We start from the raw sequence: 115343 nt of genomic DNA, 5'->3' as shown, positions 1-115343 counted from the left end.
TCACGAACCCCGCGTACCGGGAGTGGCAGGACAAGTACGGCGACCGGAAACCGGAGCTGGAGCGGATCAAGAACGGCATCGACGCCGTCCAGAGCCGCTTCGACGCCACGGGCAAGGACGGTCTGCCCGAGGCGTACCTCCTCGGCTTCGATCCGCGCACCAACAACGGCGACGGCCGGATCATCCTCGCCAACGGGAATCCGGACACGGCCGACCACACCGCCGTCTACGTCCCGGGGACGGGGACGGAGATCGGGGGCATCGGGGGCGACCTGGAACGGGCCAACAGGCTGTGGACGGCTTCCAGCCGGCAGGGGGCCGACGTATCGACCATCATGTGGTTCGACTACGACGCCCCGCGCTCGGCCTACCCGACCGACAAGGGAGACGCCTTCCCCGAGGCGGCCCGCAACCAGTACGCCGAGAAGGGCGCCCCGACCCTCCACACGTTCATGGAGGGCACCCGGGCCGCGCACGAGACGGCGAGCGGCTCCAGCGGACACACCACGCTCGTCGGCCACAGCTACGGGTCCACGCTGATCGGCGAGGCCGCGAAGGCCGGCCGGATCTTCGACGGCCCGATCGCCGACGACATCGTCGTCGCCGGAAGCCCCGGCATGCAGGCGGACCACGCGGCGGACCTCGGCATCTCGGGCGAGCACATGTGGGCCATGGGCGCCGAGGGGGACAACGTCCCGCTCGGGGGCAGCCTCGTGGGGCTCGGTGAGGGCTGGGTCGTGCCGACGGACCCCGAGTTCGGGGGCAACGTCATGAAGACGGACACCCACGGCCACAGCGGCTACTGGGACGAGGGCACCCTCAGTCTGAACAACCAGGCCAAGGTGATCGTCGGCGACTACGAAGGTGTGATTCTTGAATAACAGGCGCAGTCTCACGGCCCTGGCCGGCGCCGTCTCCGCGGCCCTTCTGATGACGGGATGTTCCATGGTCGAGAAGTCCCCCGAGGAGATCCTCGGGTACGAGCCCCAGGTCCGGGAGTACAAGCCCGCGAAGCAGCAGGTCAACGACGTCTCCAGCAGGCTGCTCGACTGGATGGCCGTCAAGGGGGCGTCGACGCAGGTCAGCGCACGCGTCACCATCTGCGAGTCCGTGGATCCCGACTTCAGGACCCACTACCTCGTCGAGCACCCCTGGGCCGTCTACGACCTCACCAAGGGCTCCTTCGAGCAGGCGATGCAGAACCTGAGGGAGCAGCTGCCCCGCAACGGCTGGAAGATCGTCAAGGACGGCCTCACCGAGTCGAAGCGCAAGGACCCGCACATCGTGGCCGAGAACGACCAGGAGAAGCTCGGGCTCAACGTCGAGTGGATGCGCAACCGCTCGGGCGACCTCAAGGACGGCATCGCCATCACCGTCATCTCCCGCTGCTACCGGGCACCCGAGGGAACGACTCCTTACGGAAAGTGACACCGGATGCGCGACGAGCAAGGGTCCGAGGAGGGGGTGCAGCCCTCCTCGGACCCTTTTCCGTGCGGCTCGGGTCACATGTGCCGGTTCAGGGGTTGCTTATATTACTGATGGGTAGCATCATCGGAGAGAGCATTTGCTACTCGTTGGTACGTGTACGAGGAATCCGCCTCCCCGAGTCTTTACGGAGCCGTCGCCATGGGGCACTACAAGTCGAATCTCCGCGACATCGAGTTCAACCTCTTCGAGGTCCTCGGCCGCGACAAGGTGTACGGCTCCGGGCCGTTCGAGGAGATGGACGTCGAGACCGCCAAGAGCATCCTCGACGAGATCCGCCGCCTCGCCGAGAACGAGCTCGCGGAGTCCTTCACCGACGCCGACCGCAACCCGCCGGTCTTCGACCCGGAGACCAACACCGCCCCCGTGCCGGCCACCTTCAAGAAGTCGTACAACGCCTTCATGGAGTCCGAGTACTGGCGCCTCGGCATCCCCGAGGAGATCGGCGGCACGGTCTCCCCGCGCTCCCTGATCTGGGCGTACGCGGAGCTGCTGCTCGGCTCGAACCCGGCCATCTGGATGTACTCCTCCGGCCCGGCCTTCGCCGGCATCCTCTACAACGAGGGCAACGAGGCGCAGAAGAAGGTCGCGCAGATCGCCGTCGAGAAGCGCTGGGGCTCCACCATGGTGCTCACCGAGCCCGACGCGGGCTCGGACGTCGGCGCCGGCCGCACCAAGGCCACCCAGCAGGAGGACGGCTCCTGGCACATCGAGGGCGTGAAGCGCTTCATCACGTCCGGTGAGCACGACATGGAGGAGAACATCCTCCACTACGTCCTCGCCCGCCCCGAGGGTGCCGGCCCCGGCACCAAGGGCCTCTCCCTCTTCCTCGTCCCGAAGTTCGAGTTCGACTGGGAGACCGGCGAGCTGGGCGAGCGCAACGGCGTGTACGCCACCAACGTCGAGCACAAGATGGGCCTCAAGGCCTCCAACACGTGCGAGATGACCTTCGGCGACCAGCACCCCGCCAAGGGCTGGCTGATCGGCGACAAGCACGACGGCATCCGCCAGATGTTCCTCATCATCGAGTTCGCCCGCATGATGGTCGGCACGAAGGCGATCTCCACCCTCTCCACGGGCTACCTCAACGCCCTGGAGTACGCCAAGGAGCGCGTCCAGGGCACCGACCTGGCGAACTTCATGGACAAGGCCGCGCCCAAGGTCACCATCACGCACCACCCCGACGTCCGCCGCTCGCTCATGACGCAGAAGGCGTACGCCGAGGGCATGCGCTCCCTCGTCCTCTACACGGCCTCCGTGCAGGACGAGATCGCGATCAAGGAAGCGGCCGGCGAGGACGCCAAGGCGCTGCACGGCCTGAACGACCTGCTGCTCCCGATCGTCAAGGGCTACGGCTCCGAGAAGGGCTACGAGCAGCTCGCGCAGTCGCTCCAGACCTTCGGCGGCTCCGGCTTCCTGCAGGAGTACCCGATCGAGCAGTACATCCGGGACGCCAAGATCGACACCCTCTACGAGGGCACCACGGCCATCCAGGGCCAGGACTTCTTCTTCCGCAAGATCGTCCGTGACCAGGGTGCCTCCCTGAACGCGCTGTCCGAGGAGATCAAGAAGTTCCTCGCGGTCGGCACCGGCGGCGAGGACCTGGCCGGCGCCCGCGACGCGCTGGCCAAGGCCGCCGTCGACCTGGAGAGCATCGTCGGCACGATGATCACCGACCTCACCGCCACCGGCGAGGACGTCAAGAACATCTACAAGGTCGGCCTCAACACCACCCGCCTGCTGCTGGCCTCCGGCGACGTCGTCGTCGGCTACCTGCTGCTGCGCGGTGCGGCCGTCGCCGCCGAGAAGCTGGCCGCGGGCGCCACGGGCAAGGACGTCGCGTTCTACCAGGGCAAGATCGCGGCCGCGAAGTTCTTCGCCGCCAACGTCCTGCCGGGCGTGAGCGCCGAGCGCGCCCTCGCCGAGGCCGTCGACGGCTCGCTGATGGACCTGGACGAGGCCGCGTTCTAAGGACGCGCCCCCGTTCACACAGGCACGGCCCGTCCCCGGGGAGGGGGGCGGGCCGTACCCCTGTGCGCAGACGGGCTCCCCATGAGGGGGGCCGCGCTACGAGGGACGGCTTCGCTACGAGGGACGGCCGCCGAACTGCCAGTCGTGCACCTCGATGTCGGCGTACCGGTCGGGGGTCAGGAGGACGGCGCGGGCCGTCTCCGGGTCCTCCGCCCGGACCAGCGCCGCCGTGCCCAGCCAGGTGGCGCCGTCGTCGGAGAGCAGCGGCCCGTAAGCGATCAGGTCGTCCCGGCAGGGCGGCACGGCGAGGTCGACGGCCTGCCCCGCACCGAAGCCCAGCACCAGGAACCGGTCGCCGCCCTCCCGTCCGCCGGGGAAGTCCCACATCGTGCGGCCGAGCAGGTTGCGCCACCGTCGCAGCATCACGTCCCGGTAGACCCCGGCCCGGTAGCCGGGCTCGTCGAAGGCGAACGCGCGGGCGGCGCCGGCATCGGGCAGGTCGAGGATGTGCACACTGCCGCTGGGCGTCTCGCCGTCCTCGCCGAAGGTCGGTCCCCGGGCGATCATCTCCTCGGCGTACCGGTCCATGTAGGCCCAGTGGGCCTCAAGGAGCTCGTGGCGCAGCGGCAGGGAGCCGGGCCGGTCACGGTGGTAACAGAGGAATTCCATGACCGAAGGATCTCCTCGCGCGAGGGCGCGGGCGAGCGATTTGCGGGGCCCCGTATTCGTATACCGGGCCCTGCGTAAGGTGGAACCCATGAGCAGCGCAGCCTCCCGTCCGCCCGCCGGCCCCTTCGACCGCGGACACACCGACGACCTCATGGCCTTCCTGACGGCCTCGCCCTCGCCGTACCACGCGGTCGCGAGCGCCGCCGAGCGCCTTGAGAAGGCCGGTTTCCGCCAGGTCGAGGAGACCGCCGCGTGGGACGCGACGAGCGGCGGGAAGTACGTGATCCGCGGCGGCGCGATCATCGCCTGGTACGTGCCGGAGGGCGCCTCCGCCCACACCCCGTACCGGATCGTCGGCGCCCACACCGACTCCCCCAACCTGCGCGTCAAGCCGCAGCCCGACATGGGCGCGCACGGCTGGCGGCAGGTCGCGGTCGAGATCTACGGCGGCACCCTCCTCAACACCTGGCTCGACCGCGACCTCGGCCTCGCCGGCCGGCTCACCCTCCGCGACGGCAGCCACCACCTGGTCAACGTGGACCGGCCGCTGCTGCGCGTCCCGCAGCTCGCCATCCACCTCGACCGGGGCGCCAACGACGGCCTGAAGCTGGAGCGCCAGCGCCACATGCAGCCGATCTGGGGCATCGGCGAGGTCCACGAGGGCGACCTCATCTCGTTCGTCGCCGCCGAGGCCGGGGTCGACGCCGAGGACGTGAGCGGCTGGGACCTGATGGTGCACGCCGTGGACGCGCCCGCCTACCTGGGCCGCGACCGCGAGCTGCTCGCCGGTCCGCGGATGGACAACCTGCTGTCCGTGCACGCCGCCGTCGCCGCGCTCGCCTCCCTCGCGGGCCGCGAGGACCTCCCGTACATCCCGGTCCTCGCCGCCTTCGACCACGAGGAGAACGGTTCCGAGGCCGACACCGGCGCCCAGGGCCCGCTCCTCGGCAACGTCCTGGAGCGCTCGGTGTACGCGCGCGGCGGCTCGTACGAGGACCGCGCACGGGCCTTCGCCGGCACCGTCTGCCTCTCCTCCGACACCGGCCACGCCGTCCACCCGAACTACGCGGAGCGCCACGACCCGACGCACCACCCGCGCGTCAACGGCGGCCCGATCCTGAAGGTGAACGTCAACCAGCGGTACGCCACCGACGGCAGCGGCCGCGCGGTCTTCGCCGCCGCCTGCGAGAAGGCGGGCGTGCCGTGGCAGTCGTTCGTCTCCAACAACGACATGCCCTGCGGCACCACGATCGGCCCGATCACCGCCGCCCGCCACGGCATCAAGACCGTCGACATCGGCGTGGCGATCCTCTCCATGCACAGCGCCCGCGAACTCTGCGGCGCGAAGGACCCGTACCTCCTCGCCAACGCCCTGGTCGCCTTCCTGGAGGGCTGACGCTCAGCGGCCCGGGCCGCGGAAACATCCGCGAAAGGCCCCTCTCGGCAGGCTGGTCCTCATGCATCGTCATGAGGGCCCCTCCCGGGGCAGGTTCGCCGCTGGTGTCGGTGTCGCCGTCGTGATCGCCACGGCGGCGGCCGGGCTGCTGATCGACACGTACAACGACCGGCCGCCGTGGGGGACGGACATCGCGTACGAGGGCGGCTTCGTCCAGGCGTCCCGCATTCGCGGGTACGACGTGGACGGCTCGCGGACGAAGGCGCTGCTCGCCGGGGAGTGCGTGCTCATGGAGCGGCAGGGCATGGGCGGCGACCGGGCCGTGCACGACCCGGCGGCGTGGGTGGAGGGGTGCCTGGACGGGGCCGCGGGGCGCCCGTCCAGGAACCAGGGGATCGTCCGTTAGGACCCTCGTCCGCCGGGGCCCTACGCCTTCTCGTCCATGCCCGCGAGGATCAGGGGGAGGCGGGCGACACCCGCTTCCGTGATCTTCACGGGGACGCCCCAGTCCTGCTGGTGGACGTGGCAGGCCGGGTATTCGTTCGCCGGGTCGTCGTCGCAGGACGCGGCCATCGCCGAGACGTGCAGGACGCCCTCGGTGAGCTCGGGGTTGAGGTCGAGCTCGCGGAAGAGGTCCGTGCCCGTGCCCTCGCCCGCGAGGAGCAGCTCCGGCGGGGTCGAGGAGACCAGGAGGCGGGTCGAGGGGCCGTACCGCTCGTCCAGCTTCTGGCCGTTCGGGGCCCGGAAGACCACGTCCAGGCGGAGCCGGCCCGGGGCGACCTCGGTGGCCTCGCGCCGGGTGCGGTGGGCGACGGCCTCGACCTGGACGGCCTCCTCGGGGAGGCGCAGCCGGGTCAGCCGGTGCCGGGCGGACTCGACGACCACGATGTCGCCGTCGACGAGGACCGCGCCGCTGGGCTCGCGCAGGTCGGTGGCGAGCGTCGTCACCTCGCCGGACGCCGGGTCGTAGCGGCGCAGGGCGTGGTTGTACGTGTCGGAGACCGCGACCGAGCCGTCGGGGAGGGCGGTCACGCCCAGCGGGTGCTGGAGCAGGGCCTGGTCGGCGGCGCCGTCGCGGTGGCCGAAGTCGAAGAGGCCCGTGCCGACGGCGGTGTGGACGGCGTACCCGTCGGCCTCCCGCTCGACCCAGCGCAGGGCGCTGGTCTCGGAGTCGGCGACCCACAGCCGGTCCTCGGTGGCGGCGAGCCCGGAGGGCTGCGCGAACCAGGCCTCGGCGGCGGGTCCGTCGACGAGACCCTCGTTGGTGGTGCCGGCCGCGACCTCGACGGTCTTCGTGGCCGGGTCGTACGTCCACAGCTGGTGGACGCCGGCCATGGCGATCCACACCTTGCCCTGCCACCAGGCCACGTCCCACGGCGAGGACAGGTCGACGTCCAGGGCGGGTCCGGAGGTGGGGGAGCCCTGCCACCACTGCTTCCCGGTGCCGGCGATCCGCTCGATCGCGCCGGTCGCCGGGTCGAGGACGCGCAGGGCGTGGTTCACGGTGTCCGCGACGACGACCGTGCCGTCGGGCAACTGCGCGAGGCCCTGCGGCTCCCGGAAGACGCCCTCGCCGATCCGCCGTACGACGGTCTCGCCGTCGGCGGCCAGCTCGACGAGCTGGTGCCGGGTGGTGTCGGAGACCAGGAGGTTCCCGGAGGGCAGCAGGATCGCCTTGCCGGGGAAGCGCAGGTCGGTGGCGACGGGCTCGGGCGCCACGTACGGCCCGTCACCGCGCCGCAGCGTGCCCTTGGCCTCGTGCTCGGCCTCCAGCTCCTCGACGAGCGTCCGGATGGCGTTGGCGTGCCCCTCACCGGCGTGCTGGGCGACGACGTACCCCTCGGGGTCGATCACGACGAGCGTCGGCCACGCCCGCACGGCGTACTGCTTCCAGGTCGCGAGCTCCGGGTCGTCGAGGACGGGGTGGTGCACCTCGTACCGCTCGACGGCGTCGACGACGGCCTGGTGCTCGGCCTCGTGCACGAACTTCGGCGAGTGCACGCCGACGATGACGAGCGTGTCGCGGTGCTTCTCCTCCAGCTCACGCAGCTCGTCGAGCACGTGCAGGCAGTTCACACAGCAGAACGTCCAGAAATCGAGCAGAACGATCTTTCCTCGCAGATCGGCGAGGGTCAGATCGTCCCCGCCCGTGTTCAGCCAGCCGCCCTTGCCGATCAGCTCGGGGGCGCGGACACGGGCACGGCGGGGCGGGGTCGCGGGCGCGGAGTCATTCATGGGTCAAGGGTGCCGTACGGGTGGAAAACGTGGGCCGGGTGGGGCCGGGGTGCGTGTCCGGGGCGGGGTGGGGACGGGGTTTGGTGAGCATGGCGGGCATGGCCGAGCGCTTGATCGGATCATCTGACTATTCCCTCCGACGGGTGGGTGGTGGACTCCTGGTGTTGCTGTGCGTGCTGCCCTGCGTGGTCCTGCCCGCGCCCGACGCTCGGGCCGGTGGTGTCGGTGACGGGGCCTTACGGGTCACCGTGACCGTGAACGGGCGCGGGAACAGCGGGGTGCGACCGCCCGACCTCCGGGTCGGCACGCAGGTCGTCAAGCGGTACCGGCTGGTCAATCACGGTGAGGCGCATCTGTACGGGGTCGGCGTCGTCGACCCCGACGTGCCCGCAGGGGCCGTGCGGTGCCCCCGGCGGCCGCTTCCCGCGCTCGGCGAAGTGGAGTGCGTCGCCAGGTTCCGCGCCGCGCCCGGAGCACACCGGGGGACCGTCCGCGCGGAGGGCTCCGTCCCCTCGCTCCGGCGGCGGCTGACCGCGACCGCGCGCGCCGGGTACACCGGGATCGCCGGGGACCTGCGCCTCACCGAGCGGGTCACCGTCGGGCCGCCTCCCGCCCGCCGCCGGGCCGGCGTCACGTCCACCGCCACCGTCACGTACACCGTCACCAACCACGGCAACCGTCCCCTCCACGCCGTCCGCGTCGGGGACACCGCCCTCGGTCTGCGCGCCGGCTCCGTTGACTGCGCCGGGCGGCCCGGAACCGTGCCCCGGCTCGCCCCCGGCGCCTCCGCCCGCTGTACGGCCACCGTGCGGCGGCCCCCCGGCACCCACCGGAGTACGGGGCTCGCCTCCGGGAGCGACCGGGTGACCACCTACGGGCCGGGCGGGGGACGAGTACCGCCACCGACGCTCGTCGCCCGGTCGTCGGCCGTGTTCACCGTGGCTGACCCCGTACGGACGACTGATCCCGTACGGGGGAGGGGGAGCGGCGGGGCGCCGGGCGCGCCCGGGGCCGCGGGTACGCCCGGGGCCGTGGGTACGCCCGGGGTCGTGGGTGCACCCGGGGTCGTGGGTGCACCCGGGGCCGACGGCGCGCCCGGGGTCGTCGGTGCGCCCGGGGTCGTCGGTGCTCCTGTTCCCGGGGTCAACGAGGCCGCCGGGGCAGCCGGGGCCACCGGCGTGCCCGTGGTTCCCGTCGCAGGGGCCGGGGTGCCGGTCCCCGGAGCCGCGGGTGCCGCGGCCGTACCTCCGGCTGCACCTCCGGCCGTACCTCCGAGCGCCGTGCTCCCCGACGCCCTACCTCCGGCGGCCGTGCCACCGGCAGCCGTGCCACCGGCAGCCGTGCCACCGGCCGAGGCCCTCTCCCCAGCCACATCGGGCACCTCAGCCACTTCAGGCACATCCTCAGCAGGCACCACCGACGTCGACGGCCCTGCCGCCGCCCGACGCGCCGCCGTCCTCGACAACGAAGGGTTTCTCGGGCGGCTGCGGCGGCGGGGGCGTGAGGCGGGCGAGTTCGGGGTGGTGGCGATGTTGCTGCTGCTTCTGATCCCGGCGGCCGTCGCGGCCGCCCTTCTCGGCAACCGGAGAAGCTGACCGTGGCCCTGCTGGAAACGCTCGTCGTCGTCCTCGGCGTCGCGTTCGTCGCCGCCCTCGCCGTCGTCGCCAAGACCCGGCTCTTCCCGGTCGGCGAGGACGAGGAGCCCCGGGAGGACGTCGCCGAGTACATCGCCATGATGGTCTCGGTGCTCTACGCCGTCGTCCTCGGCCTCTGCCTGGTCTCGGTCTGGGAGACCCGGTCCGCTGCCGCCGACCACGTACGGGAGGAGGCGAGTGCGCTGCACCAGATGTATCTGCTCGCCGACGCGCTCCCCGACGACCGGCGCCTGCCGGTGCGCGAGGCGGCCCGCACGTACGCCGACCACGTCGTCGACGTCGAGTGGCCGGTGATGGCGGCGCGCCGGCCGCTCGACCCGAGCGGCTGGCGGCTGCTCGAACAGCTGCGGCAGGCCGGTGAGGTGAGCGACTCCGCGAAGGTGCCCCAGCAGATCGCCGCCCAGGAGGTGCTCGCCCAGCTCGGCTACATCGACGACGCGCGGCGCGGCCGGGAGGCGGCGGCGCAGGAACGGCTCTCCCCCGTGCTGTGGACGGGGCTGATCATCGGGGGCGCGCTGACCCTGGCGTTCATGTTCCTCTTCGGGATCAGCAGGAGCACGACCCACGTGGTGATGGTGATGGGGCTCTCCGGCTTCATCGCCTTCACCGTGCTGCTGATCCATCAGCTGGACTCGCCGTTCGGCGAGACGCTCGGGGCGACCCCGGACGCGTTCACCCGCTATTTCGGGTGAGAAGCACCGCTCGTACGGGCAGGCATACCGGTGTGAAATATCTCGTACGGGACAAGATCTTCGCGATCGGCGACGACTACTGGATCGAGGACGAGCAGGGCCGACACGCCTTCCTCGTCGACGGCAAGGCCCTGCGCCTGCGCGACACCCTGGAGCTGAAGGCCCCCGACGGGCAGGTCCTCGTCACCCTGCGGCAGAAGATGTTCAGCCTGCGGGACGCCATGACGATCGAGCGCGACGAACAGCCGCTCGCGACCGTCCGCCGCAAGCGGCTCTCGCTGCTGCGCAACCACTACCGGGTGACGCTCGTCGAGGGCACGGAACTCGACGTCAGCGGCCGGATCCTGGACCGGGAGTTCACCGTCGAGTACGAGGGTGAACTCCTGGCCCACATCTCCCGCCGGTGGTTCCACGTCCGCGAGACGTACGCGGTGAACGTGGTCCGTGAGGACGCGGACGCCGCACTGCTCATCGCGGTCGCGGTGTGCGTGATCCGGATGGCCGAGCGGGAGCGGGAGGACTGACCGACCCGCGCGCGGCCTCAGGCTGCCTTCTCCAGCGCCTGCTCCAGGTCCGCCCACAGGTCCTCGACGTGCTCGATCCCGATCGAGATCCTGACCGTGCCGGGGCCGATCCCCGCCGCTTCCAGGGCCGTCGCGTCGAGCTGGTGGTGGGAGGTGGAGGCCGGGTGCATCACCAGGGTCTTCACATCGCCGAGGGAGACGCTGAGGGAGGCGAGCCGGACGGCCTCGACGAAGGTACGGCCCGCCTCCCGGCCGCCCGCCAGGTCGACCGAGATCACGCCGCCGCCTCCCTCGGGCAGCAGACGCGCGGCGATCGCCCGGTCCGGGTGGTCGGCGAGGCCGGGGTGGCGCACGGCCGCCACCGCCGGATGCGCGGCCAGCCGGGCCGCCAGGTCGGCGGCGCTCGCGCACTGGCGCTCCATGCGCAGGGAGAGGGTCTGCATGCCGCGCAGGGTGAGCCAGGCGGCGAACGGGTCGGTGGACGCGCCCTGTTCGACCGCGTGGTGGCGGATCCGCTGGTACAGCTCGGCGTCCTTGAAGACGGCGATCCCGCCGAGGACGTCCGCGTGCCCGGACAGGTACTTGGTCGCGGAGTGGATGACGATGTCGGCGCCGTGGTCGAGCGGCCGGAAGAGGAGCGGCGAGGCGAAGGTGTTGTCGACGGCGACCGGGACGCCCGCCTCGGCGGCGACGGCGGCGAGGGCGGGCACGTCGGAGACCCGGGTGGTCGGGTTGGCGATGGTCTCCAGGTACAGCAGCCGGGTCTCGGGGCGCAGGGCCGCCCGCACCTCCTCCGGGTCGGTGCCGGAGACGTACGTGACGTCGACGCCCCAGCGGGTGGCCAGGTCGGTGAGGACCCCGTACGTGCCGCCGTACAGGCAGGTCTGGGCGATGACGTGGCCGCCGCTGCGGAGCAGGCCGAGGAGGACGGCGTTCACCGCGCCCATGCCCGAGGCGAAGGAGACGCCGGCGGTGCCGCCTTCGAGGCGGGCGACGGCGTCCTCCAGGGTGCGGACGGTGGGGTTGCCGTGGCGGCTGTAGAGGAACGCCTCCGTGGAGGTGAAGGCGCCGGCGAGGGCGTCGGCCGAGTCGAAGGCGAAGACATGGCCCTGGTGGAGCGGGACGCCGAGGGGCCGGCTGCCGGTGATCTCCACGTGCGGCGGATGGACGGCGAGGGTCTCGGGACGGGCGGAAGGCGAGGACTCGTGGCTCATGGGCTCAGTCTGTGGACGGTGCGTTTGCCTTCCCAGGGCCAATCCCGGCAGATTGGTTCGACGATGAGACCAATCGATCGGTCCCCCGATCCCGACGACCTCGTCTCGCGGCTCGGTCGCTGGTCCGCCGGCCGCGGGCCCCTCTATCTGCTGCTCGCGGCCCGGCTGCGCCGCCTCGTCGACGAGGGCGCGCTGCCCCCGGGCACCCTCCTGCCACCGGACCGGCGGCTCGCCAAGGCCCTGGCCGTGGGCCGTACGACGGTGGTCGCGGCGTACGACACCCTGCGCCAGGAGGGACGGCTCGTCCGGCGGCAGGGCAGCGGGACCCGGGTCGCGCGGGCCGCGCTCGCCCCGGAGGCACCCCGGGCGGGGGCCGCGCCCCGCGTGACGGAGACGTCCAACCCGCTGTTCCTGCACCTCCTCGAAGCGCCGGACGACGTCATCCTGCTGAGCTGCGCCGCGCCCGTGGAGCCGCCGCCCGAGCTGGCGGAGGCGTACCGCGCGCTCGTCCTGCCGGGCGGGGACATCGGCTACCACCCGGCCGGTCTCGGGGTGCTGCGCGAGGCGGTGGCCGGGCGGTACGCGGAGCGCGGCGTGCCGACCGGAGCCGGTCAGATCCTGGTCACCACCGGTGCCCAGCAGGGGCTTTCGCTGCTCGCCCGGCTGCTGTTGGCACCGGGGGACGGGGTGCTGGTGGAGGCGCCGACGTATCCGGGGGCGCTGGACCTGTTCCGGGAGGCGGCGGCCGTACCGCTCCCGGTGGCGGTCGGGCCGGACGGGATCGACGTGGCGGAGGCGGTACGGGTGATGGAACGCCACCGGCCCGCCCTGGCCTATGTGGTGGCCCGCTTCCAGAACCCCACGGGCACGGTGCTCCCCCCGCTCGCCGGGCGCCGGCTCGTGGAGGCGGCGAACGCCCTGGGGGTGCCGCTCGTCGACGACGAGGTGCTGGGCGACCTGGCGTTCGGCACCGGCCGGGAACCGCGGCCCCTCTCCGCGTACGGCGAGGTGATCGCGGTCGGTTCGCTCAGCAAGGTCGTGTGGGGCGGGCTGCGGATCGGCTGGGTGCGCGGCCCGGCGCCGCTGATCACCCGCCTGGCCCGGCTGAAGGCCCTGCACGACCTGGGCTGCGACGTGCCGTCCCAGCTGGTCGCGGCGCGTCTCCTGGCCGACTTCGGGTCCGTACGGGCCACCCGGCTGCGCACCCTGCGCGCGGGCCACGCCCATCTGCGCGCCGAACTCGCCCGGCTGCTCCCGTCGTGGTCCTGCGCCCCGGCGACCGGCGGCCAGACCCTCTGGGTGCGTCTCCCGCACGGCGACGGCGTCTCGTTCGCCCAGGTCGCCCTCCGGCACGGGGTGGCCGTCCTGCCGGGTGCGACCACCGACGCCCTCGGCGGCAGCGTCCGGCACCTGCGGCTGCACTTCCTGCTGCCGCCGGAGGTGCTCACGGAGGCGGTACGGAGACTGGCGGCGGCCTGGGCGGAGTACGCGCCGGCCCCGAGAGCGGAACCGGGCGCGACACCGGAAGCGACACCGGAAGCGACACCGCGCGGGGAACCGGGCGCGACACCGGGCGCGTCCCTTCAGGGCATCACGCTCTGACCAGGCAGGAGCATTCCAGCCTTGCGTCCAGGGCCGCACCACGGAAACATACAGTGCACCTGCAAAGTGATGATCATTCTTTTTCATGGGGGCGCAGCGGCATGGGTTTTGACGAGGACTGGGCCGGCATCCGGTCCGGCGTGACCGAACAAGCCCCCGTCGGAACGCGGTTGAACCAGCTGGACGGCGGCGGTGGCGGCGGCGGGACGTCCGGCGGGCCGCCCAGTCTCGCTACCGCACCAGCAAAGAAGAAGGCCGCGGCAAACACCATCGAGAACGAGCTGGAACCGGACACGGCCAAGGCCGCCAAGGTGGCCGACGCCGCCACGACCGCAGCCGTCGGCGGCTTCGAGGGCTGGGCGACCGCGGCCGGCCTGAAGACGGTCGAGACCACCTGGGACAGCCAGGTGAAGAACCTCCTCGCCCGGCTCGCCTCCGAGAAGACCGCCCTGCGCAGCACCGCGGTCTCGTTCAGCCAGCAGGAGCTCGACACCCGTGCCCGTATCGCCGGGGTCGGGCCGACCTCGCGCATCGAGCAGTACTGAGGGGGCGGACGTACATGCTGACGTACTCCGAGATCATGACGACCGACCTGGGCAAGCTCGCCACCACCGCCGACAAGTGGACCGAGATGGCGGGCGACCTGCACAAGGTGGAGGAGCGCTACCGCGACAGCGTCGAATCGCTGACGACCTCCCAGGCCTGGCTGGGCGTCAGCGCGACCGCCGCGCAGACCAACTTCGCGGCCACCCGCTACGAGTACCAGGCGGCCCAGACCCAGGCGAAGGCCACCGCGACGGTGCTGCGCAACGCCCACGAGCAGTTCACCGAGCTGAAGAAGCAGCTGGAGAACGCCCGCGCCGATGCCATCAAGGCCGGGATGAAGGTGTCCGAGCAGGGCAGGGTCGCCTACGACTACGAGCGGCTCTCGCCGAGCGAGCGCAGCGCCCTGCACCACGACCCCGACGGCGCCAAGAGCGTCCGGGAGGCCGAGACGGCCTGGACCGAGCACCTCGACGGCTGCGTCAAGGCCTTCGACCTCGCCGACCAGGACCTGAAGAAGGACCTGGAGGCCGTGGTCAAGGACGGCTACGGCAACAAGAACGACGCCACGGTCGGCTCCGGGTTCAACGGCGACGCGGGCAAGGTCGCCGCGGCCGATGACAAGGCCAAGGACGACCGGATGAACCTGGCCTGGCTGAAGATGAAGGACAACGAGACGCTCGACGACTACGTCCAGCGCCTCCAGCGGGACGGCATCGCGAAGCTCACCGGCAACGAGAAGCTGGCCGACCTGGTCGCCGGGTTCACCAAGGGCACCGTCACGGCGGGCGCGTTCGCGGGCGCCCTGACCGCGGCCGGCCTGTACTCGTACAAGCTGTCCAAGGCGATCCGGCCGCCGTTCGTCCACCCGACCGCCCCCGGCACCTTCCTGTCCAAGCACTTCAACATGCGGCTCGCGGGCGCCGCGCCCGGCAGCCTGCTCAGCAAGGTGCCGCCGGGTCTCGCGACCGCGCTGACCGGCTCGGACGAGGCCGCCATGCTCGGCGGGTTCATGCGCAACGGCGCCTTCTTCATGCCGACCGCCGCCGAGGCCAACCTGGTCAAGGTCGCGCAGAACGGCGGTCTCGCCAACGCCGCCAAGGCGGCCGGCTGGCTGCGGGGCGCCGGTGTCGTCGGCGGTGTGGCGGCCACCGCGTACGGCGTGGCCAACCTCGCCACGTACAACACGGACATGATCAAGGCCGACCCGGCGAAGTTCGCCTCGGACCTCACGGGAACGGCCTTCAGCGCCTCGATGACGGCGCTGACCGTGGCCCCGAACCCGGTCACCCTCGGCCTCGCCGTCGGCACCGGCGTGGCCTACGGAGCCGCACTGATCTGGGACAACCACGAGGCCATCGGGAAGGGTATCGAGCAGGCCGGGGACTGGATCGGCGACAAGGCGTCCGACGTGGGTTCCGGGATCGCGAGCGGAGCGAAGAAACTGGGCAGTGCCCTGAATCCCTTCGACTGACCCGACTGACCCGACTGACCCAGCCGCGAGACCGCGAGATCCCTGAGACCGAAGAGGAATCCGTTCATGCACACCCAGGTCAGCCCGTTCGAACTCCAGGCATGGAAGGAGGGGAACCGGCACAACTACAGCGCGGGCTGGAAGGGTGTCTCGCCGGAGTTCGGCGAGATCACGCTGACGGCGCCCCTCCCCCGTACCAACCCCGAGACGCTCGTCTCGGAGGTACGCGGCGGGCGGCTCCCGGTGGCCTCGTTCGAGGCCCGCGGCATGCACGCCGAGGGGCTCAAGCTGCCGACCCTGAACCGGTCCACGCTGCGGGTCGGCGACCGGATGGTGTACGTGGAACGGAACCGTTTCGGCGCCACACTCGAACAGCGGGCCCTGTCGATGAAGTACGCGGGCGACCGCTACCGGCTCACGGCCCTCGACAAGAACGCCTACGTCCTGACCCGCGAGCCCGACGACGAGGACCCCGGGGTCCGGATCACCGTCCGCGAGTCCGGGCGCGGCAAGAACCGCCGGCTCTCCGTGCGGGTGGACGGGCGCGCGGAGGGCGGGGACCTGGCCCTCGGGCTGATCTTCGCGGGCGTCGACCGCGCCGTCCTGACACGGGTCGGCGCGGTGAAGGCGGGCATCTCCCGCGCGACCCACTTCTGGACCGAGGCGACGTACTGAGCCCGCCCGCCCTCGCCGCCCTCCCCTCCCCCTCACATGAACTCCACCCACCCGCCCTACCCGAGTGAGCGACACATGCCTTCCTTCGACGTGACCCGATCCCGTTTCCGGCTGGCCGACGACGAGGTCTTCGTCCTCGCCCAGCTGGCGACCGGTCAGCCGGTCCCGGAGTCCATGGCGCCCGCCGAGGCGCGGCTCCGGGGCGCCGGGCTCATGAACGGGGCCGGGGAGCTCTCCACGCTCCTGCTGCCCCTGGCACAGACCCTCGTCAACCCCTCCGTGATCGTCTCCCTGGAGGCGGGCGGCCGGCAGGGCACCCTGCACCACGGTCTGCTCATCGGCGACGACCACGTCGTCTGCCACGAGACCTGGCCGGGCGAGGAGGAGGCGGTCTACCGGCTCGTCGAGCCGCGGACCGTGGTGTGGACGCTGGCCGACCTGATCGCCCTGCGCCAGTCGGACGCGGCGGGCGCCGGCCAGGCCGAGGAGGTCGTCGAGACGACCGTCGGCGTCCTCGAAGCGGGCCTCCAGGCCCTGGAGAAGGCCGCGTCGACGCCCGGCGCGGACGAGCGGTCCCTCGTCGTCGAGGCGCTGCGGGCGGCCGGAGCGGCCGAGGTCACCGCCACGCGGCTCTCGCAGCTGATCGTGGAGGTGCGTTCCAACTGGCGGATGACCGCGGCCTGGCAGGGCCGCCAGGACGGGGTGCCGGGTGTGACCGCCCGCGCGGTCGCCGCCTGGGACTGCGGACCGCTCGGCTACTGGCTGCGGGAGCTGCCGGCCGAGCCGATGGCGGAGGGCGGGGCGTCGGCGGGCAGCCCGTTCCGGCTGCGCCGCGTCGCCCCGAAGCGGATCTGGCAGGAGCTGACCGGTCTGCTCCCGGACGACTCGGAGATCGTACGGCGGGAGACCCCGGCGCAGCCGTAGTGAGCCTGCGTGGCGGAGCTCGTACGAGGGAAGGCACCGGACCCGCGTCGGCGGGGCCGTATGTGGGGCCGGGCCCGGTCCGGGCCCGGGTCCAGGCTCCTGTGACTCCCGTGCTCTCAGCCCCGCTTCGGCGGCGCGATCCCCAGGACCCGGTCCTTCAGCGCCGGGAACTGCTCGCGGGTGGTCGTGACCTTCGCCGGGTCCAGGACCACCCGGAGGATCTCCTCGTCCGGGCCGGCCTCGGCGACGGTCTCGCCCCAGGGGTCGACGACGATCGAGTGGCCGGCCTGCTCCACGCCCGCGTGTGTGCCCGCCGTACCGCAGGCGAGGACGTACGCCTGGTTCTCGACGGCGCGGGCCCGGGCGAGCAGGCTCCAGTGCGCGCGGCGGCGGGCGGGCCAGCCCGCCGGGACGACGAAGGCCTGGGCGCCCGCGTCGACGAGCCCGCGGAACAGCTCGGGGAAGCGCAGGTCGTAGCAGGTGCCGACGCCGACGGTGAGGTGCGGCAGGTCGACGGTGACCAGGTCCTCCCCGGCGGCCATCATCACCGCCTCGCCCTTGTCGAAGCCGAAGCGGTGGATCTTCCGGTAGGAGGCGGCGAGTTCGCCGTCGGGGGAGAGGACGAGCGAGGTGTTGTACAGCGCTCCGCCCTCCGCCTCGACGAACGAACCGGCGTGCAGCCAGACCCCGGCGTCGCGCGCGGCGGCGGCCATCGCGCGGTGGGTGGGGCCGTTCAGCGGCTCGGACTCGGCGGCGAAGGACTCGTACGCGAAGGCCCCCATGGGCCACAGTTCCGGCAGGACGACGAGGTCGGAGCGGCCGGATTCCTCCCGTACGAGACGGGCCACGCGGGCCCTCCTGGCGTCGACCGGTTCGTCCGGGTCTACCGCGATCTGGATCAGCGAGGCGCGCACACTACCACCGTCCTGGCATTCGAGCCGTCAACACCGGCCTACGATCGTCACACGAAAGCACTGCCGGGGTGCCTTCGGGCAGCGTAACTTAGCGTCCGAGCCTCCCACCCAGTCGTGTTTTCAGCCCGCGCACCGAAGAACCGCCGAGGGGTCCCGTGACCGTCCATCCCAGCCTCCAGAACTACGCCGACGCCTGGACCCACTCCATCGAGGCGATAGCCGAGCTGGTGCAGCCGCTCGTGGAGGGCGAGTGGAACCGGCCCACACCGTGCCCCGGCTGGTCGGTGCGGGACATCGTGTCCCATGTGATCGGCATGGAGACCGAGATGCTCGGCGACCCGCGCCCGATCCACTCCCTGCCGCGCGATCTCTACCACGTACGCAGTGACTTCGCGCGCTACATGGAGGTCCAGGTCGATGTGCGGAGGCACCACACCGCGCCGGAGATGACCTCGGAGCTGGAGTACATCCTGATCCGCCGGGCCCGGCAGCTCCGCAACGAGAACCGCTCCCCCGAGCACCTGATCCGCGCCCCCCTCGGCGCCGAGCAGTCGCTGGAACTGGCTTACCGGATGCGGGCCTTCGACGTGTGGGTGCACGAGCAGGACCTGCGGGTCGCGCTCGGCGTGCCGGGCAACCTGGACTCGGCGGGTGCGCACGTGACGCGTGACGTGCTCCTGGAGGCCCTGCCGAAGGTCATCGCCAAGGACGCGGGGGCGCCCGCCTCCTCGGCCGTGGTCGTCGACGTCAGCGGTCCGGTCGAGTTCCTGCGGACGGTGCGGGTCGACGCGGAGGGCAGGGGTTCCATCGACGGCGCGCCCTCGCTGGGTCCCGCGGTGACGCTCGCGACGGACTGGGAGACGTTCGTGCGGCTCGCCTGCGGCCGGGTCCGGCCGGCCGATGTGGCCGACCGGGTCAAGACGGAGGGCGACGAGGCGCTGGCGCGGGCCATCCTCGACAACCTGGCCGTGACTCCCCGCTGAGGCCCTACACGGGGACGTGTACGGCTTCCACGCGGCTGGCGACGAGCCGGTCCCGTTCCCTGCGGTGGGTACGTGCCTTGAGGCGCAGGATCTGCACGACGCCCAGGGCCTCCAGGACGAAGACCGACGAGAACGCGATCCGGTAGTTGTCGCCGGTCGCGTCGAGCAGCACGCCCACGGCGAGCAGCGTCGTCATCGAGGCCACGAAACCACCCATGTTGACGATGCCGGACGCGGTGCCCTGACGCTCCGGGGGGTTCGCCGGGCGGGCGAAGTCGAAGCCGATCATCGAGGCCGGTCCACAGGCGCCGAGGACCAGGCAGAGCGTGACGAGCAGCCACATCGGGGCGTGCGCGCCGGGGTACGCGAGGGTGGTCGCCCACAGCAGGGCGGTCGCGGCGACCGTGCCGAGGGCGAGCGGGACGCGGGCCGTGTGGTGGCGGGCGATGATCTGCCCGTACGCGAGGCCGACGACCATGTTCGACAGGACGACCAGGGTGAGCAGGGTCCCGGCGGTCGACCGGGACAGGCCCTGCGCCTCGACCAGGTACGGCAGTCCCCACAGGAGCAGGAAGACCATGGCGGGGAACTGGGTGGTGAAGTGCACCCACATGCCGAGCCGGGTGCCGGGTTCCCGCCAGGACTCGGCGATCTGACGGCGTACGAAGGCGGCGCCCGCGTGCGTGGCGGGCTGCGGTTCGTACCCCTCGGGGTGGTCCTTGAGGAAGAGCAGCAGCAGGACCAGGACGACGACGCCGGCGAGGGAGCTGCCGACGAAGGTGGTCGTCCAGCCGAGGCCGTGCAGGGCGCGGGCGATGAAGACGGTGGAGACGAGGTTGCCGGCCATCCCGAACAGCGCGGCGACCTGGCCGATGAGCGGGCCCCGGCGGGCCGGGAACCAGCGGCTGCCGAGCCGCAGGATGCTGATGAAGGTCATGGCGTCGCCGCAGCCGAGCAGCGCCCGGGAGGCGAGCGCGGTGCCGTACGAGGGGGAGAGCGCGAAGCCCAGCTGCCCGAGGGTGAAGAGGACGACGCCGAGGGCGAGGACCTTCTTGGTGCCGAGCCGGTCGACCATGAGGCCGACGGGTATCTGCATGCCCGCGTAGACGAGCAGCTGGAGTATGGAGAAGGTGGAGAGCGCGGAGGCGTTGACGTCGAAGCGGTCGGCGGCGTCGAGTCCGGCGACCCCGAGGGACGTACGGAAGATGACGGCGACGAAGTAGACGGCGACGCCGACGCCCCAGACGAGAGCGGCGCGGCGGCCACCGGGCGGGTCCCCGGGGAGGGTGACGGCGGAGCCGTAGGACTTGCTCACCGGTGGTCACCCCGGACCAGGACCTTGACCCAGCTGAGGTGCTGGCGGACGCAGTGCGCCGCGCCCTCGACGTCGCCGGCTCTTATGCGGTCGAGGATCTCGGCGTGCTCGGTGATGTTCTTGGCGACGCGGTCGGGCTGGGACTGCATCACGGCGACGCCCATCCGCAACTGACGGTCGCGGAGCTGGTCGTAGAGCCGGGAGAGGATCTGGTTGCCCGCGTGCTGCACGATCTCGGCGTGGAAGCACCGGTCGGTGACCGCCACCTCCGCCAGGTCCCCGGCCGCGGCCCGCAGCTTCTGCTCCTCCAGGAGCTCTTCGAGCCGCTCGATGAGGGAGGCGGGCGCGGGCACGGCCCGGCGGACGGCGAACTCCTCGACGAGCAGCCGGGTCTCGACGACATCGGCGATCTCCTGCGCGGAGACGGCGAGGACGAGAGCGCCCTTCTTCGGGTAGAGCTTCAGCAGCCCTTCCATCTCCAGCTTGAGCAGCGCCTCACGGACGGGCGTCCGTGACACCCCTACGGCGAGGGCGAGTTCGCCCTCGGTGAGGAGGGTGCCTCCCTCGTAGCGCCGGTCGAGTACGGCCTGCTTGACGTGCATGTAGACACGGTCGGCTGCGGGGGGTGCGGATGCCATGAACACAGCATAGATACAACAGAGGTGCAACAGAGAGCCCCGTCCACATCGTGGACGGGGCTTCATGTTTCACGTGAAACGGACGAACAGGTCAGCCCCAGCTGATCAGGCGCTTCGGCTGCTCCAGGATCGCGGCGACGTCCGCCAGGAACTTGGAGCCGAGCTCGCCGTCGACCAGTCGGTGGTCGAAGGAGAGGGCCAGCGTGGTGACCTGACGGGGCTTCACCTTGCCCTTGTGGACCCACGGCTGGAGCTTGATCGCACCGACCGCGAGGATCGCGGACTCGCCGGGGTTCAGAATGGGCGTACCGGTGTCGACGCCGAAGACGCCGACGTTGGTGATGGTGAAGGTGCCGCCCTGCATCGCCGCCGGGGTGGTCTTCCCGTCGCGGGCGGTGGAGATCAGCTCGCTCAGCGACGCCGAGAGCTCGGGCAGGGTCTGCGCGTGCGCGTCCTTGATGTTCGGCACGAGCAGACCGCGCGGGGTGGCCGCGGCGATGCCCAGGTTCACGTAGTGCTTGAGGACGATCTCCTGCGCCGCCTCGTCCCAGGCCGCGTTGATCTCCGGGTTGCGCCGGACGGCGAGCAGGACGGCCTTGGCGATGAGGAGCAGCGGGTTGACCCGCAGGCCCGCCATGTCCGTACCGGACTTGAGCTCCTCGACCAGCTTCATCGTGCGCGTGATGTCGAAGGTCACGAACTCGGTGACGTGCGGGGCGGTGAAGGCCGAACCGACCATCGCCGCCGCCGTGGCCTTCCGTACGCCCTTGACCGGGATACGGGTCTCCCGGGCGTCGGTCGACACGAGGGGAGCGGCCTGAACGGCCGCCGGGGCGGCCACGGGCTGGGCCACGGGCGTCGGGGCCGGGGCCTCGACGGCCGGCGCGGGCGCCGGAGCGGCCGCCGCGTGGACGTCCTCGCGGGTGATGATGCCGTCCGGGCCGGTCGGGGTGACCGACGCCAGGTCGACGCCGAGGTCCTTCGCGAGCTTCCGGACCGGCGGCTTGGCCAGCGGTCGCCCGGCACCCGGCCCGTGCCCGTTGAGCTGCTCCGGTACGGAGACGGCGGCGGGCGCCACGGGTGCGGCGGCGGGCGCCACAGGTGCGGCGGCGGCCGGGACCGTGCCCGTCGACCCCTTGCGCGCACGGCGCTTGGTGGAGCTGGCGGCCACGCCGTAACCGACGAGGACGGGCTGGCGGCCCTTCGGCTCCCCGTCCGCCTCGACCGGCGCGGGTGCGGGTGCGGCTGCGGGTGCGGCTGCGGCTGCGGCTGCCGGAGCGGCCTCGGCCGCCGGGGCTTCGGTGGCCTCGCCGCCGACGTTCACCGAGATGATGACCTGGCCGACGTCGACCGTCGTCCCCTCGGGGAAGCACAGCTCGTGGACCGTGCCGTCGAAGGGGATCGGCAGCTCGACCGCGGCCTTCGCCGTCTCCACCTCGCACACGACCTGCCCGTCGGTGACCGTGTCACCGGGCTGGACGTACCACTTGAGGATCTCGGCCTCGGTCAGGCCCTCGCCCACGTCGGGCATCTTGAATTCGTGGATCGTCACGGTGCTCTCCTCAGTACGCCAGCGAGCGGTCGACGGCGTCGAGCACGCGATCGAGACCCGGCAGGTACTCCTCCTCCAGGCGCGCCGGCGGGTACGGCGCGTGGTAGCCGCCGACCCGCAGGACGGGGGCCTCCAGGTGGTAGAAGCAACGCTCGGTGATCCGGGCGGCGATCTCCGCGCCGGAGCCGAAGAAGACGGGCGCCTCGTGGACCACGACCAGGCGGCGGGTCTTCTCGACCGAGGCCTGGATGGTGTCGAAGTCGAGCGGCGAGATGGAGCGCAGGTCCACGACCTCGACCGACTTGCCCTCCTCGGCGGCGACGGCGGCCGCCTCCAGGCAGGTCTTCACCATCGGACCGTAGGCGGCGAGGGTGAGGTCCGTGCCCTCGCGGGCGACGCGGGCCTTGTGCAGCTCGCCGGGGAAGGCCTCGGTGTCGACCTCTCCCTTGTCCCAGTAGCGGCGCTTGGGCTCGAAGAAGATGACCGGGTCGTCGCTCTGGATCGCCTGCTGAAGCATCCAGTAGGCGTCGGAGGAGTTCGCCGGGGTGACGACCTTGAGGCCCGCGACGTGCGCGAAGAGCGACTCGGGGGACTCGGAGTGGTGCTCGACCGCACCGATGCCGCCGCCGTACGGGATACGGATGACGACCGGCATCTTCACCGTGCCGAGCGAACGGGCCCGCATCTTCGCCAGCTGGGTGACGATCTGGTCGTACGCCGGGAAGACGAAGCCGTCGAACTGGATCTCCACGACCGGCCGGTAGCCGCGCAGGGCGAGGCCGATCGCAGTGCCGACGATGCCGGACTCGGCGAGCGGGGTGTCGACGACCCGGTCCTCGCCGAAGTCCTTCTGCAGGCCGTCGGTGATCCGGAAGACACCGCCGAGCTTGCCGACGTCCAGGCCCATGATGACGACCTTGGGGTCGGTCTCCAGGGCCTTGCGCAGCGACTCGTTGAGCGCCTTCGCGAGAGGAAGATTCTGAACAGCCATGATTACTCGCCCTCTCCGGCCGCGAAGGACGCCTGGTAGGCGGCGAACTGCGCGCGCTCCTCGTCGACGAGCGCGTGCCCGTCCGCGTACGTGTGGTCGAAGATCGCCATGTGCTCCGGGACGGGCATGGCGCGGACGGCCTCGCGGACGCTCTTGCCGAGCGCCTCGCTCTCCGCCTCCAGCTCCTCGAAGAAGGCCGCGTCGGCGTGGCCCTCGTTCTCCAGGTACGTCTTGAGACGCAGGATCGGGTCCTTCGCCTCCCACTCCGCGCGCTCCGCGTCACGGCGGTAGCGCGTGGGGTCGTCGGAGGTGGTGTGGGCACCCATGCGGTAGGTGAACGCCTCGACGAGGGTCGGGCCCTCGCCGCGGCGGGCACGCTCGAGGGCCGAACGGGTCACGGCCAGACAGGCCAGGACGTCGTTGCCGTCGACGCGGACACCGGGGAAGCCGAAGCCACTGGCCCGCTGGTAGAGCGGGACGCGCGTCTGCTTCTCGATGGGCTCGGAAATGGCCCACTGGTTGTTCTGGCAGAAGAACACGACGGGGGCGTTGTAGACCGCGGAGAAGACGAACGACTCGTTGACGTCACCCTGGCTGGACGCGCCGTCACCGAAGTACGCGAGCACGGCGGAATCCGCGCCGTCCTTGGCGATACCCATGGCATAGCCGGTGGCGTGCAGGGTCTGCGAACCGAGAACGATCGTGTACAGGTGGAAATTGTTGCTGCTGGGATCCCAGCCACCGTGGTTCACACCGCGGAACATTCCCAGCAGATTCGTCGGGTCGACGCCCCGGACCCACGCGACACCGTGTTCGCGATAGGTGGGGAAGACGTAGTCGTCGTCCCGCAGGGCCCGGCCGGAACCGATCTGGGCCGCCTCCTGGCCGAGCAGCGAGGCCCACAGGCCCAGCTCGCCCTGCCGCTGCAGCGAGGTCGCCTCGGCGTCGAAGCGACGGGTGAGGACCATGTCGCGGTAGAGACCGCGCAGCTCCTCGGCGCTCAGGTCGATGTCGTAGTCGGGGTGCTGGACGCGCTCTCCCTCGGGCGTCAGCAGCTGGACGAGCTCGGGCTCTGTGCCCTGCGCTGCCGATGCCTTCTTTGCGCTCGCGGCGCTGGTGGTGCGCTTGGCGCCGCTGCTGCGTCGCGTCGTCTTGCGCGCGGCAGTGCTCTCCACGGTCACGTGCGTGCTCCTCCGTCGGTCCGGCCTCCGGGTTCGCCGGTAAGCCAGTGCGGCTCCGCCTTATCCGTACCCTTCGCACGGGGTGGGTGCGACGCGGCCGGAGTCGGGCGTGACAGGTGCCCCGGCGAGCGCCGTCATAGGCACGTTACCCATAGTGCGGCATTCCCGCGAAACCCCACTTGACCTGCGATTTTGCTTGGATTTCCAAGTAAATCGAGAAAAGGGGACTCGCTGCTGGTCAGCGCATGGACAACGGCCCGACGCCGTCGTCGGAACATCCGGCACGTTATCCCGCGCACCCCGGGCGCGGGAAGAGCCAATATGTGAGACTGACCGCGTGCGCGAAGAAGGAAAAATCCGGGTATTTCTGCTGGACGACCACGAAGTCGTCCGGCGCGGCGTCCACGAGCTGCTCTCCGTGGAGGACGACATCGAGGTGGTCGGGGAGGCCGGGACGGCGGCGGACGCGCTGGTCAGGATCCCCGCGACCCGCCCCGACGTCGCCGTGCTCGACGTCCGACTGCCGGACGGCAGCGGGGTCGAGGTGTGCCGTGAGATCCGTTCGCAGGACGAGTCCATCAAGTGCCTGATGCTCACGTCGTACGCGGACGACGAGGCGCTCTTCGACGCGATCATGGCCGGGGCCTCGGGTTATGTCCTCAAGGCCATCCGCGGCAACGAACTCCTGAACGCGGTACGGGACGTGGCGGCCGGCAAGTCGCTGCTCGACCCGGTGGCGACCGCCCGCGTCCTGGAGCGGCTGCGCGACGGCAACAATCCGAAGGGTGACGACAAGCTCGCCAACCTGACGGAGCAGGAGCGCAGGATCCTCGACCTGATCGGCGAGGGCCTGACCAACCGGGTCATCGGCGAGCGGCTCCACCTCGCGGAGAAGACCATCAAGAACTATGTCTCCAGCCTGCTGTCGAAGCTGGGCATGGAGCGGCGCTCGCAGGCCGCCGCGTACGTGGCGCGGCTCCAGGCGGAGCGCCACTGACGCACGTCGGGGCCGGGGGCCGGGCCTGCCGGTCCGGGCCCCTCACCCGTGCGGGGCAGAGCGCCGCGGGCGGCCCCGATTCGGGACCTACGTCCCCCTGAAAGCGGGGCAGGGGCCCCTTTTTCGACAGGGTGCCGGTGGCGGAGAGTGGATGCCATGTCCACCGACGAGATCCGCGCCATCGAGTTGCTCAGCCGCGTGTCGTACGGCCGGGTGGCGACGAGCATGCGGGCGATGCCGTTCGTCGCCCCCGCCCGCCACATCGTGGCCGACGGCCGCGTCCTGATCCGGCTGCACCGGGGCCTCGGATACCACCGCGCCTGCAACGGCAGCGTCGTCGCCTACGGCGCGGACAACTTCAGCTCCGGGTCCGCGAACCTCTGGTCCGTGCAGTTCACCGGCACCGCCGAGATCGTCGAGCCGACCGCGGAGGAGCTCGTGGAGTTCGGTGCCGAGCCGGAGCTGGTGGACGGCGAGACCTTCGACCCGGTCTACATGCGGATCGAACCGCAGTTCGTGACGGTGCACGCGCTCGACTACGCGAGCGAGACCCCGGTGACCCGCCCCGCCCCCCACTCCGTCCGGCGACACCTCCACCACGTAGCGTGATCTAACATCTGGCGGGTGCCGCGCTCATCTGAAACGCTCACTCCACCGGCCGAACCGCCCGCCCCGCGGACCGGCGGTCGACCGGGCGCCACCCGTCCCGCCGGCGCCCCGCCCGTTCGTGCCACCGGCGCCCCGCCCACGCGACCGGCCGGCGCCCCGCCCGCCCGTCCCGTCGGCGCCCCGCCCGCCCCACCGGTCGGCGCCCTGCTCCGCCGCCACCGGCACGCCGGTGAACCCCTCTCCTGCGTGCCCGTCGCCGAGGGACTGCTCAACCGCGGCTTCCGGCTCTCCACCACCCGCGGCACCTACTTCCTCAAGCAGCACCTCGACGCCCCCACCGCCGACCGCGCCACCATCGTCCGCCAGCACCGCGCCACCCAGCGGCTGCACGCCCTCGGTCTGCCCGTCGCCCCGCCCCTGCACGACACCGCCGGCCGCACCGTCGCCGTCGTCGACGGCCACTGCTACGCCCTGCACCCCTGGATCGACGGCCGCCACCGCGACGGCACCCAGCTCTCCACCGGCTGCTCCCGGCGCCTCGGCACCCTCCTCGGGCAGGTCCACACCGCCCTGGACCGGGTCATGGAGCCCCCGGAGCCGGACGGGGCACCCGGGACCGCCGACGACGGCGGCCGTGCCAGCGCCGACCTCCAGGACACCTTCCGGGCCATCGACGAGCTGATCCGCCTGGCCCGCGCGCACCGCCCCCGCGACAGCTTCGACGCGCTCGCCGAGCACCGGCTCAGGGAGCGCCGCAGGCTCCTCGCCCAGCACGCCCACCACCGGCCGCCGCCCGCCGCGGCCGCCGGCTGGGTGCACGGCGACTTCCACCCGCTGAACCTGCTCTACCGGGGCGCCGAGCCCGCGGCGATCGTCGACTGGGACCGGCTCGGGGTCCGCCCGAGGGCCGAGGAGGCGGTCAGGGCCGCCGCCATCTTCTTCGTACGGCCCGGGGGTGAGCTGGCCCTGGAGAAGGTGCGGGCGTACGCGCGCGCGTACCGGCGGGCGACCGGCGCCGACCGCGCCGAGCTGGCGGCGGCCGCGCACCGGGTGTGGTGGGAGCGGCTCAACGACTTCTGGACCCTGCGCTGGCGCTACCAGCTGCACGACCGAAGGGCCGACCCGCAGTTCCCTGCGGTGTCGGCCCTGGCGGTCTGGTGGACCCGCGAGTACGAGGCGGTCAGCGACGCGTTCGCGGGGTGAGGCGGGGTCCGGACCGGGCGCGCCGGCCGGGAGTGCCGGCCGGGAGTCCGGACCGGGGGTGGGCCGGGGGCCCGAGCCGAGTCCCGTCAGCCGGTCTCGGTGCCGTCCGACGGTGGCGGGTCCGTGTTGTTGCCGCCCCCGGCGGGGTCGGTGGTCGTGCCGGTCGACGGCGTGTCCGTGGGCTCCGTCGGCGGATCCGTCGGCTCCGTCGGCTCGTCCGTGGGCTCCGTCGGCGGCTCGGTCGTCTTCGACGGCTCCGTCGTCGGCGGAGTCGTGGTCGGCGGCGGGGTCGTCGGGTCGTACGTGGTCGGCGGCGTCCACGGGGCCTCCGTGATGCCCCCGTCGGACGTGCCCGGGTCGGTCGACGGCTCCTCGGAGGGCTCCTCCGAGGGCGTCGGCTCCTCCGACTTCGTCGACGGCGAGGTGCTGACCGTCGGCGTCGGCGTGCCGCCCTTCTGGTTGCTCGTGTCGCCCGCCTTGTCCAGGGCGTAGACGACACCGGCGACGACCGCGACCAACGCGAGCGCGGCGAACAGCCAGATCTTGCCGCGGCGGCCGTTGCCACCGCCGTGCGAGCCGTAGGAACCGTCCTGGCCGTAGCCGCCGTTTCCGCCCGTACCGCCGTCGTAGCCGCCGTACCCGCCGTCCTCCGGGTTCATCGGGGGAAGGATCGGGCCCTGCGCGGTCTCGCCGTGCATGGGGTGGCCCATCGCGGTCGTCGCGGCCATGCCGCCGCCCGGGGTGTGACCGCCGTCGTGCATCTCGACCGGGCCGGTGTTCCACGTGCCGGTGTGGCCGCCGGCCTGCTGGAGCATCTGCAGGCCGTACTGGATGAGGCCGCGCATCTCCTCGGCGCTCTGGAACCGGTCGTCCGGGTCCTTCGCGAGCGAGCGCATCACCAGACCGTCGAGCTCCGGCGGCACGGACTGCGTGACGTCGGACGGCGGCACCGGCGCGTCCTGGACGTGCTGGTACACGACGGACAGGGGGGTCTCGCCGGTGAACGGGGGCCGCAGCGCGAGGAGCTCGTAGAGGAGGCAGCCCGTCGCGTACAGGTCGGAGCGGTGGTCGACGGCCTTGCCGAGCGCCTGCTCGGGGGAGAGGTACTGCGGGGTGCCCATGACCATGCCGGTCTGGGTCATCGTCGACTGCGCGCCGTGCAGGGCGCGGGCGATGCCGAAGTCCATGACCTTCACGGCGCCGCCGTGGGTGATGATCACGTTCGCCGGCTTGATGTCACGGTGCACGATGCCGTGCTGGTGCGAATAGGCCAGCGCCTCCAGGACTCCGGAGACGATGATGAGTGCCTGCTCGGGCCCGGGGGCCTCGGCACTGAGCAGCAGGTCGCGGATGGTGCGGCCCTCGACCAGCTCCATCACGATGTACGGCACGGGCCGGCCGGCCACGAGGTCCTCGCCGGAGTCGTAGACCGCGACGATGGCGTGGTGGTTGAGGCCGGCGACCGACTGCGCCTCGCGGGTGAAGCGGGCCTTGGAGACCGGGTCCTCGGCGAGATCGGCACGGAGGAGCTTGACCGCGACGGTACGGCCGAGCCGTACGTCCTCGGCCGCGAAGACCTCCGCCATGCCGCCGCGTCCCAGACGGTGCGTCAGGCGGTAGCGGCCGTCGCCGACGACGCCGCCGACGCCCCAGGACTCCGCCGAGGAGTCCGGCACACCGCCGCCTGCTCCGGATTCGGGTGCCATCAGTCCTCGCCGTCGTCTGTCGTGCCGTGTCCAGTCGTCACGCTACAGGCTCCGTACGACACCACGGTCCGAGATGGACCGGCCATCCAACCCCTTCCACGTACACCTGTGCAAATTCGACAGGATTCCTCCGCCCCCACGGAAACGGTTCGGAGAACCTTCCTGTGCGGAGGGTCACGGAACGGGCACCTGGCTTGACGTGTCACTGCCCTCGGGCAGACTTGGCCAGTAAATTCCGGATCAACGCCGCCACGCGCGCGTAGGGGGAAGCACAGATGAGCCAGGACGGCGCACAGGGCCGCTATGCGGGCGGTTCGGTCGCGGGCGGCCGGTACCAGCTGCGCGACCTTCTCGGCGAGGGCGGCATGGCGTCGGTCTACCTGGCCTACGACAGCGCGCTCGACCGCCAGGTCGCCATCAAGACGCTGCACACCGAGCTCGGCCGGGAGCAGTCCTTCCGCGAGCGCTTCCGCCGCGAGGCGCAGGCGGTCGCGAAGCTGTCGCACACCAACATCGTCTCGGTCTTCGACACCGGCGAGGACACCCTCGACGGCTCCGTCATGCCGTACATCGTCATGGAGTACGTGGAGGGGCAGCCGCTCGGCTCGGTCCTCGCCTCGGACATCCAGCAGTACGGCGCGATGCCGGCCGACAAGGCGCTGAAGGTCACGGCCGACGTGCTCGCCGCCCTCGAGGTCAGCCACGAGATGGGCCTGGTCCACCGCGACATCAAGCCCGGCAACGTGATGCAGACCAAGCGCGGCGTGGTCAAGGTCATGGACTTCGGCATCGCGCGGGCCATGCAGTCCGGGGTCACGTCGATGACCCAGACCGGCATGGTCGTCGGCACCCCCCAGTACCTCTCCCCCGAGCAGGCCCTCGGGCGCGCGGTGGACGCCCGCTCCGACCTCTACTCGGTCGGCATCATGCTCTTCCAGCTGCTGACGGGCCGGCTGCCCTTCGACGCCGACTCCCCGCTGGCCATCGCCTACGCGCACGTGCAGGAGGAGCCGGTCGCCCCGTCGACCGTCAACCGGGCGGTGACGCAGGCGATGGACGCGCTCGTCGCGCGCGCGCTGCGAAAGAACCCGAACGAGCGGTTCCCCAGCGCGGCCGCGATGCGCGACGAGTGCCTTCGGGTGCTCTCCGCCGGCCAGACCGGTGCGCCGATGATCGTCCCCGGCGGCCCCGTCAGCAGCGGTGCGGGCGTCGGCTCGGCGGTCTTCCCGCCCGTCGGCCAGACCCCGCCGCCGGCCCCGCAGCACGGGACGCACGGGGTGCAGCACCCCTACCAGCCGCCCACGCCGCAGCCGGGACCGTACGGTCCGGCGACCCCGGCGCCCGCCCCTTCGTACGGCTACCCGCAGCAGGCGCCGACGCCCGTCCCGGCCTACCAGACCCCGGCCCCCGCCCCGCAGGCCTCGTACCAGGCGCCCACCCCCGCGCCGTACGCCCCGGTGCACACGCCGGTGCCCACGCCGTCGGGCGGCGGTTCGCGGCGGAACACCCCGGTGATCGTGGGCGCGGTCGTCGTCGCGCTGCTCGCGATCGGCGGCCTCATCACGGTCCTCAACCTCGACAACGACAAGGACCCGCAGGCCGGCGGCACGGGCGGCACGGGCGGCACGGAGACCCAGTCGGCTGCCCCCGGCCACAAGGGCCCGGACCTGACCAAGACGATCGACCCGAAGAAGTGCAGCCAGCCGACGGAGTCGAGCGACGACCCGGAGAAGTTCGAGGTCCCCAACTTCACTTACAAGAACCTCCAGTCGGTGAAGGACTGCGTCCAGGCCGCCGGCTGGAAGATCATGACCCAGACCCCGGTGGACGAGAACACGTACGGCGAGGGCACGGTCCTCGAGCAGTACCCGCCGGCCGGCGAGGACATCGCCGACAAGGACGCCGAGTTCACCCTGAAGATCTCGACGGGCAACCCGCCGCAGTAGGACGGACCTGTCCGTTCTTCCGGACCCCGACCGTACTCCCGGGCCCTGTCAGGACTCCCGGGCTCCCTCAGGGAGTACGGACGGGGTCCGTACACGTGTGGGCGCTGTCTTCACTCCTCCTGACGCTCCCTTACGTCCACCGACCCCGTACCGGATGCCGGAAGTGTCCCGACATGTGACGCTGAGTTCACTATCTCGGCGGCTCGGTACGGGAGGGGGTCACCCAGTGACTCCAGCACTCCGCAGGACACGGGCGCGGGTCCTCGGACCCGCTCTCACCTGCGTGTTCGCCTGCGCGTGCGCCCTGTACGGGGAGCCACTCGCGTACGGAGCCGAGGCGCCCGGCAGCTCGGTGGGGGCCACCGCCCCGACCGCGCCGTCGGCCCCCACGGCGCTCCCGCCCTCACCTCCTTCGCGGCCCTCACCCCCCTCGACGCCTGTCGTTCCGTCGCCCTCTTCCGTCACGCCTTCCGCGACGGTCACGCCGTCCCCTTCCGCCCCCTCTTCCTCGACCTCCCCCTCCGCCTCCGCTTCTCCGGGGCGGACCGGGAGTGCCGGCACGCCCGCGCCTCCCGCACCCGCGCCCACCGGCACCGGGGCGACCTCCCCCGCCGCGCCGAGCGCCGAGCCCAGCGACGCTCCTTCCCCCCACGGCTCCGCGTCGCTGGCGGGCCGGCCCGCGGGTGAGGGGCGGCCGCGGCCCGGTCGCTCCGTGGCACCGACCTCCCCAGCGGGCGACGAGACCCCGTCGCCGGAGGACTCTCGTACCGAAACCGCAACAGAGCCGGAGAGCTCCGAGGGCCCCGAGGCCGTCGAAGAGGAGGCCGAGGGGGTACACGAGGAGGAGGCCGTCGCACCGGAGGCGGCACCCGCCAGCCGGCCGGGCGCCGCGCCCCGGATGGCGGCCGAATCCGCGCCGCCCCTCGTCGACCAGCGGATTCCCGTGCTCACGCTGGGGGTTGGCCTTGCCCTGATGGGGCTCGGAATCGGCTTCCTCGGGCTCCGGATGCGGCGCCGCTGAGCCCCTCGGCCCGTCGGGGTCCCCCTTGAGGCGGACGTGACTCTTCCGTCTCAGGGCGGTTGTCCGCGACTGCATACCCGGTATACATACTGAGTATGTCGATCCGCCACGGGCTTCTCGCCCTCCTCGAACGCGGCCCTCGGTACGGCTCGCAGCTCCGTACGGAGTTCGAGTCCCGCACCGGTTCCACCTGGCCGCTCAACGTGGGCCAGGTCTACACGACTCTCAGCCGACTCGAACGCGACGGCATGGTCGCCCAGGGCGGCGAGGACGCGGCCGGGCACGCGCTCTACGCGATCACCGACAGCGGCCGCGCCGAGCTCAGGACCTGGTTCGAGAAGCCCGTGGACCGCACCAGCCCCGCCCGTGACGAGCTGGCCATCAAGCTCGCCATGGCCGTGGGCGCGCCCGGCGTCGACATCCGCAACGTCATCCAGTCCCAGCGCCGGCACACCGTGAAGGCGATGCAGGACTACACCCGCCTGAAGGCCCAGGCACTCGTCGCCGTCGAGAGCGGCGGGGCGCGGGAGCGGGACGACGTCGCCTGGTTGCTCGTCCTGGAGCAGCTGATCTTCCAGACCGAGGCCGAGGCGCGCTGGCTGGACCACTGCGAGTCCCGGCTGATCCGCCTCTCGGCGACGGCCGCGGACACCGGGGCCGCCACTGGGGCCACCGCTGGTGCCGGGGCCACGGGCGGGGTCACCGCCCGGGCCGGGGCCGAGGTCACCGCCGGGGGCACTTCCGGGGCCGGGGTCACCGCCGGAGCCGGGGCCGAGGCCGGGGTCACTGCCGGGGCCGGGGTCACCGCCGGGGCCGGGGCCGCTGGCACGCCGCCCGGCGCCGTCCGGCCCGGCGCCGACTCGGCGCCCACCTAAGCCGCACCACCCGAGGCCGCACCACCCGTGGCCGGGGCGCACCGACCGCACGGTCGCGCCCCACCCGTACCACTCGCACCACAGCCGCCGTACGGCCCGCGGACCGCCCGCCGTACCGCTCCCGCATCACCTTTCCACCGCTCGCTCCCGTACCCGGCCGACCGCCGGGTGCGCCCAAGGGGGGACTCCTCATGTCCGCACAGCAGCCCGTGCTGCAACTCCAGAACCTGACCCGCGTCCACGGCGCGGGTGCCACCGAGGTGCATGCCCTGCGCGGCATCGACCTCGCCGTGTACCCGGGGGAACTCGTCGCCGTCATGGGCCCGTCCGGCTCCGGCAAGTCCACGCTCCTCACCATCGCCGGCGGCCTCGACGCCCCCACCTCGGGCAACGTGATCGTCGAGGACACCGACATCACCACGGCGAGCGTCAAGGAGCTCGCGGCCCTGCGCCGCCGCAGCATCGGCTACGTCTTCCAGGACTACAACCTCATCCCGGCCCTCACCGCCGCCGAGAACGTGGCCCTGCCGCGCGAGCTGGACGGGACCTCCTCCCGCAAGGCGCGCGTCGAGGCCCTCAAGGCGCTGGAGGAGATGGGCCTCGGCCACCTCGCCGACCGCTTCCCGGACGAGATGTCCGGCGGCCAGCAGCAGCGCGTGGCCATCGCCCGCGCACTCGTCGGCGAGCGCCGGCTCGTCCTCGCCGACGAACCGACCGGTGCCCTCGACTCCGAGACCGGCGAGTCCGTGCTCGCCCTGCTGCGCAGCCGCTGCGACGCCGGTGCCGCCGGAGTCCTCGTCACCCACGAGCCCCGGTTCGCGGCCTGGGCGGACCGGGTCGTGTTCCTGCGGGACGGCGCCATAGTCGACCAGACCGTGCGCAGCGAGGCCGATTCCCTGCTGGCGGGCCAGGTGGCTGAGGCGTGAAGACCTGGCTCCACTCCTGGCGGGCCGCCATCCGGATCGCCCGCCGCGACGCCTGGCGTTCCAAGGGCCGCAGCGCCCTCGTCCTGGCCATGATCGCCCTGCCGATCCTGGGTGTCAGCGCCCTCGATCTGACCTTCCGCAGCTCCGAGCTGTCTCCCACCGAGCGGGCGGATCGCATGATCGGCGCGGCCGACGCCCGGTTCAAGGACGCGGGCTACGGCGGGGTCCCGATCTTCCAGGACCCGGTCGGCGAGATGAACACGCCGGCCAAGGACTACGAGGACATGACCTGGCCGAGCGGCTCGACCGATGTCACCAAGACCTTCCCCGCGGGTTCCACGGTCCTCACGGACAGGTCCGGATCGGCCAAGCTGACGACGAAGCACGGTCTGCTCGTGACCGAGGTGCGTGAGCTGAAGGCAGCCGATCCGATCGCCCGGGGCATCACGACTCTTCTGGAGGGGCGCTACCCGGAGAAGAACGACGAGGTCATCGCGACCTCGCACTTCCTGGAGAGCAGCGGTCTCTCGGTCGGCTCGACCCTTTCCGCACGCAATTTCGACCGCCCGTATCGGATCGTCGGCTCCTACGAGATTCCCGATCAGCTGAACTCCGACCAGGTCAACGCGCTCCCCGGGGCCTTCCTCGCCCCCTACGCGAAGGCCATGGAGAAGGCCGGTCTGCAGAAGCCCGACACGGGCACCACGTACCTGGTGCGCAAGTCCGGTGGTTTCACGTGGAACATGGTCAAGGAGATCAACGCCAAGGGTGTGATCGTCTCCTCGCGTGCCGTGATCATCGACCCGCCGGCCGACTCCGAGATCCCGCTCTACCAGAAGGAGGGCTGGGGCAACTTCGAGTCCAGCACGGTGGGCAATGCCGCCGAACTCGCCGCCCTCGGCACCGTCGTCGGTCTGGCGATGCTGGAGATCTGTCTGCTCGCCGGACCCGCCTTCGCGGTCGGCGCCCGTCGCTCGCGCCGCCAGCTCGGTCTGGTCGGGGCCAACGGCGGTGCCCGCAGCCACATCCGGGCCATCGTGCTGAGCGGCGGTCTGGTCATCGGTGTCGCCGCGGCGGTCACCGGTACGGTCCTCGCCCTGATCCTCACGAAGGCGCTCCAGCCGTACCTCGAGGAGACCATGGGCCAGCGGTTCGGCGCCTTCGACGTCCGGCCGCTCGAAATCCTCGGCATCGCGCTGCTCGCCGTGCTGACCGGTCTGCTCGCCGCCATCGTGCCGGCGATCACCGCCTCCCGGCAGACCGTCCTCGCCTCGCTCACCGGCCGACGCGGCGTCCGCCGCAGCAGCCGGGTGCTGCCCCTGATCGGCCTCGCGGCGGTCCTGGTCGGCGGCGCCATCGCGCTCTTCGGCTCGATCGTCAGCCAGCAGTTCATCATCGTGGCCGGCGGCTCCGCCATCGCCGAGCTGGGCGTCGTCGCCATGACCCCGGCCCTGGTGGGCCTGTTCGGGCGGGCCGGGCGCTGGCTGCCGCTGTCGCCGCGGCTGGCGCTGCGGGACGCCGTGCGCAACCGGGGCCGTACGGCGCCCGCCGTCGCCGCCGTCCTCGCCGCCGTCGCCGGTACGGTCGCCGTCTCCACGTACATGGCCAGCGAGGAGGCCCAGCGCCGGGCCGAGTACACGGCTCAGCTGCCGCACGGAACCGTCGCCGCGTTCGTCAACGAGGAGGGCGGCCGGGACGTCCCCGCGGTCCGCGAGGCGATCCAGAAGTACGTCCCCGTCGACGTGCGCGCCGATGTCCAGCGCATCTCGGTCGGCAAGCCCGGCTGCCAGCCGTGGGACACCGGCAAGGGGTGCGGACGCTTCGAGGTCGTCGTCCCCCCGGCGAACGAGTGCCCCATGTACGTGGCGATCCCCGGCGGCGGAGACCCCACGGAGAAGTACACGCCCGAACAGCGGCGGAAGATGCTCGCCGAGGACTGGCGGTGCAAGGAGGGCCGTAGCGGTGGGATGTACGTCGCCGACGGCGGGCTGGTCGTCGGAGACGCCGCGCTCCTGAAGGTGCTCGGCCTCGACGACCCCGCGACCGTGAAGGCCCTCGAGGACGGCAAGGTCGTCAGCTTCAACCCCGTCAACGTCGACAAGAACGGCACGTACGGGATCAAGCAGATCACCGACCTCGCCGCCGCCGAGAAGGCCTCCGAGAAGGGCAAGCCCGCTCCCGGCAAGGTCACCTCCCTGCCCGCCTACCAGGTGCCCGGAGACAAGCAGTCCTACGGCGTCCAGGCCCTGCTCACCCCGGCCACCGCCAAGGCCGCAGGACTGGCGACGGTGCCGCTCGGCGCGTACGCCAGCACCGACCGGCTGCCCGACACCGAGGCGCGCCAGAAGCTCGACGGCGAGCTCACCAAGCTCGGCAGCAGTGTCGAACTCCATGTGGAGGAAGGATTCGTCAACGCCAGCAGCCTCATTCTGCTGTCGCTGGCGATCTTCGCGGGGCTCGTCACGGTCGGCGCCGCCGGCATCGCCACCGGGCTCGCCCAGGCCGACGCCGAGGCCGATCTGAAGACGCTCGCCGCCGTGGGCGCCCCGCCGCGGGTCCGCCGGACCCTCAGCGGCTTCCAGTGCGGCGTCGTCGCCGCGATGGGCGTACTCCTCGGCTCGGCCGCCGGAGTGCTGCCGGCGATGGGCCTCCGGCTCAGCGAGGAGCGGCAGCAGATCAGCTGGCACGAGGAAGCCGTCGCCCAGGGCTGGAGCGCGGCCTCGGACGTGCCGTACGTCCCGATCGTCATCCCCTGGGAGACCCTCGCCGGCCTGCTCGTCGCCGTACCCGTGGGTGCCGCGCTGCTCGCCGCCCTGGTGACCCGCTCGCGCGGCGCGCTGTCCCGGCGCGCGGCGACCTGACGGTCTTCGTTGTCGTCCTGTGCCCCCGCACGAGGGTGGATCACCCTCGTGCGGGGGCACACCCCGTGGTGACGCATGTGTACGAGAGAATGGCGGCATGGAGATGCCGAGGAATGACAGGTCGCAGGAGAGCCCCCAGGTCCTCATCGTGGGACAGGACGGGATGGCGCTCGGCGGCACTCAGGGCGACGACGAACCCCGCGAGGTCCCGGTGACGGAAATGGTCGAGCAGCCTGCGAAGGTCATGCGGATCGGCAGCATGATCAAGCAGCTCCTGGAGGAAGTACGCGCGGCACCTCTCGACGAGGCCAGCCGGGTCAGGCTCAAGGACATCCACGCCAGCTCCGTGAAGGAGTTGGAGGACGGGCTCGCGCCCGAGCTGGTCGAGGAACTGGAGCGTCTCTCCCTGCCGTTCACGGACGAGGCGATCCCCTCCGAGGCGGAGCTGCGCATCGCGCAGGCGCAGCTGGTGGGCTGGCTGGAGGGCCTCTTCCACGGCATCCAGACGGCGCTCTTCGCCCAGCAGATGGCGGCGCGCGCCCAGCTGGAGCAGATGCGCAGGGCGCTCCCGCCCGGTGCGTCGCACGACGATGACGACGACGACCGCGGCCCCGGCCACGCGGTCCGCTCGGGGCCGTACCTGTAGGCCGTACCTGTAGGCCACGGCGGAGGACGTACGAGGAGGGGCCCGGCACGCGGTGTGCCGGGCCCCTCACGCGTGGCCCTCACGCGTGGCCCTCACGCGTGGCCCTCACGCGTGGCCCTCGCCCGTGGGCCCTCACGCCTGGCCCCTCGCGCGTCGGGGGCGCGTCCGTCAGCCCTGAGGCGCGAGGAGTAGGACCTTGCCCACGTGGGTGCCGGATTCCAGCGCCCGGTGGCCCGCGGCGGCGTCGTTCAATGGCACCGTCCGGTCGACCACCGGCCTGACCGTGCCCGCGCCGATCAGCGGCCAGACATGCTCCCGCACGGCCGCCACGATCGCCGCCTTCTCGTCCGCCGGGCGGGCCCGCAGCGTGGTCGCCATGACCGCGGCGCGCTTCGCGAGCAGCGCCCCGAGGTTCAGCTCGCCCTTGACGCCGCCCTGCAGGCCGATGACGACGAGCCGGCCGTTCACAGCCAGCGCCTTCACGTTCCGCTCCAGGTACTTGGCGCCGACGATGTCCAGGATGACGTCCGCGCCCGCCCCGTCCGTCGCCTTGGCCAGCTCCTCGACGAAGTCCTGCTCGCGGTAGTCGATGAGGATGTCCGCACCGAGCTCGGCACAGCGCGCCAGCTTCTCGGGCCCACCGGCGGTGACCGCGACCCGCGCCCCGACCGCCTTCGCCAGCTGGATCGCCATCGTGCCGATCCCGCTCGCACCGCCGTGCACGAGCACCGTCTCACCGGGACGCAGATGCGCGATCATGAAGATGTTGGACCAGACGGTGCAGGCGACCTCGGGGAGCGCCGCGGCCGTGGTCAGGTCGACGCCCTCCGGTACCGGGAGCAGCTGCCCCGCGGGGACGACGACCTTCTCCGCGTAGCCGCCACCGGCGAGCAGCGCACAGACCTCGTCGCCGACGGCCCAGCCGGACACCCCCGGGCCGAGCGCGGCGATCCGGCCCGAGCACTCCAGGCCGGGGTACGGCGAGCTGCCCGGCGGAGGGTCGTAGAAGCCCTGGCGCTGGAGCAGATCGGCGCGGTTGACGGCGCTCGCCACCACCTCGACGAGGACCTCGCCCTCGCCGGGTACGGGGTCGGGCACCTCGGCCCAGACGAGGGCGTCGGGACCACCGGGTTCCGGAATCGTGATCGCATACATGGCGGCGAGGCTACTCCCGGCACCTGCCCGAGGACCGATGCTCCCGGCCCGGTCCTCCGGCGATGCTCCGGCGGTGCTCCGGCCCGGTCCTCCGGCGGTGCTCCGGCTCAGTCCTCCGGCGGCGTCCTGAGCGGGGTGACCGGCGCGGCGCGCACGATGGTGATCACCCGGTCGGTGAGCTGGAGCGGGCTGGCCGCGGGGTCGTCGTAACCGAGCAGCCGGTGGCCGCGCAGCACGCTCACGACCAGGTCACCGGTCTCGCGCACGCTCTTCCCGGCCTCGCTCTTGGTCACCGGGCGCTCCACCAGGTCGAGGCCGGAGCCCTGCTGGATGAGGTCCTCCATCACCGTGCCGGCGCTGGGGCTCAGCACGGAAAGGCCCAGCAGACGTCCGGCGGCGCTGGCGCTGGTGATGACCGCGTCCGCGCCGGACTGGCGCAGCAGCGGCGCGTTCTCCTCCTCGCGGACCGCGGCGACGATCTTCGCGCCCCGGTTGAGCTGCCGGGCCGTAAGCGTGACCAGGACGGCCGTGTCGTCGCGCTGGGTGGCGATGACGATCTGCCGGGCCCGCTGCACCTCGGCGCGGAGCAGTACATCGCTGCGGGTCGCGTCGCCGACCACACCGACGAATCCGTCCGCGTTGGCCGTCTCGATCACCTTGTTGGAGGGATCGACGATGACGATCTGCTCCTTGTTGAGACCGGTCGCGCAGAGCGTCTGGATCGCGGACCGCCCCTTGGTGCCGAAGCCGACGATGACGGTGTGGTCGCGCAAGGTGGACCTCCAGCGGTTCAGCCGGAACTCCTCGCGGGTCCGCTCCGTGAGGACCTCGAGGGTGGTGCCGACCAGGATGATCAGAAACAGCACGCGCAGGGGCGTGACCAGCAGGATGTTGGCGAGCCGCGCCGAGTCGCTGTACGGGACGATGTCGCCGTATCCGGTGGTGGAGAGCGTGACGGTCGCGTAGTAGGCGCAGTCGAGGAAGTCGAGCGTCTCGTTGGCGTTGTCGTGGTAGCCGGCGCGGTCGACGTAGACGATGAGGACCGTCAGGGCGAGCACGCCGAGCGCCATGAGCAGCCGCTTGCCGACCTGGCGCAGGGGACGCTCGACCTGTCGGCGCGGCAGCCTGATCTGCGGGCCGGAGATCCGCTCGTCCGCGTGGCGGGCCATCGCGTCACGACTGGGAAGTTTCACGTGAAACACGCTCCTTGGGCCGGTACGGCCCCCTCGGCCGCCGGCCAGGGAAGGTCGAGGACATCCAGTTCTTGGCCGGGGCGGGCGCCGCCGGGCGGGACGACGGCCAGGCCGTCGGCGGCGGCGATGCCGCGGAGCATGGCGGGTCCGTTGTAGCGCAGGGGCACGGCGCGTCCGCCACGGCGGACGACCGGGACGAGCCGGGTGTCGTACGGATGCCCGTGAACCTCGTCCTGGACGGGGACGCGGGGCGGGACGTTCGTCTCCGCCGCGGCCCCGGTCAGGGCCGCCAGGAGCGGCTCGGCCAGCGTGAGAAGCCCGGAGACGGCCGCGAGCGGGTTACCGGGGAGCCCGACGAGATGACGGACGTGCGCGCGCGGAGCGTTCGGCGCGTGCGGCGCGTTCGGCGCGTTCGGCGCGGGCTGGGCCCCCGGGCGCTCGGGCCGGGTGGACTCGGGCCCGGCGGGCCCGGCGGCAAGGCGGGCGAGCAGCATCGGGTGGCCCGGCCGGACCTTCACGCCGTCGACCAGGAGGGTCGCGCCGGCCTTCGCCAGCACGCCGTGGACGTGGTCCACGGGCCCGGCGGCGGTCCCGCCGGTCGTGAGGACCAGGTCGGCGGCGGAACCGGTGACGGCCGCGTACAGCTCCTCGGCCTCGTCACCGATCCGGCGGGTGGCGAGGACCTCGGCGCCGAGCGCCGTCAGCCACGGGCCGAGCATCGGGCCGAGGGCGTCACGGATGAGGCCGTCGTGGGGGAGCCCCGTCGTGAGCAGCTCGTCTCCGAGGACCAGGATCTCGACCCGGGGGCGCGGCGGTACGGGGAGCTCGTCGTAGCCGGCGGCCGCGGCGAGGCCGAGCACGGCGGGGGTCACGACGGTGCCCGCGGGCAGCAGCTCGTCGCCGGAGCGGCACTCCTGGCCCCGGGGCCGGATGTCCTGCCCCGGCACGACCTCGCGCAGGACGTGCAGCAGGGCGCCTTCGGTGCGTGAGTGCTCGGTGCGGACGACGGCGGTGGTACCGGCGGGGACGGGGGCGCCGGTGGCGATCCGTACGGCCTCGCCGTCGGCCGCCACAGCCGCGGACGTGTGCCCGGCGAGGACGGCGCCCTCCGCGCGTACGGTCCAGGGCCCCGGCCCCGCGACCGCCCAGCCGTCCATGGCGGAGGTGTCGAAGGGCGGCAGGTCGGTGAGGGCGCGCAGCGGCTCGGCCAGGACCTGGCCGAGTGCCTGCCCGAGGGGTACGCCGAGCGGCGCGCGGCCTGCCCGCGCGGAGGCACCGGCGCGGACAGCCGCGGCGCGTGCCTCGGGCCAGGCGGTGGCCCGGTGCGGTCGCCCGGCCCGTGCGTCGTCGGTACCGGGGGCCACCGGGAGGGGCTCCTTCAGGGTCATCCGGCCTCGTCCTGCTCGGCGGCCCAGCGCTGGGCCAGCGCGGTGGCCTTGCGGGCGGCCTCGGCGACCGCCTCGGGACCGCCGTCGGTGCCCGCGCGCGCCGCCGCGTATCCGACCAGGAAGGTGGTCAGGGGTGCGGCGGGGCGGGCCACTCCATGGGCGGCGTCACGGGCCAGATCGAGCAGGACGTCGGTGTCGACGTCCAGCTCGATGCCCAGTTCGTCCTTGACTGCGGTGATCCATTCATCCAGCACGGTCCCATGCTCCCTGATGCGGGCCCGGGCCGTGGCGATGTCCTCCCAGGTGTCGCAGTCGAAGGAGGCGTGGGGCCCCGCGGCGACCCGGGTGAGACGCAGGGCGCCGGTGAGCTGCCGCAGCGGGCCGCCGGCGAGGGTGCCGCGCTCCTCGGCGATCCGCGCCAGCTCCCGCCGGAGCGGGACCGCGCGGTACGCGGCGACGAGCGGCTGGTCCCGTCCCTCGGCGTCGGTGAGGAGCGCGGCCTCGGCGTCGGGGGCGTCGGCGAGTGCCCCGAGCAGTCGGTGGACGGTGTCCTCGTCGAGGAAGGGCAGATCGGCGGAGAGGACGAGCAGGACATCAAGCCCGGTGTCCCCGGTGTCCCCGGTGTCCCCGGCTCCGGCAGCGGCCCCCGCGCCGGAGCCCGCACGGATCTCCCGTACTCCCGCGTCGAGGGCGGCGAGCGGACCTCCGCCGGGCGGGTCCTCCCTGGTCCAGCGGACGGGGTGGACGGTCGGCCGGGCATCGCCGACGACCACGGTCCGGCCCGCGCCACGGCACGCGGCGAGGACCCGGTCGAGGAGCGCCCGGCCTCCGACCCGTACGCCGGGCTTGTCGGCACCGCCGAGTCGCCGGGCGGCGCCTCCGGCGAGTACGACGGCGTCATGTGGGGTGGTCACCCCAGCAGTATGGTCCGCCGCCCTCTCCCGCCGTCGAGCGCGTCTCCCTTGGTGGGACGGCGCGAGTGGCGCAACGGTCCGGGACGGGTCTGCGGACGGTCCGGGAGACAGTCGGGGGGGGACAGTCCCGGGACGGTCCGGGGACGCTCCGGCGGGACCGGGAAGGTCCCGCCGGAGCGCCGCGCGTCAGAGCGTGCGGAGCAGGACCGCGGGCTGCTCGACGCAGTCCGCCACGTACCGCAGGAAGCCGCCCGCCGTGCCGCCGTCGCAGACGCGGTGGTCGAAGGTGAGCGAGAGCTGCACCACCTGACGTACGGCCAGTTCGCCCTGGTGGACCCAGGGTTTGGGGATGATCCGGCCGACGCCGAGCATCGCGGCCTCGGGGTGGTTGATGATCGGCGTGGACCCGTCGACCCCGAACACCCCGTAGTTGTTCAGGGTGAACGTGCCCCCCGTCAGATCGGCCGGCGTGAGCGCCGATTCCCGTGCGGCCTCCGTCAGCCGGGCGAACTCCGCCGTCAGCGACTCGGCCGTCCGGGTCCCCGCGTCCTTGACCACGGGGACGACCAGACCGCGCGGGGTCTGGGCGGCGAAGCCGAGATGCACGGCCGGCAGCCGGACGATCTCCCGGGCCGCCATGTCCACCGTGGAGTTGAGCTCGGGGAACCGCGCCAGGGCGTGGACGCAGATCCGCGCGAGGAGCGCGAGCAGGGAGATCTTCGGCCCGCCCGCCGCGTTCATCGCCGCCCGCGCGGCCATCAGCTCGGTCGCGTCGGCGTCGACCCAGCAGGTCGCGTCCGGGATCTCCGTACGGCTGCGCGACAGCTTGTCCGCCACGGCGCCACGGACCCCGCGCAGCGGAATCCGCTCCCCGGCCGCCGAAGCGACCGCGGAGGAGGACGCTGAAGCGGGCGCTGCGGCCGGAGCGGGCGCGGCGACAGGCCGCTCCAGGTTCGCGAGGGCCAGCTCCACATCGGCCCGCAGGATCAGGCCCTCCGGCCCGGAACCACGTACGTCGCGCAGATCGAGCCCCCGGTCCCTGGCCAGCTTCCGCACGAGCGGCGAGATGACCGGTACCGGTCCCTCGTGGCCGGCGGCGGGCACGGCGACCGGAGCCGGAGCGGCCACCGGGGACGGGGCCACGACAGGGGCGGGCGCGGGGGTCTTCGCCACCGTGTGGCTCTCGTGCCGCACCCGGCGGCGCCGGGCGGCGGGCCCGGCGGTGCCGTAGCCGACGAGCACATTGCCCGAGTACTCGGACGACACGGCGGACTCGGCGGCGGCCTTCTCCCCCACCGTGGGAGCGGCTCCGGGAGCCGCCTCCGCGAGCTCCTCCGGCGCGCCCGTGCCACCCACCGCGACCGTCAGCAGCGGCGCACCGACGGGCAGTTCGGTGCCCTCCTCGCCGTATCGGGCGGTGACGACCCCGCCGTACGGGCAGGGCACCTCGACCATGGCCTTGGCCGTCTCGACCTCGACGACCGGCTGGTCGATGGCGACGACGTCGCCGACGCTGACCAGCCAGCGGACGATCTCCGCCTCGGTGAGTCCCTCACCGAGGTCGGGCAGCTTGAACTCGAGCACCTGCGCCATCAGCTTCCCGCCTCCCACTGCAGCCGCGCCACCGCGTCCAGGACCCGGTCCACGCCCGGCAGATGGTGCCGTTCCAGCATCGGCGGCGGGTACGGGATGTCGAAGCCCGCGACCCGCAGCACCGGAGCCTCCAGGTGGTGGAAGCAGCGCTCGGTCACCCGCGCGGCGATCTCCGCGCCGGGGCCGCCGAAGCCCGTGGACTCGTGGACGACGACCGCGCGGCCGGTGCGCCGCACCGAGGCGCAGACGGTCTCGTCGTCGAAGGGGACGAGCGAGCGCAGGTCGACGACCTCCAGGTCCCAGCCCTCGGCCTGCGCGGCCTCCGCCGCCTCCAGACAGACGGGCACGGAGGGCCCGTAGGTGATCAGGGTGGCGCCGGTGCCCTGCCGTCGTACGACGGCCTTGCCGATCGGCTCCACGGGCGCGGGCGCCTCGGGGGACCAGTCGGACTTCGACCAGTAGAGCCGCTTGGGCTCCAGGAAGACCACCGGGTCGTCGGAGGCGATGGCCGCGCGCAGCAGCCCGTAGGCGTCCTCGACGGTGGCCGGGGTGACGACATGGAGTCCCGGGGTGGCCATGTAGTAGGCCTCGGAGGAGTCGCTGTGGTGCTCGACGCCGCCGATCCCGCCGCCGTACGGGACACGGATGACGATCGGCATCGGCATCGCGCCGCGCGTCCGGTTCCGCATCTTCGCCACGTGGGAGATCAGCTGCTCGAACGCCGGGTAGGCGAACGCGTCGAACTGCATCTCGACGACCGGCCGCAGGCCGTACATGGCCATGCCGACGGCCGCGCCGAGGATGCCGGCCTCGGCCAGCGGGGTGTCCGTGCAGCGGTCCTCGCCGAACTCCTTGGCGAGCCCGTCGGTGACCCGGAAGACCCCGCCGAGGGTGCCGACGTCCTCGCCCATCACATGGACGGTCGGGTCCTCGGCCATCGCGTCGCGCATGGCGCGCTGGAGCGCCTGCGCCATGGTGGCGGGCTTGGCCTTCCCGGCGTTCGCGCCGGCCTTGGCCGCCGCGGTGCCGGTCGTCGCGGTCGTCATCACGCCTCACCCTCGGCTTCGAGCTCGGCGCGCAGCTGCGCCGCCTGTTCCCGCAGCTGCGTGGTCTGCTCCGCGTACACGTGCGAGAAGAGGTCCATCGGGTTCAGCACCGGGTCGGCGTTCATCCGCTCGCGCAGCTCCGCGGCCATCGTCTCGGCGGCCTCGGCCGCCGCGCGCCTGCCGTCCTCGTCGAGCAGGCCACGCTCCGTCAGTTCCCGTTCGAGGATCAGGATCGGGTCGTGCGCCCGCCAGGTCTCGACCTCGCCGGCCGCGCGGTAGCGGGTGGCGTCGTCGGCGTTGGTGTGGGCGTCGATCCGGTAGGTGATGGCCTCGACGAGCGTGGGTCCGCCGCCGCGCCGCGCGCGGGCCACGGCCTCGGTGAGCACCTGGTGGACGGCGATCGCGTCGTTGCCGTCGACCAGCCGGCCGGGCATCCCGTATCCGACGGCCTTGTGGGCCAGGGAGGGGGCGGCGGTCTGCTTGGCGAGCGGTACGGAGATCGCGAAGCCGTTGTTCTGCACGAGGAAGACCACGGGGGCCTGCCAGACGGCCGCGAAGTTCAGCGCCTCGTGGAAGTCACCCTCGCTGGTGCCGCCGTCGCCGACCATGGCGAGGGCGACGACGTCGTCGCCCTTGAGCCGGGCGGCGTGGGCGAGGCCCACCGCATGCGGGAGCTGGGTGGCCAGCGGGGTGGAGAGCGGCGCGATGCGGTGCTCGTGCGGGTCGTACCCGGTGTGCCAGTCGCCGCGCAGCAGGGTCAGGGCCTGCACGGGGTCGAGGCCTCGGGCGACCGCGGCCAGGGTGTCGCGGTACGAGGGGAAGAGCCAGTCCCGCTCCTCCAGGGCGAGGGCGGCGGCGATCTCGCACGCCTCCTGGCCGTGGGTGGACGGGTACACGGCGAGCCGGCCCTGCTTGGTGAGGGCGGTGGCCTGCGTGTTGTACCGGCGGCCGCGGATCAGCTCCGCGTAGAGCCGGAGCAGCAGCGCGGGGTCGGCATCGGCCACGGCGTCCGTGCCGAGCACGCGCAGCGGCTCGGTGTCGGGCAGCAGCGGGGCGGGGTCGGTACGCGGCTGCCACGCCGGCGGCGGGGTCGGCCGGTAGGCGGGAACGGCACCGGGCGGCTCTTGGACTGTCGAACTGCGCTGTTGCAACGAGTCCACCTCCTCGTGGGAGCGGGCATAAGACCCGAAGGCGGGTGGCGCGAGTGTGGCGCGCCTCACCTACCGATTGTTCGGTCGTGGAGGCATTTTGGCTACAGGCACCTGCAGCCTGTGGACAAACGGTTCTCCACAGCCTGGGATGAGTACAGGTCGTCCACGGGAGAGAGGCGGGGGGACATGGCGGATGAACAAATGGCCGTCGACCGGAGCGGGGCTCCGGACGACGACACGGGCGGCGACCCGGGCGGAGCGCTCCGCGGCACCGGGAGCGAGGGGCCCGGCGAGGCCCTGAGCGCCCCGATCGGCACGCCGACGGGCGCCCTTCCGGCGCGCCCGCTGGACGCGATCGACCGGGACATCCTGCGGCTGCTGCAAACGGACGGTCGCGCCTCGGTACGCTCCGTCGCCGAGCGGGTGCACGTCTCCCGGGCCAACGCCTACGCGCGCATCAACCGGCTCATCGACGACGGGGTGATCCGCGGCTTCAGCGCCCGGGTCAACCACGAGCGGGCGGGGCACGGCGCCTCCGCCTACATCACGCTCAAGATCGTCCAGAACTCCTGGCGCACGGTCCGCGAGCAGCTCGGCGCACTGCCGGGCGCCACGCACATCGCGCTGGTCAGCGGCGATTTCGACGTCCTGCTGCTGGTGCACACACCGGACAACCGGACGCTGCGCGAGCTGGTGCTCACCCGGATCCAGGCGATCCCGGAAGTACTGTCCACGCGCACGCTGCTGGTCTTCGAGGAGACGGACCTCAACACGGACCCGCACGCCTGAGGGCCGCCCCGGGCCGCACCCGGGGCGGCCCTCAGCAGGCCTCGACACGTGCTCAGTGGGCCCTCAGCGGGCCTCGACATGTGCTCAGCGGGCCCTCAGCGGGCCGTCCTGAGCCCGTCGAACGCCAGATGCGCGACGGTCTCGGCGAGCTGCTCGCGCTCCGCCGTCGCGTCCGGATGCGGCCGGTACCACTCCACCAGCGAGTTGATCATGCCGAAGAGCAGCCGGGTCGCGAGCCGGATGTCCACATCGGCCCGCAGATCGCCCTCCTCGGCGGCCGCCTTGAGCAGGTCGGCGACCTTGTGGTCGAACTCGCGCCGCCGCTCCATGGCCCACCGCTCGGTGCCCGTGTTGCCGCGCACCCGCAGCAGCAGCGTCACGTACGGCAGCTCCGCGATCAGCACCTCGACCGTGCGGCGCGTGACGTACTCGACCCGCTCGACGGCCCGGCCGCGCCCGGCCTCCGGCTCGTCGAGGATCGCGAACAGCCCGTCGAGCGCCCGGCTGACCGCCCGCCGCAGCAGCTCCTCCTTGCCGGAGACGTGGTGGTAGATCGACGACTTGGAGATCCCTGCCGCCTTGGAGAGGTGCTCCATGGAGGTGCCGTCGTAACCGCGCTCGTTGAAGACCCGTACGGCCACGGAGAGCAGCGTCTCGGGGGTGTACGTGTCGCGCTTGGCGGTGGTCATCGGGAATCCTCCGCATACTCGGCGTAGCCGCGGCGTACGAGGGCGACGCTCGGCGCGTACCGCCCCGTCGGGTACCGCTCATGCAGCTCCCCCAGCAGTGCCGACGTGCGCCTGTACCCCACCTTCGCGCCCCACTCCAGCGGGCCCGCCGGGTAGTTGACCCCGAGCCGCATCGCCGTGTCCACGTCCTCGGCGGTGGCGACTCCCCGGTCGACCGCGTCGGCCGCGAGGTCGGCCAGCATGGCGACCGTACGAGCGACGATCATGCCGGGCACGTCGCCGATCACGGAGACCTGCTTGCCGAGGGCCTGGAAGAGCCCCACGGCCTCGGCGAGCGTCTCGTCCGAGGTGCCCTCCCGGGTGGAGAGCACGATCCGGCTCGCGCGCGCGTAGTCGAGCGCGAGGTCGAAGTAGACGATCTCCTCCCGGTGGTACTCGAAGGAGCTCTCCCCGTCCGCGAGGTTGAGCTCACCGCCTCCCGGCAGCGTGATGTATCCGCCGTCCCCCTTCTTGCGGCGGACCGTGATCCCGGCCTCCTCGAAAAGCCCCACCAGCGGCTCCGCCGGACCGAGGTCACCCCGGACGACGATCCGCGCGGGCGCCTCCGCCGGCGCCGCCGTGTGCGGCTCGGGACGCTCGGCGCCCTCCGCGTACGAGAACCAGCCCTGGCCCGTCTTGCGGCCGAGGCGCCCCGACTCCACGAGCCGCCGCTGCGCGAGCGAGGGCGTGAACTTCGGGTCCTGGTGGAAGGACTCCCAGACGGAGCGGGTGACGGCCTCGTTCACGTCCTGGCCGATGAGGTCGGTCAGCTCGAACGGGCCCATCTTGAAGCCGCCGCACTCGCGCAGGGCGGCGTCGATGGTGGCCGGGTCGGCCGCGCCCTCCTCGAAGATCCGCAGCGCCTCCGCGTAGAAGGGGCGGGCGACCCGGTTCACGATGAAACCGGGGGTGTCCGCGCAGCGCACCGGGGTCTTGCCCCAGCCCTTCACCGTCTCGTACGCGCGCGTGGCGACGTCCGGCTCGGTGGCGAAGCCGCTGACGACCTCGACGAGGGGGAGCAGCGGCGCCGGGTTGAAGAAGTGCAGTCCGACGAACCGGCCGGGCAGCCGCAGGCCTCCCGCGATGGCGGTGACGGAGAGCGAGGAGGTGTTGGTGGCGAGGACGGTGTCGTCGCCGACGACCTTCTCCAGGTCGGCGAAGAGCTGCTGCTTGACGGGGAGCAGCTCGACGATCGCCTCGACGACGAGCGCCGCGTCCGCGAGCTCCGCGAGGTCCTGGGCGGCGTACAGGCGTCCGACCGCCGCCTCGCGCGCGGTGGCGTCGAGACGCCCCTTCTCGACGAGCCGGTCGAGGCGGGCGGTGAGGGCGGCCACGGCCTCCTCGGCGCGGCCGGGGGCGCTGTCGTAGAGCCGCACGGGGTGGCCGGCGACCAGCGCGACCTGGGCGATGCCCTGGCCCATGGTGCCGGTGCCGACGACGGCGACGGTACGGTCCCGCCCGACAGGCCCCGGGGCCCCTCCGGCTACGGCTTCGGTCGCTTCCACGGCGGCGGCAGGCTCACTGGCGGTCACGTCGTCGCTCCCCCTGACGGTCACGTTGGCGCTCATAGGAGTGATCCTCCCCGATGGGTTTTCCACAGGATCGACAGGCCCCCTTGTCCCGACCGATCGTTCGGTTACTCTAACTCCGTACGTGTCTCCCTGCCCAGCTCGACGAGGAGTTGGTCCACCCATGGCCACCGCTCTGCCGACCACCGACCGACTGGCCGAGAAGCACCGGTCCACGCTCGACCAGGCGCTCGACACCATCCGGACCCGCGCCTACTGGTCGCCGTATCCCGAGCACCCGAAGGCGTACGGGGAGGACGGCTCGCTCGACGCCGCGGCCGGTCTCGCCGCCCACCAGGCCCTGCTGAACACCCGCTTCGAGCTCGACCAGCCCGGCACGGACGGCTGGACCGGCGGCGAGACCTCGCCGTACGGCCCCGAGCTCGGCATCGAGTACCCGCACGCCGACATCGACGTCCTGCTCCCCGCGATGCGCGCGGGCATGGGGGCCTGGCGCGACGCCGGGGCCGAGACCCGCGCCCTGGTCTGCCTGGAGATCCTCGCCCGGATCTCCGCCCGCACCCACGAGTTCGCCCACGCCGTCATGCACACCAGCGGCCAGGCGTTCATGATGGCGTTCCAGGCCGGCGGCCCGCACGCCCAGGACCGCGGCCTCGAAGCCGTGGCGTACGCGTACGCGGAGCAGACCCGCACCCCCGCCGGGCGGGCCGACTGGTCCAAGCCGCAGGGCAAGCGCGACCCCCTGGAGCTGAGCAAGGAGTTCACCCCGGTCGGCCGCGGCATCGCCCTGGTCATCGGCTGCAACACCTTCCCCACGTGGAACGGCTACCCGGGCCTGTTCGCCTCCCTCGCCACGGGCAACCCGGTCCTGGTCAAGCCGCACCCGCGCGCGGTGCTCCCGCTCGCGCTGACCGTGCAGGTCGCCCGCGAAGTCCTCGCCGAGTCCGGCTTCGACCCGAACCTGGTCGCGCTCGCCGTCGAGCGGCCGGGCGAGGGCATCGCCAAGACCCTGGCCGTGCGCCCCGAGATCCGGATCATCGACTACACCGGCTCGACCGCCTTCGGCGACTGGCTGGAGGCCAACGCCCGGCAGGCGCAGGTCTACACCGAGAAGGCCGGCGTCAACACGGTGGTGGTCGACTCCACCGACAACTACAAGGGCATGCTCGCCAACCTGGCCTTCTCGCTGTCCCTGTACAGCGGCCAGATGTGCACCACCCCGCAGAACCTGCTGATCCCCCGCGACGGCATCACCACCGACCAGGGCGCCAAGTCGTACGACGAGGTCGTCGCCGACCTCGCCGCGGCGGTCGGAGGTCTGCTCGGCGACGACGCCCGGGCGAACGGCCTGCTGGGCGCCCTGGTCAACCCGGACGTGAAGGCGCGTCTGGAGGCCGCCGCCGGTCTCGGCGAGGTGGCGCTCGCCTCCCGCGAGGTCGTCAACCCGGAGTACCCGGACGCGGTGGTCCGTACGCCGGTCGTCGTGAAGCTGGACGGCTCCAAGCCGGACGCCCAGGCCGCGTACTTCTCGGAGTGCTTCGGCCCGGTCTCCTTCGCCGTCTCGGTGGACTCCACCGCCGACGCCCTGGAGCTGCTGCGGCGCACGGTCCGTGAGAAGGGCGCGATGACGGTCGGGGCCTACACGACCTCGGCGGACGTCGAGCGCGCGGTGGAGGAGGTCTGCCTGGAGGAGTCGGCGCAGCTGTCGCTGAACCTCACGGGCGGGGTCTTTGTGAACCAGACCGCCGCGTTCTCCGACTTCCACGGCTCCGGCGGCAACCCGGCGGCGAACGCCGCGCTGTGCGACGGCGCTTTCGTCTCCAACCGCTTCCGGGTGGTGGAGGTCCGCCGCCAGGCCTGAGGCACGCCCGCGTGGAGGCTCCCAGGGGCCTCCACGCGGCTCCCCGGGAGCTTTCCCCGCCCAGGGGGCGCCAGGGGGCCTAGGGGGTCTAGGGGGTCTCGATCTCCGCGTAGCGCTGGACCCACGCGTGCATGGCGATGGCGGCGGCCGCTCCCGCGTTGATCGAGCGGGTCGAGCCGAACTGGGCGATCGAGCAGACCATCTCCACATGGGCGCGGGCCTCCTCGGTGAGCCCCGGGCCCTCCTGCCCGAAGAGCAGCACGCAGCGGCGGGGCAGCACGGTCCGCTCCAGCGGTACGGCACCCGGCAGGTTGTCGATGCCGATGACCGGGATGCCCTCGGCCGCCGCCCACGAGGTCAGCGACTCGGTGTCCGGGTGGTGCCGGACGTGCTGGTAGCGGTCGGTGACCATGGCGCCGCGCCGGTTCCAGCGCCGCCGGCCCACGATGTGGACCTCCTTCGCCAGGAACGCGTTGGCCGTCCGTACCACCGAACCGATGTTGAAGTCGTGGCCCCAGTTCTCCACGGCCACGTGGAAGTCGTGCCGCCGGGTGTCCAGGTCGGCGACGACCGCCTCCCGCGTCCAGTACCGGTAGCGGTCCACGACATTGCGCCGGTCACCGCCGGCGAGCAGCTCGGGGTCGTACCGCTCGCCCTCGGGCCATGGCTCGGGGTGCGGCCCGACGCCGATCTCGGGGCCGAAAGCCTCGTCGTACTGGACCGGCTCCGACGCCTCGGGCGCTGCCGTCTCTTCGGTGGTGCTCACCCGACGAGGGTACGGGGACCGTGCTCCTCACCCGTACGGCGCTGCTCGGGCAGCGCCCCGGCGGGCGTCCGCCGCCACAGCCGGTCCCTGCCCCGTACGACCCGGGCGCCGAGCGCCACCAGGAACGGCGTCGGCAGGAACACGGCGTCGGCGGAGATCATCGCGAGCGAGAAGACCGGCAGCCCGAGGAGCACCGCGATTCCGGCGTGCTCCAGCATCATCGCGACGAGCAGCACGTTCTTGACCTTGCGGTGGAAGAGGGTGAACGGGAAGGCGACCTGCACGATCACCGTGCCGTAGGTCAGCAGCATCACCATGACCCCGCTGGTCCCGAGCAGCTCGGAGAGGGCGGGCCAGGGCGTGAAGTAGTCGAGGTTGAGCGGGTAGAACAGCGCGGTGCCGTCCTGCCAGCGCGAGCCCTGGATCTTGTACCAGCCGGCCGTGGCGTAGATCAGACAGACCTCCGCCATGATCACGACGAGGGCGGCGTTGTGCGCGAGGTTCGCGAGGGCGTCGAGCAGGGTGCGCGGCTCCCCGGGCGCGAACCGGCGGACCAGCCACCACAGGCCGTTCCCCAGCCACAGGACCCACAGCAGCACCGGCAGCCACCACTCGCCGGTGACCTCGCTGAACCAGGTGGTGGCGAGGAGGAAGCCGCCGAGCACCGTCCACAGGACGGGTCCGACACGATCGTGGCGCGGGGGCTCGCCGGCGTCCGCGGCCCGCGCCTCGCGGGCGGCCCGCCGGGCGTCGAGGGACCACACCTGGGAGCAGCGGGTCAGCACGAGGTAGATCGCCGCGAGGTGGAGGACGTTGTCGCCGCCGTCGCCCACGAAGACGGACCGGTTCTGCAGCGAGAGCACGCCGACCATGAAGACCACCGACACGGCACGGGTGCGCCAGCCGAGCAGGAGCAGCACGGCCGAGAGCACGGCGAGCCCGTAGACGACCTCGAACCAGAGCCGGCCGTCCGACCACATGAGCACGGTGAAGGACCGGTTGTCGGCGACCAGCCGGCGTGCCATCTCCCACGACCAGGGGCCGTCGGGGCCGTACAGCTCGTGCCGGAACGGCAGCTCGCGCAGCAGGAAGACCAGCCAGGTCAGCGAGAAGCCGATCCGCACGATCGCGGTCTGGTACGGGCCGAGGGAGCGGCCCGTGACGTTCTGGACGGCGCGGGCGAGCCGACGGTCGAAGGGCTCGCGGGCACGGCCACGCGCGGGCGTGGGAGCGGAAGGGGGAGCGGGGACGGAAGCGGGGGCGGGGCTGGGGCCGGAGCTCGGGGTGGGGGTGCTCATCGGCCCGCCTCCGTGCGGCTTCGGTCGGCTCCGGCGGGCCGGTCGGCGTCGGTGACCGGCCACCACGGGAAGTCGCGGTACGAGGGGGCCGTGTCGGTCTTCTCGGAGCTCCACCGGGGGGCGGGGACAGCCCGGGTGACGGTACGCAGCTGGACACGCTCCACGTCACCGGCCCGGTCGGCGAGGCGGAGCATCGCGATCCGGCGCATGTACTCCTCCGAGAGGCGGCCGCGCATCCCGTGGGGGGTGTCGTCGTCCGAGTGCGAGTTGAGGTAGAAGTCCACGGCCCGGCGGAGTTCGTTCTGCTGGGCGTGGCTGGGCATCGGGTTGTGCCGGATCGCCTCGGCGTCCTGGGCGGTGAGGTCGATCCAGCCGGTGGTGCGGCGGCTGCCGTCGGCGGTGACGAGTTCGGCCCGTACCTCGACGGAGACGTTCTGCTGGAGCGGATTGGGCGCGAAGAGCTTCCAGTTCTGTTCGAACTCCGGATAGACCCAGTCGTCGACGGCCTGGCCGTGCCGCTTGGTCAGCGTGTTGGACGGCGCGACGTGCAGGAACACCATCGCCAGATGGACGCACGCGAAGACCCCGACGACGGCGAGCGCCACGGCGAGGACGACCTGGTAGGGCATCGACAGGGCCATGATCCCGGCGCCCGCCCGCTCCACCGGGGGTGTCGGACGGCCTTCGTCCACGTCAGCGGCGCCCTTTTCGACGTACGCGTCCATCCCGCCCCGATCCCGATCGGCCCACCTCGGTTATCCACAGGGTTGACACCATACGGGCCGCCGACTCACCATTGAAGCTATTCAACCGAACGATCGGTCGGTAGGGAGTCCGATGACCGCAGTGACGGCAGGGACGGCAGAGACCACGAGCGCGCCCGGCGTGTCGGACGCGGCCGTGGCGGCGGAGCAGGCCGCCCACGAGGCCGTGTTCGACGCCGCAGTGGCCGCCGACGAGCGGATCGAGCCGCGCGACTGGATGCCCGAGGCCTACCGCGCCTCGCTCGTCCGGCAGATCGCGCAGCACGCCCACTCCGAGATCATCGGCATGCAGCCGGAGGCGAACTGGATCACCCGCGCCCCCTCACTGCGGCGCAAGGCGATCCTCATGGCCAAGGTCCAGGACGAGGCCGGTCACGGCCTGTACCTGTACAGCGCGGCCGAGACCCTCGGCACCAGCCGCGACGAGCTGCTCGACAAGCTCCACTCGGGCCGCCAGAAGTACTCCTCGATCTTCAACTACCCCACGCTGACCTGGGCCGACGTCGGCGCGATCGGCTGGCTGGTGGACGGCGCCGCGATCACCAACCAGGTCCCGCTGTGCCGCTGCTCCTACGGGCCGTACGCCCGCGCGATGGTCAGGGTCTGCAAGGAGGAGTCCTTCCACCAGCGCCAGGGGTACGAGGCGCTGCTCGCCCTCTCCCGTGGCACCGAGGCCCAGCACGCCATGGCGCAGGACGCCGTGGACCGCTGGTGGTGGCCCTCCCTGATGATGTTCGGCCCGCCGGACGACGAGTCGACCCACACCGCCCAGGCCATGGCCTGGAAGATCAAGCGGCACACCAACGACGAGCTGCGGCAGCGGTTCGTCGACATCGCCGTGCCCCAGGCCGAGGCCCTCGGCCTCACCCTCCCCGACCCCGACCTCCGGTGGAACGAGGAGCGCGGGCACTACGACTTCGGCGCGATCGACTGGGCCGAGTTCTGGGACGTCCTCAAGGGCAACGGACCCTGCAACGAGCAGCGGCTGAGCCGCCGGCGCCAGGCCCACGAGGACGGCGCCTGGGTCAGAGAGGCCGCCGCGGCCCACGCGGAGAAGCACCGCGTGGACAAGCACCACGCCAAGCAGCACCAGCACACCGGCAAGCACGGGGAGGCACAGGCATGACGAGCGACGGTTGGCCGCTGTGGGAGGTGTTCGTGCGCTCCCGCCGCGGACTGTCCCACACCCACGCGGGCAGTCTCCACGCCCCCGACGCGGAGATGGCCCTGCGCAACGCCCGTGACCTGTACACCCGCCGAAGCGAAGGCGTGTCCATCTGGGTCGTGCCCTCCACGGAGATCACCGCCTCCTCGCCCGACGAGAAGGACCCGTTCTTCGAGCCGGCCGCGGACAAGCCCTACCGCCACCCGACGTTCTACGAGATCCCGGAGGGGGTGAAGCACCTGTGAGCACCACCCCGGCCACGAGCGAGGCCACCGTGATCACCGGCGCCGCCCTCGCCCTCGGCGACGACGCCCTCGTCCTCTCCCACCGCCTGGGGGAGTGGGCGGGCTCCGCCCCCGTCCTGGAGGAGGAGGTCGCCCTGGCCAACATCGCGCTCGACCTCCTCGGCCAGGCCCGCGTCCTGCTCTCCCTCATCGGCGACGAGGACGAACTGGCATACCTCCGCGAGGAGCGCTCCTTCCGGAACGTGCAACTGGTCGAGCAGCCGAACGGCGACTTCGCCCACACCATCGCCCGGCAGCTCTACTTCTCCACCTACCAGCACCTCCTGTACGGGCAGCTGGCCTCCGGCGACGGCCCCTTCGCCGGCCTCGCCGCCAAGGCCGTCAAGGAGGTCGCCTACCACCAGGACCACGCCGAGCACTGGACGCTGCGCCTCGGCGACGGCACCGACGAGAGCCACCGGCGGATGCAGCGGGCCTGCGACGCCCTCTGGCGGTACACGGGCGAACTGTTCCAGCCCGTCGAGGGAATCGACGTCGACCACGCGGCCATGGAGAGCGCCTGGCTGACCTCGGTGACCGACATCCTCGGCAGGGCCACGCTCACCGTGCCCGAAGGGCCGCGCACCGGCGCCTGGGCCGCGGGCGCCGGCCGGCAGGGACTGCACACCGAGGACTTCGGACGGATGCTCGCCGAGATGCAGCACCTCCACCGCAGCCACCCGGGGGCGACATGGTGACCATGACCGCCCTGGAAGAGGAGCTGAGCCGGATCGCCGGCGCCGTCCTCGACCCCGAACTGCCCGTCCTCACCCTCGCCGAGCTCGGCGTCCTGCGCGGCGTCCACGTCACCGGACCCGGCCGGGTCGAGGTCGCCCTCACCCCGACGTACACAGGCTGCCCCGCCGTCGAGACCATGTCCTCGGACATCGAGCGCGCACTCCACGAGCACGGCGTGCCGGAGGTCTCCGTCGTCACGGTCCTCGCCCCCGCCTGGTCCACCGACGACATCAGCGAGGAAGGGCGGCGCAAGCTCGCCGAGTTCGGCGTCGCACCACCGCGCCCCCAGGGCCCGGCCGGCGGCCCTATACCGCTGACCCTGGCGATCCGCTGCCCGAACTGCGGCTCCACCGACACCGAACTCCTCAGCCGCTTCTCCTCCACCGCGTGCAAGGCCCTGCGCCGCTGCACCGCCTGCCTCGAACCGTTCGACCACTTCAAGGAGCTGTAGATGGAGTCCTCAGGCGCGGGCGCCCGGGCCGCGGGGCGGGCCGGGTTCCATCCCCTCAGGGTGAGCGAGGTCGAGCAGCTCACGGACGACTCCGTGGCGGTCACCTTCGCCGTCCCGCCCGAGCTCCACGACACGTACCGGCACCTCCCCGGCCAGCACCTCGCCCTGCGCCGCACCGGCGAGCACGGAGAGGAGATCCGGCGCACGTACTCGATCTGCGCCCCCGCCACCCCGCCCGGCGAGGCCCCCGTCCTGCGCGTCGGCATCCGGCTCGTCGACGGCGGCGCCTTCTCGACGTACGCCCTCAAGGAACTGGCCGTCGGCGACCTCGTCGAGGTCATGGAACCGATGGGCCGCTTCTCACTCACCCCGCGCCCCGGCCACTTCGCGGCCGTCGTCGGCGGCAGCGGCATCACCCCGGTCCTGTCGATCGCGGCCACCCTGCTCGCCCGCGAGCCGGAGGCCCGGTTCTGCCTGATCCGCAGCGACCGCACCGCCGCGTCCACGATGTTCCTCGACGAGGTCGCCGACCTGAAGGACCGCCACCCCGACCGCTTCCAGCTGGTCACCGTCCTCTCCCGGGAGGAGCAGCAGGCGGGTCTGCCGTCCGGCCGCCTCGACCACGAGCGACTCGCCGCGCTCCTGCCCTCACTGCTGCCCGTCGAGTCCATCGACGGCTGGTTCCTCTGCGGCCCCTTCGGGCTCGTCCAGGGCGCCGAGCGGGCCCTGCGCGGCCTCGGGGTCGACCGCGGCCGGATCCACCAGGAGATCTTCCACGTCGACGACGGCTCCGCGCCCACCCCGGTCCCCACGGCCGACACCCCCGCGCACGCCACACTGACCGCGACCCTCCACGGCCGTTCCGGCACCTGGCCGGTGGACCGCGGCGAGACCCTCCTCGACACCGTGCTCCGCTCCCGCGCGGACGCCCCGTACGCCTGCAAGGGCGGGGTGTGCGGCACCTGCCGCGCCTTCCTCGTCGGCGGAGAGGTGCGGATGGACCGCAACTTCGCGCTGGAACCCGAGGAGACAGAAGCCGGATACGTCCTGGCCTGTCAGTCCCACCCGGTCACCCCGGACGTGGAGCTGGACTTCGACCGCTGACGAGAGAGGAACCGGCGCCGCGCCCCGACCCGACTACGGCGCCGCCATTCCCTTCCACTAGAACCTGTTCTATCTTGACGATCCGTCAGGACCAGCAGGGGCACAACGGGAGGGCAGGGCAGTGGACTTCACCTTCACCGAAGAGCAGCAGGCGGCCGTCGAGGCCGCCAAGGCGGTCTTCTCGGGCGTCACGCCCGACGCGGTACCGAGCCCCGCCCTCACCCCGGGCGCCGTCTCCGAGGACCTCGACCGACCGCTCTGGTCCCGCCTCGCCGCCGCCGACCTCCTCGGCCTCGTGGTGTCCCCGGAGCACGGAGGCGGCGGGCTCGACCCCGTCGCCCTCTGCCTCGTCCTGCGCGAATCCGCCCGCGTCCTGGCCCGGGTCCCCCTCCTGGAGACCAGCGCCGTCGCCATGACCGTCGAGCGGTACGCGCCCCCGAAGACGGCCGCCGACCTGCTCCCCCGTGTGAGCCGCGGCGAACTCGTCCTCACCGCCGCCGCTCAGGGACGCACCGGCCACGACCCCGCCGAACGCGCCGTCACCGCACACCGCGACGGCACCGACTGGATCCTCGACGGCCTGCAGACCGCAGTCCCCTGGGCCCATGGCGCCGACATCATCGCCGTCCCCGCACACACCACCGACGGCGCCACGGTCCTCGCCCTGCTGCCCCGCACGCACGACGGACTGACCCTCACCGCCCAGTACTCCACCAGCGGCGAACTCCTGGCGGAACTACGACTCGACGCGGTCCGCCTCGACGACACCGACGTCATCGACACCGAAGGCGCCTGGGACCGGCTCCGCGGACTCCTCACCACCGGCACCTGCGCGCTCGCCCTCGGCCTCGGCGAGGCCGTCCTCACCATGACGAGCCACTACACCGGGAAACGCGAACAGTTCGGCCACCCCGTGGCCACCTTCCAGGCCGTCGCCGTCCAGACCGCCGACCGCTACATCGACCTGCGCGCCATGGAGGTCACCCTCTGGCAGGCGGCCTGGCGCCTGTCCAGCGGAGCCGAAGCGGCACTCCCCGCCGAAGGGGACATCGCCGTCGCGAAGATCTGGGCCTCCGAAGGCGTACGACGGGTGGTGCAGACCGCGCAGCACCTGCACGGCGGCTTCGGCGCCGACACCGACTACCCGCTGCACCGCTTCCACGCCTGGGCCAAGCACCTGGAGCTGTCCCTCGGCCCCGCCGCGGCCCACGAGGACGCCCTGGGCGACCTCCTGGCCGACCACCCCCTCGGCTGAGACCGGGCGGAACAGGTCGGGAAGCCCGGGGGAGCCCGGGAAAGCCCAGGGAACGTCAGAGAACGAAGGCCGGGCTTCCGGTACCCGTCACCATCGGGCGCCCGGCACCGTCCCAGGCGAGCATGCCGCCCTCGACGTTCACCGCGTCGAAGCCCTGCTGCACCAGATACTGCGTGACCTGCGCCGACCGGCCACCCACCCGGCACATCACATAGGCGCGACCCCGCTCGGCCACCGCCTCGGTCACCTCACCGAAACGGCCCACGAAGTCGCTCATCGGCACGTGCAGCGCGCCCTCGACATGCCCGGCCGCCCACTCGTCGTCCTCCCTGACGTCCAGCACCAGGGCATCGGCCGGCACGGAAGCCGCGTCCACCGAGGGCAGAGGGGAGAAATTCATCGGTCCGGCCTTCTCTCGATCAGTACCGCCACTGCGCCCGAAGGGTGTCGAGCGCACAGAAAAACCTACTGCACCAGCCCGGCCAGCTCGCTCTCCCGCTCGGAGACCTGCGCGAGCAGCTGCTCCGCGATCTCCTCCAGGAGACGGTCCGGGTCCTCCGGCGCCATCCGCAGCATCGCGCCGATCGCGCTCTCCTCAAGCTCGCGCGCCAGCGCCGACAGCATGTCCTTGCGCTGCGCCAGCCACTCGAGGCGCGCGTACAGCTCCTCGCTCTCGCTGAGCCGCTCCTCGGCCGGCACGGGACCGGCCTCCCACTCGGCGGACAACTCGCGAAGGACGGCCTCGTCACCGCGGGCGTAGGCGGCGTTCACCCGGGTGATGAACTCCTCGCGCCGCTTCCGCTCGTCCTCCTCGCGGGCCAGGTCGGGGTGGGCCTTACGGGCCAGCTCCCGGTAGAGCCTGCGGACCTCCTCGTTGGGGCGGACCCGCTTCGGCGGCCGCACCGGACGGTCGGTGAGCATGGCCTCGGCCTCGGGGGAGAAGCCGTCGGAGTCGATCCAGTCGTGGAACAGCTCGTCCACCCCCGGCATCGGCATGACCGCGGCCCGCGCCTCCTGCGCACGCCGCAGATCCTCGGGGTCTCCGGTCCGCGCCGCCCGCGCTTCGGCGATCCGGGCGTCGAGCTCATCGAGCCGCGCGTACATCGGGCCGAGCTTCTGGTGGTGCAGCCGCGAGAAGTTGTCCACCTCGACACGGAAGGTCTCGACGGCGATCTCGAACTCGATCAACGCCTGCTCGGCCACCCGCACAGCCCGCTCAAGCCGCGCCTCAGGCCGCTCGCCCTCAGGCGCCTCGCCCGGGGACCGCACGTCCTGAAGCCGCTCGCCCTCAGGCGCCTCGCTCCGGGACGGCTCGCCCTGAAGCCGCTCGCCCTCAGGCGCCTCGCTCCGGGACCGCACGTCCTGAAGCCGCTCGCTCTCGGGAGCCTCGCTCGGGGACGGCTCGCCCTGAGGCCGCTCGCTCTCGGGGCCCTCGTTCGCACCCTGGTGCACGCTCACGTCTACGCCCGCCCACGTCCTCGTTCCGGCTCGTCCCACCCAGCCTACGGTCCTTCCGAGGGGGCCTCCCCCCTCCCTCCCCCTCCCCTCCCTCTCCCCCCCCTCCCCGCGCTCCCCCTCGTGCCCCGGTTAGGGCGCGGCGGCGTAGGTCAGACGCCCAGTTCTGCCGCTATGCGGCCCGCTCGGACGGCAGTGAGCAGGTCGGCATGGTCGGCGGTGGTGCGGTCCGCGTAGGACACGGCGAACGCGGCGACGGCCTCGTCGAACTCCTCGTTCTTCCCGCAGTACCCGGCTATCAGGCGCGGATCGGCGCTGTGGGCGTGGGCGCGGGCGAGCAGGGCCCCCGTCATCCGCCCGTAGTCGTCGACCTGGTCCACGGTGAGCGCGGCGGGATCGACGCTGCCCTTGCGGTTGCGGAACTGGCGCACCTGGAAGGGGCGCCCCTCCACCGTGGTCCAGCCGAGCAGGATGTCGCTCACGACCTGTATTCGCTTCTGACCGAGCACGACGCGTCGACCCTCGTGGCCGGGGTCGGCGACGGTGAACCCGGCGGCCGGCAGGTGGGGCAGCAGGGCGGACGGCCGGGCTTCCTTCACCTGGAGGACGAGTGCCTCGCCCCGGTGGTCGAGGAGCAGCACGACATAGGAGCGGGTGCCGACGCTGCCGGTGCCGACGACCCGGAAGGCCACGTCGTGGACGGCGTACCGCGCGAGGAGCGGCAGCCGGTCCTCGGACACGGTCTCCAGGTAGGGGCCGAGGGAGGCGGCGACGGCTGCCGCCTCGGCGTCCGGGACCCTGCGCAGGACCGGGGGAGCGTCGACGAAGCGGCGGCCGCCGCCCTCGGCGTCGGTGACGGCCTCGGTGGAGCGGGCGGCGAACCGGGCGCTGGTGTTGTTGCGGGCCTTGGCGGAGACCCGCTCCAGGGTGCCGAGGAGGTCACGGGCGTCGGTGTGGGAGACGAGCTCCTCGTCGGCGATGGCGTTCCACGCGTCGAGAGTGGGGAGCCGGGCGAGCAGCCGCATGGTGCGCCGGTAGGCGCCGACGGTGTCGAAGGCGGCGGCCCGGCACACGTCCTCGCTCGCGCCCACTTCCCGGCCGACGAGGACGAGGGAGGTGGCAAGCCGCTTGAGGTCCCATTCCCAGGGGCCGACGACGGTCTCGTCGAAGTCGTTGAGGTCCATGACGAGCCGGCCGCGCGCGTCTCCGTAGAGCCCGAAGTTGGCGGCGTGAGCGTCGCCGCACAGTTGGGCGGCGATCCCGGTGACGGGGGTGCCGGCGAGGTCCTGGGCCATGAGCCCGGCGGCTCCGCGCAGGAAGGTGAAGGGGCTGGCCGCCATCCTGCCGACCCGCATCGGTGCGAGTTCGGGGACGCGGTCCCGGTTCGACTCCTCGACGGCCCGGACGGCATCGGGTCGGTCGGCCGCGAGGGCGGGCTGCCGGTGGGCGGAGCGCGGGACCCGCTCACGCAGTGCCTTGCCGCGTTCCTTGGGAGAGGCGGCGGTCCCGCCTCCGACGGCGGCACGGCGGGCGAAGCCCGGCACGTGCGGCACGCGCAGGCCGTCCGTAGCGCTGTCCGACCTGCCCTCCGGTGCTCCGTCCGTGCCGCGCTGTCCCGGCACGACGACCTGGGTGTCGCCCATGGCCTGCCCTCCCCCGATGTGAAAGTCCAACATCATCCGGCCTGACCGTACCGCCGCACCCGAGCGGCCGTCTCCCCCTGTGGACAAGCGCCTGTGGATAACTCCTCCGACCGCGACGACCTCGTCCCTCTCCCCCTCCACCCCGGCTCCGGCTCCGGCTCCGACTTCGGCTTCGGCTTCGGCTTCGGCTTCGGCTTCGGTCCAGGTATTCGCCCACCGGCCAGTTCGCCCGCCCTGTCTCCTTGACTCCGGCGGCGACGACGAGGGAGCCGCACGTCCGTGACCGAACCCCGCACCGACCGGGCCGGCCGCCCCGTGAGCGGCGCGGCAGTCCCCTCCTACAGTCCCGCGTCCCGTGCGAGCAGTGCCGCCTGGACCCGGTTCTCGCAGTCCAGCTTGGCGAGGATCCGGCTCACATACGTCTTCACCGTGGCCTCGCTCATGTGCAGCCGCTTCCCCGCGTCCGCGTTGGAGAGCCCTTCGCCGAGCAGCGCCAGCACATCGCGCTCCTTCTCGCTCAGGCCCGCGATCCGCCCCCGCGCCTCCTCGGCACGGGCCGCCTCCCGGCCGGTGGCGAGCCGCTCCACGACATGCCGGGTCGCCGCCGGTGACAGATACGCGTCACCCGCCGCGGCCGCCCGTACCGCCCGGATGAGCTCCGCGGGTGCCGTGTCCTTCAGCAGGAACCCGGCGCCCCCGTGCTCCAGGGTCCGCAGGACGTTGTCCCGCTCCCCGAAGGTCGTCAGGACGATCACCCGGGCCGCCGGCGCCGCCCGGCGCAGCTCCGGCAGCGCCGAGAGGCCGTCGAGCACCGGCATCTGAATGTCGAGCAGCACCACGTCCGCGGCATGCGCCCGTGTCACCTCGACCGCCTCCCGGCCGTTGGCGGCCTCGGCGACGACCTCGATCTCCGGGTCGGAGGTGAGGATCATCCGAATCCCGGCCCTGATCAGCGGCTCGTCGTCGGCGATCACCACCCTGATGGCCTGCCCTGCCAGCCCTGCCACAGCTACTCCCCACGGCTCCGGTACGGGCGGGTGGGCGCTAGCGCGCCTCGACCTCGTACGACTTCTTCTCGATCAGCTTGCCGTCCTTGAAGCAGAACCGGAAAACGGGCTCCTTCTCGAAGGTGTCGCTCACCTCCGAGGACATCAGCACCAGACAGTCGGCGCCCTCGGGCCGCGCGGGGCCCTTGCCGCTGAGGCCGGCCGTGGCGATCGTGTCGCCGGACGGGAGTTGGCCTCGTACGTCCTTCTCCGCCGCCCCGACCTTCACCGCCTCGTACTGCGCGGGTTCGATCATCCCCTCCTTCAACGACCCCATCAGGAAGTAGAGGCCGAAGCCGCCCGCCACCACCAGCAGGACGAGCGCCGCGAACGCGATCCCGCAGCCCAGCGCGATCGAACCACCCGTGCTTCTGCCTCTGCCCCCGTGCACCGCCATGGCCAGCTCCCGCTCCGTGAACGTCCAGTCGGCCGGTCCGACCACGACCGGACGACCATCGCCCACCAGCGGCTTCGTGGTCTGCTGCCGGAAGTCGTCGGCCGCATCGACCAAAGGCGCGGCTTCCGCGAGGGGCGCCGCTCCGTAGGGCAGCATTCCGGCCACCCGGAACCCACCGCCGTCGGCCGGGCCCGCATGACACATGCCACCCACCAGCCGGGCCCGCTCGGCGAGGCCGGTCAGCCCCTGCCCGCCGCTCACCACGTCCTCCGCGGGCTCGTCCGTGGGCTTCTCGTTGAGGACCTCCACCACGAAGGTGTCCGGCTCGTACCGCAGGTCGACGCCGATCGCCGCCCCCGGCGCGTACTTGTAGGCGTTGGTGAGGGCCTCCTGCACGATCCGGTACGCGGCGTGGTCGGCGGCCGGAGCCAGCGACCGCTCCTCCCCCGACCGTCTCAGCCCGACCGAGGTGCCGGCCGTCCGTGCCGCCTCCACCAGCCCCTCGATGCCCGCGATCCCCCGCGCCGCGCGGCCCGTCCCGTCCCCGGCCCGCCCGGGCGCCGCCGCCGAACCGTCGGCGGCCTCGATCCCGTCGCGGAGGATCCCGACGACCTCCCGCAGCTCGTGCATCGCGGTCACCGACGCGTTCCGCAGGACTCCGACGACCTCGCGCTGGCGCTCGCTCAGCTCCCGGTCCACCTCCAGGGCCCCGGTGTGGACGGCGATCAGGGCCAGTTGGTGCCCGAGGCTGTCGTGCATGTCCTGGGCGATCCGCTGACGCTCCCGCAGCCGCGCCTGCCCGACCACCATGGTCCGCTCCCGCAGCAGCTGGGCGTTGCGCTCCTGGAGCGCGTGCAACAGGGTCCGCCGCTGGGTCCAGTAGCGGTGGGCGAGCCCGGGGGCCAGGGTGGTGCCCAGGTAGTACAGGGTCGCCGTGAGGGCGATGGTGAGCAGCCGGCTCCCTTCCCACGGCCCCACGAGACTCCCGCCGACGTTCACGACGAAGGCGGCGATGAACGCGGTGAGCGCGCGGCCCGCCCCCGCGATGTACCGGCCGGAGGACCAGCCGACGACCAGCAGCAGCGGCCCGAAGCCGGGCACGAAGGGCGTGAGACCCGCGGTCAGGACGAGCACGCTCGCGGGAAGTCTGCGGCGCACGAGGGACAGCAGGGCGGACCCGGCGGCGACGGCGGCCAGCACCCAGCCCTCGCCGCCCAGGAGGTCCTCGGTCCCGGCGCCGAGCAGCGCGACGACCGCGGCGAGTGCCACCTCACCGGTGGTCCTGCGCCCCGACCACTGCCCCGGCACCGCGAACCACGCCCACCCCGCGGCGAGCGCGGCCCCGATCCCGTACGAACTCCGGGTCCCCGACTTCGACATAACGTCCACGCTCGCACCGTAGGCGGCAGCCCGGCCCCGGGTCGTCCCTCTTTCGTCGCACCCCCCGACGACAAAAGTCGCACCCGCCAGCCGCGACCTCGGGCCCGCCCTCCCACGCTCAGCGCGCCTCCACAGGAACAGGAACCTGCCGGTCGCCTCCCGCCGGCTGATGAAGGAGAGCGAGGAGTTCGCGGAGCTCTGGTCGCGGTACGAGCTCACGGCGACGAACCAGGGAGTGAAGGCGATCGACCATCCCCGGGCCGGGGTCATGGTCTTCGATCACTCGGTACTCGAGATCCCGGACCGCCCGGGGATCCGGCTGATGCTGCACACGGCGCGGCCCGGTACGGAGACCCGGGGGAAGGTCGCAGACCTGCTGGACCACGAGCAGATCTAACGGATCCAACGGATCCAACGGATCCAACGGATCTATTCGAGGGACCCCAGAACGACGATCGACCGCTCCAGGTACTCCTCGAACCGCGCCCTTTCCTCGGGCGTGAACTCGGCGCCCAGCGCCCCCTCGACGCGAAGGGCCGCCTTGTCGGCCTTCTTCACGATGGCCCGGCCGGCCCGGGTCGCCCGGTTGACGACGACCTTCTGGTGCAGCTCCGAGGGCTCCCGGACCACCAGGTCCGCCTTCTCCAGGTTGGTCAGAACCGTGGCCATCGTCTGCGGCGTGACCATGCACTCGCGCGCCAGCTGCGCCGCGGACATGCCGTCCGAGACCGACAACAGCAGCAGGACGGCGTACTGCGGCACCGTCAGACCGAACTCCCGCAGCGCTTCCGTCTTGCGTCCGATCAGAGCCTGCTCGGCCCTCTTGATCGTGTGCCCGAGTCGACCCGCGGCGACCGTCTCCGTCGTCGTCTTCGCCATATCAACAGTCTCGCATAAGACAGAGAACGAACATGCCAGACCTCTGTCACACAAAAGAAGCCTGCCTCTATGATCCATCCCTCCCCTATGGCAGAGTTCTGCCTATACGCAACGGATAACACGCAACGGGTAACACGCAACGGACGACGAGCAACGGGAGAGGCGGTGCGCACGACGATGCGCAGGATCCAACTGGGCGGCTCACAGCGGACCTTCGCGGCCGTCGGCATCGGCTGCATGGGCATGTCGTGGGGTTACGACGAGCTGGGCCGGGACGACAGCGAGTCCGTCGCGGTCGTACGGCACGCCCTCGACCTCGGCGTCGACCTGATCGACACGGCCGACCAGTACGGCCCGTTCACCAACGAACTACTGGTCGGCAAGGCACTCAAGGGCCACCGCGAGAGGGCCCTGCTCGCCACGAAGGGCGGGATCGTCGTCGACGACCCGGCCACGTACAAGAGCCACCGCGACGGCCGCCCCGCGCATCTGCGCGCCGCCGTCGACGCGAGCCTGCGACGGCTCGGCGTGGACCACATCGACCTCTACCAGCTGCACCGTATCGACCCCGAGGTTCCGGTCGAGGAGAGCTGGGGCGCGCTCGCGGAGCTGGTGAAGGAGGGCAAGCTCGGTGCGCTCGGTCTCTCCGAGGCGTCGGTGGCGGAGATCGGCCGGGCACACGCGGTCCACCCGGTGGCGTCCGTACAGAGCGAGCTGTCGCTGGGGAGCCGGGACGCCCTGAAGGACGGCGTGGTGGAGTACTGCGGGCACGAGGGCATCGCGTTCATCGCGTTCGCCCCGCTCGGCCGGGGCTTCCTGTCCGGCCTGATCAGCAGCCCGCAGGACCTGCCGACGGCCGACGGACGGCACCGGATCCCGCGGTTCCAGCCCGAGGCCCTCACCGCCAACCAGGCGATCGTCGACGGGGTACGGACCCTGGCCGACAGCCTCGGCGCGACCGTCGCCCAGGTGGCGATCGCCTGGGTGCTGGCCCAGGGCGAGCACGTGGGCGTCATCCCGGGCACCAAGACCCGCCGCTACCTGGAGGACAACGTCGCAGCCGGCTCCCTGACCCTCCCGCCGCAGGCCCTGGCCGAACTGGCCGCACTGCCGGAACCGGTCGGCGCGCGCTGAACGTACGGAGGCTCAAGCCATGCGCATGCTCGTCCTGTCCGCCGCCACCGGCACGTTCGGAACGAACGTCCACATCGTCGCCGCCGGCCCGGGACATCCCTGCCTCGTCATCGACCCCGGTCACGACTCCCGCGAGGCGGTCCTACGGGCCGTCCGCACCCACCGCCTCGAACCCGAGGCCATCCTCATCACCCACGGCCACATGGACCACACCTGGGACGCCGTACCGCTCTCCCGGCACTACGGCGTCCCGGCCTGGATCCACCCGGCCGACCGCTACCAACTCGGTGCTCCCGCCCGGGGGCTGCCCGACTCGTTCCCACGCGACCTGCTCGTCGGCCACCCGGACCGGGAGCCCGACGAGGTGCGCGAACTCCCCGAGCGGGGCGGTGAGCTGACCTTCGCCGCCGGCACCGTGACCGTGCTGCACACCCCCGGCCACACCAGCGGCTCGGTGATGTTCCGCTTCGACGGCGGCGACGAGCCGCTGCTCGCCACCGGCGACACCCTGCTCGCGAGCGGCCGGGGACGCGCGGACGCGCCCACCGCCAACCCGACGAGCATGGAGGACTCCCTCCGCATGGTCACCGGCCTCTGCCCGGAGGACACCCGGCTGCTCACCGGGCACGGCCCCACGTCCTTGCTCCGCCAGACGGGAATCCGCAGGCCGGTGTGACGTTGGTCATGGCACGTGGGAGGGGACAGGCGTGGACCTGTGTAGAGTGGCATCACCGACGCGGGGTGGAGCAGCTCGGTAGCTCGCTGGGCTCATAACCCAGAGGTCGCAGGTTCAAATCCTGTCCCCGCTACGAGAAGAGAGGGGCCCGGCATCAGCCGGGCCCCTCTCGCGTTCCCCTGTGCGAACTACCTCACACCCCACCAAGACCACACGCCCACCACGGACACACAGCAAGCAGGGGATAAACGAAACGATCGGCATCGTGATCACGATGCCGACCGTTTCCTCGGTTTCCCGAGTTGAACTGGTGCGCGAGGGGGGAGTTGAACCCCCACGCCCTTTCGGGCACTGGAACCTGAATCCAGCGCGTCTGCCTATTCCGCCACCCGCGCATTGGGTGTGCTCCGGACTCTCTCACTTTGCGGTGCGAGCGCCTGGCGACATCAGAAGATTAGCACGTCGCAGACCGTGGATTCACATCCGTTGTTTGGCCTCCGCTCACGCAGACCAAGGTGAGGGAGGGACAGCAGTACGGAGGCGGGAAGCACGGTGCGGGAAGGACGCGAGATGAGGGGGGACAGGAGGGAGACGGGAGGGAGACGGGAGGGAAGGGAGAGGGATGAAGAGGAAGAAGGGGGAGAAGAGAGAGAAACGGGAAGAAGGAGACGGATCACACAGGACCAGCCCCGAACCGCCGCGAACCACCCCTGGACCGGCTGCCGACCGCCCCCCGCCCGGCCTCGAATCGACCTCGAATACCCCCGGATCGACCCGATCCACCCCCAGACCTCGACCGAGCCCCCGCTCCCACAGCCGGGTGCGGGACACTGTCCACAGGCCGCCTCTACGATCCGTGGGGAAAGCTTGTGAGAGGTGACACTCGTCCACAGGGCAGAGAAGGGGAACCAGCCGATTTCCCGACGCGTGGATACGATCAGTAAGCAGTACCAGGACGACAACGACGGAGGAGGTGCCCCATGGGAGTCATGAAGCGTTTCGAGCAGCGTCTCGAAGGTCTGGTCAACGGCACCTTCGCCAAGGTCTTCAAGTCCGAGGTCCAGCCGGTCGAGATCGCGGGCGCACTCCAGCGCGAGTGCGACAACAACGCGCAGATCTGGAACCGTGAGCGGACCGTCGTCCCCAACGACTTCATCGTGGAGCTGAGCGCGCCGGACTACGAGCGCCTCAGCCCCTACTCGGGCCAGCTCGGCGACGAGCTCGCCGGCCTGGTCAGGGACTACGCGAAGCAGCAGCGGTACACCTTCATGGGGCCGATCAAGGTCCACCTGGAGAAGGCCGAGGACCTCGACACCGGTCTGTACCGCGTCCGCAGCCGCACCCTGGCGTCGAGTACGTCACAGTCTCAGCCGCCCGCGGGCGGCCAGCAGCAGCCTCACCAGCAGCAGCACCAGGGCCAGGGCCGCGGCGGATACGGGTACCCCCCGGCCGGCGCCCCGCCCATGCCCGCCTCCCCGCCCCCCGGCGCCCCCGGCCCCCGGCCGGCGGCGGCTGCCGCGGGCCGTCCCACGGCCCCCGGCCCCGGTACGCACGGGGGAGCGGGCACCCAGGTGCGCCGCTGGATCGAGATCAACGGCAACCGCCATCAGATCTCCCGCCCGACCCTGGTCCTCGGCCGCAGCACCGACGCGGACGTGAGGATCGACGATCCCGGCGTCTCCCGCCGGCACTGCGAGATCCGGACCGGAACGCCCTCGACGATCCAGGATCTGGGATCCACCAACGGCATCGTGGTGGACGGGCAGCACACCACCCGCGCTACGCTCCGCGACGGCTCGCGGATCGTCGTGGGCAGCACCACCATCGTTTACCGGCAAGCCGAAGGGTGAAGCGGGGGCAATGTCAGAGCTGACCCTGACGGTCATGCGGTTGGGTTTCCTGGCCGTTCTGTGGCTGTTCGTCATCGTGGCCGTCCAGGTCATCCGCAGCGACCTCTTCGGTACGCGGGTCACCCAGCGCGGTTCACGGCGCCAGGAGGCGCGACCCCAGCAGCAGCAGGCGCGGCAGGCCGCCGCGCCTCCGCAGCAGCGCGGCCAGCAGACCGCGGGCGGTGGGCGGCAGCGCCGCGGCGCCCCGACCAAGCTGGTCGTGTCCGAGGGCACCCTCACCGGCACGACCGTCGCCCTCCAGGGGCAGACGATCACGCTGGGCCGGGCCCACGATTCGACGATCGTGCTGGACGACGACTACGCGTCCAGCAGGCACGCCAGGATCTACCCGGACCGGGACGGCCAGTGGATCGTCGAGGATCTCGGGTCCACGAACGGCACGTATCTCGACCGGACCCGCCTCACCACCGCCACACCCATTCCGCTGGGCGCGCCGATCCGCATCGGCAAGACCGTCATCGAGCTGCGGAAGTAGTGCTACATCATGAATAGGCGCGAGCGGAGCGAGCGAGTCGGGAAGGTCCCCGCCACAGGCCGTGCCGGGCTCCCGACCGGAGCGACTGGAGCGACCGGCGTGACCGGAGCGACCGGAGGGTGGGCAGTGTGGGTCGAGACCGGCTGTACCCCGATGCAGCGTCGACAGGGCAGGTGCGCATGACTCTGTCTCTGCGATTCGCCGCGGGCTCGCACAAGGGCATGATCCGCGAGGGCAACGAGGACTCGGGCTACGCCGGGCCCCGGCTGCTCGCCATCGCCGACGGCATGGGCGGCCAGGCCGCCGGTGAGGTCGCCTCCTCCGAGGTGATCTCCACCCTCGTCACGCTCGACGACGACGTGCCCGGCTCCGACATCCTCACCTCGCTCGGTACGGCGGTGCAGCGCGCCAACGACCAGCTCCGGATGATGGTCGAGGAGGACCCGCAGCTGGAGGGCATGGGCACGACGCTCACCGCCCTGCTGTGGACCGGCCAGCGGCTCGGGCTCGTGCACGTCGGCGACTCGCGCGCCTACCTCCTCCGGGACGGTGTGCTGACCCAGATCACGCAGGACCACACCTGGGTCCAGCGGCTCGTCGACGAGGGCCGGATCACCGAGGAAGAGGCCACCACCCACCCGCAGCGCTCGCTCCTCATGCGCGCGCTCGGCAGCGGCGACCACGTCGAACCCGACCTCTCCATCCGTGAGGTCCGGGCCGGCGACCGCTATCTGATCTGCTCCGACGGCCTGTCCGGCGTGGTCTCTCACCAGACGCTCGAAGACACCCTCGCCAGCTACCAGGGCCCGCAGGAGACCGTGCAGGAGCTGATCCAGCTCGCCCTGCGCGGCGGCGGCCCCGACAACATCACGGTGATCGTCGCCGACGTCCTGGACGTCGACGGCGGCGACACCCTCGCCGGTCACCTCAGCGACACCCCGGTCATCGTGGGCGCCGTCGCCGAGAACCAGGCCGCCCAGCTGAACGACGGCGGCGCGATGCAGACCCCGGCCGGCCGCGCCTCCGGCCTCGGCCGCCCGGCCCCGCACCAGCAGCCGCCCGCCGGCGGGTTCGGCCCGCCCGGAAGCGGCGACGACCACGGCTACGGCGGAATGCCCCCGCAGGGCTCCTTCGAGTCGTACACCGACGACGACTTCGTGAAGCCGCGCAAGGGCCGCAAGTGGCTGAAGCGCTCCTTCTTCCTGGTCCTCGTCCTCGCCGTCATCGGCGGCGGGCTGTACGGCGGCTGGCGCTGGACCCAGACCCAGTACTTCGTCGGGTCCAAGGACCAGCACGTGGCGCTGTACCAGGGCATCAGCCAGGACCTGGCCTGGGTGTCGCTGTCGAAGGTCAAGAAGGACCACCCCGAGATCGAACTCAAGTACCTGCCCGCGTACCAGCAGAAGCAGGTCGAGGACACGATCACGGGCGGCAGCCTCGCCAAGGCGGAGACGAAGATCGCCGAGCTGGCCGTGCAGGCCTCGGCCTGCAAGAAGACCGCGGAGCGCCGGGCCGCCGCCGAGAAGGCGGCCGACCAGGCGAGCAAGCCGCCGGCCGAGACGCCGGACGGCGCCGCCACCCCTGACTCCAAGCCCACCACAGCCGCTCCGACCCCGGGTCCCACCCTCACCGCGGAGGAGCAGAAGCTGGCCTCGAACTGCGGCAAGCAGTAAGCACCCGTAGGGGGCCTTTCACCACCATGAGCGTTGTCACCAACACGACCACCATCGGCGCGATCGAGGCGCCGAGCCGCCGCAACACCGAGCTGGCGCTGCTGGCGTTCGCCGTCGTCATCCCGGTGTTCGCCTACCTCAACGTGGGCCTGGCCATGGACGGCAAGGTCCCGGCCGGCATGCTCGGGTACGGACTCGGGCTCGCCCTGCTCGCGGGCGTCGCCCACCTCGTGGTGCGGAAGTGGGCCCCGTACTCGGACCCGCTGCTGCTGCCCCTCGCGACCCTGCTCAACGGCATGGGCCTGGTGCTGATCTGGCGGCTGGACCAGTCGCCGCGGCTGATCGCGACCTCGATGCGGCTCTACAAGAGCTTCAGCCCGGACGCCCCCAGCCAGATGATGTACTCGGCGATCGGCATCGCCATGTTCGTGGGTGTGCTGCTGCTCCTGAAGGACCACCGCGTCCTCCAGCGCTACACGTACATCTCGATGGTCGTCTCGCTCATCCTGCTGCTGCTGCCGCTCGTCCCGGGCCTCGGCGCGGACGTCTTCGGCGCCAAGATCTGGATCCGCATCGGCGGCTTCTCGATCCAGCCCGGTGAGTTCGCCAAGCTGGTCCTGGCGGTGTTCTTCTCCGGCTACCTGATGGTGAAGCGGGACGCGCTGGCCCTGGCCAGCCGCCGCTTCATGGGGCTCTACCTGCCGCGCGGCCGCGACCTCGGCCCGATCATCACGATCTGGGCGGTCAGCCTCCTCATCCTGGTCTTCGAGAACGACCTCGGTACGTCGCTGCTGTTCTTCGGCATGTTCGTGATCATGCTGTACGTGGCGACGGAGCGGACCAGCTGGATCGTCATGGGTCTGCTGATGGCGGTCGCCGGTGCGGCGGTCGTCGGCTCCACGGCCAGTCACGTGAAGTCCCGTGTGGCGGCCTGGCTCGACCCCTTCGGCTGTCTGGAGACGGCCACCGACCAGAACATGCTGAACGCCTGCGACCAGATGTCGCAGGTGCTGATGTCCTTCGGCTCGGGCGGCATCCTCGGCACCGGTCTCGGCCAGGGCAACTCCGACCTGATCCAGTTCGCCGCCAACTCCGACTTCATCTTCGCCACCGTCGGCGAGGAGCTCGGGCTGGCCGGCGTCATGGTCTTCCTGCTCCTCTACGGACTGATCGTCGAGCGCGGCATCCGTACCTCCCTCGCCGCCCGCGACCCCTTCGGCAAGCTGCTCGCGATGGGCCTCTCCGGCGCGTTCGCGCTCCAGATCTTCGTCGTCGCCGGCGGTGTGATGGGCCTCATCCCGCTCACCGGTATGACGATGCCGTTCCTCGCGTACGGCGGTTCCTCCGTGATCGCCAACTGGGCTCTGATCGGCATCCTGATTCGGATCAGCGACACCGCGCGCCGCCCGGCGCCCGCGCCCGCCCCGTCCCCCGACGCCGAGATGACCCAGGTGGTCCGTCCGTGAACAAGCCGCTGCGCCGGGTCGCGATCTTCTGCGGCCTGCTCATCCTCGCCCTGCTCGTGCGCGACAACTGGCTCCAGTTCGTCCGCGCCGACGAGCTGAACGCCCACCCCAAGAACCGCCGGGTGCAGATCGAGCGCTACGCGAACGAGCGCGGCAACATCATCGTCGACGGCAAGCCGATCACCGGCTCGGTCGACTCCGGGGACGAGTTCTACAAGTTCAAGCGGACCTACACCGACGGCCCCATGTGGGCCCCGGTCACGGGCTACGCCTCGCAGGCCTACGACGCCAACCAGATCGAGAAGATCGAGGACGGCATCCTCACCGGCAACGACGACCGGCTCTTCTTCGACCGCACGCTCGCCATGTTCACCGGCGACAAGAAGAAGGGCGGCGACGTCGTCACCACCCTCAACGGGGCCGCGCAGAAGGCCGCCTTCGAGGGTCTCGGCAACAAGACCGGCGCCGTGGTCGCCATCGATCCGAAGACCGGCAAGATCCTCGCGATGGCCTCCACCCCCTCGTACGACCCCTCCTCCTTCGCCGGCTACTCCGGCAAGGACGAGAAGGCCTGGGTGGCCCTGGAGAAGGACAAGAGCAAGCCGAAGCTCAACCGCGCGATCCGTGAGATCTACCCGCCCGGTTCCGTCTTCAAGGTCGTGACCGCCGCCGCCGCGCTGGAGAACGGCAAGGTCACGGACATCGACGCGAAGACCGACACCCCCGAGGGCTGGAAGATCCCCCTCTCCAACAAGGAGATGATCAACCACGCCAAGGGCTGCGCCAACGCCAGCCTGAAGCGTGCCCTCGACATCTCCTGCAACTCGGTCTTCGCGAAGCTCGGCGACGACGTCGGCCGCGACAAGATGGTCGAGATGGCCGAGAAGTTCGGTTTCAACGCCGAGCAGTTCACCCCGGTCCGTTCCTCCGCCTCGGTCTACGACAAGCAGGCCGACAGGGGCGGCAACGCGCTCTCCTCCATCGGCCAGTTCAACACCGCGACCACCCCGCTCCAGATGGCGATGGTCACGGCGGCGATCGCCAACGACGGCAAGCTGATGAAGCCGTACATGATCGACGAGCTGCGCGCCCCCAACGTCGACCTGCTCAAGAAGACCGAGCCGGAGGAGATGAGCCGCCCGGTCTCGCAGGAGAACGCGCAGCTGCTCCAGCAGATGATGGAGAGCGTCGTCACCAACGGCACCGGCGGCAACGCCGACCTGAACATGGACGGCGTCAAGGTCGGCGGCAAGACGGGTACGGCCCAGCACGGCGACAAGAACGCGAAGCGCCCCTACGCCTGGTTCATCTCGTACGCGAAGACCGCCGAGGGCTCCCCGGTCGCGGTCGCCGTGATCGTCGAGGACTCGGCCGGCACCTCGCGTGAGGACATCAGCGGTGGCGGCCTCGCCGCCCCGATCGCGAGGGACGTCATGAAGGCGGTCCTGAAGAGCCGGGGCTGACGTCTCGGCCCCGTACGTGCCAGGTACCGGTCAGGTATCAGCTACCGGCCCCGGGCGGATCGTCTTCCCGGGGCCGGTACCGTATCCGCGAACAGCACACACCGCCGGACCACCCATGGGTGCGGTCGGGACAGACGGAGAGGGCTGGATTAGCTATGGAAGAGCCGCGTCGCCTCGGCGGCCGGTACGAGCTGGGCTCGGTGCTCGGCCGTGGTGGCATGGCCGAGGTGTACCTCGGCCAGGACACCCGGCTCGGCCGCACCGTCGCCGTGAAGACGCTGCGGGCCGACCTGGCCCGCGATCCGTCCTTCCAGGCCCGGTTCCGCCGTGAGGCACAGTCCGCCGCCTCGCTGAACCATCCGGCGATCGTCGCGGTCTACGACACCGGCGAGGACTACGTCGACGGGGTCTCCATCCCGTACATCGTGATGGAGTACGTCGACGGGTCGACCCTGCGTGAGCTGCTGCACTCCGGGCGCAAGCTGCTGCCCGAGCGCACACTCGAGATGACGGTCGGCATCCTCCAGGCGCTGGAGTACTCGCACCGCGCCGGCATCGTGCACCGTGACATCAAGCCGGCGAACGTCATGCTGACGCGCACCGGCCAGGTCAAGGTCATGGACTTCGGCATCGCGCGCGCCATGGGCGACGCCGGCATGACCATGACGCAGACCGCCGCGGTCATCGGCACGGCCCAGTACCTCTCCCCCGAGCAGGCCAAGGGCGAGCAGGTCGACGCCCGCTCCGACCTGTACTCCACGGGCTGCCTGCTGTACGAGCTCCTCACCGTCCGGCCCCCGTTCATCGGTGACTCCCCGGTCGCGGTCGCGTACCAGCACGTCCGCGAGGAGCCGCAGCCGCCGAGCAACTTCGACCACGAGATCACGCCCGAGATGGACGCCATCGTCCTCAAGGCGCTGGTCAAGGACCCCGACTACCGGTACCAGTCCGCCGACGAGATGCGCGCGGACATCGAGGCCTGCCTCGACGGTCAGCCGGTCGCGGCCGCCGCCGCGATGGGCATGGGGATGGGCATGGCGGGCGCGCCCGCGTACGGCGGGGGCTACGGGGGCTACCCGGAGGACCAGCCGACGACGGCGCTGCGCCAGGCCGACCCGGCGGGCCAGACCTCGATGCTGCCCCCGATCAACCAGGACGACGGTGGCTACGGCTACGACGACCGTCCGGACCGCCGTCGCGGTGGCCAGAAGAAGTCGAACACCTCGACGATCCTGCTGGCCCTCGCGGGCATTCTGGTCCTGGTCGGCGCGATCTTCATCGGTGTCTCGCTGTTCGACAAGAAGGAAGGCACCCGGCAGGTCGCCGTCCCGCAGCTGGTCGGCCAGACGGTCGCGGTGGCGACGGACCGCGCGACCAACGCGGAAGTGAAGGTGCAGGAGGCCGGCACCGAGCGCTGCGACCAGCCCAAGGGCACCATCTGCCGCCAGGATCCCGCCGCGAACGGCACCGCGAAGATGGACACCGGCTCCACGATCCAGGTGTACGTCTCCGAGGGCGCGCCGCTCGTGGAGGTTCCGGACGTCCAGGAGCAGTCCCAGGAGCGCGCCGAGCAGTCCCTGAAGGACAAGGGCTTCAAGGTCAAGGTGGAGCAGGAGGAGTCCGACGAGGACCCCGGCACCGTGCTGCGCCAGAACCCGGACGGCGGCACCAAGGCGGAGACGAACTCCGAGGTGACGATCACCGTCGCGAAGCAGAAGCTGCTGCAGCTTCCCGATGTGAAGACCCGGAGCTACGACCAGGCTGTTCAGCAGCTGAACGGGGTCGGCTTCACCAACATCGTGAAGGAGGAGGTCGACTCCGACCAGCCCGCGGGCACGGTCATCGACCAGACTCCGCAGGGCCCCTCGGACCAGTCCAAGGAGATCCAGATCACGCTGAAGGTCTCCAAGGGCCCGCAACAGACGACGGTCCAGCTCCCCACGGGCCTGACCGGCAAAAAGTTCAACGAGGTCCGGGACCTGCTTCAGGGCATGGGCCTGACGGTCGTCCAGCAGGGCTCCGACAAGGAGGACGCCATGGTCCTCGGTACGAACCCGCCGGAGGGTTCGACGGTTCCCACCAACCAGCCGATCACCGTCATGACGCTGGGCGGCGGCGGTGGCGGAGACGGCGGCAACAACGGCAACGGTGACAACGCCGGCGGCGACGGCGGTGGCGGCGGCTTGTTCGACTGACGCCCGCACGCACGGAAGAGGGCCCCGGCATCCCATGGGATGCCGGGGCCCTCTTCTTGTTGCCGGCGTTGTCGTCGTCGTTGCCGCCGGCGTCGTCGTTGCCGTCAGCGGAGCTCCGCCGGAGGCGTCCGGTCGCGGTCGACCTTCTCCGTGCGCACCAGCTCGCCCCAGACGATGTAGCGGTAGTCGGAGGTGTACATGGGGGTGCAGGTGGTCAGCGTGATGAACCGGCCGGGCTTCGTCTTCCCCGACTCCTTGGGGACGGGCTGAAGGACGTCCACGTTGTACTTCGTGGTCTCCGGCAGGGTCTTGTAGACCTTGTAGACGTACCAGGTGTCCTTGGACTCGAAGACGATCGGGTCGCCGTTCTTCAACTTGTGGATGTTGTGGAACTTGGCGCCGTGTCCGTCGCGGTGCGCGGCGAGCGTGAAGTTGCCCTGCTTGTCCTGCGGGAGCGCGGACTTGATCGGGTCGGTGTAGTAGCCGGCGACGCCGTTGTTGAGGATGGCGCTCTTGGTGCCCTGCTTGACCAGGACCTCGTCCTTACTCATCGCCGGTACGTGGAGGAAGCCGATGCCGTCCTTGGTGTCGAGCGCTCCGGGTCCGCCGGCCCAGCGGTCGCGGACCTGGGCGCCGTCCTGGTCCGCCGCGCGGTCGGCGAGGACGTTGGTCCACCACAGCGAGTAGACGACGAAGAGGCCGAGCACCAGGCCCGCCGTGATGAGGAGTTCGCCGAAGAAGCTGATGACTCCGGCGATCCGATTACGCACGCGTGCCACTAGGTCGTCCCGTCGTCCCGTCCGGAGGTGTGGGGTCTCAGCCTACGAGCGCTTTCGGCTTTCCCTCACTGCGCGGGCGTTCCTCGACCAGCTTGCCCCACACGATCATGCGGTACGTGCTGGTGAACTCGGGTGTGCAGGTGGTCAGCGTGATGAACCGGCCGGGCTCGGTGAAGCCCGAGCCCTTCGGCACCGGGTCGATCACGGAGACGTTCGAGGGCGCGGTCTGCGGCAGGATGCTCGCCATCTCGTAGGTGTAGTACGCGTTCCGGGTCTCGACGACGATCGGGTCGCCGGGCTTCAGCTGGTTGATGTAACGGAACGGTTCGCCGTGGGTGTTGCGGTGGCCTGCGACGGCGAAGTTGCCCTGCTTGTCGGAGGGCATGGCCGTCTTGAGCTTGCCGTCGGCGTAGTGGCCGACCATGCCCTTGTCGAGGACCTTCGCCTTGTTGATGCCCTCGGCGACGGGGACGACGACGTCCAGCTTGGGGATGTACATGATGGCGAAGCCCTCGCCGGGCTCGAACGCCCCCGGCTTGGTGTCGTCCTTGTCGGCGTCGCCGTTGGCCCAGGTGTCCTCGATCCGTTCCTTGGCCCGGTCGGTCTCCTGGCCGGCGAGGATGTTCGTCCACCACAGCTGGTAGGTGACGAAGAGCAGCATGACGACGCCGAAGGTAATGAAGAGTTCCCCGACGGCGCGGCTGGCGACGACGCCGACGCTGTCCTTGGCGGCGCGGGCGGCGCGCCGGGCCTCGACGCGGGAGAGCGGGGCCGCGGGCGGTCCGCCGGCCGGGGCGCCGGGCGTGGTGGCGGCCGTGGTGGCGGCCGGGCCGCCTCGACGGCTCTTGCCCCGGCTGCCGCCCTTCGCCGCGCGCCGGCGTTCCGCCCGGCCGGGCCCGGGAAGGGGCTCCACGGCCTCCAGGACGGCCGTGTCGGCCGGGGAGGGCTGCGGGGCCTCAGGTGCCTCGTACGGCTCGTACGAGGGCGTGTAGGCGTCCTCGTGCGGGGCTTCGTAGACGGGCTCGGGATCCCGGTACGTCTGCTCCTGGTAGGCCTGTTCCTGGTACGCCTGGTCCTGGTCCTGGTGCGTCTGTTCCTGGTACGGGTATGGGGCTGGAGCCGGAGCCGGTTCCTGGTACGGCGAGGGAACCCCGTAGGGGTCCGCGGGTATCGGCTCGGCCCCCGGTTCGTTCGTCGCCCGGAACCACGGAGAGCCCGTCGTCACGCGACGGCCTTGCCCACCACCGGCGCGAGCCCCGCCGACCGTCCGACCGCCCCCTTGTCGCCGCACTGCTCAAGCCAGTTGGCGAGCATCAGGTGCCCGTGCTCGGTGAGGACCGACTCGGGGTGGAACTGGACGCCCTCGACGGACAGTTCACGGTGGCGCAGGCCCATGATGATGCCGTCCTCGGTCCGTGCGGTGACCTCCAGCTCGGCCGGCAGGGCGGCGGGCTCGGCGGCGAGCGAGTGGTAGCGGGTCGCGGTGAACGGTGAGGGAAGCCCGGCGAAGACGCCCTGCCCCTCGTGGGTGACGAGGGAGGTCTTGCCGTGCAGCAGCTCGGGCGCCCGGTCGACGACGCCGCCGTACGCCACGGCCATCGACTGCATGCCGAGGCAGACGCCGAAGACGGGCACGCCGGTGGCCGCGCAGTGCCGGACCATGTCGATGCAGACCCCGGCCTGTTCGGGCGCGCCGGGGCCGGGCGAGAGCAGGACGCCGTCGAAGCCGTCCTGGGCGTGGCTCAGCTCGACCTCGTCGTTGCGGAGGACTTCGCACTCCGCGCCGAGCTGGTAGAGGTACTGAACGAGGTTGAAGACGAAGCTGTCGTAGTTGTCGACGACGAGAATTCGCGCGCTCACTGGCCGTCCACCGTCACATCGTTGAACGGAAGCAGCGGCTCCGCCCAGGGGAACACGTACTGGAAGAGGACGTACACGACCGCGAGGACCAGCACGATCGAGATCAGCGCCCGCACCCACGCGTTGCCCGGCAGATGCCGCCAGATCCAGCCGTACATGACGTCGACCGCCCCTTCCGTTCGTTACGGGGACCAGAGTACGGGGCGAGGGGGCCGTGGGGGGTCAGCTGTCCAAAGCCTGTGGACGGCCGTCGGCGACCGGCCGGGTGGCGTCGAGGTGGGCCCAGACGACGAGCCGGTGGCTGCTGCCCCACTCGGGTTCGCAGGTGGTGAGGGTGAGATAGCGGCCGGGCCCGTCGAATCCGGACTTCGCCGGTACGGGGTCGATGACGCCGACGTCGGTGGGCACGGTCCGGTGGGGGGCGCGGTCGACGCGGTACGTGAACCAGGTCGTCCCGTCGGTGAGGACGATCGCGTCGCCCGCGCGCAGCCGGGGGAAGTCCTTGAAGGGGTCGCCGTAGGTGCGGCGGTGTCCTGCGACGGCGAAGTTGCCGGTGGCGCCGAGGCGGGCGGTGCCCGCGTAGTGGCCGAGCCCCTTCTTCAGGGTGCCGACCTCGGTGCCCTGGAGGACGGGCCACTTCCAGTCCTTGCCGAGCCGGGGGACGTACATGACGGCGATGCCCTTGCCCGGGACGTACGGCACGGCCGTGGGGGCGGGAGCGGTGGTGCTGACCGGGGTGCTCGTCCACGCGCGCTGGAGGGTGTCGATCTGGCCGGCGCTCGCGCTCGCGGCCTGGACCCCGGTCCAGTGGAGGACGTACACGACGAAGAGGACGATCAGGGCGCCGACGGTGATGCACAGCTCGCTGAAGGTCCTGACGACGAGACGCAAGCGCCCCTCCCGCGGTCGGCTCCCGGCGGTGCCCCACCGGCCGCGCGGGGTGTCAGCGCACCGGCTTCGCTTGGTGGAGGTCCACTGTGCCCGAGTACCCGGGAAGAGTCACCGCCCGGTGCTCGTCGACTTTCCAGCCGAGCCCGTAGGCCTTCACGTACAGCTGGTAGTTCCGGATCGCCGGGGAGCCCGCGAGCGCCTTGGTCAGCTTTCCCCTGTCGCCCACGGCGGTGATCTTGTACGGCGGTGAGTAGACGCGGCCCTGGAGGATCAGGGTGTTGCCGACGCAGCGGACGGCACTGGTGGAGATGAGCCGCTGGTCCATGACCCGGATGCCCTCGGCGCCGCCCTGCCACAGGGCGTTGACGACGGCCTGGAGGTCCTGCTGGTGGATGACCAGGTCGTTGGCCTGCGGCTCGGGGTAGCCGGGGGCGGCCTGGGCGTTCGGCGGGGCGTCGTTGAGGGTGACGGTGAGGCCCGAGCCGGAGACCTCGGTGGTGCCCGCGGCCGCCTCCAGCGCGTCGAGTTTCGCGTCCTCCGCGCGCGTGGAGCCGTCGTCGCGGGCGACCAGGGAGTCGACCTGGGTGCGGAGGGCGGAGGTGGACTCGTCGAGGCCCGCGTTCTTGTGGCTGCGCTCCTCGATCAGGTCGGAGAGCCGCAGCAGCGAGGCGTCGGTGCGGATGTTGGTGCCCTTGGCGGTGTTGAAGCTCGTGACGAAGATCAGTCCGGCGAGGGCGAAAACGGCGAGGGTGAGAACCTGGACGGGGCGCCACCTCGCGGTGCGGCCGGGTCCTTCGGGATTGCCGACGGAATTGCTCAACGTACCCTGATCCCCTTCGGTGCCGCGGAACCACTACGCTAACGGACGCCCGGGGGACGCAGTCGTCCTCCTTCGTCACATCCCGGCGCCAGCCACAGTTCCCTGCGCGGTCACGCAGCGCATCGACAGGAGAGTCCCTCGTGCCGAAGTCACGGATCCGCAAGAAGGCCGACTTCACGCCCCCGCCCGCGAAGCAGGCCACCTCGATCAAGCTGACCAGCCGCAGCTGGGTGGCGCCGGTGATGCTCGCGCTGTTCGCCATCGGTCTGGTGTGGATCGTGGTCTTCTACGTCACCGACGGTTCGATGCCGATCGAGTCGATCCGGAACTGGAACATCGTGGTGGGCTTCGGCTTCATCGCGGCCGGGTTCGGTGTCTCCACGCAGTGGAAGTAGCGGCGAACAGCAGGGGTACGGCGGCCGTCTAGCGTCCGTACCGGCTGCTCGTCAAGCTCTCCCCTGAACTTATCCACAGCGTTGTGCACAGCACTGGATAACTTACGAAGATCTGTGGATAACTCGCACGAGGTTGACGCCGGTATGACCGGAATCACCCTCGTCGGAGACCATGAACGCCCCTCGCCTCCCTGGAGAAACACCAGGTCAGAGGCGAGGGGCGTGGTCTTTCCCCAGAGAGCGGGGAGAGACCGCCACGCACTGTGGATAACTCTGGGGAAAGCTCACAGATAAGCTCGTCCACAGCCTTGTGCGCTCAGGTGAGCGCCACCGTGCGGGCCAGCACGATCCCCACGTCGATCAGCAACACCAGGGCCAGCGCCCCGTACTGCACCAGGTTCCGGCGGGCTCTCGGCGCGTGCACGAGCGCGTACGTCACCAGGACGCCCGCGACCAGACCACCGACATGGGCCTCCCAGGAGATCCCCGGTCGGGTGAACGTCATGAGCAGCGACAGGGCCACGAAGAGGATCACGGGCCGCATGTCGTGGCGGCGCCGACGGGCGAGCACCACCCAGGCGCCGATCAGGCCGTAGACGACGCCGGACGCGCCGAGCGAGGGCTGGTTCTGCGCGGCGACGAGATAGGCCAGCACGGAGCCGGAGAGGCCGGAGAGCAGGCACAGGGCCGCGTACCGGATCCGGCCCAGCTCGGGCTCGACGATCCCGCCGATCACCCACAGGCCCAGCACGTTGAAGAGGATGTGCCAGACCTCCTGGTGGAGGACGGTCGAGGTCAGCAGTCGGTACCACTCGCCGTCGGCGACCCCGACGAGCTCGCCGAGTGCCGGACTGAAGGCGTAGCCGATGAGCACGAGCTCGTCGACGAGCCGGTCGCCGAACGCCAGGACGGCGAGGTAGACCGCGAGGTTGATCCCGATGAGGACCTTGGTGACGAGGCGGTCGTCCGCCGCGACCCGGCCGCCCGCGAGCGTCCGCGGCTGGTTGGCGTCGGCGGCGTGGCCGGTCCCCGAACCGTTGCGTACGCAGTCGGGGCACTGGAAGCCGACGGAGGCGGAGACCATGCACGCGGGGCAGATCGGCTTCTCGCAGCGCGTGCAGCGGATGCCGGTCTCCACCTCGGGGTGGCGGTGGCAGCGCGGCAGACCGGCGTGCGGGTTCTCGGAGGGTTTCGGTTCCATGAGAGGTGCCGTCCCTTCCGCCTCAGCGCTTCTCGATCACCACGGAGTCGATGACCACGTCCTGGAGCGGCCGCTCGGTGTGCGGATCGGTGGCGGTGGCCGCGATCGCGTCCACGACCTTCCGGCTCTCCTTGTCCGCGACCTCGCCGAAGATGGTGTGCTTGCGGTTCAGCCAGGTCGCGGGGGCGACGGTGACGAAGAACTGCGAGCCGTTGGTGCCCGGGCCGGCGTTGGCCATGGCCAGCAGGTAGGGACGGTCGAAGAAGAGCTCCGGGTGGAACTCGTCGGCGAACTCGTAGCCGGGACCGCCCGTGCCGTTCCCCAGCGGGTCACCGGCCTGGATCATGAAGCCCTTGATGACCCGGTGGAAGACCGTGCCGTCGTAGAGCGGGTCCGAGGAGACCGTGCCGGTCGCCGGGTGCGTCCACTCGCGCTCACCGCCGGCGAGCTCGACGAAGTTCCTGACCGTCTTCGGGGCGTGGAACGGCATCAGCCGCACCTCGATGTCACCCAGGCTGGTCTTGAGGATCGCGTACAGCTGCTCGGCCACGGTCGCCTTCCGTCCACGTCATGTCACGTCTGTCTCTGGCGTGTCCGATCCTCGCATGCCCCGGATGCCCACCCCGCATGCCGTACCTGGCTCCGGGGGGCATGATTCCGAAAAGGATGGAAAGGTGAAAAACCGACATCGTCGCCACCGAGGAGGAGGAATCCCGTGACCCGCATGGACAGCGTGCGCGCCGCGTCAGATTCGGCGAAGGAGAGCGTCCTGCACGCCGCGGAAGTGGTGGCGCCGTACGCCGGCACGGCCAAGGACCAGGCCTCGCACTACGCCCACGAGGCGCGTGAGCTGATCGCGCCGAAGGTCTCGAAGGCCGCTCATCAGGCACGGGCGCAGGCTCGTGCGCAGTACGACTCGTATGTCGCACCGCGTGTACCGCCGCGGGTCGACGCGGCCGCACAGCGTGCGGCGGTCAAGACCCGCTGGGCCTGCCGTCAGGCGGCCGATTACACCGTTCCGCGTGTCGAGCACGCGGTCGCCGCGACCGGTCCCGTCCTGGAGGAGGCCGGGTCGCGTTCCACTGCCGCCTGGGCCGCGCTGCGCGGGCAGGTGACACCGAAGGAAATCCAGAAGATCGTGAGGAAGCACGAGCGTCGGGCACGGGCCGGACGCCTCGCCAAGGGCCTCTTGGTCCTGGGCGTTCTCGCCGGCGGCGCGTTCGCCGCCTGGAAGTGGTGGGACAAGCAGGCCAATCCCGACTGGCTGGTCGAACCGCCCGCTGCCACCGAGGTTGAGGAGGGCGTCGTCCTGTCGCCCTACGAAGAGGGCGGGGAAGCCCTCGACCCGGAGGTGGCGGCCAAGGAGTCCGAGGCCGAGGCCGCGGCCGCAGCCGAAGAGGCCGCCGAACGCGACGAGCGCCGCTGACCGATCGGGGTACCGCTGGGTTCTGCCGAGGTCTCACCGGGTGCTACCGGGGCCCTGCCGTAAGAAGCGGAGACGTACAAGGTGACGTCGTACGAGGAGCTGCGGGTACGGGTGTGGGGAGTGCGCATCATCGTCTCCCCGCGCCCTACGCCGCCGCGGCGAGCGCCAGCTCCGTCAGCGCGGCCGGCTCGTCGCCCTCGGCCGCGGCGGTCACACCGGCCGTGGAACGGTTTCGGCTGGCGGGAGAGGAACCGTGGGCCTCGGCGGCGATGCGCTGCTTGATCGTGGGCGGCAGGGAGCGGTCCCCCGCGAGCGGCCACCGATGCGCCCGCTGCGCCGGTACGGAGGCGAGTGCGGCCCGCTTCTCCCCGGCGACGGGTGCGGCCGTGGCGGGGCCGACCGGCTCCTCGGGCTGCTGGACGGCGGGCTGCTGCGTCGCGGCGGCGGTGCCCGCCAGGCCGACGGAGGCGAGCAGGGCGAAGAGGACGGAGATGAAGGCGGTCCAGAACTGCTTGACCTTGGCGGTGGCCATGGCCCCTCACTTTCGTGACGTTCTCGAATGGTTCATTTCGGTTTGCGCGCTTTACGTACTTTCCTCATGATGTGGATGCGCGCCCGATTTCCACGGAACGTCGCCGCCGTCGCGCAGTTCTTCCGATGAACACCACCCGTCCGGAGCAGCGGGCTCCCCGGGACGGGAATGGATCACGGCACCCCATGGCTGTCCTGAACGGATCACGCCGGCGCCGGTCACGGCCACCCGGCGCCGTATCAGCGCCTTGTGAGGGAGTGTCAGCACGATGTCCACACCGCAGCCGGCTGTCGAGCGCGTACGTGTCTCCGCGGAACCCGACTGGTACGAGTCGGCCGGGATCTCGCTCGGCATCCGCGTCGGAAACCTGGTCTTCACCTCGGGCCAGGCCCCGATCGACGCCCAGGGGGCGACGGTCGGTGCCGGGGACTTCGAGGCCCAGGCCCGCCAGGCGCTCGCCAATCTGTCGACGGTCCTGACGAACGCCGGGTCCAGCCTCTCCGACGTGGTCAAGGCGACCGTCTTCGTCACCGACATCACGCGGCAGGACGTCTTCGCCAAGCTGCGCGCCGAACACTTCCCGGACAAGCCGCATCTCGCGGAGTCGTTCGTGGAGGTCTCGTCGCTCGCCGACCCCGATTGGATGATCGAGATCGAGGCCATCGGACTCGTCCGGGAGCACTGATCAGCCTGGCGCGCATGCCGGCGCCGGCATGCGAAACACCCCCTGTGAGCTGCGTTTTCGCAGTTCACAGGGGGTGCTTTTCGTGGAGCCTAGGGGAGTCGAACCCCTGACATCTGCCATGCAAAGACAGCGCTCTACCAACTGAGCTAAGGCCCCGGAACGAGAACAGCGTACCGGGTCACCCCCCATGTCCGGCAAAAGGATTGGGACTCCCGGTCGGCGACCACTCTCCGTAAGATGCTGATCGAGGTTCGCAGTGGCGAACCGAGGGATGGGGAGAAGAAATGGACGCAGCGCAGCAGGAAGCCACGGCGCGAGCCAGAGAGCTTCAGCGCAGTTGGTACGGAGAGCCACTGGGGGCGCTCTTCCGTCGGCTGATCGACGATCTCGGACTCAACCAGGCCAGGCTCGCGGCCGTGCTGGGATTGTCCGCGCCCATGCTGTCCCAGCTGATGAGCGGCCAGCGGGCCAAGATCGGGAACCCGGCCGTCGTCCAGCGCGTCCAGGCGCTCCAGGAGCTCGCCGTACAGGTCGCCGACGGCACCGTCAGCGCCGCCGAGGCCACCGACCGGATGGACGAGGTGAAGAAGTCGCAGGGCGGCTCCGTCCTCACCAGCACCGGTCAGCCGGCCACCGGTTCGGGCGCTCCTACCGTCCGCCGGGTGGTCCGCGAGATCCAGTCGCTGCTGCGCTCCGTAGCCGCGGCGGGCGACATCATCGACGCCGCCGACTCCCTCGCCCCGGCCCACCCGGAACTGGCAGAGTTCCTCCGGGTGTACGGCGCGGGGCGCACCGCGGACGCGGTCGCGCACTACGAGTCGCACCAGAACTGACGCGGTCGGCAGCCGGCCGGCATCGCCGACAGACGAAGCAACGGGGAGCGGACACAGCACGATGGGTGAGGTTTTCGCTGGTCGGTACGAGCTGGTCGACCCGATCGGACGGGGCGGGGCGGGCGCCGTGTGGCGCGCCTGGGACCACCGTCGCCGCCGCTATGTGGCGGCGAAGGTGCTCCTGCAGAGCGACGCGCACACGCTGCTCCGCTTCGTCCGCGAGCAGGCGCTGCGGATCGATCATCCGCACGTCCTCGCCCCGGCCAGCTGGGCCGCCGACGACGACAAGGTCCTGTTCACCATGGACCTGGTCGCCGGCGGCTCTCTGGCGCACGTCATCGGCGACTACGGCGCGCTGCCGCCCCGGTTCGTCTGCATCCTGCTCGACCAGCTGCTCTCGGGCCTGGCCACGGTGCACGCCGAGGGGGTCGTGCACCGCGACATCAAGCCCGCGAACATCCTCATGGACGTCACCGGGACCGGGCGGCCGCATCTGAGGCTGTCCGACTTCGGCATCTCCATGCGCAAGGGTGAGCCCCGTCTCACCGAGACCGACTACGTGGTCGGGACGCCGGGGTACTTCGCTCCCGAGCAGCTCCTCGGCGCCGAACCCGACTTCACCGCGGACCTCTTCGCCGTCGGCCTGGTCGCCCTCTATCTGCTCCAGGGCCGCAAGCCGGACTCGCAGGCCCTGGTCGAGCATTTCCTCACGCACGGCACTCCCGGCGCCCCCGAGGGCGTCCCGGAGCCCCTGTGGCAGGTGCTCGCCGGTCTGCTGCAGCCCGATCCGCAGGCCCGCTTCCGGACGGCCACGGGCGCGCGCAAGGCCCTGACCGCCGCCGTGGACATGCTTCCCGAGCCGCGCCCCGACGAGGAGCCGGTCGAGATCTTCGACCAACTCGGCCCCCTGCCGCCCGGCTTCGGCCCCCAGGGCCCCCAGGGCCCGAACGGCCCCACCGACACCGCTGCCCCCGTCGGCACCGCTGGCCCCGCCGCCGGCACGGCCACGGCCGCCCAGGGCGCCGCCTCCACGAGCGCCTCCACGCCCGCCGCACCCGGTGCCGCACCGACGCCCGCCGCCACACCCGTACCGCCCCAACAGCTGCCCCCACAGCAGCCCCCACAGCCGTACTACCAGCCCCAGCACCCGGTCACCCCGGCCACCACCCCGGCCACCGCCCCGCTCGCCGCCCCGGCCGCGGCTCCCGCGCCGCTGCCCGGACCCTCCGAGACGGGCAGCTTCCACCTGCCCCCGCCGGTCGGCCACCCGACTCCCTCCTTCGACCGTGCACCGACCTCGGCGGTGCCGTACGAACAAGCCCCTACTCATCCATACACCGCTCACCCCCTTCAGGTTCCCGCGCAGCACCCTGCCCCCGTGCCGGGCCCTGCGACGCCCACGGCCCCCGTGCCGGGCCTTGCGAGGCCCACGGCCCCTGCCCCGGTACGCCGACCGGGACCGCCCCCGAAGGTGACGATCCCGGTCCTGCTGCTCGCGCTGGTCTGCTTCGCGGTCGGCTTCTGGGCCCTCGCGCAGACCTGAGCCCCACCGAGGCGGACGCCGCCCCACGCCGCCCCGTCCCGCCTACGCCGCCCGCCTCCGCGCCACCAGCGTCCATCCGCCGAGTCCAAGCAGCAGGACCGTCCCGCTGCCGATCCCGGCCGCCGCGACGACCCGCATGGCGTCGCTCCGCTCCGCCGCCCGCGCCCCGGAGGCGCCCTTCTCCGCCGCCTCCTTGTCGTCGGCGGTCACGCTGAACTGCCCGGGGTCCCCGTCGTACCCGGGCCCCGGCTTCGCGCTGCCCCGAAGCGAGACCCGCAGGGTCAGCGGCACCGGCTTGTCCCCGTACTCCTTGGCCATCTCCGGGTTGAGCGTGGCCGACAGGTAGTACCAGCCGGCGAACCGCATGCCGCTGGTGGCCTCGTCGTAGGACCTGCGGTTCTCGTGGGCCACCGGCCGCAGCGCGTCGAGCGCGAGCGTCGAGGGCTTCCCGCTGTAGCTGACGGTGTTCTCGTCGACATGTCCGAGCGCGGGGTTCTCCAGGGAGAGGACCAGGGCGTGGCCGATGTACTCGTCGCCGGTGGCGCTGCTGCCGAGTTCGGCGGTGGCGAAGAGCTGCTGTCCCCAGTCGACGGGCACCCGGTAGAAGAGCGTCTGGCCGGGCCGGATGTCGGACCGCCACTCGCCCTGCGTCAGCGAGGTGGCGTCGTGGACGCCGGAGCCGCCCTGGCGCGGCTGCGGGCCGCCCGCGGGCGGCCCGGGCGTGCCGGAGGCCCACACCTCGGGGAGTTCGGTCGGGCCGGCCTTCTTCAGCACGGGCTCGGACGCGTAGCGGATCTCCAGCTCCCAGTCGTCCGTGCTCGCCTTCGACTCGCGCTCGACGAGGACGTAATGGGCGCCGGCGCGCCGGCAGGTGGAGCTGTCCCCGTCGACGATGCGGCGGGCGTAGGCGGCGAGCGGCCGGGTGTACTCGCTGGAGGAGAAGTTCGCCTGCTGGTCGCCGCATTCGGTGCCGGAGCCGTCCTGCATGCTGACCTTGAAGCCGTCGCCGTACTCGACCTTGCCGCCGGCCTTGGGTACGGCGACGACGGAGACGTACGCGTTCTGCCGGTCGAGGTTGACCCGGTAGTAGACCTTGCCGTTCTTCTTGAGCGTGTCGCGGTAGGTCTGCCCGGTCTGCAGCTCCACGGCGTCCGAGCTCGATGCTGCGCCCTGGATGCGCTGGGCCGAGCTGTCGAAGGTGTACGGCGGGATCGCGCCCCCGGCAGCCACCGCCTGCCCGGGAAGCGCCACCACCGCTCCCACCGCCGCGGCCGCCGTGATCAGGGCCCCCGCCCTCCGGCAGGTGCCGGCCTGCGTCTTCACCCGCTCCTCCTCTTCACTTAAGCAAGTCGACAATTTGCTCAGGCAAAGCGAAGCCCCGGCCCGCTCTCGCGCGGCCGGGGCTTCACCCACAGACGGTTTTCGTCTCAGACACCGGAACCTGCGGGCACGGAGTCGGTCGCCTCCGTCCACAGATCCTGCTCGGCGCGATCCGCCTGGATCTGGCGGTACACGAGGAGTCCGCCGATGGCGGCCAGTGCGACCAGGAGAAGCTTCTTCACCGCGCGACCTCGTCTTTCGTTGACGTAGGAGGTTCTGACGCCCACTCTACACATCGACCGATACCGATCGGTGACCTGTGCGAGGTTCAAACATCCCGGAGCCCCGGAACAAACAAATCGACCCGGACGGAGGAACCGTCCGGGTCGATCGATACTGTGGGGCTAACAGGATTTGAACCTGTGGCCTCATCCTTATCAGGGATGCGCTCTAACCAACTGAGCTATAGCCCCGCCGCGCTCTGCGGTGTGTGTCCCGCGCGCTGACTCCTGAACATTAGCGCACAGGGGGGCCAGTCCCAAAATCGGTAACCGACCGGCCCCCTCGCAGGTCACTCGCCCGTCACTCGTCCTCGGCGAGCGTGAGCTCCACGCCGCCCACGAAGCCGGCCGACAGGTTGTAGATGAAGGCGCCCAGCGTGGCCAGCGCGGTCATCAGGACCACGTCGATCACGGCGATCACCGAGGTGAACATCAGCACCCGCGGCAGCGACAGGAACGACTGCAGATCGAAGCCGTTGGACTCGTTCGAGCCCGTGGCCTCGCTGATCGTGCCGCCGACCGTCGAGAAGACGCCCATGGCGTCCATGACCATCCACAGCACCGCCGCTGCGACGACCGTGCAGATGCCCAGCGCGATGGAGAGCAGGAAGCTCACCTTCATCACCGACCACGGGTCGGCCTTGGCCACCCGCAGCCGCGCCTTGCGCGTACGGGGCGTCGTGCGGGCCCCCGTACGCGGCCGGCGCACGGCGCCGGTCTGACCGCCCGCCGTGCCGCCCGGCGCCGGAGCGCCGTACGCCTGCGGCGGGTGGTAGGGCCCGCCCGGCTGCTGCGCACCGGGGCGCTCGCCGGGCAGTGGCCCGTTGTAGGTCTCGTACGAGGGCTGCTGCCCCCGAGTGTCCGTCACCGCAACCCCCTGGGAGTCCGTGGCGGGGCCACGGGCGCCGTTCGCTCCAGCACCGGCAGAAGCTCCGGCAGCCGCCGATCCGGCGCCCGTGGCTCCACTCACGCTCTTACTCCTCGTGCTCCCCGGCCGAGGGCTCCGTGCCCTCGACTGCCTCGGTCTCGACCACGCCGGTCTCGACCGCCACTGCCTCGGACGCCTCCGCGGCACCCTCGGCGTCGACTGCCTCGTCGATGTCGTCGTCCTCGCTGCCGGCCTCGGCGTTCCGTGCGATGCCGACGACGGCATCACGCTTACCCAGGTTGATCAGCTGGACGCCCATGGTGTCACGGCCGGTCTCCCTGACTTCGTTGACTCGCGTACGAATCACACCGCCGGACAGCGTGATGGCGAGGATCTCGTCCGTCTCCTCGACCACCAGCGCGCCCACGAGGGAGCCGCGGTCCTCCACGATCTTGGCGGCCTTGATACCGAGGCCGCCACGGCCCTGGACGCGGTACTCGTCGACGGGGGTGCGCTTCGCGTACCCGCCGTCGGTCGCGGTGAAGACGAACGTACCGGGCCGGACGACATTCATCGAGAGCAGCTGGTCGTCCGCGCGGAAACTCATCCCCTTGACGCCCGACGTGGCACGTCCCATCGGACGCAGCGCGTCGTCGGTGGCGGTGAAGCGGATCGACTGCGCCTTCCTGCTGATGAGCAGCAGATCGTCCTCGGCCGAGACCAGCTCGGCACCGATCAGCTCGTCGTCGCTGCCGTCCTCCGCCTCACGGAGGTTGATCGCGATGACACCGCCCGAACGCGGCGAGTCGTAGTCCTTCAGCGCGGTCTTCTTGACCAGGCCGGCCTTGGTGGCGAGCACCAGGTACGGCGCGGCCTCGTAGTCGCGGATCGCCAGGATCTGGGCGATCTGCTCGTCCGGCTGGAAGGCCAGCAGGTTGGCCACGTGCTGGCCGCGCGCGTCCCGGCCGGCGTCGGGCAGCTCGTAGGCCTTGACGCGGTAGACCCGGCCCTTGTTGGTGAAGAAGAGCAGCCAGTGGTGGGTGGTGGAGACGAAGAAGTGGTCGACGATGTCGTCCTGCTTCAGCTTCGTGCCCCGCACGCCCTTGCCGCCGCGCTTCTGCGAGCGGTAGTCCTCGGTCTTCGTCCGCTTCACGTAGCCACCGCGCGAGATGGTGACGACGATGTCCTCCTCGGCGATCAGGTCCTCGATGGACATGTCACCGTCGAAGGGCACGAGCTTGGACCGGCGGTCGTCGCCGAACTTCTCGACGAGCGCGGCCAGCTCCTCGCTGACGATCGCGCGCTGGCGCTCGGGCGAGGCCAGGATCGCGTTGTACTCGTTGATCTTGGCCTGGAGTTCGTCGTGCTCGGCGACGATCTTCTGGCGCTCCAGGGCGGCGAGCCGGCGGAGCTGCATCTCCAGGATCGCGTTGGCCTGGATCTCGTCGATCTGGAGCAGGTCCATCAGGCCGCCGCGGGCGACCTCGACCGTGTCACTGCGCCGGATGAGCGCGATGACCTCGTCGATCGCGTCGAGCGCCTTGAGCAGACCGCGCAGGATGTGGGCGCGCTCCTCGGCCTTGCGCAGCCGGAAGCGGGTCCGGCGCACGATGACCTCGATCTGGTGCGTCACCCAGTGGCGGATGAACGCGTCCAGCGAGAGGGTGCGCGGCACGCCGTCGACGAGCGCCAGCATGTTCGCGCCGAAGTTCGTCTGGAGATCGGTGTGCTTGTACAGGTTGTTGAGGACGACCTTGGCGACGGCGTCGCGCTTGAGCACGATGACGAGGCGCTGGCCGGTCCGGGACGAGGTCTCGTCGCGGACGTCGGCGATGCCGCCGATCTTGCCGTCCTTGACCAGGTCGGCGATCTTCTGCGCGAGGTTGTCGGGGTTGGTCTGGTACGGGAGCTCCGTGACCACCAGGCACTGGCGGTTGTGGATCTCCTCGACCTCGACGACCGCGCGCATCGTGATCGAGCCACGGCCGGTGCGGTACGCCTCCTCGATGCCCTTGCGGCCGACGACGAGCGCGCCGGTGGGGAAGTCCGGGCCCTTGATCCGCTCGATCAGGGCGTCGAGGAGCTCCTCGTGGGTGGCCTCGGGGTGCTCCAGCGCCCACTGGGCGCCGGCCGCGACCTCGCGCAGGTTGTGCGGCGGGATGTTGGTCGCCATGCCCACCGCGATGCCGGCGCTGCCGTTGATCAGCAGGTTCGGGAAGCGGGACGGCAGGACCGTCGGCTCCTGGTTGCGGCCGTCGTAGTTGTCCTGGAAGTCGACGGTCTCCTCGTCGATGTCCCGGAGCATCTCCATCGACAGCGTCATGAGCTTGCACTCGGTGTAACGCATGGCGGCTGCCGGGTCGTTGCCCGGGGAGCCGAAGTTACCGTTGGAGTCGACGAGCGGCATGCGCATCGACCAGGGCTGGGCGAGGCGGACGAGCGCGTCGTAGATCGAGGAGTCGCCGTGCGGGTGGTACGTACCCATGACGTCACCGACGACGCGGGCGCACTTGTAGAAGCCCTTCTCGGGCCGGTAGCCGCCGTCGTACATCGCGTACAGCACGCGACGGTGGACGGGCTTGAGGCCGTCCCGTACGTCGGGCAGCGCGCGGGACACGATGACGGACATCGCGTAGTCGAGGTACGAGCGCTGCATCTCGGTCTCGAGCCCGACGGGCTCGATCCGCAGCACGGGCTCTTCTTCGGTGGTCCCGGTCGGGGTGGTTTCGTCGGCCATTGCTGGTCGTCAGTCCTTTCGTACGGTCAGCTGAGACCGACTCAGATATCGAGGAAGCGAACGTCCTTGGCGTTGCGCTGGATGAACGAGCGGCGTGCCTCGACGTCCTCGCCCATCAGCACCGAGAACAGGTCGTCGGCCTGCGCGGCGTCGTCCAGGGTGACCTGGCCGAGTACGCGGTGCTCGACGTCCATGGTGGTGACGCGCAGCTCCTCGGCGTTCATCTCGCCGAGACCCTTGAAGCGCTGGATCGAGTCTTCCTTGATCCGCTTGCCGCTCTGCTTGCCCAGCTCGACGAGCGCGTCCCGCTCCCGGTCCGAGTACGCGTACTCGAAGTCGTCCCGGCCCCACTTGATCTTGTAGAGCGGCGGGCGGGAGAGGTAGACGTGACCGGCCTCGACCAGCGGCCGCATGAAGCGGAAGAGGAAGGTCAGCAGCAGGGTGTTGATGTGCTGACCGTCGACGTCGGCGTCCGCCATCAGGATGATCTTGTGATAGCGGAGCTTCTCGATGTCGAAGTCCTCGTGCACACCGGTGCCGAAGGCCGAGATGAGCGCCTGGACCTCGGTGTTCTGCAGGATCTTGTCGATCCGGGCCTTCTCGACGTTCAGGATCTTGCCGCGGATCGGCAGGATGGCCTGGTACATCGGGTTGCGGCCGGACTTGGCCGAGCCGCCGGCGGAGTCACCCTCGACGATGAAGATCTCGCACTTGGCGGGGTCGTTCGACTGGCAGTCGGACAGCTTGCCCGGCAGCGACGCCGACTCCAGCAGGCCCTTGCGACGGGTCAGGTCGCGCGCCTTGCGGGCCGCCACGCGCGCGGTGGCGGCCTGGATCGACTTGCGGATGATGTCCGCGGCCTCGATCGGGTTGCGGTCGAGCCAGTCGTTGAGGTGCTCGTAGACCGCCCTCTGGACGAAGGTCTTGACCTCCGTGTTGCCCAGCTTGGTCTTGGTCTGGCCCTCGAACTGCGGCTCGCTCAGCTTGACCGAGATGATCGCGGTCAGACCCTCGCGGATGTCGTCGCCCGTGAGGTTGTCGTCCTTCTCGCGGAGCAGCTTCTTGTCGCGCGCGTACTTGTTGATCAGCGAGGTCAGCGCGGCGCGGAAGCCCTCCTCGTGCGTGCCGCCCTCGTGGGTGTGGATGATGTTGGCGAAGGAGTACACGCCCTCGCTGTAGCCGCTGTTCCACTGCATCGCGACCTCGAGGGACAGGGCCTTGTCCTTGTCCTCCGCCTCGAGGTCGATGACGGTGGGGTGGACCAGCTCGCCCTTGCGCGAGTTGAGGTACTTCACGAAGTCGACGATGCCGCCCTCGTAGTGGTACTTCACCGTGCGCGCGGCCGGCTCGGCGGCCGCCTCGGCGTCCGGGTCGTCGGCGCCGACCGTGGCCTTGGCGGACTCGCGCTCGTCGGTGAGCGAGATCGTCAGGCCCTTGTTGAGGAAGGCCATCTCCTGGAAGCGGCGCGAGAGCGTCTCGAAGGAGTACTCGGTCGTCTCGAAGATGTCCGGGTCGGCCCAGAACGTGACCGAGGTGCCGGTCTCGTCGGTCGCCTCGTGCTGCGCGAGGGGCGCGGTCGGGGCGCCCATCTTGTAGTCCTGCGTCCAGCGGTGGCCGTCGGTCTTGATCTCGACGGAGACCTTGGTGGACAGGGCGTTCACGACCGACACGCCGACACCGTGCAGACCGCCGGAGACGGCGTAGCCGCCGCCGCCGAACTTTCCGCCCGCGTGGAGCACGGTCAGCACGACCTCGACGGCGGGCTTGCCCTCGGAAGCCACGATGCCGACCGGGATGCCACGGCCGTTGTCGACGACGCGCACGGCGCCGTCGGCCAGGATCGTCACGTCGATGGTGTCGGCGTGGCCGGCCAGGGCTTCGTCGACCGAGTTGTCGACGACCTCCTGCACCATGTGGTGCAGACCGCGCTCGCCGGTCGAGCCGATGTACATGCCAGGGCGCTTGCGCACGGCATCCAGGCCTTCGAGGACCTGGATGTTGCTGGCGGTGTACTGGTTGTTCTCGTTGGGGTCGCCGGAATCGGCCACGAAGCGCCCTTTCTGGCACAGCACAGGCCGTTCTCCGGGCATACGGGAGCGGCTGCGTCGTTCGACTTGTTCCGCAGGGTGGCGGGATTGTCTCCCAGTCTACCGGTAGCGCCGACAGTCATGGGGGTTTGCCGGTGCCTGAGTCCGCATGTGCCGCCCTGAGCGGGAGCCAAACGACTCCCCATATCCGGACAGGGGCTTCAGAGCCCTCTGACGGCCACCCAGCGCTTCGACCCGTAGCGCGTTGTGGGCAATCGCTCCTCCGTGCTACCCGTAGGTATCTCCGGGTCCCACGGACCCCGGTGCCCGCAGCGGCCCGTACCCCCGCCGGGGCCCGCCCGGCCCCAGCACCTTGATCATCCGCACGGTGCCGTGACCGAGGTCCTCGTTGAGCCGCGCCACCAGCGTCGGCGCGAGGAGACGCAGCTGCGTGGCCCACGCCGTCGAGTCGCACTGCACGGTCAGCACCCGCGCGTCCGGCTCGTCGTCGAACCTCACCGGTACGCAGTGCTTCGCCAGGTCCTCGCCGACGATCTGCGGCCAGCGGCCCATGACCCCGCCGACCGCCGCCGGCGTCTCCCAGCCCCGCTCGGTGATCAGTCGGTTGATCGCGGCGCCGAGCGCCATCGGGTCACGCCCGTCGGCGCGCGCGCCGGAGCGCAGACCGCCCCCGCGCCGGGCCTGCTTCTTCTGCTGGGCGGCCGCGCCCCTGGCCTTCGCCTGCTCCTTGGCGGCGCGCAGCGCGACCCGCGCGAGATCCACCCCGGAGGGTTCGGGAACGGACGGCGCCGCAGGAGTATCCACAGGCTGGGGAAGGTTTTCCTCGCTCATACGCGCTCCACCGTCCCTCCGGCCACCTGGTACCGCGTCCCCGCGAGGACCCCCGGCACGTCGTCGTCCACAGCGGCTGTCACCAGGACCTGCTCGCCGCCCGCCACCAGCTCCGCGAGCCGTTCGCGCCGGCGCGCGTCCAGCTCGGCGAAGACGTCGTCGAGGACGAGGACGGGCTCGTTGCCCTCGGACCTCAGCAGGTCGTACGAGGCGAGCCGCAGCGCGAGCGCGTACGACCAGGACTCGCCGTGGCTGGCGTACCCCTTCGCGGGCAGCTCGCCGAGCTTGAGGAGCAGCTCGTCGCGGTGGGGTCCGACGAGGGTGACGCCCCGCTCGATCTCCTGCTTGCGCACCTCGGCCAGCGCGGCGATCAGCTGCTCGTACAGCTCCTCGCGGGTGTGCCCGGTGCCGGGCGCGGAGGGCCGGTACTCCAGCAGAATCGGTCCGCCGCCGGGGGCGAGCTGCTCGTACGCCTTGTCCGCGAGCGGCTGCAGTACGGCGATCAGGTCGAGCCGCTGGGCGAGGAGCTCGGCCCCGGCCCGCGCCAGGTGCTGGTCCCAGACGTCGAGGGTGGACAGGTCCATGCCCCGGCCGCCGTGCCGGCGGGCCATCGCCGCGGACTTCAGGAGCGTGTTGCGCTGCTTGAGCACGCGCTCGTAGTCGGAGCGCACGCCCGCCATGCGCGGCGTGCGCGCCGTGATCAGCTCGTCGAGGAAGCGCCGGCGCTCGCCGGGGTCGCCCTTCACCAGGGCGAGGTCCTCGGGCGCGAACAGCACGGTCCGTACGATTCCGAGCACATCACGCGGTCTGACCTGCGAGGACCTGTTGATGCGGGCACGGTTGGCCCGGCCCGGGTTGAGTTCGAGCTCGACCAGCTGGGAGCGCTCGCCCTGGGTGACGGCGGCGCGGATGACCGCGCGTTCCGCCCCCATCCGGACGAGCGGGGCGTCGGAGGCGACGCGGTGGCTGGAGAGGGTCGCGAGATAGCCGACGGCCTCGACCAGATTGGTCTTGCCCTGGCCGTTCGCGCCCACGAAAGCGGTGACGCCCGGGTCGAGCGGGACCTCGACCCGGGCGTAGGAGCGGAAGTCGGCCAGCGACAGATGCGTGACGTGCATGGTTGGGCGCCGACCTTCTTCCCCCGGCGGCTGTGCACCGCGGGGTGCACAGCCTGTGGATTACTTCTTCGTCTCGACCGCGTGGCCACCGAACTGGTTGCGCAGCGCGGCGATCATCTTCATCTGCGGGGAGTCGTCCTGGCGGGAGGCGAACCGCGCGAACAGCGAGGCGGTGATCGCCGGCAGCGGCACGGCGTTGTCGATGGCGGCCTCGACCGTCCACCGGCCCTCGCCGGAGTCCGACGCGTAGCCGCGCAGCTTGTCCAGGTGCTCGTCCTCGTCGAGGGCGTTGACCGCGAGGTCGAGCAGCCAGGAACGGATGACCGTGCCCTCCTGCCAGGAGCGGAAGACCTCGCGTACGTCGGTGACGGAGTCGACCTTCTCCAGGAGCTCCCAGCCCTCGGCGTAGGCCTGCATCATCGCGTACTCGATGCCGTTGTGGACCATCTTCGCGAAGTGGCCGGCGCCGACCTTGCCGGCGTGCACGGAGCCGTACTCGCCGTCGGGCTTGAGCGCGTCGAAGATCGGCTGGACCTTGGCGACGTCCTCGGCGGAGCCGCCGTACATCAGCGCGTAGCCGTTCTCCAGGCCCCAGACGCCACCGGAGACGCCGCAGTCGACGAAGCCGATGCCCTTGGCCGCCAGCTCCTCGGCGTGCTTCTCGTCGTCCGTCCAGCGGGAGTTGCCGCCGTCCACGACGATGTCGCCGGGGGAGAGCAGGTCGGCCAGCTCGTCGATGGTGGACTGGGTCGCGGCACCGGCCGGAACCATGACCCACACGACGCGGGGCCCCTTGAGCTTGCCCACAAGCTCTTCGAGGCTGTGGACATCGGCGAGGTCCGGATTGCGGTCGTATCCGATGACGGTGTGGCCTGCGCGGCGGATGCGCTCACGCATGTTGCCGCCCATCTTGCCGAGACCGACGAGACCGAGCTCCATCAGAGATTCCTTAAGCGTCGTGTGCGGTTTACCCGGATCCGAGCCTACGCCCGGACCCGGGTGCACACCTGTGGGGTCAGCCGCTCAGGCGATGCCCCGGCTGCGTCCTCCCGGGGGCGGCCCCGGGACCCCCGGCCGGCCTCAGCCGCTGAGGCGCACCGGCATGATCAGGTACTTGTACGCCTCGTCCGCCTCGGCGTCCACGGCCGGCTTGCCGCTCAGCAGCGCCGGCTTGGTGGAGGTCGTGAAGGAGAGCTGGGCGACCGGGGAGTCGATCGCGCTCAGGCCGTCCAGCAGGAAGGTCGGGTTGAAGGCGATCGAGATGTCGTCGCCGTCGAGGTGCGCGTCGACGCGCTCCACAGCCTGTGCGTCGTCGCTGGAGCCGGCCTCCAGGATCAGCACGCCCTGCTCGAAGCTCAGCCGGACCGGGGTGTTGCGCTCGGCGACCAGGGCGACACGCTTGACGGCCTCGACGAACGGCGCGGTCTCGATGACCGCGACCGAGTTGAACTCGGTGGGGAAGAGCGTCCGGTACTTCGGCAGGTCGCCCTCGAGGAGACGGGTGGTGGTGCGGCGGCCCGCGCCCTCGAAGCCGATGAGGCCCTCGCCCTTGCCGGAGCCCGAGAGCGCCAGGGTGACCGTGTCGCCGCTCGTGAGCGCCTTGGCGGTGTCCAGGAGGGTCTTCGCGGGCACCAGGGCGACCGCGGAGGCGTCCGGGGACTCCGGCTTCCACAGGAACTCGCGGACCGCGAAGCGGTAGCGGTCGGTGGAGGCCAGGGTGACCGTGTCGCCCTCGATCTCGATGCGCACACCGGTGAGCACGGGCAGCGTGTCGTCACGGCCGGCGGCGATGGCCACCTGCGCGGCGGCGGAGGCGAAGACCTCACCGGGGACGGTGCCGGTCGCGGTGGGCATCTCCGGCAGGGCCGGGTACTCCTCCACAGGCAGGGTGTGGAGGGTGAAGCGGGAGGAACCGCAGACCACGGTCGCCCGTACACCGTCTGTGGAAATCTCCACCGGCCGGTTGGGGAGGGCACGGCAGATGTCGGCGAGCAGTCGGCCGGAGACCAGGACGGTGCCGTCCTCCTCGACCTCCGCCTCGACGGAGACACGGGCCGAGACCTCGTAGTCGAAGCTCGAGAAGCTCAGCGCGCCGTCCTCGGCCTTCAGCAGAAGGCCTGCGAGCACGGGAGCCGGCGGACGGGCCGGGAGGCTGCGGGCCACCCAGGCCACCGCCTCGGCAAGTACGTCGCGCTCCACCCGGATCTTCACCGGAACCGCCTCCTGCTTGTTGCTGGCTCTTCGTCGACTGCGGGAACCAGTCTGACGTACGCCGCCGACACTCGGTGCTGCTCGGGGTCAAGTCGCGACAAGAGCGCGTCGGAGCTCCGGCGCCGAGTTGTGCACAGGCCCCACTTCGAAGCGGATTCCTAGCTAACTCTAAGTGGGAGTAGTAGTAGGGCCTGTGGAAACGGTGGATAACGTCGTTTTCGCAGGTCAGGCCCGGTTTTTTGTCCACCGCGCCTGTGGGTGGAGCCGGTGGACAACTGGGGTTCTCTGTGGACACCCGAAAGTTCTGCACACCCGATACACAGGCCACGGGGAGTTCTCCCCAGCGCTGTCCCCAGCTTTACCCACGTTCCCCACAGCCCAACCGTCCTCCTTGGTGTGACGGCTTTCACTCGACGCGGTGAGAGCGGGCGATTCGTTGCCGAACAGTGGACAGGGGTGTGGAGAAGCTGTGGGCAACGGACCCCACCCTGTGGGCAGCCGGTGGACAACCTTCGGGAGCCCTTGTGGACGAAAGTTCTGTCCACAGCCTGTGGAGATCTTTTACCAACAATTCCACAAGGGTCTGACCTGGGATGATGATCTGTCAGCAGTCCAGCCTGTGGACACAATCCGGATAACTCAACAGTCCCCACCCTGTGGACGGGAGATCATCCCGCAATCTGTGGAGAACCCGCCACCGGAACGGAGTAATCGAACACTCCGCGCTCGTACACAGCTTGCACAGCGAACAGAGGCATCCCTTGGAGCGGGTCCGAGAACGCCTGAGGGCGCCCCAGGAGGAGTCCTGGGGCGCCCTTCAGAGGCTCTGACGGCCCTGTGTCAGCCGTTCTTGATGCGGTTGGTGAGCTCGGTGACCTGGTTGTAGATGGAGCGCCGCTCCGCCATCAGCGCACGGATCTTCCGGTCCGCGTGCATCACGGTCGTATGGTCACGGCCGCCGAACTGCGCACCGATCTTCGGCAGCGACAGGTCCGTGAGCTCGCGGCACAGATACATGGCGATCTGCCGGGCCGTCACCAGGACGCGACTGCGGGAGGATCCACAGAGATCCTCCACCGTCAGACCGAAGTAGTCGGCGGTGGCCGCCATGATGGCCGGCGCCGTGATCTCCGGCGAGGAGTCCTCGCCGCCCGGGATCAGGTCCTTGAGGACGATCTCGGTGAGCCCCAGGTCCACCGGCTGCCGGTTGAGGCTCGCGAAGGCCGTCACCCGGATCAGCGCGCCCTCCAGCTCACGGATGTTCCGCGAGATCCGGGACGCGATGAACTCCAGTACCTCCGGCGGGGCGTTGAGCTGCTCCTGCACCGCCTTCTTGCGGAGGATCGCGATACGCGTCTCCAGCTCCGGCGGCTGCACATCGGTGGTGAGGCCCCACTCGAAGCGGTTGCGCAGCCGGTCCTCCAGGGTCACCAGCTGCTTGGGCGGCCGGTCCGAGGAGAGCACGATCTGCTTGTTCGCGTTGTGGAGGGTGTTGAAGGTGTGGAAGAACTCCTCCTGCGTCGACTCCTTGCTCGCGAGGAACTGGATGTCGTCGACGAGCAGGATGTCCACATCGCGGTAGCGCTTGCGGAAGGCGTCGCCCTTGCCGTCGCGGATCGAGTTGATGAACTCGTTCGTGAACTCCTCGGAGCTCACGTACCGCACCCGCGTGCCCGGGTAGAGGCTCCGCGCGTAGTGCCCGATCGCGTGCAGCAGATGGGTCTTGCCGAGGCCCGACTCCCCGTAGATGAAGAGCGGGTTGTACGCCTTCGCCGGGGCCTCGGCCACCGCGACCGCGGCCGCGTGCGCGAAACGGTTCGAGGAACCGATGACGAAGGTGTCGAAGAGGTACTTGGGGTTCAGCCGAGCGTGCTGCTCACCGGGCGCGCCGGAGCCCTGCGCGGAGGAGGAACCGTGGCCGCCGCCCGGGCCGCCCCCCGGACCGCCCGGCCGGGGACCGGGACGGGCGCCGTGGTTCTGCGGGTCGGGCAGCTCGGCGCGCTCGGGCCGCTGCGGCTCGTAGCCCCGGGGCGGCTCGTCGTACCGCGACTGCCGGGACTGCTCGGGGCCGGTCGGGCCGGTGTACGGAGCCCGCTCCTGGTAGCCGCCCAGCCGGGGCTGCTGCCAGGACAGGTCCTCCTGGGTGCGCGGCCAGGCGCCGGGGTCGGGGCGCTGCTGCGAGTAGTCCGGGTAGGCCGGGCGCGCGGTGGGCAGCCCGTCGTCGGGCATCGGCCGGTGGCCGTAGCCGTCGTACTTCTCGTACGGCTCGGGCTGCTGGCGCTCGTCGTAGCGGGGCTGCTGCGACTGCTGGAGCGGGGGCGCCGGCGGGGTCGGCTCGCCGACGGAGTCGTCGACGGTGATCGCGATCCGGATCGGGCGGCCGCACTCACGGCTGAGGGTCTCGCTGATCAGCGGAGCGAGCCGGCCTTCGAGGACGCGCTTGCCCCACTCGTTGGGTACGGCGAGCAGCGCCGTGTCCGCGACCAGGGCGAGGGGCTGGCAGCGCTCGATCCACTGCTTGTCCTTGGGCTCGATTCCCTGCTGGCCCTCGGCGAGGAGATGCTCGAGGACGCGTGGCCACACTGCGGCAAGATCAGCAGGTACGTCAGCCACAGGGCACGCTTTCTCGCAGGTCCCACGATGGTGTGGTTCTCGGGGGACGGTGGGTCGATGTCCGTGAGGACAGTTCCGTGAGGACAGGTAAGGACAGAACGGAAAAGATTGTGGAGTCCATCCACGGTAGTCGCGGCGGCTGACGTGGTTCAAGTTGTTGTCCACAGCCTGTGCACAATGGGGGGTGGCGACAGGTCGGTTTGACCGGATGGCGTAGCCGCGCGTACCGTAACCAGGTCGAGTTGTCGATGGCTGCTGCCGCCTGCCTCCGATGGGCAAAGATCACGGTCTGTGATCGTGAAGCGGTGCACTCGGGCGTATTGCGAGCTACTCGTGGGCGCACGGTGACAGCCAGGCGATGTCCCGCCATCTACGAATCATTTCTGGAGCCCCCGAGTGAGCAAGCGCACCTTCCAGCCGAACAACCGTCGTCGCGCCAAGACCCACGGCTTCCGCCTGCGGATGCGTACGCGTGCCGGCCGAGCCATCCTTGCGAACCGCCGTTCCAAGGGTCGCTCTGAGCTGTCCGCCTGATCCGCTTAACAGGGTCATGACGTGCTGCCTACCGAGAATCGGCTGAGGCGGCGCGAGGACTTCGCAACCGCGGTACGCCGAGGGCGCCGGGCCGGTCGCCCGCTCCTCGTCGTCCACCTACGCAGCGGTGCAACGAGCCCGCACGCGCCTGGGGAGAGCGCTCCCCCGGCACGTGCGGGTTTCGTCGTGAGCAAGGCCGTGGGCGGTGCGGTCGTACGCAACCAAGTGAAGCGTCGTCTGCGCCACCTCGTCCGCGACCGGCTCACCGAGCTGCCTCCCGGTAGCCTGGTGGTCGTACGGGCGTTGCCCGGAGCCGGCGACGCCGAACACGCACAGCTGTCCCGAGACCTGGACGCCGCTCTTCAGCGGCTGCTGGGAGGGGGCGCGCGATGAAGTACCCGCTGCTGGCTCTCATCAAGCTGTACCAGTGGACGATCAGCCCGCTTCTCGGGCCCGTCTGCCGGTACTACCCGTCGTGTTCCCACTATGGATTCACGGCCATCGACCGGCATGGCGCGATCAAGGGCACGGCCCTGACCGCCTGGCGCATCCTGCGGTGCAACCCGTGGTCGCCCGGCGGCGTGGATCACGTCCCCCCGCGTAAGCGCCCCCGCTGGCACGAAATGCTGAGGAACGCGCTGCGCGGCGACAAGGGCGGGTCCACCGCCGAGACGAGCCCGGCCGCAGAGACCTCGCCCAATGCTCAAGGAGCCTGATTAGTGGACACGATTGCCAGTCTGTTCAGCTTCATCACCACACCTGTCTCATGGGTGATCGTCCAGTTCCACAAGGTGTACGGGGCGATCTTCGGCCCTGACACGGGTTGGGCCTGGGGCCTGTCCATCGTGTCCCTCGTGGTGCTGATCCGTATCTGTCTGATCCCGCTGTTCGTCAAGCAGATCAAGTCGACGCGGAACATGCAGGCGCTCCAGCCGAAGATGAAGGCGATCCAGGAGCGCTACAAGAGCGACAAGCAGCGTCAGTCCGAAGAGATGATGAAGCTGTACAAGGAGACGGGTACCAACCCGCTCTCCTCGTGCCTTCCCATCCTGGCGCAGTCGCCGTTCTTCTTCGCCCTGTACCACGTGCTGTCCAACATCGCGTCGGGCAAGGAAATCGGCGTCATGAACCAGGCGCTGGTCGACAGCGCCCGGCAGGCCCACATCTTCGGCGCCCCGATCGCCGCGAAGTTCATGGACAGCCCGGAGAAGGTCGAGGCGCTCAACGCCTCCCTGACCGACGTCCGCATCGTCACCGCGATCATGATCATCATGATGTCGGCCTCGCAGTTCTTCACCCAGCGCCAGCTGATGATGAAGAACGTCGACCTCTCGGTGAAGACGCCGTACATGCAGCAGCAGAAGATGCTCATGTACATCTTCCCGGTGATCTTCGCCGTCATGGGCATCAACTTCCCCGTCGGTGTCCTCGTCTACTGGCTGACCACCAACGTGTGGACCATGGGCCAGCAGATGTACGTGATCAACCAGAACCCGACCCCGGGCAGCAAGGCGCAGGACTCCTACCTCCAGCGCCTGCTGAAGAGCATCACGCAGCACGGCGAGGTCCGCGGCCGTCGTCGCAAGACCATCGTGAAGATGATCGTCGCCAAGGCCAGCAGCGACCGCAACGAGAACGAGCGCCGCTTCTTCTCCGGTCTGACCAAGGCCGGGTTCGCCGCCCAGGCCGACGGCACCGTGATCAAGAGCGACACGATCGAGGCCGACGTCGAGGCGGGTACCGCCGCCAGGCGTCAGCAGCCCAAGCGCCAGAGCAAGGCCCAGCGTCAGGCCGCGGCCCAGCACGCCACCGCCAAGGACTCCGAGGAAGCTGCCGAGCCGGCCGCCGAAGAGACGCCGACCACCTCGCTCGAGAAGAAGCCCCAGGGTTCGGCCAAGGCCGCCGCCAAGGAAGAGCCGAAGGGCGAGGCCCAGGGCGACAAGTCCGCGCGCCCCCGCGCCAACTCCGGAGGCGCCCGTCAGCAGGGCAAGTCCGGTCAGCGCAAGGGCCAGCAGCGGCCCAAGCACCCGTCCTCCAAGAAGTAAGCCTCGCCGAAGCAAGAAGGAGTCCATCCGTGACGGAAGGCACCATCTCCGCCGCCGCCGAGGGTGGCGACACCCTGACCCGCCTGGAGCAGGAGGGTGAGATCGCGGCCGACTACCTCGAGGGCCTGCTCGACATCGCCGATCTCGACGGTGACATCGACATGGACGTCGAGGCGGACCGCGCCGCGGTCTCGATCATCAGCGACTCGGCTCGTGAGCTGCAGAAGCTCGTGGGTCGCGATGGTGAGGTCCTGGAGGCGCTCCAGGAGCTGACCCGGCTGGCCGTGCACCGGGAGACCGGTGACCGCAGCCGTCTGATGCTCGACATCGCCGGCTTCCGCGCCAAGAAGCGCGCCGAGCTCGCCGAGCTGGGTGCCAAGGCCGCGGGTGAGGTGAAGTCCACCGGCCAGCCGGTCAAGCTGGACCCGATGACGCCGTTCGAGCGCAAGGTCGTGCACGACGCGATCGCCGCCGCCGGTCTGCGCAGCGAGTCCGAGGGCGAGGAGCCGCAGCGCTTCGTCGTTGTTCTCCCGGCCTGAACCCTCACGTAGTGTCGGCCCCGTCTGTTCGCAGGCGGGGCCGATCTTTGTCAGCCTGATAGTCAGCCACCACAGTGCGCCCGCAGAGGATGCGTGCGGTACGGAAGGACGGTTCCCGTGACGGAGGAAGCGCAGCTCCCCGAGGCTCCGGAGCAGGCGCGGACAGTCTTCGGTGAGTACTTCCCTGAGGCCGTGCGGTACGCGGAGCTCCTCGCGGACGCGGGTGTGAAGCGCGGTCTGATCGGACCGCGTGAGGTTCCGCGGCTGTGGGAGCGTCACCTGCTGAACTGTGCGGTCCTCTCCGAGGTCGTCCCCGAGGGCGTCACCGTCTGCGACGTGGGCTCGGGCGCCGGACTTCCCGGCATCCCTCTGGCTCTGGTCCGCCCCGACCTGAAGATCACGCTCCTGGAGCCGCTTCTTCGCCGGACGAACTTCCTTCAGGAGGTCGTCGAGCTGCTCGGCCTCGACCACGTGACCGTGGTCCGTGGGCGTGCGGAGGAGATGCTCGGCAAGATCACGCCCGTGCATGTGGTGACCGCCCGCGCGGTGGCGCCGCTCGACCGGCTGGCCGGCTGGGGAGTTCCCCTGCTGCGTCCGTACGGGGAGATGCTGGCGCTCAAGGGCGACACCGCGGAGGAGGAGATCAGCGGGGCTCGTGCCGCGCTCTCCCGTCTCGGTGTGGTGGAGACCTCCGTGCTGCAGGTGGGCGAGGGGATCGTCGATCCGCTGTCCACGGTTGTCCGGGTCGAGGTCGGCGAGAGCCCGGGCGGGGTGCGGTTCGCCGCCAAGCGAGCCAAGGCCGCCCGGACGAGCAAGACCCGTCGACGCCGCTGAGCGTCGCATTCGTACCATTTCGGAGTGTCGAACGGTCCCGGCCGGGCAGCAGGGGCATGGTGTTTCACGTGAAACGTCGCTCACTGCTGCAGGGGATCATCAGCCGCGGTCGCGCGGCTGCCACGCCCCGGGACCGTCGACCCCGCGTGAACCCACCCGCGAGGGTTACGGAGATGTCCACAGAGGTGGATTCACCCACAGAACCACCGGCCTCGCTGGTTCACGACCCCGAAAGCATGGCAGGCTCTCCCCATCGCGAGCCTGAAGCCGAGGAGAGTGAATCCTTGCGGTCCGACGCCAACATCGCGGGACCGATGACCGATCCGGTCCCCGGTCCCCGAACCGAATCGGTGGGGGAGGATGTTTCACGTGAAACACCGCCCCCGATGGACGACACCCCCATTGGTCGTGCTGCCCAGCTGGCAGTAGAGGCCCTGGGTCGTGCCGGTGAGGGACTTCCCCGCCCGGCGCAGACTCGCGTGATGGTGGTCGCCAATCAGAAGGGCGGCGTGGGTAAGACGACCACGACGGTCAACCTTGCCGCGTCCCTCGCCCTGCACGGGGCCCGGGTCCTGGTCATCGACCTCGACCCGCAGGGCAACGCCTCCACGGCGCTCGGCATCGACCACCACGCCGAGGTCCCCTCGATCTACGACGTTCTCGTGGACAGCAGGCCGCTCTCCGAGGTCGTGCAGCCGGTCATGGACGTCGAGGGCCTGTTCTGCGCCCCCGCCACCATCGACCTCGCCGGCGCGGAGATCGAGCTGGTGTCGCTCGTGGCCCGTGAGAGCCGCCTGCAGCGGGCGATCCAGGCCTACGAGCAGCCCCTCGACTACATCCTGATCGACTGCCCGCCCTCGCTCGGTCTCCTCACGGTCAACGCCATGGTCGCCGGAGCCGAGGTGCTGATCCCGATCCAGTGCGAGTACTACGCGCTGGAGGGGCTCGGCCAGCTCCTGCGGAACGTCGACCTGGTCCGGGGGCACCTCAACCCGGCGCTCCATGTCTCGACGATCCTGCTCACCATGTACGACGGCCGGACGAGGCTCGCCTCCCAGGTCGCCGACGAGGTGCGCACACACTTCGCCGAGGAGGTCCTCCGGACCAGCATCCCGAGGTCCGTCCGCATCTCGGAGGCACCGAGCTACGGGCAGACGGTCCTCACCTACGACCCGGGCTCCAGCGGTGCCCTGTCGTACCTCGAAGCGGCCCGTGAGATCGCCCTGCGGGGGGCTGCCGTGCACTATGACCCGCAGCACGCCCATGTCGGGCACCAGAACCACCAGCGCAGCATGTCGGAGGGGATCCAGTGAGTGAGCGACGTAGGGGATTGGGGCGTGGGCTCGGTGCGCTGATCCCCGCTGCTCCCCAGGAACGGCAGTCGCCTTCGGGCGGCGTGGGTGTGGCCTCGCCCGGTGCGGTCCCCGGTATGCCCTCGGACCGGGGGGTCGCGGCCGCGAAGCTGGCGTCCCTCCCGCAGAGCGCGCAGTCCCCGGAGTCGACTCCGGCGTGGAACGATGCCGAGCCGGTGGTCCGGCCGGAGCCTCCGGCGGGTGCCTACTTCACCGAGCTTCCGCTCGACTCCATCGTTCCCAACCGGCACCAGCCGCGTGAGGTCTTCGACGAGGACGCCCTGGCGGAGCTCGTCGTCTCCATCAAGGAGGTCGGCCTCCTCCAGCCCGTGGTCGTGCGCAAGACCGATGACGAGGGCTATGAGCTGGTCATGGGCGAGCGGCGTCTGCGGGCGTCCAAGGAAGCGGGACTGGAGCGGATCCCGGCGATCGTCCGGGACACCGACGACGAGAAGATGCTCCTGGACGCGCTCCTGGAGAACCTCCACCGTGCCCAGCTGAACGCGATCGAAGAGGCTCACGCCTACGAGCAGCTGCTCAAGGACTTCGGCTGCACCCACGACCAGCTCGCGGAGCGGATCGGGCGCTCTCGCCCGCAGATCTCCAACACGCTGCGACTGCTGCGCCTCTCCCCGCCGGTGCAGCGCCGGGTGGCCGCCGGAGTGCTCTCCGCCGGCCACGCGAGGGCGCTGCTCGGTGTCGAGGACCCGGAGGCCCAGGACAAGCTGGCGTACCGGATCGTCTCCGAAGGCCTCTCGGTGCGTACCGTCGAGGAGATGGTGAGCGTCATGGGCTCCGAGGAGCCCGGCGGTGCGGTCAAGCCGACGAAGCCGCGAGCCGGTGGCCGGGTGTCGCCCGCGCTCACGGATCTCGCCTCCCGTCTTTCGGACCGCTTCGAGACTCGGGTGAAGGTCGACCTCGGTCAGAAGAAGGGAAAGATCGTCGTCGAGTTCGCCTCGGTGGAGGATCTGGACCGGATCCTGGCGACCCTGGCTCCCGGCGAGGGTCGGGTCATGGATCAGAAGAACGCAGAGAAGGGGGCGGAGGGCTGACGCCTTCCGCTGCCCAAGGCCGCTGAGGGCGGGCCGTGCTCCGGTTTCACCGGAACGCGGCCCGCCCTTTGCCTGTGAGCGGTGTCGTCCCGATCGGTCGATCGATACGATTCCAGGAGGCGTATCCGTGCTCGAACGCGAGGGAAGTGAGGCGCGGCCGTGGGGCGTCGGCTCGTACCGCTCACGCTGGACAACCTTCCGGATCTGCCCAAGCGGTGTCGCTCCTGCGTCTTCTGGGAGCTCGACCCGGTCAGTGGAGAAGCCGCGGTGAAGGCGGGGCGTCCGGAGCTGGAGAAGGAGGCCTGGATCTCGGGGGTTCTCCTGGAGTGGGGCTCCTGCGGCCGGGTGGTCTATGTCGACGAAGTGCCGGTCGGCTACGTCCTCTACGCTCCCCCGGCCTATGTGCCGCGTTCCACGGCCTTCCCCACGAGCCCTGTGGCGGCCGATGCCGCGCAGTTGATGACGGCCTGGATCATGCCCGGCTACCAGGGGCAGGGACTCGGCCGGATGGTCGTGCAGACCGTGGCCAAGGACCTCCTGCGGCGGGGCTTCAAGGCCATCGAGGCGTTCGGGGACGCCCGGTGGAAGGAGCCGGCCTGTGTGCTTCCGGCCGATCATCTGCTGGCTGTGGGCTTCAAGACGGTGCGGCCGCATCCGGCCTTCCCCAGGCTGCGGCTGGAACTTCGGACGACGCTCTCCTGGAAGGAGGACGTCGAGATGGCGCTCGACCGACTCCTCGGCGCGGTCCAGAAGGAGCCCGTCCTGCGTCCGCTGTAGCGTCGGGACACGAGAACGGCCCGCCCCCCGGAAGGGGCGGGCCGTCTCTGTTTCACGTGAAACGGTGCTTCTGTTTCGCTGCTTCTGTTTCACGGTTTCACGTGAAACAGAGCGGGAGCATCAGGCCTTGCTCGGCTCGACGAAGCCCTCGAGGTCGCGCAGGAGGGCGGCCTTCGGCTTGGCACCGACGATCGTCTTCACGACCTCGCCGCCCTGGTAGACGTTCAGCGTCGGGATGGACATGACGCCGTACTTGGCAGCCGTGGCCGGGTTCTGGTCGATGTTGAGCTTCACGATCTCGATCTCGCCGTGCTCGGCGGCGATGGCCTCAAGCGACGGGGCGATCTGGCGGCACGGGCCGCACCACTCGGCCCAGAAGTCCACCAGGACGGGCTTGTCGCTCTTGAGGACGTCCTCTTCGAAGGAAGCGTCGGTCACAGTCTTCAGGGCCACAGCGGCCTCCTTGATCTCGCGGGGTGTGGGTGAGGAGAGACGGGGTCAGACCGCGGGGGTCTCGGCCAGCTTCTCGCTGTCGGCGAGGGCGGCCAGGAAGCGCTCGGCGTCCAGCGCTGCGGAGCAGCCGGTGCCGGCGGCCGTGATGGCCTGACGGTAGGTGTGGTCGACGACATCGCCGGCGCCGAAGACACCCGTGAGGTTGGTGCGCGTCGACGGGGCGGCGACCTTGAGGTAGCCCTCCTCGTCGAGGTCCAGCTGGCCCTTGAAGAGCTCGGTCCGCGGGTCGTGGCCCACGGCGATGAAGAGGCCGGTGACGGCCAGCTGGCGGGTCTCGCCGGTCTTCGTGTCGCGCAGGGTCAGGCCGTTGAGCTTCTGCTCACCGTGGATTTCGGTGACCTCGCTGTCCCAGGCGAAAGAGATCTTCGGGTCGGCGAAGGCGCGCTCCTGCATGGCCTTCGAGGCACGCAGGCTGTCCCGGCGGTGGACGATCGTGACCGTCTTGGCGAAGCGCGAGAGGAAGGTGGCCTCCTCGATCGCGGTGTCGCCGCCGCCGACGACGGCGATGTCCTGGTCCTTGAAGAAGAACCCGTCGCAGGTGGCGCACCAGGAGACACCGCGGCCGGAGAGAGCGTCCTCGTTCGGGAGGCCGAGCTTGCGGTGCTGCGAGCCGGTGGTGACGATGACGGCCTTGGCGCGGTGCACGGTGCCGGCGGTGTCGGTGACGGTCTTGATCTCACCGGACAGGTCCACGGCGATGATGTCGTCGGGGACGAGCTCGGCGCCGAAGCGCTCGGCCTGGGCCCGCATGTTGTCCATCAGGTCCGGGCCCATGATGCCGTCGCGGAAGCCGGGGAAGTTCTCGACCTCGGTGGTGTTCATGAGCGCGCCACCGGCGGTGACGGCACCTTCGAAGACCAGGGGGTTCAGCGACGCTCGGGCGGTGTAGAGCGCAGCGGTGTAACCCGCGGGCCCGGAGCCGATAATGATCACGTTACGGACGTCGCTCACGGGTTTCTTCCTCGTCTCTGCAGACTGGCACTGCCTACGGGGGCGGTTGTCTCGGTCACTCTCACCCCACCCAACGGATCCTAAGGGGCGCGCATTCCCGAAACCGCCGCGCGGCACCGTCGCCGGACGGGGAGTGAGGTCAGGAGCGGGGGTATGTCTCGCTGAACAGCAGATCAGCGGCCGGGCTTCCGCTCCCGGTGGTCCGCTCCGCGCAGGAGCCGTCGAGCACATAGGCCTGGACCCGCTTGCTGTCCGCGGGATCGGTGAGGACCAGCAGATAGGCAGGCTTCCCCTGGTATTCGCCCTGCTCGTGTTCCAGTACCGCGTCGGAGCGGCCGGTGCCGGCCACGACGCAGCCGGGGACGGCGCTGTCCCTGTTCCGCTCGGGGGCCTTGGTCTCCGCCTCGGCGGACATCGATTCCGGGCCGATTCCACGGGGTGTCCCGGCGGACTCGTTCTCGGTCAGGAGCGCGCGGACCCGGTCCTCGACCGGGGAGCCGGAGAAGGGGAGCTGGGCCGCCCCGGCGACGGTGCCGGCCTTCTTGGTGTCGGCCGCCTCACCACCGGCGGTCACGTTGCCCGCCTGACTGAGATAGAGGCTCGTTCCGAGGACGACGGCTCCGAAGGCGGCGCCGAGCGTCGAGAGCAGGGCGATGCGACGACGACGGGGCTTGCCGGCCCGCCCGGGGCCGGTGGCGGCACTGGAACGACCGGCAGGGCGGTCCTTGCCACGGTCCGTGGCACGGTCCGAGGGGCGTTCCGTGACAGGCGCGGAAATCGCCGCAGGGGCCGCTTCGGCCGTGGCGGGCGATGTTTCACGTGAAACGGAGGTATCGCTCTCCGGCGTGGTGGCGTTGAGGAGGGCTTCGGCGGCGAGGGCGGCGTCGATCCGTCCGGCGATCTCCGCGGGCATGCGGGGCGGCCCGGGAAGGGTGCCGAGCAGTCCTCTGATCTCCTCCAGGGAGGTCCGTACGTCCGCGCAGAGGGGGCAGCCGTCCAGATGGCGGCGGACTGCGGCCGAGCGGGTCGGTGAGAGGAGCCCTTCGGTCAGATCGGAGATTTCCGAGACGTCCGGGTGCTGTGTGGTGTTGGCCCTGCCGGCCGTGGAAGTCACGTGCGCCCACCTCCGCCCTTCACAGCAGCTGGATCAGTCGGTCCGGAATCCGTCGGCCCCGGCACCGGTGGGACGGATGTCCCCGGCGTCCGGTTCCTTCCCCCATCGGGAGCTTCGTTACCCACGGTGTCGGCGCGCAGATGAGTGACCATCGGAAGCAGTCGTGCCCGCCCGCGCGCGCAGCGGCTCTTCACGGTGCCGGTGGGAACGCCGAGGATACGGGCCGCCTCCGCCACCGGGTATCCCTGCATGTCGACCAGGACGAGGGCGGCGCGCTGATCGGCGGGGATCGAAGCGAGCGCGGCGAGGACTTCACGGTGGACGTCCTGCCGTTCCACGGGGGCCTCCGCGGACTCGTGGGGTTCCAGGAGCTGCTCGAAGCGGTCGTCGTCGTCGACGGGTGAGGTCCTGCGCGAAGCCGTCTTGCGGAGACGGTCGAGGCAGGCGTTCACCGTGATGCGGTGGAGCCACGTCGTGACGGCCGACTGGCCACGGAAGGTGTGGGCGGCCCGGAAGGCCGACAACAGGGCGTCCTGGACGGCGTCAGCGGCCTCCTCGCGGTCCCCCAGGGTGCGCAGGGCCACCGCCCAGAGCCGGTCACGGTGGCGCCGTACGAGCTCACCGAAGGCATCGGGATCGCCGGCGACATGACGAGCCAGGAGTTCCCGGTCGTCCGTGGCGTCGTCTATCGGTTGGTCCAACGGTGAGCCCCCTCCCCTGCGGTCGTCAGCCCATGATCTTTACTTCGCTCAGCTTGCCTCGGTAGCCCCCGTCGTTGGAGGGCAGTTCCGTCAGCCACACGAGAACGTAGCGGGTGGTGACGGGCTTGGGGAGCTTCAGCGTCACCTGGCTGCCGGCGCCGGCGACCTGGGTCGTGTACGCGTCGGGCAGGGACGGCTCGGACGAGGCGTCGGAGGGCGCCGTGCGCAGCTCCACCGAGGTGTGTCCCACGAACGAAAGGTCGACTGAGCTGATCTTCTGCGCCTTGCCCAGGTCGAGCACGAGGCCCACGCCGGTCTTCAGATTGGCGAAGCCGGGACCGTGATAGTTCTCGGTGTACCAGAAGGTGCTGGGGTCGCCGTCGTAGGCACGGTCTATGGCCTGGGGCTTCTCGGAGCCGTTCCCCAGCGGGTCGAAGTCGCGGGCCGACTCGATGGCGACCGGCTGGAGAGGCGCGGCCTTCTCGTCGACCTGCGGTGGCGCGACCGGGGTCTCCTTCTGCGGGGAGTCCGGTGCGAGGAGCCGGTCCGCGATCTGCCAGCTGCCGAGGCCCAGGGCGGCGATCAGGAGGGCCGAGACGGCCCACTTCAGCGCCTTGCCGGTACGGCTCTGCAGCGGGGGCGGCGGGACGACCACCGGCTGGGTGGCCGCCGGGTGCACCTGGGGGCGCCCGTACGTGCCCTGCTGGTACGTCGTGCGCTGGTACTCGGGCGGGGCGGTGAACTCGGGCTCCGGGGGCTTCACACGGGGCATCGCTGCCACGGCCTTGGCCAGCTCGTCCGGAGTGGTGCAGGGGGGCTCCTGGCGGGAGGCGGTGGCCCCGTCGTTCGCCAGGGCGCGCATGGCGATCTCGGAGAGGCCGCGGTGAACGCCGGCGCGGACCTGATCGGGCGGGAGCAGGCCGACGCCCTTGGGGAGGCCGGAGAGGCCGTAGGCGTCGCTGTCGTACGGCCAGCGCTGGGTGAGCGCGGCGTAGAGGAGCGCGCCGATGGCCTCGGTGTCGTTGCGCTGCGGGCGTTCGGCGGTGATGCCGCGCAGGGCGGCGTTCACGGCCAGGCCGCGGATCCGGTACTGCCCGGTGGAGCTGCGCAGGACGGCGCTCGGCGTGAGCCGGAGGTGGGCGAGGCCTTCGCGGTGGGCGGCGGCCATGGCCTGGGAGACCTGGCTGACGAGCTGGTAGGCGTCGTGGGGCTCCAGCGGGCCGGTCGCGAGCAGCGCGGTGAGCTCGGTGGAGTCGGGCAGCCACTCGTGCACGACGTACACGAGGTCGTTCTCCTCGACGGCGTCGAGGACCTGCACGAAGCGGGGGTCGCCGAGGAGGGCCGAGGAACGGGCCGCGGCCAGGACCGAACGGGCCCTGGGGTGGTCGGCGGGCAGCAGGTGGACCCCGACGGCACGCCGCAGTTTCTCGTCGACGGCACGCCAACTGCTGAAGCCGTCCAGACGGGTGACGCACTCCTCCAGCCGGTAGCGCCTGGCCAGTTTGTGGCCGCTGTGCAGCTCCGGAGCCGTAATGGAGGGCTGTTCGCCGCTCTGTCGTTCGACCGCCTTCTTGTCCGTGGCCTCGGCGGTCTGTTCCGCCGTCTTCTGCTTGTCCGCCACCCCGTCGGTCGCGGCCGTGCCCGCCTTGGCGGTCAGCGGGTCGTCACCGCTGTTGTCGGCCACGTCGACGGCAGCCGTGCTACGTTCCGCCACCGTCGTTCCTGCCTCCCCATCCGTTGCGCCACATCCAACAGCCAGACCAATTGTGCCCACAGTCGGACGCTATGCACGACACGCGGTTCCCCCCGATGGTTGTGCGGGTCCGACCGGTTCAGCGTCCCAGGCGTCCGCGCACCATTCCGACCAGGGTGTTCAGCTCGGCGATCCGCATGCGCTTGGCCGCGACGAAGAAGACACCGAGAAGCACCGCTCCGCCGATGATCAGGGCGACGAGCGAGCCCAACGCGCCCTCGCCGAGGAGCTTCAGCAGGCCGAAGCCGGCGGCGCCGGCGACGATCGCGGCGGGCACGGAGGCCATGCAGAGGCGGGCGTAGGTCCGCATCACATGGGTGCCGTCCAGGTCGCCTCCCAGCAGCTTGCGGAGGCGGCGCCAGGCGATGCCGACCCCGACGGCGTAGGCGAGGCCGTACGAGGCGGCCATGCCGACGACGGCCCACTGGGCGGGCAGGACGACGTAACAGATCGCGGAGGCGGCCGCGTTGACGGCCGCGACGATGACCGTGTTGTAGAAGGGCGTCCGGGTGTCCTCGTAGGCGTAGAAGCCACGGAGGACGACGTACTGGACGGAGTAGGGGATCAGGCCGAGGCCGAAGGCCATCAGGATGAAGCCCATGCCCTGGGCGGCCTCGACGCCGCTGGAGGCGTAGAGCAGGGTGCACATGGGGACGCCGAGGGCCAGGAAGGCGAAGGACACCGGGACGATCGCGACGGCCGAGTTGCGCAGCCCCTGCGAGATGTCGTCCCGGACGGCGCCCGGGTCGTTGTCGTGGGCGGCCCGGGAGATCCGCGGCAGCAGCGCGGCCATGACGGAAACCGTGATGATGGCCTGCGGCATGCCCCAGATCAGCTGGGCGTTGGAGTAGGCGAGGAAGCCGGCACCGTTCCTGCCGGACTCCTCACCGGCCGCCGTGGCGAGCTGGGTGACGACCAGGACGCCGGCCTGGTTGGCGAGGACGAAGAGCACCGTCCACTTGGCGAGCTTGACCGTCTTGCCGAGCCCGTGGCCCTTCCAGTCGAAGCGGGGCCGGAAGCGGAAGCCGGTTTCCCGGAGGTACGGGATCATCGCCAGGGCCTGGACGACGAGTCCGAGCAGGGTGCCGATGCCGAGCAGGCGGATGCCGTCGTCGGGGATGGTCTGCACGCCCATGTGGGACTCGGCGGAGGTGCCGTAGACCCAGATGAACAGGCCGAAGGTGACGATCATGACGATGTTGTTGAGGACCGGGGTCCACATCATCGCGCCGAACTTGCCGCGGGCGTTGAGGATCTGACCCATCACCACATGCACACCCATGAAGAAGATCGTGGGCAGGCAGTAGCGGGCGAACGTCACGGCCACGCTGTTGGCCGCGGCGTCGTCGGCGATGGTGTTCGACATCAGCCGGATGAGCAGCGGCGCCGCGAAGACGGCCAGGACCACGATCGCGCCGAGCGCCACCATCACCAGGGTGAGCAGGCGGTTGGCGTAGGCCTCGCCGCCGTCCTCGTCGTTCTTCATCGAGCGGACGAGCTGCGGGACGAAGACCGAGTTGAGGCCGCCGCCGACGGTGAGGATGTAGATCATCGTCGGCAGGGTGTAGGCGATGGTGAAGGTGTCGCCGAGCAGGGCGGCGCCGAGCGCGCCGGTGATCACCAGGCTGCGGACGAAGCCGGTGAGCCGGGAGACCAGGGTGCCGGCGGCCATCACCGCGCTCGACTTCAGCAGCCCGGAGGCGCGGCCGGACTTCTTGGGGGCGGGGGCGGGCATGGGATCCGGCTCCGGGGCGGGCGGGGGCACCTGGCCGGGCGTCTGCTGGTCCCGGTAGAGGTGC

Annotated in this window: 107 protein-coding genes, 4 tRNA genes and 1 pseudogene (2 of these 112 running past the window's edge); 56 read left to right on the top strand and 56 right to left on the bottom strand. The window is 71.0% G+C overall.

Annotation, left to right across the window (positions count from 1 at the left end; genetic code table 11):
• The 3 genes from N5875_RS20040 to N5875_RS20030 form a co-directional block, all read left to right on the top strand.
• On the top strand, positions 1–881 hold the end of the coding sequence (locus N5875_RS20040) for an alpha/beta hydrolase (RefSeq protein ID WP_338495208.1). It extends 913 nt beyond the left edge of the window; only the last 881 of its 1794 coding nucleotides appear in the window; the start codon falls outside the window, past its left edge; it ends in the stop codon at positions 879–881.
• A 64-nt stretch (positions 882–945) separates the two neighbouring features.
• Entirely contained in the window at positions 946–1428 is a 483-nt protein-coding gene (locus tag N5875_RS20035; protein ID WP_338495206.1) for a hypothetical protein, read from the top strand.
• A gap of 198 nt (positions 1429–1626) precedes the next feature.
• Complete coding sequence (locus N5875_RS20030; protein ID WP_266966990.1) at positions 1627–3456, top strand: acyl-CoA dehydrogenase; 1830 nt, start codon at positions 1627–1629, stop codon at positions 3454–3456.
• Positions 3457–3570: 114 nt separating this feature from the next.
• Here N5875_RS20030 and N5875_RS20025 read toward each other — a convergent pair whose 3' ends face one another.
• Positions 3571–4125, bottom strand: coding sequence for a YciI family protein (locus N5875_RS20025; protein WP_338495205.1), 555 nt, complete (start codon positions 4123–4125; stop codon positions 3571–3573).
• Between the two features lie 88 nt (positions 4126–4213).
• On the opposite strand from N5875_RS20025, the gene N5875_RS20020 reads away from it, so the two are divergent.
• Both N5875_RS20020 and N5875_RS20015 read left to right on the top strand, forming a co-directional pair.
• Positions 4214–5521 carry a M18 family aminopeptidase gene (locus N5875_RS20020; protein WP_318208181.1) on the top strand — a complete coding sequence of 436 codons (1308 nt, stop codon included), beginning with the start codon at positions 4214–4216 and terminating at the stop codon, positions 5519–5521.
• Positions 5522–5582: 61 nt separating this feature from the next.
• Positions 5583–5927, top strand: a complete 345-nt coding sequence (locus tag N5875_RS20015; protein WP_318208182.1) for a hypothetical protein — start codon at positions 5583–5585, stop codon at positions 5925–5927.
• 20 nt (positions 5928–5947) lie between these two features.
• On the opposite strand, the gene N5875_RS20010 is transcribed toward N5875_RS20015, so the two are convergent.
• The gene (locus tag N5875_RS20010) at positions 5948–7756 is read right to left on the bottom strand and encodes an NHL domain-containing thioredoxin family protein (RefSeq protein WP_318208183.1); all 1809 of its coding nucleotides are present in this window, start codon (positions 7754–7756) and stop codon (positions 5948–5950) included.
• A 143-nt stretch (positions 7757–7899) separates the two neighbouring features.
• On the opposite strand from N5875_RS20010, the gene N5875_RS20005 reads away from it, so the two are divergent.
• The 3 genes from N5875_RS20005 to N5875_RS19995 are packed head-to-tail and all read left to right on the top strand — an operon-like array spanning position 7900 to position 10627.
• Complete coding sequence (locus N5875_RS20005) at positions 7900–9351, top strand: hypothetical protein (RefSeq protein WP_338495203.1); 1452 nt, start codon at positions 7900–7902, stop codon at positions 9349–9351.
• A gap of 2 nt (positions 9352–9353) precedes the next feature.
• Positions 9354–10103 (top strand): hypothetical protein, encoded by a 750-nt coding sequence (locus N5875_RS20000; protein WP_318208185.1) that lies wholly within the window; start codon positions 9354–9356, stop codon positions 10101–10103.
• A gap of 32 nt (positions 10104–10135) precedes the next feature.
• On the top strand, positions 10136–10627 hold the full coding sequence (locus N5875_RS19995) for an LURP-one-related family protein (protein WP_318208186.1): 492 nt from the start codon (positions 10136–10138) through the stop codon (positions 10625–10627).
• 17 nt (positions 10628–10644) lie between these two features.
• Here N5875_RS19995 and N5875_RS19990 read toward each other — a convergent pair whose 3' ends face one another.
• Positions 10645–11841 carry an aminotransferase class I/II-fold pyridoxal phosphate-dependent enzyme gene (locus N5875_RS19990; protein ID WP_338495199.1) on the bottom strand — a complete coding sequence of 399 codons (1197 nt, stop codon included), beginning with the start codon at positions 11839–11841 and terminating at the stop codon, positions 10645–10647.
• A gap of 63 nt (positions 11842–11904) precedes the next feature.
• On the opposite strand from N5875_RS19990, the gene N5875_RS19985 reads away from it, so the two are divergent.
• The 5 genes from N5875_RS19985 to N5875_RS19965 all read left to right on the top strand — a co-directional run bounded on the left by N5875_RS19985 (position 11905) and on the right by N5875_RS19965 (position 17059).
• A complete protein-coding gene (locus tag N5875_RS19985) occupies positions 11905–13443 on the top strand; it encodes a PLP-dependent aminotransferase family protein (protein ID WP_338495197.1) in 1539 nt (512 codons plus the stop codon).
• A gap of 101 nt (positions 13444–13544) precedes the next feature.
• Positions 13545–13988, top strand: a complete 444-nt coding sequence (locus tag N5875_RS19980) for a hypothetical protein (protein WP_318208189.1) — start codon at positions 13545–13547, stop codon at positions 13986–13988.
• Between the two features lie 14 nt (positions 13989–14002).
• The gene (locus N5875_RS19975) at positions 14003–15460 is read left to right on the top strand and encodes a hypothetical protein (RefSeq protein ID WP_318208190.1); all 1458 of its coding nucleotides are present in this window, start codon (positions 14003–14005) and stop codon (positions 15458–15460) included.
• 66 nt (positions 15461–15526) lie between these two features.
• The gene (locus tag N5875_RS19970) at positions 15527–16135 is read left to right on the top strand and encodes a hypothetical protein (protein ID WP_338495195.1); all 609 of its coding nucleotides are present in this window, start codon (positions 15527–15529) and stop codon (positions 16133–16135) included.
• Positions 16136–16210: 75 nt separating this feature from the next.
• On the top strand, positions 16211–17059 hold the full coding sequence (locus N5875_RS19965) for a histidine kinase (protein ID WP_318208192.1): 849 nt from the start codon (positions 16211–16213) through the stop codon (positions 17057–17059).
• Between the two features lie 116 nt (positions 17060–17175).
• Here N5875_RS19965 and N5875_RS19960 read toward each other — a convergent pair whose 3' ends face one another.
• Positions 17176–17973 carry a carbon-nitrogen family hydrolase gene (locus N5875_RS19960; protein WP_318208193.1) on the bottom strand — a complete coding sequence of 266 codons (798 nt, stop codon included), beginning with the start codon at positions 17971–17973 and terminating at the stop codon, positions 17176–17178.
• A 155-nt stretch (positions 17974–18128) separates the two neighbouring features.
• Here N5875_RS19960 and N5875_RS19955 point away from each other — a divergent pair, with 155 nt between their 5' ends.
• Complete coding sequence (locus N5875_RS19955; RefSeq protein WP_318208194.1) at positions 18129–18956, top strand: maleylpyruvate isomerase family mycothiol-dependent enzyme; 828 nt, start codon at positions 18129–18131, stop codon at positions 18954–18956.
• Positions 18957–18960: 4 nt separating this feature from the next.
• Here N5875_RS19955 and N5875_RS19950 read toward each other — a convergent pair whose 3' ends face one another.
• The 5 genes from N5875_RS19950 to pdhA (N5875_RS19930) all read right to left on the bottom strand — a co-directional run bounded on the left by N5875_RS19950 (position 18961) and on the right by pdhA (N5875_RS19930) (position 24633).
• The gene (locus tag N5875_RS19950) at positions 18961–20271 is read right to left on the bottom strand and encodes an MFS transporter (protein WP_318208195.1); all 1311 of its coding nucleotides are present in this window, start codon (positions 20269–20271) and stop codon (positions 18961–18963) included.
• A complete protein-coding gene (locus tag N5875_RS19945; protein WP_338495193.1) occupies positions 20268–20909 on the bottom strand; it encodes a GntR family transcriptional regulator in 642 nt (213 codons plus the stop codon). The genes N5875_RS19950 and N5875_RS19945 overlap by 4 nt, the downstream gene beginning before the upstream one ends.
• A 91-nt stretch (positions 20910–21000) precedes the next feature.
• Positions 21001–22440, bottom strand: a complete 1440-nt coding sequence (locus N5875_RS19940) for a dihydrolipoamide acetyltransferase family protein (protein WP_338499211.1) — start codon at positions 22438–22440, stop codon at positions 21001–21003.
• A gap of 31 nt (positions 22441–22471) precedes the next feature.
• Positions 22472–23452, bottom strand: a complete 981-nt coding sequence (locus N5875_RS19935) for an alpha-ketoacid dehydrogenase subunit beta (protein ID WP_030555741.1) — start codon at positions 23450–23452, stop codon at positions 22472–22474.
• A gap of 2 nt (positions 23453–23454) precedes the next feature.
• Complete coding sequence (gene pdhA / locus N5875_RS19930; RefSeq protein WP_318208197.1) at positions 23455–24633, bottom strand: pyruvate dehydrogenase (acetyl-transferring) E1 component subunit alpha; 1179 nt, start codon at positions 24631–24633, stop codon at positions 23455–23457.
• 337 nt (positions 24634–24970) lie between these two features.
• On the opposite strand from pdhA (N5875_RS19930), the gene N5875_RS19925 reads away from it, so the two are divergent.
• The 3 genes from N5875_RS19925 (at position 24971) to N5875_RS19915 (ending at position 27442) form a co-directional block, all read left to right on the top strand.
• Complete coding sequence (locus N5875_RS19925; RefSeq protein WP_318208198.1) at positions 24971–25630, top strand: response regulator transcription factor; 660 nt, start codon at positions 24971–24973, stop codon at positions 25628–25630.
• A gap of 156 nt (positions 25631–25786) precedes the next feature.
• Entirely contained in the window at positions 25787–26239 is a 453-nt protein-coding gene (locus N5875_RS19920; protein ID WP_338495190.1) for a pyridoxamine 5'-phosphate oxidase family protein, read from the top strand.
• Between the two features lie 204 nt (positions 26240–26443).
• Entirely contained in the window at positions 26444–27442 is a 999-nt protein-coding gene (locus tag N5875_RS19915; protein ID WP_338499209.1) for a phosphotransferase, read from the top strand.
• A gap of 86 nt (positions 27443–27528) precedes the next feature.
• Here N5875_RS19915 and N5875_RS19910 read toward each other — a convergent pair whose 3' ends face one another.
• The gene (locus N5875_RS19910) at positions 27529–29148 is read right to left on the bottom strand and encodes a protein kinase (RefSeq protein ID WP_318208200.1); all 1620 of its coding nucleotides are present in this window, start codon (positions 29146–29148) and stop codon (positions 27529–27531) included.
• A gap of 275 nt (positions 29149–29423) precedes the next feature.
• On the opposite strand from N5875_RS19910, the gene N5875_RS19905 reads away from it, so the two are divergent.
• The 7 genes and pseudogenes from N5875_RS19905 (at position 29424) to N5875_RS19875 (ending at position 37423) form a co-directional block, all read left to right on the top strand.
• Positions 29424–31094, top strand: a complete 1671-nt coding sequence (locus N5875_RS19905) for a protein kinase (RefSeq protein ID WP_318208201.1) — start codon at positions 29424–29426, stop codon at positions 31092–31094.
• 297 nt (positions 31095–31391) lie between these two features.
• On the top strand, positions 31392–31781 hold the full coding sequence (locus tag N5875_RS19900) for a hypothetical protein (protein WP_318208202.1): 390 nt from the start codon (positions 31392–31394) through the stop codon (positions 31779–31781).
• 25 nt (positions 31782–31806) lie between these two features.
• Positions 31807–32115, top strand: coding sequence for a hypothetical protein (locus tag N5875_RS19895; protein ID WP_318208203.1), 309 nt, complete (start codon positions 31807–31809; stop codon positions 32113–32115).
• Between the two features lie 95 nt (positions 32116–32210).
• A pseudogene (locus N5875_RS19890) lies at positions 32211–32756 on the top strand (PadR family transcriptional regulator); the annotation flags it as partial.
• A gap of 425 nt (positions 32757–33181) precedes the next feature.
• Positions 33182–33916, top strand: a complete 735-nt coding sequence (locus N5875_RS19885) for an ABC transporter ATP-binding protein (RefSeq protein ID WP_318208205.1) — start codon at positions 33182–33184, stop codon at positions 33914–33916.
• Positions 33913–36777 (top strand): ABC transporter permease, encoded by a 2865-nt coding sequence (locus tag N5875_RS19880; protein WP_338495186.1) that lies wholly within the window; start codon positions 33913–33915, stop codon positions 36775–36777. The genes N5875_RS19885 and N5875_RS19880 overlap by 4 nt, the downstream gene beginning before the upstream one ends.
• Before the next feature lie 97 nt (positions 36778–36874).
• Entirely contained in the window at positions 36875–37423 is a 549-nt protein-coding gene (locus N5875_RS19875; RefSeq protein WP_015034799.1) for a bacterial proteasome activator family protein, read from the top strand.
• Between the two features lie 168 nt (positions 37424–37591).
• Here N5875_RS19875 and N5875_RS19870 read toward each other — a convergent pair whose 3' ends face one another.
• The 7 genes from N5875_RS19870 to pdhA (N5875_RS19840) all read right to left on the bottom strand — a co-directional run bounded on the left by N5875_RS19870 (position 37592) and on the right by pdhA (N5875_RS19840) (position 45872).
• Complete coding sequence (locus N5875_RS19870) at positions 37592–38578, bottom strand: NAD(P)H-quinone oxidoreductase (RefSeq protein ID WP_318208207.1); 987 nt, start codon at positions 38576–38578, stop codon at positions 37592–37594.
• Between the two features lie 107 nt (positions 38579–38685).
• On the bottom strand, positions 38686–39771 hold the full coding sequence (locus tag N5875_RS19865; protein WP_318208208.1) for a potassium channel family protein: 1086 nt from the start codon (positions 39769–39771) through the stop codon (positions 38686–38688).
• Positions 39768–41159, bottom strand: a complete 1392-nt coding sequence (locus N5875_RS19860) for a molybdopterin molybdotransferase MoeA (RefSeq protein WP_338495182.1) — start codon at positions 41157–41159, stop codon at positions 39768–39770. The genes N5875_RS19865 and N5875_RS19860 overlap by 4 nt, the downstream gene beginning before the upstream one ends.
• Entirely contained in the window at positions 41156–42073 is a 918-nt protein-coding gene (locus N5875_RS19855) for a DUF6457 domain-containing protein (RefSeq protein ID WP_338495181.1), read from the bottom strand. Before N5875_RS19855 ends, N5875_RS19860 begins: the two co-directional genes overlap by 4 nt.
• 186 nt (positions 42074–42259) lie before the next feature.
• Entirely contained in the window at positions 42260–43666 is a 1407-nt protein-coding gene (locus N5875_RS19850) for a dihydrolipoamide acetyltransferase family protein (RefSeq protein WP_338495180.1), read from the bottom strand.
• On the bottom strand, positions 43666–44712 hold the full coding sequence (locus tag N5875_RS19845) for an alpha-ketoacid dehydrogenase subunit beta (protein WP_338495179.1): 1047 nt from the start codon (positions 44710–44712) through the stop codon (positions 43666–43668). The genes N5875_RS19850 and N5875_RS19845 overlap by 1 nt, the downstream gene beginning before the upstream one ends.
• Entirely contained in the window at positions 44712–45872 is a 1161-nt protein-coding gene (pdhA, locus tag N5875_RS19840; protein ID WP_030321319.1) for a pyruvate dehydrogenase (acetyl-transferring) E1 component subunit alpha, read from the bottom strand. Before pdhA (N5875_RS19840) ends, N5875_RS19845 begins: the two co-directional genes overlap by 1 nt.
• 177 nt (positions 45873–46049) lie before the next feature.
• Here pdhA (N5875_RS19840) and N5875_RS19835 point away from each other — a divergent pair, with 177 nt between their 5' ends.
• A complete protein-coding gene (locus N5875_RS19835) occupies positions 46050–46652 on the top strand; it encodes an Lrp/AsnC family transcriptional regulator (RefSeq protein WP_338495177.1) in 603 nt (200 codons plus the stop codon).
• A 95-nt stretch (positions 46653–46747) separates the two neighbouring features.
• Here the strand turns inward: N5875_RS19835 and N5875_RS19830 are convergent, their stop codons facing one another.
• Together N5875_RS19830 and N5875_RS19825 are read right to left on the bottom strand one after the other, a co-directional pair.
• The gene (locus tag N5875_RS19830) at positions 46748–47341 is read right to left on the bottom strand and encodes a TetR/AcrR family transcriptional regulator (protein ID WP_318208214.1); all 594 of its coding nucleotides are present in this window, start codon (positions 47339–47341) and stop codon (positions 46748–46750) included.
• Positions 47338–48948, bottom strand: a complete 1611-nt coding sequence (locus N5875_RS19825) for a 3-hydroxyacyl-CoA dehydrogenase (RefSeq protein ID WP_318208215.1) — start codon at positions 48946–48948, stop codon at positions 47338–47340. Before N5875_RS19825 ends, N5875_RS19830 begins: the two co-directional genes overlap by 4 nt.
• 124 nt (positions 48949–49072) lie before the next feature.
• On the opposite strand from N5875_RS19825, the gene paaN reads away from it, so the two are divergent.
• Positions 49073–50770 (top strand): phenylacetic acid degradation protein PaaN, encoded by a 1698-nt coding sequence (gene paaN, locus N5875_RS19820; RefSeq protein WP_338495175.1) that lies wholly within the window; start codon positions 49073–49075, stop codon positions 50768–50770.
• 88 nt (positions 50771–50858) lie between these two features.
• Here paaN and N5875_RS19815 read toward each other — a convergent pair whose 3' ends face one another.
• The 3 genes from N5875_RS19815 to N5875_RS19805 are packed head-to-tail and all read right to left on the bottom strand — an operon-like array spanning position 50859 to position 53559.
• Positions 50859–51536, bottom strand: a complete 678-nt coding sequence (locus N5875_RS19815) for a TrmH family RNA methyltransferase (protein WP_318208217.1) — start codon at positions 51534–51536, stop codon at positions 50859–50861.
• The gene (locus N5875_RS19810) at positions 51533–52834 is read right to left on the bottom strand and encodes an HTTM domain-containing protein (RefSeq protein WP_338495173.1); all 1302 of its coding nucleotides are present in this window, start codon (positions 52832–52834) and stop codon (positions 51533–51535) included. Before N5875_RS19810 ends, N5875_RS19815 begins: the two co-directional genes overlap by 4 nt.
• A complete protein-coding gene (locus N5875_RS19805; RefSeq protein ID WP_318208219.1) occupies positions 52831–53559 on the bottom strand; it encodes a DUF5819 family protein in 729 nt (242 codons plus the stop codon). Before N5875_RS19805 ends, N5875_RS19810 begins: the two co-directional genes overlap by 4 nt.
• 112 nt (positions 53560–53671) lie before the next feature.
• Here N5875_RS19805 and paaA point away from each other — a divergent pair, with 112 nt between their 5' ends.
• The 6 genes from paaA (at position 53672) to N5875_RS19775 (ending at position 58595) form a co-directional block, all read left to right on the top strand.
• A complete protein-coding gene (gene paaA, locus N5875_RS19800; protein WP_318208220.1) occupies positions 53672–54724 on the top strand; it encodes a 1,2-phenylacetyl-CoA epoxidase subunit PaaA in 1053 nt (350 codons plus the stop codon).
• Positions 54721–55008, top strand: a complete 288-nt coding sequence (gene paaB, locus N5875_RS19795) for a 1,2-phenylacetyl-CoA epoxidase subunit PaaB (protein WP_015034815.1) — start codon at positions 54721–54723, stop codon at positions 55006–55008. The genes paaA and paaB overlap by 4 nt, the downstream gene beginning before the upstream one ends.
• Positions 55005–55745, top strand: a complete 741-nt coding sequence (paaC, locus tag N5875_RS19790) for a 1,2-phenylacetyl-CoA epoxidase subunit PaaC (protein WP_318208221.1) — start codon at positions 55005–55007, stop codon at positions 55743–55745. Before paaB ends, paaC begins: the two co-directional genes overlap by 4 nt.
• Positions 55739–56236, top strand: a complete 498-nt coding sequence (gene paaD, locus N5875_RS19785) for a 1,2-phenylacetyl-CoA epoxidase subunit PaaD (protein WP_318208222.1) — start codon at positions 55739–55741, stop codon at positions 56234–56236. The genes paaC and paaD overlap by 7 nt, the downstream gene beginning before the upstream one ends.
• Positions 56237–57340 carry a 2Fe-2S iron-sulfur cluster-binding protein gene (locus tag N5875_RS19780; protein WP_318208223.1) on the top strand — a complete coding sequence of 368 codons (1104 nt, stop codon included), beginning with the start codon at positions 56237–56239 and terminating at the stop codon, positions 57338–57340. It abuts the gene before it with no gap.
• A 121-nt stretch (positions 57341–57461) separates the two neighbouring features.
• Complete coding sequence (locus N5875_RS19775) at positions 57462–58595, top strand: acyl-CoA dehydrogenase family protein (RefSeq protein WP_338495169.1); 1134 nt, start codon at positions 57462–57464, stop codon at positions 58593–58595.
• A gap of 55 nt (positions 58596–58650) precedes the next feature.
• Here the strand turns inward: N5875_RS19775 and N5875_RS19770 are convergent, their stop codons facing one another.
• From N5875_RS19770 to N5875_RS19750, 5 genes are all read right to left on the bottom strand, one after another.
• Positions 58651–58995 carry a rhodanese-like domain-containing protein gene (locus N5875_RS19770; protein WP_318208225.1) on the bottom strand — a complete coding sequence of 115 codons (345 nt, stop codon included), beginning with the start codon at positions 58993–58995 and terminating at the stop codon, positions 58651–58653.
• A gap of 65 nt (positions 58996–59060) precedes the next feature.
• A complete protein-coding gene (locus N5875_RS19765; RefSeq protein ID WP_338499208.1) occupies positions 59061–59864 on the bottom strand; it encodes a hypothetical protein in 804 nt (267 codons plus the stop codon).
• Between the two features lie 338 nt (positions 59865–60202).
• A complete protein-coding gene (locus tag N5875_RS19760) occupies positions 60203–61693 on the bottom strand; it encodes a DUF2252 domain-containing protein (RefSeq protein WP_318208226.1) in 1491 nt (496 codons plus the stop codon).
• Positions 61694–62031: 338 nt separating this feature from the next.
• Positions 62032–62691, bottom strand: a complete 660-nt coding sequence (locus N5875_RS19755; RefSeq protein ID WP_318208601.1) for a response regulator transcription factor — start codon at positions 62689–62691, stop codon at positions 62032–62034.
• A 46-nt stretch (positions 62692–62737) separates the two neighbouring features.
• The gene (locus N5875_RS19750) at positions 62738–64516 is read right to left on the bottom strand and encodes a histidine kinase (protein WP_338499207.1); all 1779 of its coding nucleotides are present in this window, start codon (positions 64514–64516) and stop codon (positions 62738–62740) included.
• A gap of 145 nt (positions 64517–64661) precedes the next feature.
• Between N5875_RS19750 and N5875_RS19745 the strand changes: the two genes are divergently transcribed.
• Positions 64662–64913: a hypothetical protein gene (locus N5875_RS19745; RefSeq protein WP_338499206.1), complete on the top strand. Its 252-nt coding sequence runs from the start codon at positions 64662–64664 to the stop codon at positions 64911–64913.
• Between the two features lie 32 nt (positions 64914–64945).
• Here N5875_RS19745 and N5875_RS19740 read toward each other — a convergent pair whose 3' ends face one another.
• On the bottom strand, positions 64946–65395 hold the full coding sequence (locus tag N5875_RS19740; protein WP_318208227.1) for a MarR family transcriptional regulator: 450 nt from the start codon (positions 65393–65395) through the stop codon (positions 64946–64948).
• A 165-nt stretch (positions 65396–65560) separates the two neighbouring features.
• Between N5875_RS19740 and N5875_RS19735 the strand changes: the two genes are divergently transcribed.
• From N5875_RS19735 to N5875_RS19725, 3 genes are all read left to right on the top strand, one after another.
• Positions 65561–66529, top strand: a complete 969-nt coding sequence (locus tag N5875_RS19735; protein WP_338495166.1) for an aldo/keto reductase — start codon at positions 65561–65563, stop codon at positions 66527–66529.
• A gap of 19 nt (positions 66530–66548) precedes the next feature.
• Positions 66549–67205, top strand: coding sequence for an MBL fold metallo-hydrolase (locus tag N5875_RS19730; protein ID WP_338495164.1), 657 nt, complete (start codon positions 66549–66551; stop codon positions 67203–67205).
• A gap of 59 nt (positions 67206–67264) precedes the next feature.
• A tRNA-Met gene (locus N5875_RS19725) sits at positions 67265–67338 on the top strand.
• 175 nt (positions 67339–67513) lie between these two features.
• On the opposite strand, the gene N5875_RS19720 is transcribed toward N5875_RS19725, so the two are convergent.
• A tRNA-Leu gene (locus tag N5875_RS19720) sits at positions 67514–67600 on the bottom strand.
• 585 nt (positions 67601–68185) lie between these two features.
• Here N5875_RS19720 and N5875_RS19715 point away from each other — a divergent pair.
• The 6 genes from N5875_RS19715 (at position 68186) to pknB (ending at position 76387) form a co-directional block, all read left to right on the top strand.
• Positions 68186–69055 (top strand): DUF3662 and FHA domain-containing protein, encoded by an 870-nt coding sequence (locus N5875_RS19715; protein WP_338495162.1) that lies wholly within the window; start codon positions 68186–68188, stop codon positions 69053–69055.
• A gap of 10 nt (positions 69056–69065) precedes the next feature.
• Positions 69066–69590, top strand: coding sequence for an FHA domain-containing protein (locus tag N5875_RS19710; RefSeq protein ID WP_266967037.1), 525 nt, complete (start codon positions 69066–69068; stop codon positions 69588–69590).
• Positions 69591–69769: 179 nt separating this feature from the next.
• Positions 69770–71263 (top strand): Stp1/IreP family PP2C-type Ser/Thr phosphatase, encoded by a 1494-nt coding sequence (locus N5875_RS19705; RefSeq protein ID WP_338495159.1) that lies wholly within the window; start codon positions 69770–69772, stop codon positions 71261–71263.
• A 26-nt stretch (positions 71264–71289) separates the two neighbouring features.
• Positions 71290–72729: an FtsW/RodA/SpoVE family cell cycle protein gene (locus tag N5875_RS19700; protein WP_318208232.1), complete on the top strand. Its 1440-nt coding sequence runs from the start codon at positions 71290–71292 to the stop codon at positions 72727–72729.
• Positions 72726–74192: a penicillin-binding transpeptidase domain-containing protein gene (locus N5875_RS19695; RefSeq protein ID WP_338495157.1), complete on the top strand. Its 1467-nt coding sequence runs from the start codon at positions 72726–72728 to the stop codon at positions 74190–74192. The genes N5875_RS19700 and N5875_RS19695 overlap by 4 nt, the downstream gene beginning before the upstream one ends.
• A 155-nt stretch (positions 74193–74347) precedes the next feature.
• Positions 74348–76387, top strand: coding sequence for a Stk1 family PASTA domain-containing Ser/Thr kinase (pknB, locus tag N5875_RS19690; protein WP_318208234.1), 2040 nt, complete (start codon positions 74348–74350; stop codon positions 76385–76387).
• Positions 76388–76491: 104 nt separating this feature from the next.
• On the opposite strand, the gene N5875_RS19685 is transcribed toward pknB, so the two are convergent.
• The 6 genes from N5875_RS19685 to N5875_RS19660 all read right to left on the bottom strand — a co-directional run bounded on the left by N5875_RS19685 (position 76492) and on the right by N5875_RS19660 (position 80737).
• A complete protein-coding gene (locus N5875_RS19685; protein ID WP_318208235.1) occupies positions 76492–77166 on the bottom strand; it encodes a class E sortase in 675 nt (224 codons plus the stop codon).
• 37 nt (positions 77167–77203) lie between these two features.
• Positions 77204–78391 (bottom strand): class E sortase, encoded by a 1188-nt coding sequence (locus N5875_RS19680; protein ID WP_338495155.1) that lies wholly within the window; start codon positions 78389–78391, stop codon positions 77204–77206.
• Positions 78388–79026, bottom strand: a complete 639-nt coding sequence (locus tag N5875_RS19675) for an aminodeoxychorismate/anthranilate synthase component II (protein WP_318208237.1) — start codon at positions 79024–79026, stop codon at positions 78388–78390. The genes N5875_RS19680 and N5875_RS19675 overlap by 4 nt, the downstream gene beginning before the upstream one ends.
• Positions 79023–79184 carry a hypothetical protein gene (locus N5875_RS19670; RefSeq protein WP_015034837.1) on the bottom strand — a complete coding sequence of 54 codons (162 nt, stop codon included), beginning with the start codon at positions 79182–79184 and terminating at the stop codon, positions 79023–79025. The genes N5875_RS19675 and N5875_RS19670 overlap by 4 nt, the downstream gene beginning before the upstream one ends.
• A gap of 64 nt (positions 79185–79248) precedes the next feature.
• Entirely contained in the window at positions 79249–79917 is a 669-nt protein-coding gene (locus N5875_RS19665; protein WP_318208238.1) for a class E sortase, read from the bottom strand.
• 52 nt (positions 79918–79969) lie between these two features.
• Positions 79970–80737 (bottom strand): DUF881 domain-containing protein, encoded by a 768-nt coding sequence (locus tag N5875_RS19660; RefSeq protein WP_318208239.1) that lies wholly within the window; start codon positions 80735–80737, stop codon positions 79970–79972.
• A gap of 140 nt (positions 80738–80877) precedes the next feature.
• Here N5875_RS19660 and crgA point away from each other — a divergent pair, with 140 nt between their 5' ends.
• A complete protein-coding gene (gene crgA / locus N5875_RS19655; RefSeq protein WP_318208240.1) occupies positions 80878–81132 on the top strand; it encodes a cell division protein CrgA in 255 nt (84 codons plus the stop codon).
• Positions 81133–81448: 316 nt separating this feature from the next.
• Here crgA and N5875_RS19650 read toward each other — a convergent pair whose 3' ends face one another.
• Together N5875_RS19650 and N5875_RS19645 are read right to left on the bottom strand one after the other, a co-directional pair.
• On the bottom strand, positions 81449–82333 hold the full coding sequence (locus tag N5875_RS19650; protein ID WP_318208241.1) for a rhomboid family intramembrane serine protease: 885 nt from the start codon (positions 82331–82333) through the stop codon (positions 81449–81451).
• A 22-nt stretch (positions 82334–82355) separates the two neighbouring features.
• Positions 82356–82883: a peptidylprolyl isomerase gene (locus N5875_RS19645; protein WP_318208242.1), complete on the bottom strand. Its 528-nt coding sequence runs from the start codon at positions 82881–82883 to the stop codon at positions 82356–82358.
• 165 nt (positions 82884–83048) lie between these two features.
• Between N5875_RS19645 and N5875_RS19640 the strand changes: the two genes are divergently transcribed.
• A complete protein-coding gene (locus N5875_RS19640) occupies positions 83049–83759 on the top strand; it encodes a DUF5324 family protein (RefSeq protein WP_338495153.1) in 711 nt (236 codons plus the stop codon).
• Between the two features lie 145 nt (positions 83760–83904).
• Here N5875_RS19640 and N5875_RS19635 read toward each other — a convergent pair whose 3' ends face one another.
• Positions 83905–84291, bottom strand: a complete 387-nt coding sequence (locus N5875_RS19635) for a DUF6344 domain-containing protein (RefSeq protein WP_318208244.1) — start codon at positions 84289–84291, stop codon at positions 83905–83907.
• Between the two features lie 268 nt (positions 84292–84559).
• Here N5875_RS19635 and N5875_RS19630 point away from each other — a divergent pair, with 268 nt between their 5' ends.
• Positions 84560–84976: a RidA family protein gene (locus N5875_RS19630; RefSeq protein ID WP_318208245.1), complete on the top strand. Its 417-nt coding sequence runs from the start codon at positions 84560–84562 to the stop codon at positions 84974–84976.
• 83 nt (positions 84977–85059) lie between these two features.
• Here N5875_RS19630 and N5875_RS19625 read toward each other — a convergent pair.
• Positions 85060–85132 (bottom strand) — tRNA-Ala (locus N5875_RS19625).
• A 128-nt stretch (positions 85133–85260) separates the two neighbouring features.
• On the opposite strand from N5875_RS19625, the gene N5875_RS19620 reads away from it, so the two are divergent.
• Positions 85261–85809 (top strand): DNA-binding protein, encoded by a 549-nt coding sequence (locus N5875_RS19620; RefSeq protein ID WP_055601717.1) that lies wholly within the window; start codon positions 85261–85263, stop codon positions 85807–85809.
• Positions 85810–85870: 61 nt separating this feature from the next.
• Positions 85871–87352 carry a protein kinase gene (locus tag N5875_RS19615; RefSeq protein ID WP_338495149.1) on the top strand — a complete coding sequence of 494 codons (1482 nt, stop codon included), beginning with the start codon at positions 85871–85873 and terminating at the stop codon, positions 87350–87352.
• Between the two features lie 42 nt (positions 87353–87394).
• On the opposite strand, the gene N5875_RS19610 is transcribed toward N5875_RS19615, so the two are convergent.
• From N5875_RS19610 to dnaA, 11 genes are all read right to left on the bottom strand, one after another.
• Positions 87395–88675, bottom strand: a complete 1281-nt coding sequence (locus N5875_RS19610) for a hypothetical protein (protein ID WP_338495148.1) — start codon at positions 88673–88675, stop codon at positions 87395–87397.
• Between the two features lie 104 nt (positions 88676–88779).
• Positions 88780–88914 (bottom strand): DLW-39 family protein, encoded by a 135-nt coding sequence (locus N5875_RS19605; RefSeq protein WP_003958712.1) that lies wholly within the window; start codon positions 88912–88914, stop codon positions 88780–88782.
• 157 nt (positions 88915–89071) lie between these two features.
• Positions 89072–89145: transfer RNA gene (locus tag N5875_RS19600), tRNA-Ile, on the bottom strand.
• Positions 89146–89254: 109 nt separating this feature from the next.
• Entirely contained in the window at positions 89255–89821 is a 567-nt protein-coding gene (locus N5875_RS19595; protein ID WP_318208248.1) for a DUF3566 domain-containing protein, read from the bottom strand.
• A gap of 106 nt (positions 89822–89927) precedes the next feature.
• Positions 89928–92558, bottom strand: a complete 2631-nt coding sequence (gene gyrA, locus N5875_RS19590) for a DNA gyrase subunit A (RefSeq protein WP_318208249.1) — start codon at positions 92556–92558, stop codon at positions 89928–89930.
• 41 nt (positions 92559–92599) lie between these two features.
• Positions 92600–94630 (bottom strand): DNA topoisomerase (ATP-hydrolyzing) subunit B, encoded by a 2031-nt coding sequence (gene gyrB / locus N5875_RS19585; RefSeq protein ID WP_030321245.1) that lies wholly within the window; start codon positions 94628–94630, stop codon positions 92600–92602.
• A gap of 243 nt (positions 94631–94873) precedes the next feature.
• Complete coding sequence (locus N5875_RS19580; protein ID WP_338495146.1) at positions 94874–95437, bottom strand: DciA family protein; 564 nt, start codon at positions 95435–95437, stop codon at positions 94874–94876.
• A complete protein-coding gene (gene recF, locus N5875_RS19575) occupies positions 95434–96555 on the bottom strand; it encodes a DNA replication/repair protein RecF (RefSeq protein WP_318208251.1) in 1122 nt (373 codons plus the stop codon). Before recF ends, N5875_RS19580 begins: the two co-directional genes overlap by 4 nt.
• 60 nt (positions 96556–96615) lie before the next feature.
• The gene (gene gnd / locus N5875_RS19570; protein ID WP_338495144.1) at positions 96616–97494 is read right to left on the bottom strand and encodes a phosphogluconate dehydrogenase (NAD(+)-dependent, decarboxylating); all 879 of its coding nucleotides are present in this window, start codon (positions 97492–97494) and stop codon (positions 96616–96618) included.
• A gap of 141 nt (positions 97495–97635) precedes the next feature.
• Positions 97636–98766, bottom strand: coding sequence for a DNA polymerase III subunit beta (gene dnaN, locus N5875_RS19565; RefSeq protein WP_338495142.1), 1131 nt, complete (start codon positions 98764–98766; stop codon positions 97636–97638).
• An 840-nt stretch (positions 98767–99606) separates the two neighbouring features.
• Complete coding sequence (dnaA, locus tag N5875_RS19560) at positions 99607–101379, bottom strand: chromosomal replication initiator protein DnaA (RefSeq protein WP_338495140.1); 1773 nt, start codon at positions 101377–101379, stop codon at positions 99607–99609.
• Positions 101380–101775: 396 nt separating this feature from the next.
• On the opposite strand from dnaA, the gene rpmH reads away from it, so the two are divergent.
• From rpmH to N5875_RS19515, 9 genes are all read left to right on the top strand, one after another.
• Positions 101776–101913 carry a 50S ribosomal protein L34 gene (gene rpmH / locus N5875_RS19555; protein WP_030205020.1) on the top strand — a complete coding sequence of 46 codons (138 nt, stop codon included), beginning with the start codon at positions 101776–101778 and terminating at the stop codon, positions 101911–101913.
• A 21-nt stretch (positions 101914–101934) separates the two neighbouring features.
• A complete protein-coding gene (rnpA, locus tag N5875_RS19550) occupies positions 101935–102306 on the top strand; it encodes a ribonuclease P protein component (RefSeq protein WP_318208255.1) in 372 nt (123 codons plus the stop codon).
• The gene (gene yidD / locus N5875_RS19545) at positions 102303–102629 is read left to right on the top strand and encodes a membrane protein insertion efficiency factor YidD (protein ID WP_015034858.1); all 327 of its coding nucleotides are present in this window, start codon (positions 102303–102305) and stop codon (positions 102627–102629) included. Before rnpA ends, yidD begins: the two co-directional genes overlap by 4 nt.
• A gap of 3 nt (positions 102630–102632) precedes the next feature.
• Positions 102633–103958, top strand: a complete 1326-nt coding sequence (gene yidC, locus N5875_RS19540) for a membrane protein insertase YidC (protein WP_318208256.1) — start codon at positions 102633–102635, stop codon at positions 103956–103958.
• Between the two features lie 29 nt (positions 103959–103987).
• The gene (locus tag N5875_RS19535; protein WP_148003353.1) at positions 103988–104497 is read left to right on the top strand and encodes a R3H domain-containing nucleic acid-binding protein; all 510 of its coding nucleotides are present in this window, start codon (positions 103988–103990) and stop codon (positions 104495–104497) included.
• Positions 104498–104614: 117 nt separating this feature from the next.
• Positions 104615–105331, top strand: a complete 717-nt coding sequence (rsmG, locus tag N5875_RS19530) for a 16S rRNA (guanine(527)-N(7))-methyltransferase RsmG (RefSeq protein WP_318208257.1) — start codon at positions 104615–104617, stop codon at positions 105329–105331.
• Between the two features lie 236 nt (positions 105332–105567).
• Complete coding sequence (locus N5875_RS19525; RefSeq protein WP_078944828.1) at positions 105568–106644, top strand: ParA family protein; 1077 nt, start codon at positions 105568–105570, stop codon at positions 106642–106644.
• Complete coding sequence (locus N5875_RS19520) at positions 106641–107735, top strand: ParB/RepB/Spo0J family partition protein (protein ID WP_318208258.1); 1095 nt, start codon at positions 106641–106643, stop codon at positions 107733–107735. Before N5875_RS19525 ends, N5875_RS19520 begins: the two co-directional genes overlap by 4 nt.
• Before the next feature lie 159 nt (positions 107736–107894).
• Positions 107895–108512: a GNAT family N-acetyltransferase gene (locus tag N5875_RS19515; protein WP_266967067.1), complete on the top strand. Its 618-nt coding sequence runs from the start codon at positions 107895–107897 to the stop codon at positions 108510–108512.
• Positions 108513–108632: 120 nt separating this feature from the next.
• Here N5875_RS19515 and trxA read toward each other — a convergent pair whose 3' ends face one another.
• The 6 genes from trxA to murJ form a co-directional block, all read right to left on the bottom strand.
• Positions 108633–108965: a thioredoxin gene (trxA, locus tag N5875_RS19510; RefSeq protein ID WP_318208259.1), complete on the bottom strand. Its 333-nt coding sequence runs from the start codon at positions 108963–108965 to the stop codon at positions 108633–108635.
• Between the two features lie 45 nt (positions 108966–109010).
• On the bottom strand, positions 109011–109976 hold the full coding sequence (trxB, locus tag N5875_RS19505; RefSeq protein WP_318208260.1) for a thioredoxin-disulfide reductase: 966 nt from the start codon (positions 109974–109976) through the stop codon (positions 109011–109013).
• 139 nt (positions 109977–110115) lie between these two features.
• Entirely contained in the window at positions 110116–111090 is a 975-nt protein-coding gene (locus N5875_RS19500) for a zf-HC2 domain-containing protein (RefSeq protein WP_338495135.1), read from the bottom strand.
• Complete coding sequence (gene sigM, locus N5875_RS19495) at positions 111087–111779, bottom strand: RNA polymerase sigma factor SigM (protein WP_318208603.1); 693 nt, start codon at positions 111777–111779, stop codon at positions 111087–111089. Before sigM ends, N5875_RS19500 begins: the two co-directional genes overlap by 4 nt.
• A 37-nt stretch (positions 111780–111816) precedes the next feature.
• Positions 111817–113505, bottom strand: a complete 1689-nt coding sequence (locus N5875_RS19490; protein ID WP_318208262.1) for a protein kinase family protein — start codon at positions 113503–113505, stop codon at positions 111817–111819.
• A gap of 118 nt (positions 113506–113623) precedes the next feature.
• Positions 113624–115343, bottom strand: partial view of a murein biosynthesis integral membrane protein MurJ gene (murJ, locus tag N5875_RS19485; protein WP_318208263.1) — the 3' portion only. Its footprint extends 533 nt past the window's final position; the window shows 1720 of its 2253 coding nt (coding positions 534–2253); its start codon lies off the right edge, out of view — the gene reads right to left on this strand; its stop codon occupies positions 113624–113626.

The sequence above is a fragment of the Streptomyces sp. SJL17-4 genome, assembly GCF_036826855.1.
Lineage (GTDB): Bacteria > Actinomycetota > Actinomycetes > Streptomycetales > Streptomycetaceae > Streptomyces.
Note: the sequence above shows the minus strand (reverse complement) of the source record. Positions and strands in the feature narration are given on the sequence as shown.

Coding starts and splice junctions, on each gene's coding strand:
- N5875_RS20035 (WP_338495206.1), top strand. CDS start 946: ATGGTCGAGAAGTCCCCCGAGGAGATCCTCGGGTACGAGCCCCAGGTC.
- N5875_RS20030 (WP_266966990.1), top strand. CDS start 1,627: ATGGGGCACTACAAGTCGAATCTCCGCGACATCGAGTTCAACCTCTTC.
- N5875_RS20025 (WP_338495205.1), bottom strand. CDS start 4,125: ATGGAATTCCTCTGTTACCACCGTGACCGGCCCGGCTCCCTGCCGCTG.
- N5875_RS20020 (WP_318208181.1), top strand. CDS start 4,214: ATGAGCAGCGCAGCCTCCCGTCCGCCCGCCGGCCCCTTCGACCGCGGA.
- N5875_RS20015 (WP_318208182.1), top strand. CDS start 5,583: ATGCATCGTCATGAGGGCCCCTCCCGGGGCAGGTTCGCCGCTGGTGTC.
- N5875_RS20010 (WP_318208183.1), bottom strand. CDS start 7,756: ATGAATGACTCCGCGCCCGCGACCCCGCCCCGCCGTGCCCGTGTCCGC.
- N5875_RS19990 (WP_338495199.1), bottom strand. CDS start 11,841: ATGAGCCACGAGTCCTCGCCTTCCGCCCGTCCCGAGACCCTCGCCGTC.
- N5875_RS19985 (WP_338495197.1), top strand. CDS start 11,905: ATGAGACCAATCGATCGGTCCCCCGATCCCGACGACCTCGTCTCGCGG.
- N5875_RS19980 (WP_318208189.1), top strand. CDS start 13,545: ATGGGTTTTGACGAGGACTGGGCCGGCATCCGGTCCGGCGTGACCGAA.
- N5875_RS19975 (WP_318208190.1), top strand. CDS start 14,003: ATGCTGACGTACTCCGAGATCATGACGACCGACCTGGGCAAGCTCGCC.
- N5875_RS19970 (WP_338495195.1), top strand. CDS start 15,527: ATGCACACCCAGGTCAGCCCGTTCGAACTCCAGGCATGGAAGGAGGGG.
- N5875_RS19965 (WP_318208192.1), top strand. CDS start 16,211: ATGCCTTCCTTCGACGTGACCCGATCCCGTTTCCGGCTGGCCGACGAC.
- N5875_RS19945 (WP_338495193.1), bottom strand. CDS start 20,909: ATGGCATCCGCACCCCCCGCAGCCGACCGTGTCTACATGCACGTCAAG.
- N5875_RS19940 (WP_338499211.1), bottom strand. CDS start 22,440: ATGCCCGACGTGGGCGAGGGCCTGACCGAGGCCGAGATCCTCAAGTGG.
- N5875_RS19935 (WP_030555741.1), bottom strand. CDS start 23,452: ATGGCTGTTCAGAATCTTCCTCTCGCGAAGGCGCTCAACGAGTCGCTG.
- N5875_RS19920 (WP_338495190.1), top strand. CDS start 25,787: ATGTCCACCGACGAGATCCGCGCCATCGAGTTGCTCAGCCGCGTGTCG.
- N5875_RS19910 (WP_318208200.1), bottom strand. CDS start 29,148: ATGGCACCCGAATCCGGAGCAGGCGGCGGTGTGCCGGACTCCTCGGCG.
- N5875_RS19905 (WP_318208201.1), top strand. CDS start 29,424: ATGAGCCAGGACGGCGCACAGGGCCGCTATGCGGGCGGTTCGGTCGCG.
- N5875_RS19885 (WP_318208205.1), top strand. CDS start 33,182: ATGTCCGCACAGCAGCCCGTGCTGCAACTCCAGAACCTGACCCGCGTC.
- N5875_RS19875 (WP_015034799.1), top strand. CDS start 36,875: ATGGAGATGCCGAGGAATGACAGGTCGCAGGAGAGCCCCCAGGTCCTC.
- N5875_RS19870 (WP_318208207.1), bottom strand. CDS start 38,578: ATGTATGCGATCACGATTCCGGAACCCGGTGGTCCCGACGCCCTCGTC.
- N5875_RS19860 (WP_338495182.1), bottom strand. CDS start 41,159: ATGACCCTGAAGGAGCCCCTCCCGGTGGCCCCCGGTACCGACGACGCA.
- N5875_RS19850 (WP_338495180.1), bottom strand. CDS start 43,666: ATGGCGCAGGTGCTCGAGTTCAAGCTGCCCGACCTCGGTGAGGGACTC.
- N5875_RS19845 (WP_338495179.1), bottom strand. CDS start 44,712: ATGACGACCGCGACGACCGGCACCGCGGCGGCCAAGGCCGGCGCGAAC.
- N5875_RS19835 (WP_338495177.1), top strand. CDS start 46,050: ATGGCGGATGAACAAATGGCCGTCGACCGGAGCGGGGCTCCGGACGAC.
- N5875_RS19830 (WP_318208214.1), bottom strand. CDS start 47,341: ATGACCACCGCCAAGCGCGACACGTACACCCCCGAGACGCTGCTCTCC.
- N5875_RS19825 (WP_318208215.1), bottom strand. CDS start 48,948: ATGAGCGCCAACGTGACCGTCAGGGGGAGCGACGACGTGACCGCCAGT.
- paaN (WP_338495175.1), top strand. CDS start 49,073: ATGGCCACCGCTCTGCCGACCACCGACCGACTGGCCGAGAAGCACCGG.
- N5875_RS19810 (WP_338495173.1), bottom strand. CDS start 52,834: ATGAGCACCCCCACCCCGAGCTCCGGCCCCAGCCCCGCCCCCGCTTCC.
- N5875_RS19805 (WP_318208219.1), bottom strand. CDS start 53,559: ATGGACGCGTACGTCGAAAAGGGCGCCGCTGACGTGGACGAAGGCCGT.
- paaA (WP_318208220.1), top strand. CDS start 53,672: ATGACCGCAGTGACGGCAGGGACGGCAGAGACCACGAGCGCGCCCGGC.
- paaB (WP_015034815.1), top strand. CDS start 54,721: ATGACGAGCGACGGTTGGCCGCTGTGGGAGGTGTTCGTGCGCTCCCGC.
- paaD (WP_318208222.1), top strand. CDS start 55,739: ATGGTGACCATGACCGCCCTGGAAGAGGAGCTGAGCCGGATCGCCGGC.
- N5875_RS19780 (WP_318208223.1), top strand. CDS start 56,237: ATGGAGTCCTCAGGCGCGGGCGCCCGGGCCGCGGGGCGGGCCGGGTTC.
- N5875_RS19770 (WP_318208225.1), bottom strand. CDS start 58,995: ATGAATTTCTCCCCTCTGCCCTCGGTGGACGCGGCTTCCGTGCCGGCC.
- N5875_RS19760 (WP_318208226.1), bottom strand. CDS start 61,693: ATGGGCGACACCCAGGTCGTCGTGCCGGGACAGCGCGGCACGGACGGA.
- N5875_RS19750 (WP_338499207.1), bottom strand. CDS start 64,516: ATGTCGAAGTCGGGGACCCGGAGTTCGTACGGGATCGGGGCCGCGCTC.
- N5875_RS19740 (WP_318208227.1), bottom strand. CDS start 65,395: ATGGCGAAGACGACGACGGAGACGGTCGCCGCGGGTCGACTCGGGCAC.
- N5875_RS19730 (WP_338495164.1), top strand. CDS start 66,549: ATGCGCATGCTCGTCCTGTCCGCCGCCACCGGCACGTTCGGAACGAAC.
- N5875_RS19715 (WP_338495162.1), top strand. CDS start 68,186: ATGGGAGTCATGAAGCGTTTCGAGCAGCGTCTCGAAGGTCTGGTCAAC.
- N5875_RS19710 (WP_266967037.1), top strand. CDS start 69,066: ATGTCAGAGCTGACCCTGACGGTCATGCGGTTGGGTTTCCTGGCCGTT.
- N5875_RS19705 (WP_338495159.1), top strand. CDS start 69,770: ATGACTCTGTCTCTGCGATTCGCCGCGGGCTCGCACAAGGGCATGATC.
- N5875_RS19700 (WP_318208232.1), top strand. CDS start 71,290: ATGAGCGTTGTCACCAACACGACCACCATCGGCGCGATCGAGGCGCCG.
- pknB (WP_318208234.1), top strand. CDS start 74,348: ATGGAAGAGCCGCGTCGCCTCGGCGGCCGGTACGAGCTGGGCTCGGTG.
- N5875_RS19670 (WP_015034837.1), bottom strand. CDS start 79,184: ATGTACGGCTGGATCTGGCGGCATCTGCCGGGCAACGCGTGGGTGCGG.
- N5875_RS19650 (WP_318208241.1), bottom strand. CDS start 82,333: ATGGAACCGAAACCCTCCGAGAACCCGCACGCCGGTCTGCCGCGCTGC.
- N5875_RS19635 (WP_318208244.1), bottom strand. CDS start 84,291: ATGGCCACCGCCAAGGTCAAGCAGTTCTGGACCGCCTTCATCTCCGTC.
- N5875_RS19630 (WP_318208245.1), top strand. CDS start 84,560: ATGTCCACACCGCAGCCGGCTGTCGAGCGCGTACGTGTCTCCGCGGAA.
- N5875_RS19620 (WP_055601717.1), top strand. CDS start 85,261: ATGGACGCAGCGCAGCAGGAAGCCACGGCGCGAGCCAGAGAGCTTCAG.
- N5875_RS19615 (WP_338495149.1), top strand. CDS start 85,871: ATGGGTGAGGTTTTCGCTGGTCGGTACGAGCTGGTCGACCCGATCGGA.
- gyrA (WP_318208249.1), bottom strand. CDS start 92,558: ATGGCCGACGAAACCACCCCGACCGGGACCACCGAAGAAGAGCCCGTG.
- N5875_RS19580 (WP_338495146.1), bottom strand. CDS start 95,437: ATGAGCGAGGAAAACCTTCCCCAGCCTGTGGATACTCCTGCGGCGCCG.
- recF (WP_318208251.1), bottom strand. CDS start 96,555: ATGCACGTCACGCATCTGTCGCTGGCCGACTTCCGCTCCTACGCCCGG.
- gnd (WP_338495144.1), bottom strand. CDS start 97,494: ATGGAGCTCGGTCTCGTCGGTCTCGGCAAGATGGGCGGCAACATGCGT.
- yidD (WP_015034858.1), top strand. CDS start 102,303: ATGAAGTACCCGCTGCTGGCTCTCATCAAGCTGTACCAGTGGACGATC.
- N5875_RS19525 (WP_078944828.1), top strand. CDS start 105,568: ATGGCAGGCTCTCCCCATCGCGAGCCTGAAGCCGAGGAGAGTGAATCC.